The sequence below is a fragment of the Streptomyces sp. CNT372 genome (assembly GCF_000377145.1).
In genome coordinates, this window is sequence record NZ_KB897776.1 from 1 (window position 1) to 115,343 (window position 115,343).

Sequence of the window (115,343 nt, forward strand, 5' to 3'; positions counted from 1 at the left end):
CGGTGACCGCCTTGACGACGTCCGGGCCGGTGATGAACATCTGCGAGGTCTCGCGGACCATGAACACGAAGTCCGTGAGGGCCGGGGAGTACGCGGCGCCGCCCGCGCAGGGGCCGAGCATCACGCTGATCTGCGGGATGACCCCGGAGGCACGGGTGTTGCGCTGGAAGATCCCGCCGTACCCGGCGAGGGCCGAGACGCCCTCCTGGATACGCGCGCCCGCGCCGTCGTTCAGGGAGACCAGCGGCGCACCGGCCGAGATGGCCATGTCCATGATCTTGTGGATCTTGGTGGCATGGGCCTCGCCCAGCGCACCGCCGAAGATCCGGAAGTCGTGCGCGTAGACGAAGACCGTCCGGCCCTCGACCGTCCCCCACCCGGTGATCACACCGTCCGTGTAGGGCTTCTTCGCCTCCAGGCCGAAACCGCTGGCCCGGTGGCGGCGGAGCTGCTCGACCTCCTTGAAGGAACCCTCGTCCAGCAGGAGCTCGATGCGCTCCCGGGCGGTCAGCTTGCCCTTGGCGTGCTGCGCCTCGGTCGCCCGGTCACTCGGGCCGCGCTGCGCCTGCTCGCGCAGCGCGTGCAGTTCGGCGACGCGGCCGCGTGCGTCGGTCGGCTCGCTGGTGGTCTGGTCCAGAACGGTCATGCACCGACCCTACGGATCCGACCAAGAAAACCCCGCCGTCGACTCCACACAGTCTCGCGGCCGTTCTCCTGTCGGCCTCGTACAGAACCGTCCGACGGGGAGCGCCAACCACCAGCTCGGGACCGGTCCGCGTTGTGGAGGTTCGACAACGCGGTGGAGATGAGAGCCGGGCCACAGGGAAGCGTCGGAGCTCCGCCGCACGGGTTAACGCGGGTGCGGCGCCGGGCTGCGGGCACGTGCCGGCGACCCCGCACAGGATGCCATCCGGAGCGATGGAAGGGCGCGGCGCTCCGGTCCGCGTGGTCGCCACCGACAGCCGCGACCGAGTAGTTGAAAGTTGAAGGGAATGGGTCTAGGGTCGCCTTTGTTGAAGCTTGAACAACATGCCGGGGAGCACCCGGCGCCCGTCCCCGAGGAGCAGACCATGGGCATCTTCAGCCGCGGCACCGCCGCCCCGACCACCTCCGCCGCCACCGTCGACCCCGCGCTCGCCGCCCTCTCCGGCGAGTACACGCTGGACCCGGCGCACACCAGCATCGGCTTCACCGTGCGGCACGCGATGGTGACCAATGTGCGCGGCACGTTCGGCGCCTTCGAGGGCACCCTGAACCTCGACGGCAGCGACCCGGCCCGCTCCACCGCGTCCATCGACGCGGATATCGCCTCCATCGACACCGGTATCGCCGATCGCGACGCCCACCTGCGCAGCGCCGACTTCTTCGACGCCGAGACGTTCCCGAAGATGACCTTCCGGTCCACCTCCGCCGAGCAGCTCGGCGGTGACACCTACCGGATCACCGGCGACCTGACGATCCGGGACGTCACCCGCCCCCTCTCCGTCGTCCTGGAGTTCCAGGGCTCGGCCACCGACGTCTACGGCAACGAGCGCGTCGGCTTCGAGGGCGGCGCGGAGATCCTGCGCTCCGAGTGGGGCCTGACCTGGAACGCGGCGCTGGAGACCGGCGGCGTCATGGTGAGCGACAAGGTCAAGCTCACCTTCGACATCTCCGCGATCAAGAAGGCAGGCACCGCGGCCTGAGCCCCGGGGCTCCGTCGCCCCGCGCCCTGCGTGAGCGCGCCCGCCCGGCCTCCCCGGCCCGGGCGGGCGCTCGCGCGTCCCGGCCGGGCCGGGCCCGGAGGCCTCGCTCCGGGGCCGGGCACCGGTGGGTCACAGGCCGCCGGTGTGGAGGAGCCGGTTCGGGGAGCCCGGGTCCACGGTGAGGGCGTCCGGGAGCGCGGTTTCGAGGAGCTGTGCCTCGATCGTCTCCGCCGTGGCGGTCGGGGCGGCGGCGCGGGCGAGGAGGGCGGCGCCCGCGACGTGCGGGGCGGCCATGGAGGTGCCGTCGAGGGCGGTGCTGCCGCCGCCGAGGCGGGCCGAGACGATGCCGGCGCCCGGGGCGTAGAGGGCGAGGCACTCCCCGTGGTTGGAGAAGGAGGTCTCGCGGTCCTCGGCGTCGCTGGCCCCGACGGTGAAGGCGCGAGCGGCGGAGGCCGGCGAGACCTCGCAGGCGTCGATGTCGTCGTTCCCCGCCGCGACCACGGGGACCACCCCGCCGGCCGCGACCCGGTCCAGGGCCGCGTTGACCGTCGGGGAGGCCGGGCCGCCGAGGGAGGCGTTCATGACCGCGGGCTGCCGGGCGTTCCGCGCGATCCAGTCGAGGCCGGCCATGATCCCGGACCAGGTGCCCCGGCCCTCGCAGTCCAGTACGCGGACGCTGACCAGGTCCGCCTGGCGCGCCACCCCGTAGGAGGCGCCGCCGACCGTCCCCGCCACATGGGTGCCGTGGCCGTTGCAGTCCGCGCCCGCCCGGCCGTCGCCGACCGCGTCGAAGCCGAGGCGGGCCCGGCCGCCGAACTCGCCGTGCGCGTAGTCGATGCCGGTGTCGAGGATGTAGCCGGTGGTGCCGGCGCCCGTGCCGGTGACGGTGAACTCCTGGTCCAGAGGCAGGTTCTCCTGGTCGATCCGGTCCAGCCCCCAGGAAGCGGCCGGGGCCAGGGCGCGCGGGGCGGCGGGCCCGGTGACGTCGGAGGTGACCTCCGCGTCCTGTTCCACGGCGGCGACGCCCGGGTGCCGCCGGACGGAGTCGAGCTGCTCCGGGGTGAGCCGGGCGGCGAAGCCGCTGAGCACGGAGGAGTAGGTGAAGAGGGAGGTGACCCCCAGCTGCTCCGTCGTCGCCTCGGCGTCGGCGGAGTCGGCGAGGGAGACGATGTACTGGCCGGCGACGGGCGCGCTCGACCGGTACAGGGGGGCGAGGGTGCCCCGGGAGGGGGTGGGGTCGGTGGGGTCGGCGGCGGTCGTCGGACCGGTGGAGACGAGGAGCGCGGCGGCGGCCGCGGCGCAGGCGCTGAGCCTGGTGGTGTGGCGCATGCGCACGAGACAAGCACGCTGCGTAGGTGATTACTACTCTCGGTAGCTCTTTCCGGGCACACGCCCCCACGGTTGCCGTACAGCCGTGCGGCGGTGGCACCCGGGCCCGGGTGCCACCGCCGGATTCCCTGGGACCCGCTGTTCAGGCCCGCTTCCGGCGAACCTCCGCTCAGAACCCCCCGCCGCCGAAGTCACCGCCGCCGAAGCCGCCGCCGCCCCAGTCGCCGCCGCCGAAGCCGCCACCCCCGAAGTCCGAGTCGGAGAAGTCGGATCCGGAGACGTCGCCGCCGCTCCAGCCGCCGCCGAAGTCACCGCCGCCGTACTCGGCCGCGTAGGCGGGGGTCGCGAGCATATGGCCCATCATCGTGCCGACCAGCAGGCCCGGCAGCAGGCCGCCGCCGAAGTAGCCGCCCGCCCAGGGGCCGTACGCCGGGCCGGCCTCCCAGTAGGGGCGGCGGCCGGACTCGGTCTCCACGGTGCGTGCCTCGGGATCGGCGCCCGTCTCGATCCGGGCCTTGTCGGCCGCGCAGGCGGGGACGTCGCGCACGGTGCCGCCGGACGGCGCCCAGGGCACATCGGCCACGGACGGGCCGTGCCGGGGGTCGAAGAAGCAGGGGGCGCGCCGTTCGGGCACGGGCCGGCCCGTGCGCCGGGCGTCAAGGACCGCGAGCGCGTGGCGCCCGTCCTCCAGGGCTTCCGTGACGGGCCGGACGTCCGAGGGGCGTTTCGCCTTGTCCATGCGGGACTTGGCCGTCTCGTAGGAGTCGAGGGCGCCCTCGTAGTCGGCGCGCATGGTGTCGGTGGCGCCCTTCTCGCCCGGGTGGAAGTCGAGGCGTTCCAGCTCCTCGCCGAAGGCGGTGATGTCCTCGTCGACGACGACCCGGAGCCTGTCCAGGGCCTCGGCGTCCTCGCGCTCGCGGCGGCGGCGCCGGGTGCGGGAGACGGTGAGGGCGGCGGTCGTGCCGGCGACGGCGAGGACGCCGAGGCCGATCAGCAGGCCGACTCCGTTGGGTGAGCCGGTCCCGGTCCCGGTGGTGGAACCGGAGTCCCAGGAGGCGGGCGCGCTGCCGCGGACCTCGGGCAGGGCGCGGTCGACGAAGTCGTTGAGCTGGGTGACGGCGTCGGTCGGGCCGCCGGCCTTGACGGCGGCGCTCAGCTCACGGACCTGGGGGGTGGGCAGCACCGCGCGGTCGGCGCCGGCGTCGAAGCCGTCGCCGAGGCGGACGCCGTACAGCCCGGTGATGCCGGTCTGCGCCCGGAGGTCGGACAGCAGCCGGTCGGCCGGGAACTGGTCGGTGGCGGGCAGCAGGGCCAGGAACACCGGCTTGTCGGCGTTCTCGATCCGGGTGGCCAGGGCGGCGGCCTCGGGCTCCGAGAGCTGTCCTGCCATGGACGGGTGGACGTACACCGGGCCCTGCTGCAGGGCCGCGGCGGCGTCGGAGAGATCCGCGGCCCGGGCGGTGGACGCCGGGGCCAGGATCAGGAGCAGTGCGATCGTCAGCCCCGCGAGGGCCGACACTCGGGTGAACGGCCGTGTCCTCATACATAGACGCTACCCGAACAGGCATCGAACGGGACATAGTCGCAGCTCCCGGGCATCGCGGAGGGCCCTGGGGCGGGTGCCGGGGGGTCGGTGCCGAGGTTTCGGGGACGGGCCTCCCGGGCGGCGGGGCGGGCGCCCGGGAGGCCACCGGCGGCTCAGGCCGCGCGGTAGGCGGTGATCAGCTTGGCGACCGCGCCCGCCGGGTCACCGCTCAGCAGCCGGTGGTCGGCCTCGGCGAACGGCTTCGCCACCCGCTCGGTGAGGTCCTGGCTGATACGCTGCTGGACGATCTGCCGTGCCGTGCCGACCAGTTCCCTGGCCTGCTCGGACCTGCCCCGGCCCGCCGCCTGGAGGACCTTGGCCGCGAGCTGGGCCGCCTTCAGGGTCAGCTCGCCACCGGGGGGCGTCTTCTTCAGGGTGGTCAGGCCCCAGCCGTAGGGGAATTGGGGGTCGTAGTCCGCGTCGCCCACGTTGATCGGCACCTGGGCCTCCGACTTCGGCCACGTCACCGGGAGCTGCCCGGTGAACGGCCGCTCTCCGTAGAGGACGTCGGCCACACCGTCGCCTTCGGTGCCCGGCAGCCAGGAGGCGACCAGGGCGTCGATCGCGCCGAGGCGGTCGCCGATGAGCTGCGGACGGCCGGAGACGACGAGTACCACGCACTCCATAGCGGCGCAGACCCGGTCCACGGCGGCCTTGTCGGCGTCGCTCAGCTCCAGGTCGTGCCCGTTGCCGACGTCGCCGATGCCCTCCGCGTACGGGGTCTCGCCGACGACGACCACGCCCACGTCGTAGCCCTCGGCCGGGGTGGAGGCGTCCGCCGAGTAGGCGATCTCCGCGTCCGGTGCGGCCTTGCGCAGCCCCTCCAGGATCGTGGTGCCGGGGGTGGTGGCGCCGGAGGCCCCCTGCCAGCTGATGGTCCAGCCGCCGGCCTGGTTGCCGATGTCGTCCGCGTTGGACCCGGCGACGTACACCTTCTGCGAGCGCTTCAGCGGCAGCACCCCGCCGGCGTTCTTCAGCAGCACCTGGGACGCGGCGACGGCCTCCCGGGCGACCGCGCGGTGGGCGGGCGAGCCGACCGAGTCCAGGTGGGTGGTGTCGGCGTACGGCTTCTCGAAGAGGCCGAGGCGGAACTTCTGGGTGAGGATCCGGGAGACCGCGTCGTCGACGCGGGCGGGGCTGATCCGCCCGGCGGTGACCTCCTCCTCCAGGGTGCGGGTGAAGTCCTGGTAGTTGGTCGGCACCATGATCATGTCCAGGCCGGCGTTGACCGAGGTGCGCACGTCGCTCGGGTAGTCGCCGGGGATCTGGTCGATGGCCTGCCAGTCGCTGATGACGAAGCCGTCGAAGCCCATCCGGTCCTTGAGGACCCCGTTGATCATCTCGCCGTGGGCGTGCATCTTCAGCGGACCCTCGCCGTCACCGGTGATGTCGAGGGAGGAGTAGGAGGGCATGACCGTGCCGGTGCCGCGTCTCACGGCCTCGGCGAACGGCGCCAGGTGCACCTTCTCCAGTTCCTCCCGGCTGACCCGGGTGACGCCCTGGTCGATGGTGTACGAGCCGGTGGTGGAGGAGCCGAACTCGGTGCCGCCGTCGCCGACGAAGTGCTTGGCGCTGGTGAGGACCTTGTCGTTGCGCTTCAGGTCACGGCCGTCGGCCGCGCCCTGCATCCCGTCGATGACCGTCTCCATGGCGGTGACCAGGGCCGGGTCCTCGCCGAAGGCCTCGTAGGAGCGGCCCCAGCGCTCGTCCCGGGTGACGCAGACGCAGGGGGCGAAGTCCCACGGGATGCCGGTGGCGCGCACCTCCTTGGCGGTGACCGCGCCCGTGCGCTCGGCGGTCTTCGGGTCGCGGCCCGCGCCGATGCCGATGTTGTGCGGCATGATCGTCGCGCCGATGACGTTGTTGTGGCCGTGGACGGCGTCCACGCCGTAGATCAGCGGGATCTGGAAGCGGGTCGCCCGGGCGCGCAGCTGGTAACCGTCGATCATCTTCGCCCACGCGGCCGGGGTGTTGGGCGCGGGGACCGAGCCTCCGCCGGAGAGCAGGGAGCCGAGGCCGTAGGCGGCGATGTCGCCCCGGGAGCGGAGCGCGTTGCGCTCGGCCTGGGTCATCTGGCCGGCCTTCTCGGCGAGGGTCATCCGGGAGAGGAGGTCGGCGACCCGCTTCCGCACGGGCAGCCCGGCGTCCAGGTAGGGCAGGCCGTGGGCGTCGATAACGATCTGCGGGGTCTCGGCGGGGGCCTTGGCGCCGGTGACGGTGAGCTGGAGCGGAATCGTCTCGGCCGCCTCGGCGGAACGGTCCTTCTTCGTGGTGACGGAGACCGTGCGGGAGGTCCCGGAGGCGGTGCCGACGGGGAAGGTGACGGTGCCGGAGACGGGCTCGAAGTCCTTGCCGGGCTCGGCGCGGCCGTCCTCGCCGGTGCGGTAGGCGACGGTCACGGGCTCGTCCAGGGGCGCGGAGCCGGTGGTGCCGACGGTGATCCTGGCCCGGGCGGTGCCGCCCTCGCCGACCGGGTACACGGCGGCGTCGGTGGTGACGCTCGCCTTGAGGGCGGGGTCGGCCTTCCCGTACAGCTCCAGGCCGTCCATGGCGAAGGTGCCGGGGGTGCCGGGCGGGAGGGTGAGGGCCCAGCCCCACATCTCGTCCAGGCCGAGGATCCGGTCGATCCCGCCGACGGGCTGGTAGTCGGCCCGGTAGACGAAGTCTGCGAAGGGGAGCTCGACCAGCCGCCAGCCCTGCCAGTCGTCGGTGAAGGAGGTGGTCCACAGCTCGGAGGCCCCACCGTGGGCGCCGCCGTCCTTGATCTCGAAGTTGATCCGCTTGCCCGAACCGGGCGGCAGGGGCGCGGTGTTCTGGCCGTACCACCAGAAGCGGAGGCCCTTGGCGGCGGTCCAGTCCTTCGGGGGCCGGTCGACGGCGAACTCGTGGCTGAGGCCGCCCCAGCCGCTGATGTCGTACCTGCCCTGGAGGACCTTGGCGCCCTCGGGGGCGTCGGCGCGCTCGGCGAACTCCAGCTGAGGGTGGTCGTCGGCGTCGCTGCCCCAGGTGAAGATGCCGTCCGCGGGCGGGGTGGCGAACGGCACCTCGCCCTCGAACCGGTCGACGGGCACGGGGGCGGGCTCGTCGGCGGGGACCGCGGCGGCGGTGCCGGGCAGGGCGCCGGCGAGCAGGGAGGCGAGCACGGCGGTGGCGGCGGCCAGCGCCGTGCCGACGGTGCGCGGCCCGGTCCGTGATCTGGGGCGGGGGCGGGGCATGACGGCTCCTTCGCGAGGGATGGCGGTCGTGCGGGACGCCCCGCGCACCGCGCCGCGGGCGGCCGCACGGGTGCGGCGCCGAACCCTTCGCGAAGCCGGTTCCTGCGGGGTGCGGCGAGTCAACAACCCCTCGATGCCGTCGTCAAGACTTCACACCGGAATCGCCTGAAGTCCAATTCGCTTGGCCTGAACGGCGGTTGTGTCTTCACTTCATGAATGCACGGGCCCGTGACGGCCCTTCGTTCCCACAGTTCACTGACACAGCGCACCGCACCCCAGCCCGCACCCCGCGCACCCGCGGACCCGCCCGCGCGACTGCACCGCTACTCCGTCGGCTCGATGCCCGCCCGCAGCAGCCCGTAGGTGTACGCATCCTCCAGGGCCTGCCAGGAGGCGGCGATGATGTTGTCCGCGACGCCGACGGTGGACCACTCGGCGGTGCCGTCGCCCGTGGAGATCAGGACCCGGGTGGTGGATCCGGTGCCGTGGCCGCCCTCCAGGATGCGGACCTTGTAGTCGATCAGCTCCAGCTTGGCGAGCTGCGGGTAGATCTTCTCCAGGCCGACGCGCAGGGCCTGGTCGAGGGCGTTGACCGGGCCGTTGCCCTCGGCGGTGGCGAGGATGCGCTCGCCCTTGGCCCAGAGCTTGACCGTGGCCTCGTTGGCGTGGGTGCCGTCGGGGCGGTCCTCGACGATCACCCGCCAGGACTCGGTGCGGAAGTAGCGGCGGGCGCGGCCCTCGGCCTCGGCGCGGAGCAGCAGTTCGAAGGAGGCGTCGGCCGCCTCGTAGGTGTAGCCCGCCAGTTCGCGTTCCTTGACGCGCTCGACGACCCGGCCGACCAGTTCGCGGTCGTCGCCGAGGTCGATGCCCAGCTCCTTGCCCTTGAGCTCGATCGAGGCGCGGCCGGCCATGTCGGAGACCAGCATCCGCATGGTGTTGCCGACCTGCTCGGGGTCGATGTGCTGGTAGAGGTCCGGGTCCACCTTGATCGCGGAGGCGTGCAGTCCGGCCTTGTGGGCGAAGGCGGAGACACCCACATAGGGCTGGTGGGTGGAGGGTGTGAGGTTGACGACCTCGGCGATGGCGTGCGAGATCCGGGTCGTCTCGGCGAGGGCGCCCTCGGGCAGGACCCGCTTGCCGTACTTCAGTTCCAGGGCGGCGACCACCGGGAAGAGGTTGGCGTTGCCGACCCGCTCGCCGTAGCCGTTGGCGGTGCACTGGACATGGGTGGCGCCCGCGTCCACGGCGGCGAGGGTGTTGGCGACCGCGCAGCCGGTGTCGTCCTGGGCGTGGACGCCGATCCGGGCGCCGGTGTCGGCGAGGACGGTGGCGACGACGGCGTGCACCTGGGCGGGGAGCATCCCGCCGTTGGTGTCGCAGAGGACGACCACGTCCGCGCCGGCCTCGTACGCGGCGCCGACCACGGCCTTCGCGTAGGCCGGGTTGGCCTTGTAGCCGTCGAAGAAGTGCTCGCAGTCGACGAACACCCGGCGGCCGTGCTCGCGCAGATGGGCGACGGTGTCCCGGACCATCTCCAGGTTCTCGTCGAGGGTGGTGCGCAGGGCCAGCTCCACATGCCGGTCGTGCGCCTTGGCGACCAGGGTGACCACCGGGGCCCCGGACTCCAGGAGAGCCTTGACCTGCGGGTCCTCGGCGGCGTTGCCCCCGGCCCGGCGGGTGGCGCCGAAGGCGACGAGCTGCGCGTTGCGGAAGGTGATCTCGCGCCGGGCGCGGGCGAAGAACTCGGTGTCCCGGGGGTTGGCGCCGGGCCAGCCTCCCTCGATGAAGCCCACACCGAAGTCGTCCAGGTGCCGGGCGATGGTCAGCTTGTCCGCGACCGTGAGGTTGATCCCCTCGCGCTGCGCGCCGTCGCGCAGCGTGGTGTCGAAGACGTGGAAACTGTCGTCCACCTGCGTGGCCTGGCCGTTGGTGGTCATGCTGTCCTGACTCCTGTCGGATGAGTGGCTCCGGAATGATGGCTCCACTTGCCCCCGTCGCCGCGCGCCGCTCGTCGGGCCGTGGTGGGGCCGTAAAACGAAAAGACCCCTCGCGGGTGCGAGAGGTCTGCGCGCGGGTCTGGGGCACGGTGCCCGCCGTCCGCGGGATTGCTGTCCACGGTTTCAGCGGTCACTGCGGACCGGCGCGCTGCTGCCGATAATCATGGCGAACGAGAGCACGGGGGCAGTCTGCCACAGCCGCGCCGCCCCGCGGACCGCGGTCTCACGATGCGGGCGGTGGCGGTGGGACGGCCGGCGCGCCCCACCCCCGGGCCGTTCCCTACACCAGCAGTCCCTCCGCCACGAACTCCCGGACGTGGGCCAGCACCTGCTCGCGGCCCGTGCCCGGTATGCCCACGGCGACATGGACGCTGAAGCCGTCGAGCAGGGCGCGCAGCCGGGCGGCGAAGCGGTCGGGGTCGACGGGGCGGAACTCGCCGCGGGAGACGCCCTCGGCGAGCAGGGCGACCAGGTCGCGGTGCCAGGCGCCCTCGATGGCGGCCTGGCGGGCCCGGGCGTCGGCGTCCGCGTTCTGCGAGCGGTTCCAGACCTCCAGCCAGAGCGTCCAGTGCGGGTCGCGCGGCCCGTCCGGGACATAGAGGTCCACATAGGCGCCGAGGCGGTCCCGGGCGGTGCCCGGGGCGGAGAGCAGGGCACCGCGTTCCGCGCCGAGGCGGCCCTCGCTCCACTCCAGGGTGCGCAGCAGCAGCTCGTCCTTGGTGCGGAAGTAGTAGAGGAGGTGGCCACTGCTCATACCGACCTCGCGCCCCAGCCCGGCCATGGTCAGCCCGTCGAGGCCGCGCTCGGCGATGGTGTCCATGGCCGCGGCGAGCACGTCCTCGCGGGCGGGCGCGGTGTTGCGGCGGCGGGGGGCGGGGGTCACGCGGCGGCGGCCGGGGACGGGGTGAGGTTCACCCGTACGTTGTACCCGATCGCCGGGCCCGGGCGGGGCACGGCGACCGGGTCCGGGCGGCGCCCGGCGACCGGGTCCGGGCGGGGCGCGGCGACCGGGCCCGTCCGAGGCCCGGCGACCGGGTCCGGGTTCAGACCCGCGGCTGCTGCTGGGTGATGCAGTGGATACCGCCCCCGCCCGCGAAGATCGCGCGGGCGTCGACCAGAGTGACGGTGCGCCCGGGGTAGGCGCGGCGCAGGATGCCCGCGGCGATCTCGTCGCGCGGGTCGTCGAAGGCGCAGAGCACCACCCCGCCGTTGCAGACGTAGTGGTTGATGTACGAGTAGTCGACCCACTCGCCGTCCTCGTCGCGGAGCACGGTCGGCGCCGGGACCTCGACGACCTCCAGCGGCCGCCCCCTGGCGTCCTTCTGGGCGCGCAGCAGGGCCACGTTGGCCTTACAGAGCTCGTGGTCGGGGTGGGCCGGGTCGGGCTGGGTGTGGCACAGGACGGTGCCGGGCCCCGCGAAGGCGGCGACGATGTCGACATGGCCGCGGGTGCCGTACTTCCCGTAGTCGCCGCTCAGACCGCGCGGGAGCCAGATCGCCCGGGTGGTGCCGAGGCGGGCGTGGATCTCCCGCTCGACCTGCTCCCGGGTCCAGCCGGGGTTGCGCTCCGGGCCGAGCTGCACCGTGTCGGTGAGCAGGACGGTGCCCTCGCCGTCGACATGGATCGCACCGCCCTCGTTGACCAGCGGGGACGGGTGGACGGGGACGCCGGCGAGGTCCGCGACCTGCCCGGCGATCCTCGCGTCGTGCTCCCAGCGGGCCCAGTCGGCGGCGCCCCAGCCGTTGAACACCCAGTCGACCGCGGCCAGTCGCTCGCCGTCGGTGACGAAGGTGGGGCCGATGTCGCGCATCCAGGCGTCGTCCAGTTCACGCTCGACGACCTCGATGTCCGGGCCGAGCAGGGCACGGGCGGAGTCCCCCTGCCCCGTCCCGGCGACCACGGTCACCGGTTCGAAGCGGCGGACCGCGTGGGCGACGGCGGCCCAGGCCGCTCGTGCCTCGGCCAGTTCGGCGTCGTCGGTGAAGGTCGGGTTGGGGCCGGGCCAGGCCATCCAGGTGCGCTCGTGCGGGGCCCACTCGGGCGGCATACGGAAGGTCACAGCGGGTCCTCACGAAAGACGGTGAATGTTTGAGCAACACTCTAACCATCGATTTCGATTTCTGCTGAGGCATTGACTTGATCTGCTCGTCACCCCCACATTGAGCAGCACTCGATTAGAGCGTCACTCAAACACCCCGTGGACGGAGCGCGCCGTATGCCGATGGAACTGCGAGGGGTCGACACCATCCCCGAGGAGGAGCGCACCAGCACCCCGAAGGACCTGATGGCGATCCTGCTCGGGTCGAACCTCTGCCTCGGGGTGGTCGTCTTCGGCTGGCTGCCCGTCTCCTTCGGTCTCGGGCTGTGGCCGGCCGTGACCTCGATCGTGGCCGGCACCGTCGTCGGCATCGCGGTCACCGCGCCCCTGGCCCTGATCTCGCTGCGGACCGCGACCAACCTCTCCACCTCCAGCGGTGCGGCCTTCGGCGTCCGGGGGCGGCTGGTCGGCTCGGTCGTCGGACTGCTGCTCTCCCTCGGCTACACCGCGCTGACCCTGTGGATCGGCGGCGACGTGATGCTCGGCGCCCTCGCCAGGATCGCGGGCGTACCGACCGGCGGAGCGGCCCACACCGTGGTCTACGCGCTGCTCGCCGGGTGCACGGTCGTCGGGGCGGTGTACGGCTACCGGCTGCTGCTGCGGCTCAGCAGGGTCCTCGCGGTGGGCATGACGGCGCTGCTCGCCCTCGGACTGATCGCGTACGCGCCCGAGCTGACGACGGCCCCGCCCACGGGCACCCCGTATCTGCTGGGCTCGTTCTGGCCGACCTGGGTGCTGGCCGCGGTGGCGGCCGGGCTCAGCGGACCGATCGCGTTCATCACCCTGCTCGGCGACTACACCCGGTACATCTCCCCCGCGCGCCACAGCCCGCGCCGGGTCCTGCGGGCGACCTGTCTCGGGCTGCTCGCCGGGCTGCTGGTCCCCCAGCTCTTCGGGACCTTCACCGCGCTCGCCGCCCGCGCCGGGTCCGACTACGCGGGCCCGCTGGTCGCCGCCTCCCCCGCCTGGTACCTGGTCCCGCTGCTGCTCGCCGCTGCGGCGGGCTCGGTGGGCAACGCGGGTCTGATGCTCTACTCGATGGGCCTGGACCTCGACGCGATCCTCCCGCGCACCACCCGCGCCCGGGCCACCCTGGCCGTCGCCGCGGTGGCCACCGCCTTCGTCTTCCTCGGCCACTTCGTGTGGGACGCGCGGTCCGCGATGACGAGCTTCGTGCTGCTGCTCACGGCGGTCGGCACCCCGTGGGCCGTGATCACCCTGACGGCGCATGCGCGCTGCGGCGGCGCCTACGACCCCGAGGCGCTCCAGGTCTACAACCGGCGCGCACACGGCGGGGTGTACTGGTTCCACGCGGGCTGGCACCCGGCCGCGACGGCCTGCTGGGCGCTGGGGGCGGCGGCCGGGCTGGCCGCGGTCTCCACACCCGTGTACGAGGGGCCGCTGCTCGCGCTCACCGGCGGGATCGACTGCAGTTTCGTGCTGTCGGGCGCGGTCGGCGGGCTGCTGTACGCGGCCTGGGGCGCCTGGGGCGCGGGCAGCGCGCCGGGGGTGGCGGGCGCGGGCCGCCGGTCCGCCCCGGCGGGCGCGGAGGCCGGACCGGCAAAACGGGCGCCCCAGGCCGGATGACCGCCGGGAGCGAGGGTGGGACCGGCGTCAGGGGACCTGACGCGGGAGCGCGGCGTGGCTTGAGCCGCGGCCGGGCCGCCCGGCGAAAGGCGGGGCGGCCCTGAGCAGGGGCGCCGCACGGTGCGGGGCCGCGACCCTCGGGGTCGCGGCCCCGGGGCCACGCCGTGCCGGGTGACGGCTCAGGCCAGGCGGTGCGTCCAGCCGTGGACGTCCTCCGCCTTGCCCGTCTGGATGTCCAGCAGCGCCTTGCGGAGCATGAGGGTGACCTCGCCGGGCTCGCCGCCGGACTGCTGCCACTCGCCCCGCGCGGACTTGACCGTGCCGACCGGGGTGATCACGGCCGCGGTGCCGCAGGCGAAGACCTCCTTGAGGGTGCCGTTCTCCGTGTCGGCCTGCCACTGGTCGATGGAGACGCGGCCCTCCTCGGAGCGGTGGCCGAGGTCCTCGGCGAGCCTGAGGAGGGAGTCACGGGTGATGCCGGCGAGCAGCGAACCGGTCAGCTCGGGGGTGACGATCCGGTCCTCGTAGACGAAGTACAGGTTCATGCCGCCCAGTTCCTCGACCCACTTGTGCTCCACGGCGTCGAGGTAGGCGACCTGGTCGCAGCCCTTCTGCGCGGCCTCGGCCTGGGCGAGCAGGGAGGCCGCGTAGTTGCCGCCGGTCTTGGCGTCGCCCATGCCGCCGGGCACGGCACGGACCCGGTCCTCGGAAAGCCAGATGGAGACGGGCTTGACGCCACCGGGGAAGTACGCGCCGGCGGGCGAGGCGATCACGAGGAACAGGTACTCGTTCGCCGGGCGGACACCCAGGCCGACCTCGGTGGCGATCATGAACGGGCGCAGGTACAGCGACTCCTCGCCGCCGTGCGCCGGGACCCAGGCGCTGTCCTGCCGGACCAGCGCGTCGCAGGCGCCGATGAACAGGTCCACCGGCAGCTCGGGCATGGCCAGCCGGCGGGCGGAGGCCTGGAAGCGCCTGGCGTTGGCCTCGGGGCGGAAGGTGGCGACCGAGCCGTCCGGGCGGCGGTACGCCTTGAGCCCCTCGAAGATCTCCTGCGCGTAGTGCAGGGTCATGTTGGCCGGGTCGATCGACAGCGGCGCGTACGGGACGAGCTCGGCGTCGTGCCAGCCGCGGCCCTCGGTCCACTTGATCGTCACCATGTGGTCGGTGAAGTGGCGGCCGAAACCGGGGTTGGCCAGGATCGCCTCGCGCTCCGCGTCGGACAGGGGATGCGAGGAGGGCTTGAGCTCGATCGTGGGCGTCGTCATGAGTGGATGTCCTTCACCGTTGGTAGTGACGGACCGCGCTCACGCCGGCTGGTGCCCGGACGTCCGGGCAGTACCGTGCGCCACGGCCCACGTTCGATTATCGCGCGCGTGGGACCGGGGGCGGAACAGCGTGCCGGAGCGGGGCAGCGTGGTGCGGTCCGGGTTCGATGGTGGCACCCGGGGCCGCACAGGAGAAGCCGCCGGGCGCGGTGGGGATGCGACCCGGCGGCGGGCGGGGGCTGCCGTTCGGGCGGCCCCCGGTGTCTGGTGTGTCGGAACCGGCGGGTCAGCTCGCTACGCGTACCGCGAGCGCGTCGCCGATCTCGTCCGTGGTGCGGACCGTGTCGGGGCTGCGTTCCGCGAGGTCGGCGGCGACCGCCTGCTCGACGCGGACGGCCTCCGCCTCGTGGCCCAGGTGGCGCAGGAGCAGGGCGACGGAGAGGACGGTGGCCGTGGGGTCGGCCTTGCCGGTGCCGGCGATGTCGGGGGCCGAGCCGTGGACGGGCTCGAACATCGACGGGAAGGCTCCGGTCGGGTTGATGTTGCCGGACGCGGCCAGGCCGATGCCGCCGGTCACGGCCGCGGCGAGGTCGGTGAGGATGTCGCCGAAGAGGTTGTCGGTGACGATGACGTCGAAGCGCTCGGGCTGGGTGACGAAGAAGATCGTCGCGGCGTCGACGTGCAGATAGTCGGTGGTGACCTCGGGGTACTCGCGGCCGACCCGGTCGAAGATGTTCTTCCACAGGTGGCCCGCGTACACGAGGACGTTGTTCTTGTGGACGAGGGTCAGCTTCTTGCGGGGGCGGGCGTCGGCCCGCTCGTACGCGTCCCGGACCACGCGCTCCACGCCGTGGGCGGTGTTGAGGCTGACCTCGGTGGCGACCTCGTGCTCGGTGCCGGTGCGCAGCGAGCCGCCGTTGCCCGTGTAGGGGCCCTCGGTGCCCTCGCGGACCACGACGAAGTCGATGTCGGGACGGCCGGCCAGCGGGGTCGCCGTGTTGGGGAACAGCTTCGACGGACGCAGGTTCACGTAGTGGTCGAAGGCGAAGCGGAGCTTCAGCAGGAGGCCGCGCTCCAGGACGCCGGAGGGGACCGTCGGGTCGCCGATGGCGCCGAGCAGGATCGCGTCGTGCCCCTTGAGCGACTCCAGTTCGGCGTCGGGCAGGGTCTCCCCCGTCCGGTGCCAGCGCTGGGCGCCGAGGTCGTACTCCTTGGTCTCCAGCTTCACGTCCTGCGGGAGGACGGCGGAGAGGACCTTCAGGCCCTGGGCCACGACTTCCTTGCCGATGCCGTCACCGGGGACCACTGCGAGATTGATGCTGCGAGCCATGACGGCACCCTACTCCGCGTCCCATGGATTGACATGAGGCGTCCACGATACGGACTGGTGAACGGCTCGCGCCGGGGTCGGGCCCCGGCGCGCGGAGACGCCCGGCGGATCGGGGCCGGACGCCCCCAGGACGGACCCAGGACGGCCCCAGGACGGAAGGCCGGCTCAGTGGCCGGTCTCGCCGCCGTTGTCACGGCGGTCGAGCGCGCGCTGCAGCGCGGCGGCGGCGTTCCTGCGATCGTCCTCGGTGGTGCGGGGGGCGCGGCGGACGCGGCGGACGGTCTCAGCGGACATGGTGATCGACTCCTTGGAGATCGGAAGGATTTCGAAGGCGCCGGAAAGAGGCGGGGAGCGAGGCCGCAGGGATTGCCTGCGCAAGGGCTCTGGCTCACGACCGCCATTCGCTGGATCGAGCGAGACGTTCGGCTCCTACAAAACTAGGGCAGCTCCACCGCTCTGTCTCCACAATTACTCGGACTTCCTACTATCTGAGACGGCCCTTCGAGCCACCCTCCACCACTCCAGGTCAGAGCTGCTCTGCCCCACTACTCAGATCGACGTACGATCTAGCTTGATTTCCTACCTAGCCGGGGATGGGATGCACCCATGGCCGCAGACCGCAGAACCAGCTGGCTCAAGGGCGTGCTCGACCTGCTCGTCCTCTCCTGCCTCACCCACGGCGAGAGCTACGGATACGAGATCGCCAGGTCCCTCGCCGACGCGGGGGTGGGCCAGGTCAGGGGCGGCACCCTCTACCCGGTCCTCAACCGGCTGGAGAAGAACGGCTATGTGGTCGGCGAGTTCCGCGCCGCCGCGCGCGGTCCGGGCCGCCGCTACTACCGGCTCACCGCCCTGGGCCGGGCACATCTGGCGGGTGAGACCACCGCCTGGCTGGAGTTCCACACGGCCGTCCGCACCCAGCTGACCGAACCACCGGCCACGGGCCGCGGCGGACCGACCCCCGGGGGAAGCAGATGAGCGGCGCGGACACCCGCGACGCGGCCCGGCGCATCGTCGCCGCCACGGCCTGCCCCGCCCCGGCGCTGCCGCCGTTTCCCCGGGGAGGCGAGGGGCAGACGGGTACGGGAGGTTGACATGAACGCTCAGACACTCGCCGCATCCGGCCGCTCGTCGGCCCGGCGGGCGGCGAACAGCAAGGCCGTCGGCATAGGCGCCCGTTGGGGACTCGCCGCACGGGGCGTCCTGTATCTGCTCATCGGGGTGCTCGCCCTCCAGATCGCCTTCGGCGACGGCGGGGAGCAGGCGGACCGGGGCGGCGCCCTCGCCGAGCTCGCCCGGCAGCCGGCCGGGCCCGTGATGCTGTGGGCGGTCGGCATCGGCCTGATCGGCATGGCCCTGTGGCGGCTGTCGGAGGCCCTTTTCGGTGCGGCCGGGGAGGACGGCCACAAGGCGCGCAAGCGGGCGCTGTCCGGGGCCCGGTTCGTGTTCTACGCCTTCGTGGCGTACTCGGTGCTGTCCTTCGCCGCCGGTGAGGGCGGCAGCGGCTCCAGCGACCAGCAGTCGCAGGACGTGACCGCGCGCGCCCTGGAACTGCCCGGCGGGCAGTGGATCGTCGGTCTGACAGGCCTCGGCATCATCGGCGCGGGTGTCTGGATCGCGGTCCGCGCCGCGATGCGCAGGTTCCGCAAGCACCTCAAGCGCGGCGAGATGTCGCAGAAGGCCAGGAAGTTCACCGATGTGACCGGCGTCGGCGGCGGCCTCGCGCGCGGCGCGGTCTTCGCGATGATCGGCTTCTTCGTCGCCAAGGCGGCCCTGGAGTACGAGGCCGGCAACGCGAAGGGCTTCGACGACGCGTTGCGCGCCTTCGCCGACACCCCGGCCGGACCGTGGCTGCTGGCACTCGTCGCGGCCGGGCTGGCGCTCTTCGGGGTGTTCTCCTTCGCCATGGCGCGGTGGCGCAAGGTCTGACGTCCGCGCCGGGTGGCGCGAACCGTGCAGAGAGGGGATGGCGGGGCCGGGGCCCGTGCCGTCCCCTCCGCGCGTCAGCCGGAGGTCGCCTCGTCCAGGACGCGCGCCACCCGCGCCGTCCACGCGGTCAACTCCTCGCGCGCCTCGGGGGTGAGCCCGGCGTCCCCGGCGAGAGCGGCCGCCTGGGCGTCGCTCAGGCCGTCCGTGCCCAGGTCCGCGAGCAGGACGTGGAGCCGGGCCATGACACCGGCCAGCCGGCGGGCGTCCTCGTGGTCGATGCTGTCCACCCCGTGGCCGGGGCCGAGAGTGGTGGATCCGGGCATGGCGTCCTCCTGGACTCCTCGGAAGCCCCCTCCACACCGAAGCCTAGGGCCTTTCGAGGGACCCGGCCGGGCCGCGGGCCCCGCGGGTCCCACCGCCCGGCCCCTGCCCGGAACGTGAGCCGCCCCCGGCCGGTCTTGGGGGGACCGGCGGGGGGCGGTGTTCACGGGGTGGTACCGCGGGGGTACCGGGGCGCACGACGGCGCCGGGGCGGGGATCAGCCCATGTGCGGGTAGCGGTAGTCGGTCGGCGCGACCAGGGTCTCCTTGATGGCGCGGGTCAGCGTCCAGCGCATCAGGTTCTGCGGGGCACCGGCCTTGTCGTTGGTGCCGGAGGCGCGGCCGCCGCCGAAGGGCTGCTGGCCGACCACGGCGCCGGTCGACTTGTCGTTGATGTAGAAGTTGCCCGCGGCGTACCGCAGCTTCTCCATCGTGTACGCGGCGGCGGCGCGGTCGTTGGCGATCACCGCGCCGGTGAGGGCGTAGTCGGAGACGGACTCCATCTGCTCCAGCATGGCGTCGTACTCCTCGTCCTCGTAGACGTGGACGGCGAGGATCGGGCCGAAGTACTCCGTCGTGAAGACCTCGTTGCCGGGGTCGGTGCACTCGATGACCGTGGGGCGCACGAAGTAGCCGACCGCGTCGTCGTAGCTGCCGCCCGCGACGATCGTGCAGGTCGGGTCCTCCTTGGCGCGGTCGATCGCGGCCTTGTTCTTGGCGAAGGCCCGCTCGTCGATCACGGCGCCGATGAAGTTCGACAGGTCCGTGACATCGCCCATGGCGATGCCGTCGACCTCGGCCGCGAACTCCTCCTTGAAGCCCGAGTTCCACAGGGAGGCCGGGATGTAGGCGCGGGAGGAGGCCGAGCACTTCTGGCCCTGGAACTCGAAGGAGCCACGGGTCAGAGCCGTCTTCAGCACGGCGCGGTCGGCGCTCGGGTGGGCGACGACGAAGTCCTTGCCGCCCGTCTCGCCGACGATCCGCGGGTAGGAGCGGTACTTCTCGATGTTGTTGCCGACCGTCTTCCACAGGTGCTGGAAGGTGCGGGTCGAGCCGGTGAAGTGGATGCCGGCGAGCATCGGGTGCTCCAGCGCCACCTCGGAGACGGCGATGCCGTCGCCCGTCACCAGGTTGATGACGCCCTTGGGCAGACCCGCCTCCTCCAGCAGCCGCATCAGCAGCACGGCGGCGTGGGTCTGCGTCGGGGACGGCTTCCAGACGACGACGTTGCCCATCAGGGCGGGCGCGGTCGGCAGGTTGCCCGCGATGGCGGTGAAGTTGAACGGGGTGATCGCGTAGACGAAGCCCTCCAGCGGGCGGTGGTCCAGGCGGTTCCACACGCCGGGCGAGTTCGCCGGGGGCTGCTCGGCGAGCAGGTCGCGGGCGTACTTGACGTTGAAGCGCCAGAAGTCGACCAGCTCGCAGGGGGTGTCGATCTCGGCCTGCTGGGCGGTCTTCGACTGGCCGAGCATGGTGGAGGCGGCGAGGGTCTCGCGCCAGGGGCCGGCCAGCAGCTCGGCGGCGCGCAGGATGATCGCGGCGCGGTCGTCGAAGGACATGGCGCGCCAGGCGGGCGCGGCGGCGAGGGCCGCGTCGATCGCGTCCTGGGCGTCCTGCTGGGTGGCGTTGCCGAAGGTGCCGAGGACGGCCTTGTGGTTGTGCGGCTGCACGACGTCGAAGCGCTCGCCGCCGCCCATCCGCTTGACGCCGCCGATGGTCATCGGCAGCTCGATCGAGTTCTCGGCCAGCTCCTTGAGCTTGGTCTCCAGCCGGGCGCGCTCGGGCGAACCGGGGGCGTAACCGTGGACCGGCTCGTTGACCGGGGCGGGGACCTGGGTGACGGCGTCCATGATTCCGTGGCTCCTTCTGCGGGTTGAGCGAGATGTGTAGAGGGCCGTGGGCCGGTTCGTTCGGGTCAGTTCTTGGTGATCATCGAGCGGGCGAAGAACAGCAGGTTGGCCGGCTTCTCCGCGAGGCGGCGCATGAAGTAGCCGTACCAGTCGGTGCCGTACGCGGTGTAGACGCGCATCCGGTGCCCCTCGGCGGCCAGCCGGACGTGCTCCTCGCTGCGGATGCCGTAGAGCATCTGGAACTCGTACTCGTCCAGCTTGCGCCCGGCGCCCCGGGCGAGCTCCTGGGCGATGGCGATCAGGCGCGGGTCGTGGGACCCGATCATCGGGTACCCCTCGCCCTCCATCAGGATGCGCAGGATGCGCACATACGCCTTGTCGATCTCCGCCTTGTCCTGGAGGGCGACGGAGGCGGGCTCCTTGTAGGCGCCCTTGACGATCCGGACCCGGCTGCCGTTCGCGGCGAGGCGGCGGGCGTCGTCCTCGGTGCGGTACAGGTACGCCTGGATGACGCAGCCGGTCTCCGGGAAGTCCTTCCGCAGCTCCTCGTGGATGGCGAACATCGAGTCGAGGGTGGTGTGGTCCTCGGCGTCCAGCGTCACCGTGGTGCCGATCGCGGCGGCGGCCTCGACGACCGGGCGGACGTTGGCCAGGGCCAGCTCGTGGCCGCCCGCCAGGGACTGGCCGAACATGGACAGCTTGACGGACATCTCGGCCTTCGGGCCGAAGCCCAGAGAGGCCAGGTGCTCGATCAGCTCCAGGTAGGCGTCCCGCGCGGCGGCGGCCTGCTCCCGGGTGGTGATGTCCTCGCCGACGACGTCGAGGGTGACCTCCAGGCCCCCGGCCACCGCCTCCCGCACGATCGGGACGACCTGGTCGACGGTCTCGCCGGCGATGAAGCGGGCGACGACCTGCTTGGTGCCCGGCGCGGCCGACACGAAGCGGCGCATGCGGTCGCTGCGCGACGCGGCGAGGATCACGGGACCCAGCACGGGCACCTCCATGGAGCATGTTCAGAGGAAGGGGCGGAACCCGGGAAGTCCGAAGAGACGGGGACATTCCGGGAACCACACGAAGAACCACCGTGAAACCTAAGGATCGCGCGGATCGCGGACCATCGACAGCTGTCACGCATCCGTGTCCCGGATCTCAGACAACTGTCTGAAAGGTGCGAGAATGACCGCGTGAAAGGCGATTACCAGGACCTGGTCGACGAGGTGTCCGCGCTGCTCGGCGCCCCCGCGACCCTGGAGGACCGGGACTTCGGCCTGATCGCCTTCGGCGCCCACGACAGCGACGACGACACGGCGATGGACCCGGTCCGCACCCGCTCGATCCTCACCCGGAAGTCCACCCCCGCCGTGCGGGCCTGGTTCGAGGGCTTCGGCATCACCCGGGCCACCGGCCCGGTCCGTATCCCCGCCGAACCGGAGGCGGGCGTCAACCGCGCCCGCCTCTGCCTGCCCGTCCGCCACCGGGGCGTGGTCCTCGGGTACGTGTGGCTGCTGGACGCCGACCCCGGGCCCGGGCCGGACCGGCTGGCCTCCGCCATGGAGGTGACGGAACGGATCGGCCGCCTCCTCGCGGACGAGGAGCGGGCGGGGGCGGACCTGTCCCGGGAACTGCGGGCGGTCCTCGCGGCGGACCGGGGCCGCCCGTACGACACGGCCCTCACCGCGCTGGGCGCGGCCCTCGGGGAGGACGCGCAGGGGCTGCACACCCTGGTGTGCGTGCTGCCCTGGCGGTCGAGCGACGCGCCCTCGGCCCGGTCGCTGCCCGGGGCGGCGGCGCTCTGCACGGTGGCGGTGCGCGGCGGCGGGGCGGGCGCGGGGGACGCGCTGGCGGCCCTGGTGCGGCTGCGGTCCCCGGAGAACCCGGGGCCGGCGGTCGCGGCGGCGGCCCGGCTGCGGGAGTCGGCGGGCGCGGGCCCGGGCGGGGACGGCGGCACCGGGTGCGGGGTCGCGGCGGCGCGGCGGGGGCTGGCCGCGCTGGACGCGTCCTGGCGCGAGGCGGTCGGGGCGGCGCGGGCCTCGCTCGCCGAACCGCGGCTCGGTCCGGTCGCCCACTGGCCGGAGCTGGGCGCGTACCGGCTGCTGACGGCCCTGCCCCCGGAGGCGTCCGGGGACCGGGCCGTACGGGAACTGCTGGTCCCCGCGCACGCCGAACTCGCCCGCACCGCCGAGGTGTTCCTCGACTGCGCGGGTCAGGCCGGGCGCACGGCGGCGGCCCTCGGCGTCCACCGGCAGACCCTCTACTACCGCCTGTCCCGCATCGAGCAGCTGACCGGCCTCGACCTGGACGAGGGCGGCGACCGGTTGCTGCTCCACATGGCCCTCAAGTCCGCGAGGCTGCGGAGCGGGGGGCCGCCGACGGGGTGAGACCGAGCCCGCTGCGCACAGCGAAAGGGCCCGGTGCACGAGCACCGGACCCTTCTCATGACAGACCGCGGCAAGCGGTACGGCGGTCAGTCCGTGAGGTTCACCGAGCGGGCCGAGGCGGCGCCGATCTCCTCGGCGATCTCGGTGACCACGGCCGGCGGGACCGTGTCGTCCACGGTGAGGACGACCAGCGCCTCGCCGCCCTCCTCGGCGCGGGAGACCTGCATACCGGCGATGTTCAGCCCGGCCTCGCCGAGGATGCGGCCGACGGTGCCGACCACGCCGGGGCGGTCCTCGTAGCGCAGCACCAGCATGTGGTCGGCGAGCGCCAGGTCGATGTCGTGGTCGCCGATGGCCACGATCTTCTGGAGGTGCTTGGGGCCGGCCAGGGTGCCGGAGACCGCGATCTCCTCGCCGCCGCCGAGGGTGCCGCGCACGGTGACGACGTTGCGGTGGTCGGGCGACTCGGAGCTGGTGGTCAGCCGGACCTCGACACCGCGCTCCTGGGCGAACAGCGGCGCGTTGACGTAGGACACCGTCTCGTCCACCACGTCCTCGAACACGCCCTTGAGGGCGGAGAGTTCGAGGACCTTGACGTCGTGCTGGGTGATCTCGCCGTAGACCTCGACGTCGAGGCGGACGGCCACCTCACCCGCGAGGGCGGTGAAGATGCGGCCGAGCTTCTCCGCGAGCGGCAGACCGGGACGCACGTCCTCGGCGATGACACCGCCCTGGACGTTGACCGCGTCCGGGACCAGCTCGCCGGCGAGCGCCAGGCGCACCGAACGGGCCACCGAGATACCGGCCTTCTCCTGGGCCTCGTCCGTGGAGGCGCCGAGGTGCGGGGTGCAGACGACCTGGTCCAGCTGGAAGAGCGGGGAGTCGGTGCAGGGCTCCTTCGCGTACACGTCGAGACCGGCGCCGGCGACCCGGCCCTCCTTGAGCGCCGAGAACAGCGCCTCCTCGTCGACGATGCCGCCACGGGCCGCGTTGACGATCCGGACCGAGGGCTTGACCTTGTGCAGCGCCTCGTCGCCGATGAGGCCCAGGGTCTCGGGGGTCTTGGGGAGGTGGACGGTGATGAAGTCGGAGACCTCCAGCAGCTCGTCCAGGGTGAGGAGCTTGACGCCCATCTGCGCGGCGCGGGCCGGCTGGACGTAGGGGTCGTAGGCGACGATCTTCATGCCGAAGGCGGACATCCGCTGCGCGACCAGCACGCCGATACGGCCGAGGCCGACGACGCCGAGGACCTTCTCGCTCAGCTCGACGCCCGTGTACTTGCTGCGCTTCCACTCGCCGTTCTTCAGCGCCGTGTTGGCCTGCGGGATGTTGCGCGCGCTGGCCACCAGGAGACCGCAGGCGAGCTCGGCGGCGGTGACGATGTTGGAGGTGGGGGCGTTGACCACCATCACGCCGGCCTTGGTGGCGGCGGAGACGTCCACGTTGTCCAGGCCCACGCCGGCGCGGGCGACCACGCGCAGCTTCTTGGCGGCGGCCACGGCCTCGGCGTCGACCTTGGTGGCCGAACGGATCAGGATGGCGTCCACGTCGGCGATGGCGGGCAGCAGTTCCGCGCGGTCCGCGCCGTTGCAGTGCCGGATCTCGAAGTCCGGACCGAGTGCGTCCACGGTGGCGGGCGACAGCTCTTCAGCGATGAGTACGACGGGTTTCGAGCTCACGGTGAGTCCTCACATGTCCGGTGCAGACGGCCGTCCCGACGGCCGCAGCGGTGGAGGGGGCTAGCCGCGTGGAAGACGCACGACACTGTGGGCCTGACGCGTATGTACGGATGAGTGTAGTGGTGACAGGGGCCGCGTCATGCGCCTCGTCGGCAGGATCACCCGTCCGTGGCTGGACGAAGTGTCGCAGCGCCCGCGCGGGCGGCCGGGATGCCCCGGAGGGACCGCGCGGACGCGGTCCCTCCGGGAGCCGGGGCCTCAGCCCTCGTCGTTGTCGACCCAGCTCATGAGCTTGCGCAGCTCCTTGCCCGTGGTCTCCAGCAGGTGCTCGGAGTCCTGGGTCTTGTACTCGTTGTACTTCTTCAGACCGCCGTGGTACTCGTCCATCCAGTTCCTGGCGAAGGTGCCGTCCTGGATCTCGGCGAGGACCTTCTTCATCTCGGCCTTGGTCTGGTCCGTGATGATGCGCGGGCCGGTGACGTAGTCGCCCCACTCGGCGGTCTCGGAGACCGACCAGCGCATCTTCTCCAGGCCGCCCTCGTACATCAGGTCCACGATCAGCTTGAGCTCGTGGAGGCACTCGAAGTAGGCGATCTCCGGCTGGTAGCCGGCCTCGGTCAGGGTCTCGAAGCCCGCCTTCACCAGCGCCGCGGTGCCACCGCAGAGGACGGCCTGCTCACCGAAGAGGTCGGTCTCGGTCTCCTCCTTGAACGTCGTCTTGATGACGCCCGCGCGGGTGCCGCCGATGCCCTTGGCGTAGGACAGCGCCAGCTCGAACGCCTTGCCCGTGGCGTCCTGCTCGACGGCCGCGATGCACGGCACGCCGCGGCCCTCCTCGTACTGGCGGCGGACCAGGTGGCCCGGGCCCTTGGGGGCGACCATGGCGACGTCGACACCGGCCGGGGGCTTGATGAAGCCGTAGCGGATGTTGAGGCCGTGGCCGAAGAACAGGGCGTCGCCGTCCTTCAGGTTCGGGGCGATGTGCTCTTCGTAGACCTGGGCCTGGATCGGGTCCGGGACCAGGATCATGATCACGTCGGCCTCGGCGGCGGCCTCCGCCGGGGTGACGACCCGCAGGCCCTGTTCCTCGGCCTTCGCCTTGGACTTCGAGCCCTCGTGCAGACCGACCCGGACGTCGACGCCGGAGTCGCGCAGCGACAGCGCGTGGGCGTGGCCCTGGCTGCCGTAGCCGATCACCGCGACCTTGCGGTTCTGGATGATGGACAGGTCGGCGTCGTCGTCGTAGAACAGCTCGGCCACTGGGATTCTCCTTGGAATGCTGGTGTTGCGTCCCACCGTACGGCGGGCGTGGACGGGAGGGTTGGCGGGTCTCGCCTGGCGAGACCTGCGCGGACGGGCCGGGCGCCGGGAGGGCTCAGGCGCTGCGGTCCAGGGCGCGCAGCGAGCGGTCCGTGATGGACCGGGCGCCGCGCCCTATGGCGATCGTGCCGGACTGGACGAGTTCCTTGATGCCGAACTGCTCCAGCATCTTGAGCATCGCCTCCAGCTTGTCACTCGAACCGGTGGCCTCGATGGTGACGGCGTCGGGCGAGACGTCGACGGTCTTGGCGCGGAAGAGCTGGACGATCTCGACGATCTGGGAGCGGGTCTCGTTGTCGGCGCGCACCTTCACCAGGACCAGTTCGCGCTGGATCGCGGCGGAGGGCTCCAGTTCGACGATCTTCAGGACGTTGACCAGCTTGTTGAGCTGCTTGGTCACCTGCTCCAGCGGGAGGTCCTCGACGCCGACGACGATGGTGATGCGGGAGATGTCGGGGTGCTCGGTGACGCCGACCGCGAGGGAGTCGATGTTGAAGCCGCGGCGGGAGAACAGGGCCGCGATCCGGGCCAGGATGCCGGGGGTGTTCTCGACCAGGACCGAGAGCGTGTGCTTGGACATGGCTTTCTCTGCTCTCTCTCAGTCTTCTTCGGCGTCGCCGAAGTCGGGGCGGACACCGCGGGCGGCCATGACCTCGTCGTTGGAGGTGCCGGCGGCGACCATCGGCCAGACCTGGGCGTCCTCGTGGACGATGAAGTCGACGACGACCGGGCGGTCGTTGATCGCGTTGGCCTCCTCGATCACCTTGTCCAGGTCCTCGGGGGACTCGCAGCGGATCGCGTGGCAGCCCATCGCCTCGGAGAGCTTCACGAAGTCCGGGACGCGGGTGCCGGCGCTCTTCTCCAGGCCGGTCGCGTCCGGTCCGGAGTGCAGGACGGTGTTGGAGTAGCGCTGGTTGTAGAAGAGGGTCTGCCACTGGCGGACCATGCCCAGGGCACCGTTGTTGATGATGGCGACCTTGATCGGGATGTTGTTGAGCGCGCAGGTGACCAGTTCCTGGTTGGTCATCTGGAAGCAGCCGTCGCCGTCGATCGCCCAGACCGTGCGGCCGGGGCGGCCGGCCTTGGCGCCCATCGCGGCGGGGACCGCGTAGCCCATCGTCCCGGCGCCGCCGGAGTTGAGCCAGGTGGCGGGCTTCTCGTAGTCGATGAAGTGGGCGGCCCACATCTGGTGCTGGCCGACGCCCGCGGCGAAGATCGTGCCCTCCGGGGCGAGTTCGCCGATGCGCTTGATGACCTGCTGGGGCGCGAGGCTGCCGTCGTCGGGCTGCTCGTAGCCCAGCGGGTAGGTGTCCCGCCAGCGGTTCAGGTCCCGCCACCAGGCCGCGTACTTCTCCTGGGCGGAGGCGCCCACGCTGCCGTCGCTGTGCTCGGCCTGGACGGCCTGGACCAGGTCCGCGATGACCTCGCGGGCGTCGCCGACGATCGGGACGTCCGCGGTGCGGTTCTTGCCGATCTCCGCCGGGTCGATGTCGGCGTGGACGACCTTGGCGAAGGGCGCGAAGCTGTCCAGCTTGCCGGTGACCCGGTCGTCGAAGCGGGCGCCGAGGGCGACGATCAGGTCGGCCTTCTGGAGCGCGGTGACGGCGGTGACGCTGCCGTGCATGCCCGGCATCCCGACGTGCAGCGGGTGGCTGTCGGGGAACGCGCCCAGCGCCATGAGGGTGGTGGTGACGGGCGCGCCGGTCAGCTCGGCGAGGACCTTCAGCTCGGCGGTGGCGCCGGCCTTGAGGACACCGCCGCCGACGTAGAGGACGGGCCGCTTGGCGCCGGTGATCAGCTTGGCCGCCTCGCGGATCTGCTTGGCGTGCGGCTTGGTGACCGGGCGGTAGCCGGGCAGGTCGGTCCCCGGGGGCCAGGAGAAGGTCGTCTTCGCCTGGAGGGCGTCCTTGGCGATGTCGACGAGGACCGGGCCGGGGCGGCCGGTGGCGGCGATGTGGAACGCCTCGGCGATGGTGCGCGGGATGTCCTCGGCCTTGGTGACGAGGAAGTTGTGCTTGGTGATCGGCATGGTGATGCCGCAGATGTCCGCCTCCTGGAAGGCGTCCGTGCCGATCGCCTTGGAGGCCACCTGGCCGGTGATCGCGACCAGGGGGACGGAGTCCATGTGCGCGTCGGCGATCGGGGTGACCAGGTTGGTGGCGCCGGGACCCGAGGTGGCCATGCAGACGCCGACCTTGCCGGTGGCCTGCGCGTAGCCGGTGGCCGCGTGGCCGGCGCCCTGCTCGTGGCGGACCAGGACGTGGCGGACCCTCGCGGAGTCCATCATCGGGTCGTACGCCGGGAGGATCGCGCCGCCGGGGATGCCGAACACCGTCTCCGCCCCCACCTCCTCGAGGGAGCGGATGAGGGACTGCGCGCCCGTGACGTGTTCGACGGGGGCGGAGGGCTGTCCGCCGCTGCGGGGCCGCGGCTGCGGATGGGCCCCGGTGGCCTGCTCGGTCATCGGCATTCTCTTCTCGATGCGATGGGTTTTTGCGAGGGTTTGGTACGGGTCTGCTCTGTGCCGGTGCAACAAAAAACCCCTCGTGCCGTCAGGCAAGCGAGGGGAGCGCGTCGGAGGTTCCAGCGGGGCCTGTCAGTGGCGGCCCTGCTCAGCCGACGCGCTTTCCAAGTACGAGAATTCGGGTGCGCATGGCACAGACCCTCCCCCCGACGCACTGTCACTGTCAAGTGGGTGGGACACGCGTCTCACTATTCGAGCCGTTGCGTGCCTGCGGGATTCCGGCGGTGAGCAGCGGCAACGGCATTCCGGCGGGCACCGGGTAGGTGCCGCGCACCAGGGCCCGGCGCAGCCGGTACTCGTCCAGCGGGCCGGAGAAGGCCATCCCCTGGCCGTGGGTGCAGCCCATGGCGCGCAGGGCGAGGACCTGCTCGGGGACGTCGACGCCGTCGGCGACCGCGTGCATGCCGAGGTCGCGGGCGATCCGCAGCAGCCCGCTGGTGATCTTGTGCAGCCGGGCGGACTCCACGACGCCCTCGACCAGCCCCCGGTCCAGCTTGAGGACGTCCACGGGCAGCCGGCGCAGGGCGTTGATCGCCGCGTAGCCGCTGCCGAAGCCGTCGAGGGCGATCCGCACGCCGAGCCGGCGCAGGACGGTGAGCCGCTGTTCCAGGTCGTCGAAGGAGATCCGGGGGTCGCTGTCGGCCAGCTCGATGACCAGGGCCCCGGAGGGCAATTGGTGCCGGGTGAGCAGGGCCTCGATCGAGCCGAGGGGCAGGGAGCGGTCGAGGAGCAGTCGGGCGGAGAGCCGGACGGAGACGGGGGTGGGGTGGCCGAGCCGCCCGCGTTCGGCGGCCTGCGCCACGGCCTCCTCCAGCAGCCAGCGTCCCAGTTCGGCGGCGCGGTTGCCGTCGTCGGCGACCCGCAGGAACTCGGCGGGGGTGAAGAGGATGCCCTGCGCCGATCTCCAGCGCGCCTGGGCGGAGACGGCGGTGATACGGCCGGTGGCCAGGCTGACCACCGGCTGGTGGAGCAGCGCGAACTCGCCGTCGTGCAGGGCGCTGCGCAGCTTGGCGGCCAGCTCGGTGCGGCGCACCACCTCCGCCTGCATCTGCGGGGCGTACAGCTCGACGCGGTCCTTGCCGGCGGCCTTCGCCCGGTACATGGCGAGGTCGGCGTTGCGCATCAGGTCGCCGGGGTCGATGGAGGGCTCCGCGAAGGCGACGCCGATGGAGGCGGCGACCCGCACCTCGGCGCCGTCGATCCGGTAGGGCTGGGAGAGCGTCAGCCGCAGCCGGTCGGCGATCTCGTGGACCTGGAGTTCGCGGTCGGCCTGGGCGGTGGTGCCGTCGCCGACGATGAGGGCGGCGAACTCGTCCCCGCCGAGCCGGGCCGCGGTGTCCCCGGCCCGTACGGATTCGGCCAGTCTTCGGGCGGCCTGGACGAGGAGTTCGTCACCCGCCTGATGGCCGAGACGGTCGTTGACGCCCTTGAATCCGTCGAGGTCGATGAAGAGGACCGCGGTGCCCCGGTCGCCCGCCCGGCGGCCGGAGAGGGCGCGGCGCACCCGCTCGGTGAACAGGGCGCGGTTGGGCAGGTCGGTGAGGGGGTCGTGCTCGGCGTTGTGCTGCAACTGGGCCTGGAGGCGGACGCGTTCGGTGACGTCCCGGCTGTTGAAGATCAGACCGCCCTGGTGGCGGCTGACCGTGGACTCCACATTCAGCCAGGTGCCGGTTCCGGAGCGGAAGCGGCACTCCATCCTGGTGGTGGGTTCCTCGGCGGGCTGGGCGGCGAGGAAGCGCCGGACCTCGTGCACGACCCGCCCGAGGTCCTCGGGATGGATCAGGGAGGCCAGTTCGGAGCCGACGAGTTCCTCCGCGTCCCGGCCGTACACCTTGGTGGCGGCGGGCGAGACGTAGCGCAGCACCCCGCTGGGGGCGGCGATCATGATGACGTCGCTGGAGCCCTGCACCAGGGAGCGGAAGTGGCTCTCCTTCTGGGCGAGTTCATGACTGAGGGCGATGTTGTCGAGCAGCATGATGCCCTGGCGGACCACGAGGGCGAGGACGACGGTGCAGCCGGTGATGACGACCACCCGGTCCACCCGGCGGCCCTCGGTGACGCTGTAGAGGATGCCGAGGGTGCAGATCGCCGCCGCGAGATACGGGGTGAGGGCGGTGAGGGAGTTCGCCAGCGGCCGGGGGGCCCTGCCGGTCCGCCGGGGGCCGCGCGCCGGCCCGCCGGCCGCCTCCACGGCCCTGCGGGCGCCCCAGGGGGCGTACGCGAGGACCAGCGAGCCGGCGAACCAGCCGGCGTCCAGGAGCTGACCGGAGCGGTAGCTGTCGCGCAGCAGCGGTGAGGTGAACAGGGCGTCGCACACCACGGTCAGGGCGAGCCCCGCGATGGCGGTGTTGACCGCGGAGCGGCTGCCGGGGGTGCGCCGGAAGTGCAGGGCCAGCACCATGCTGACCAGCACGATGTCGAGCAGCGGGTAGGCGAGGGCCAGGGCCGCCGGGGCCACGCTCTCGCCCCGGGCGTGCGCGGTGTGGGCGAGCGCCAGGCTCCAGGACAGGGTCAGCAGGGAACCGCCGATCAGCCAGGCGTCGAGGCCGAGGCAGACCCAGCCGGCCCGGCCCGAGGGGCGCTTGGCCAGCACCAGCAGTCCGACGATGGCCGGCGGCGCGAAGCAGAGGAAGAGGAAGTCGGCGACGGACGGGCTCGGCACCGGGACCTGGAGCACCACCTCGTACCAGCCCCAGACCGCGTTCCCCGCGGCGGCCATGAACGAGGAGACCGAGAACAGCAGCCAGGCGGGGCGGAAGCGGCACTCGGGTGTGCGCGCGTAGAGCAGGCAGGAGACGGCGGCGACCATGGCGGCCGCGCTCAGCCCGAAGTCACCCATGATCAGGGCGAGTTCCCGGGATCCCCAGCCGAGGCCGGCGCCTACCCCGTACGCCGCGCAGACAGCGGCGAGCGCGAGCTGCAGGCGCAACGCGGCGCCCCCCGCCGGGCGGGTCTCGCGGGCCGTGAGCGCGCCGGGGGCGCTCACCGGACCGCCTCCGCCCGTGCCGTCGGCGCACGGTGCCGCGCGGGGCGGCCGGACGGCGGGCACGGGCGGGGCCGGGCGCCGCGGGGCGCCCGGCCCGCCGGGGCGCTCGGAGGTGGTTGTCGGCGGCTCCGCCGCGTCGGTTCGCCGGTCCGTCGGATCCGCATCGCCCGTCGCCCCCCTCAGGTCTGATCGGCAGTCAGTGCGCGTGCCCGTGCGCGTAGCCGCACCGCCCCTCTGCGTCCGGTGCAGCCCCCAGGTCGGGACGATACACCAATATCGTCACTCAGGGACATAGCTCCTCTACTCTCCGTGACGACCTGCGACAACGGGGCCACGCGGCGCGTTCGGGTGACTTCACAGGGTGAGGTCCCGGTGCCGCCGGGTGATCACCCGCCGGTCGTCAGCACCACGTTGCGCGGCTCCTCCCCCGCGGCGAACCGGCTCACCTGAGCGGCGAGCAGACGCTTGGCGCGGGGCATGAACGCCGAGGTGGAGCCGCCGACATGGGGGCTGATCAGCACTCCGGGCGCATGCCACAGCGGGTGTCCGGCGGGCAGCGGCTCGGGGTCGGTGACATCGAGCGCGGCGGTGATCCGGCCCGTCTCCACCTCCGCGAGCAGGGCCTTCGTGTCCACGACCGGACCGCGGGCGACGTTCACCAGCAGTGCCCCGTCCTTCATCCGGCCCAGGAAATCCGCTCCCACCAGGCCCTTCGTCCGCTCCGTGAGCGGCGTCGTGATGATCACCACGTCCGCCTCGGGAAGCAGGGCGGGCAGATCGGCGAGTGCGCGCACTTCGCCGCGCTCCGATGCCCGCGCGGAGCGCGCGACGCGCGCCACCCGCGCGCACTCGAAGGGCGCGAGCCGGTCCTCGACGGCCGACCCGATGGAGCCGTAACCGACGATCAGGACCGACTTGTCCGCGAGGGCCGGGTAGAAGCCCGAGCGCCACTCCTCGGCGTCCTGTCCCCGCACGAACCCGGGAATCCCGCGCAGCGAGGCCAGGACCAGCGCGAGGGTCAGCTCGGCGGTCGACGCCTCGTGCACCCCCCTGGCGTTGCACAGCCGCACCCCGGCGGGCAGGGAGCCGAGGCCGGGTTCCACATGGTCCGTGCCGGCGGAGAGGGTCTGCACCACGCGCACCGACCGCATGGCGTGCAGCGGGCGTATCGCGATCTCCATGCCCTTCATGTACGGCACGCCGTAGAAGACGCAGTCGGCCGGGTCGGCCGGGAAGTCCGCTCCGCCGTCCCAGAAGCGGTAGGTGAGGCCCGAGTCCGCGGGCGAGGGAAGGCCGTCGATCTCGTCGGCGGCGATGGGCAGCCACACATCGGAAGTCATGGTCAGGAGGCTATGCGAAGCCGGGCCGTACGCATCGGCGCCGTGGGCATTGGTTAAGTTCTTGGGGCGGCCCGGCCCGGTCCACACGGCCCACACGGAAGGCGGTTACGGGGAGTTGGAGCGCAGGACGATCGGTGCGGCGGCCCTTCGGGTGGGCGCCGTCGGGCTCGGCTGCATGCCGATGAGCTGGGCGTACACCGGATCGCAGCAGCGGGGGGAGCGCTCCTTGCGCACCGTGCACGCCGCGCTGGACGCCGGGACGACCCTGCTGGACACCGCCGACACGTACGGCCCGTTCACCAACGAGCTGCTGCTGGGCCGGGCCCTGAAGGAGCGGCGCGCGGACGCCTTCGTGTCGACGAAGGTGGGCCTGCTCCTCGGCGACCAGCACCTGGTCGCCAACGGCCGCCCCGGCTATGTGCGCAGGGCGTGCGACGCCTCGCTGCGCCGGCTGCGGACCGATGTGATCGACCTGTACCAGCTGCACCGGGCCGACCCCGAGGTACCCGTCGAGGAGACCTGGGGCGCGATGGCCGAGCTGGTCACGGCGGGGAAGGTCCGGGCGCTGGGGCTGTGCGCGGCGGGTGACGCGGGCGGCGGTTCCGGTGGCGCCGCCCGGCCGGGCGTCCGGGCCACGGGCGTCCGGGCCGCGGGGGCGCGGCCGGGGCGGCGGACCGGGGGCGATCCGCACGAGGGAACGATCCGTCAACTGGAGCGTGTACAGCAGGTGTTCCCGGTGAGCGCGGTACAGGCGGAGCTGTCGGTCTGGTCGCCCGAGGCGCTGGTGCGGCTGCTGCCGTGGTGCGAGGCGCGGGGCGTCGGGTTCCTGGCGGCGATGCCGCTAGGCAGCGGTTTCCTCACGGGGACGCTGACACCGGGGCAGGGCTTCGAGCCGGACGACGCCCGGGCCCGGCACCCCCGGTTCACCGCCGAGATGATGGCCGCGAACCAGCCCGTGGTCGCGGGGCTGCGCAGGGTGGCCGAACGGCACGGCCCCGGCGCCACCGCGGCGACGGTGGCGCTGGCATGGGTGCTGGGCCGGGGCCGGCACGTGGTGCCCGTGCCGGGGGCGAAGCGGCCGGAGTGGGCCGTCCAGAACGCGGCGGCCGCCGGACTGCGGCTCACGGAGCGGGACCTCGCCGAGATCGCGGCCCTGCCGCGGGCCCTGGGCTCCTGGGACTGAGGAGCCCCCTCCGGGGAACGGTTCTCTCCGGTCTTTCCGAAGACCGGGAACCTCTGGGAGCGCCCGGGTGTAAGACAGGTAGGAGACAGGCGCGTCACCCGCGCTCGCCGCACACCGCGAGCCGCCGTCGAAGGGATCCCACCGTGCACCGTCCAGCTCTGGCGGCCGCCCTGGCCGCCGCCGCGCTCGTTCTGACGGCCGGCTGCTCGTCGGGGGACCCGGGAGGCCCTGCGGGCGGCACCGCCGGCTCCCCGTCCGCCGCGAGCTCCTCCCCCGCCGCGTCCGGACCGTCCGACGGCCCCTCCGCCCCGCCCGCCAAAGGCTCGGTCGAGGTGGTGTCCACGCTGACCGAGGGGCTGGAGTCGCCCTGGGGCGCGGCCGCGTTGCCCGGCGGGGACCTGCTGGTGGCCTCCCGGGACGAGGGCACGATCACCCGGGTCGCGGCCGAGGACGGGAAGAAGACCGAGCTGGGCACGGTCCCGGGCGTCTCGCCCGGCGGCGAGGGCGGCCTGCTGGGCCTGGCCCTCTCCCCCGACTTCGCCTCGGACCGGATGGTCTACGCGTACTTCACCACCGCCTCGGACAACCGCATCGCCCGCATGCTGTACGACGAGGGCAAGCCCGCCGGGCAGCAGCTCGGCGCGCCCGACACGGTGCTGCGGGGCATCCCCAAGGGCGTCATCCACAACGGCGGCCGGATCGCCTTCGGTCCGGACCGGATGCTGTACGCGGGCACCGGCGAGGCCGGTGACCCCGGGCTGTCCCAGGACAGGGAGTCCCTCGGCGGCAAGATCCTGCGGATGACGCCGGACGGGCAGCCCGTGCACGGCAACCCGGACGCCGACTCGGTGGTGTACTCGCTGGGGCACCGCAATGTGCAGGGTCTCGCCTGGGACGGCGAGAAGCGGCTGTGGGCGGCCGAGTTCGGGCAGAACACCTGGGACGAGCTGAACCTGATCGAGCCGGGGAAGAACTACGGCTGGCCGGAGGCGGAGGGCCGGGCCGGGGAGTCCGGGTTCACCGACCCGGTCGCCCAGTGGCGGACCTCCGAGGCCTCGCCGAGCGGTATCGCCTGGGCCGAGGGCTCGATCTGGATGGCGGCCCTGCGCGGTGAGCGGCTCTGGCGTATCCCGCTCGCCGGAACGGAACCTTCCGCGGAGCCCCAGCCGTTCCTGGAGGAGGAGTACGGCCGCCTGCGCACGGTCCTGCCGGCGGGCGGTGACCAGTTGTGGCTGATCACGAGTGAGACCGACGGCCGGGGAAACCCGGGGCAGGGTGACGACCGGATCCTCCGCCTGGAGGTGCGGTAGCACCCGCGGGTGCCGGGAGGTGTCCGTCCGGCGGACAAGGGCCGGACGGCGCGGCGTCCGGTCGACGCGGCATGGGGGCGCCTCCCGGCGAAACCGGGGAACGCCGTGCCGGGCGTCGTGGCCCCGGCCGCGATCCGCCGGACGCCTCCTGGCCGAGCACGTTGCGCACGACCCTCCCGGACGGACCGGGAGGCCCACCGAGGAGGTGGCCGAGCGGTGTTCGACCTGTTCCACGAACTCTTCTCCCCCGGCCGCGCGCACACCGAGGCCGAACGCAACCGCCTGGAGCTCACCCGCGAGGACGTGGGCGACGGGGCGGAGCCCGGCTGCGGGCCGATAGACCTCACCTCGGGCGTGGTCACGGTCCGCCGCCCGGCCCCGGCCGACCCGGAAGACGCGCCGGGCGGCCCCGAGGACCCGTCGGAGGCGTGACGCCGCCGCGGGCGCCTCGAGCCGGTGCAGCAGGCCCCACGGGGCGCGTCGGGGGTGCCCCGGGGCACCCGGCCCGGACGGGCCGGCCGCGCCTGCCGGCGGAAACGTGCTCCGCCCCCTGCGGGCGTGGTCTCACCGGGCCCAGCCGGGGGCAGGGGGCACAGCGGGCCGGCGGGCGCGAGGCAGAAGGCTCCCACCGGCAGCGCAAGAGCCGCCGCGGGCGGCTCGGACCGGGTGGCGGGATGCGCCCCGGGGACCCGAGGCACCGGGCCCGGACGGGCCGGCGGGCGCGTCGGTGCGGCCTGCCGCATGGCCCGGCGGGCGGGCCCGGGGATCCGCCGGAGGCACGGGACCGCCCCGACCGGTTCAGGTCCGAGTAGGGAGCCGGGTCGGAGCAAAAGGCTGGGTCCGAGCTAGGGAGCCGGGTCGGAGCAAAAGTCCGGGTCCGAGCTAGGGACCGGGTCGGAGCAAGAGGCCGGCTCGTCCGGGCCCGGGGCCGGATCAGGCGTGTGGCGGGGCGTCCAGCAGGTCGGTGAAGAGGCGGAGCCGATGCGCCACCGCCGCCGCCTCCACCCGGCCCGTGACACCCAGCTTGGCCAGGATGTTCGAGACGTGGACGCTCGCCGTCTTCGGCGAGATGTACAGCTCCTCGGCGATACGGCGGTTGCTGTGCCCGGCCGCGACCAGCCGCAGGACGTCCCGCTCGCGCGGGGTCAGACCGAGCGCGGCGGCCTCCGCGCGGTCCGGCTCACCGGTCGCGGCGGCCGGCTCGGGCGCCTCCCCGGCGGCCGGGGCCGGGGCGATCCGGGCGCGGCGGGCCAGCAGGGCGATGTCCTGCGCGAGCGGGCGGGCGCCCAGCTCCCTGGCCGTCTCCCCCGCCAGCCCCAGCAGTTCCGCCGCCGAGGCACGGCGTTCGTCCGCCGGTCCGGGCGCGGCGGGCCGCAGCAGGGACTCGGCCCACCGCAGACGCACCCACGCCAGATCGTGCGGGCGGTCCAGCGGCTCGACGGCACGCACGGCCTCCGCCCAGTCCTCGGCCGTGTCGGCGTCCTCGGCCCGCCGCAGTTCCGAGCGCACCCAGCGCTCCAGGGCGTGGCAGGCGGGGACGGCGGTGGGCAGGCCCCGGGCGGCGGCGCGGATGCGGTCGAGGCGGGCGGCGCGTTCCGGCGCGGTGGCGGGCAGGTCCCTGGTGTCGGCCTCCAGGGTCGCGGCCGCCAGCAGCAGGGGCCAGGCGTAGCACTGGGTGCCGGGCGGGAAGCCCTCGGCCGCGACCCGCTCCAGTTCGGCGCGCGCGTCGGCCGGGCGGCCCTCGGCGGCGGCGAGGCGCAGGGTGACGACGGCGAGCGGCAGGGTCTTCTGCGGCATGGGGTCGTGCGGGCCGAAGAACTCCCGGGCCCCGGCCAGGTGGACGGCGGCCCCGGCCGTGTCGCCCCGGTCCAGGGCGAGCAGGGCCAGCACCGCGGAGGCGTACCCCTTCGGGACGGGGCTGGTCGCCGTGCGCAGGGCCTCCTCGCCCGCCTCCTGGGCGAGGTCCCACCGGCCGAGCGCGTGCAGGGTCTCGGCGAGGTTGCTGCGGACCCACGCCTCGTGGTCCCGCAGGCCGTACCGCTCGCAGTGGGCCAGGCCCTCGACGAGGAGGTCCAGGGCCTCGTGGTAGCGGCCCACCTTGTGCAGTGCGGAGGGCAGGTTCACGTGGGAGCGGCCGATGTGGGCGGGCAGCCGCAGGGCCAGGACCCGTTCCCGGACCTCGTGCATCGCCTTCAGGCCGCCGTCGACGTCACCGGCGTCGACGAGGAGGTTGCCGAGGGTGAGCCGGGAGCGGAGTTCGATCTCCTCGTCGCCGACCATCCGGGCATAGGCGACGGCCCGTTCGGCGGTGGCCAGGCTCTCCGGCCCGGGGTTGTGCGTCATGCCCCAGGAGGCGGAGTCGGCGAGGACCTCGGCGTGCACGGCGGACGGCGGCAGTCCGCGCACCAGGTCCTGGGCGGTGGCGAGTTCGGCCCAGCCGTCGCCGCGGCCGAGGGAGGAGACCAGGCGGGAGCGCTGGACGGAGAACCAGGCGGCGCGCAGCGGGTCGCCGTCCTCCTCGGCGAGGCGCTGCCCGCGCTTGCTGATCTTGTAGGCGCGTTCGCGTTCGCCGCAGAGGCGTCCGGCGACGGTGGCCTCGGCCATCAGGTCGAGATAGCGCAGGGGGGTGGTGGCCGGGTCGCAGCCGCAGGGCGGGTAGACCTCGACGTGGTCGACGGGGCGCAGTCCGTCCCGCACCTCGGGCGTGGCGGCCTCCCAGAGGTCCATCGCCCGCTCCAGCAGGCGCAGTTGCTCTGCGTAGGCGTGGCGGCGGCGGGCGGCCACGGAGGCGGCGAGGACGGCGGGCAGGGCCTTGGCGGCGTCGCCCGCGCGGTACCAGTAGGTGGCGAGGCGGGTGGTCCGCTCCTCCTCGCGGACCAGGCCCGGATCGGCCTCCAGGGCCTCGGCGTAGCGCCGGTTCAGCCGGGAGCGCTCGCCGGGCAGCAGGTCGTCGCTGACGGCCTCCCGGGCGAGCGAGTGGCGGAAGCGGTAGCCGTCGCCGTCCGGGGTGGCGAGCAGGATGTTGGCGCCGACGGCGGCCCGCAGCGCCTCGTCGAGGTCGTCGTCGGGCAGCCCGGCGACGGCCTGGAGCAGGGCGTGCTCGACGGTGGAGCCGCCCTCCGCGAGGATCCGCGCGACCCGCTGGGTGTCCTCGGTCAGCGTCTCGATACGGACCAGGAGGATGTCCCGCAGCGAGTCCGGCAGCCCGGAGCAGGAGTCGGCGCTGAGGCTGGCGGAGAGTTCCTCCACGAAGAAGGCGTTGCCGTCGGAGCGTTCGAAGACGCGGTCGACGAGGGCGGGCGCGGGGTCGTCGGCGAGGATGCCGGCCATCTGGCGGGCGACCTCGGAGCGGTTGAAGCGGGTCAGCTCGACGCGCTGGACCGTACGGGTGCGGTCCAGTTCGGCGAGCAGGGGGCGCAGCGGGTGGCGCCGGTGCACGTCGTCGGACCGGTAGGTGGCGATCAGGAGCAGCCGCCCGCGGCGCAGGGTGCGCAGCAGATAGGCGAGCAGGTGGCGGGTGGAGGCGTCGGCCCAGTGCAGGTCCTCCAGGACCAGGACGACGGTGTGCCACGCGGAGACGCGCTCCAGCAGCCGGGCGGCGAGTTCGAAGAGGCGCGCGGTGACGGACTCGTCGCGGTGCCCGGACTCGGCGCGCGGGCCGAGTTCCGGTAGCAGGAGGGCGAGTTCGTCCTCCTGCCCGGCCGCGGCTCCGGCGAACTCCTCGGGAAGGCGGCTGTGCAGGGCGCGCAGCGCGGTGGAGAAGGCGGCGAACGGGAGGCCGTCCGCGCCGATCTCGACGCAGCCGCCGACGGCGACGACGGCGTCCCGCCGGCACGCCTCGGTGAGCAGCTCCTCCACGAGCCGCGTCTTCCCGACACCGGCCTCGCCCCCGACGAGCAGCGCCTGCGGCTCCCCGCCCGCGCCGGGGGCGCCCGGGCCCGCGGCACGGGTCAGCGCGTCGGTGAGCAGGGCGAGTTCACCGGCACGGCCGACGAAGACGGGGCTGACGGATCGGGTCTCCACACCGGCGAGCATCGCACAGGGGTACGACACCCCCGGCCCCGCGTCCGCCTCCACCCCCGTGGGCGACGGACGCGGGGCGGGGGAGTCCGGGGGCCGCCCGGGCCCGGCGGCCGTGGGCCCGGGCCGGCTGGGACGGCCGCCCGGCCGGAAGGCGGCCGGGCGGCGCTCCCACGCCGACGCGCCGCCGGACGGCGGCCCGGAGGCGCCTTGGGACCGGGCGGGCCCGGCGGCCGGGGACTCCGCAGCGGCCGGCACACCGTCGGGCAACCCCCCGGCTCACCCTCCATGCGGGCGGGCCCGGTCGAGCCCGCACGGGCGTCCCGCCCCAGCGCCACCGAACGGCGCTCCGACGCCGACGCGCCGCCGGACGGCGGCCCGGAGGCGCCCCGGGACCGGGCGGGCCCGGCGGTCATGCCGCGCGGGTGTAGTGGCTGTTGTGCGCTGGGTTCACCCGGCCCTCCCCGTCCTTGCGGCGGCGTCTGCGCCCGCGGCGGGCGACGCCGGCTGCCGCGGCTTCGCGGGCGCGGCGCTGCTCCGCGGCCTCGCGGATCAGTCCGGCGCGGTGCAGCTCCTGGATCTCGTAGTGCAGCACGAGGTGCTCCCTCGGTCGGCGGGCCGTGGCCCGGCGGTCGTGTCGCGGCGGGTGCCGCTGGACTCGACTCTCGTGCCTGAGGCGGGGGCGGCACATCGGGCGGCTGCCTCATGCCGGGGAGCGCCCGGTCCTTAGGGCCGCCCCGCGCCGGCCCCGTATTCCCGCCAGGCGCCTCAGGAGGTGTGGGCCGCCGCCGCGCCGAACCACCTCGGCAGGACGTCGAGCAGGTCCCGCTGCTCGTCCCCCACCCACGCCACATGCCCGTCCGGCCGCAGCAGCACCGCGGGTACGCCCGCCGGGTCCAGCGTGTCCAGCTCGTCCACGTCGTCGACGACATGGTCCACGCGGTCCGCCCAGCCCGCCACCGAGAGCGCCCCGGTCCGGTCGAGCAGCAACCCGCGCCCGTCGTGGGTCAGTTCGTAGAGCCGCCGCCCCCCGGACAGCTTCAGGTCCCGCAGCCTCCGCCCGAGGAGCGCGGGGCCGTCGCCGAGGTCGTAGCGGACCCCGACCGCCGTGATCATCCCCGTCACGTACCGGTTCACCTCCTCGAAGTCCATCAGCTTCGAGAACAGCTCCCGCAGCGCCGCCGGGCCGGGTTCCGTGCCCAACAGGGTGATCTGGGCACGGGTGTTGTCCAGTACGGCCGCGCCCACCGGGTGCCGTTCCGCGTGGTAGGTGTCCAGCAGCCCGTCCGGCGCCCAGCCGTTGACCTCCGCGGCGAGCTTCCAGCCGAGGTTGACCGCGTCCTGGACACCGAGGTTGAGCCCCTGGCCGCCGGTCGGCGGGTGGATGTGCGCCGCGTCGCCGGCCAGCAGCACCCGGCCGGCCCGGTAGCGCTCGGCCTGGCGCGTCGCGTCCCCGAAACGGGAGAGCCAGCGCGGCGAGTGCACCCCGAAGTCCGTGCCGGCGTAAGCCCGGAGCTGCCGCCGGAAGTCGTCGAGGGTCGGCCCGGTCGCCCGGTCCTCGGCGACCCCGTCGGCGGGCACCACGATGCGGTAGACCCCTTGCTGCCCGTCGGTGTCGGGGGTGATCCCGAACCGCAGCTGCGTCCTGCGGACTTCTTCGACGGCGGCGGCGATCTTCTCCGGGTCGGCGGTCGCCTCCATGTCCCCGAGCAGGGTCTCCACGGTGGCGGGCTCGCCCGGGAAGCCGACCCCGAGGAGCTTGCGCACCGTGCTGCGGCCGCCGTCGCAGCCGACGAGGTAGCGCGCGCCGAGCCGGGTGCCGTCGGCCAGTTGGACGCTCACGCCCTCCTCGTCCTGGCTCAGCCCGACCACCTCGTGCCCCCGCCGGATCTCGGCGCCGAGTTCACGGGCACGCTCCTCCAGCAGGCGTTCGGTGACGGGCTGCGGGGTGGCGAGCCCGTAGGGGTGGGCGGTGTCCAGCCCGTCCGGCCAGGGCTTGACGATCCCGCCGAAGAGGCCGCCCACCGTGAACGTCTCGCTGACCGCGTGGAAGCGGTCCAGCAGACCGCGCTGGTCCATCAGCTCCACGCTGCGCACATGCAGTCCGCGCCCCCGGGAGTGGCCGCTCGGCCCGGTCAGCCGCTCCAGCACGACCACGCGCACCTCGTGCAGCCGCAGCTCGGCGGCGAGCATCAGACCGGTCGGTCCCGCGCCGACCACGATCACATCGAACATCACACATCACCGCATATCCGCTCAGTCTCCGCGTCCGGCCTGCGATTCTGCGGCACGACCGGGGCCTTGCGGCAAGCCCCCCACTGCGCTATACGTTGAGAGTGGCAAGGAGTCGGTGACCTCCTTGCCCTTTCTGTTGCCCGGGCCAGAGCCGGGGCCGCTGCCGACGCCGTTGCCGGGTCCGGCGGCGGGGCCGCTGCGGGGAACCCGCGCGGGACGCACCCCTCACCCCCGCCCCGCCGCCCCGGGCTCGGACGACCGCCGCGCCCGCCATTCCGGCGCCAGGACGGACCAGACCTCGATGTCCTGCCGCTCGCCGCGGTAGAGGTAGCTCTGCCGCAGGACGCCCTCGCGGGTCATGCCGAGGCGGCGGGCGACGGCGATGCTGGGGGCGTTCGCGGAGGAGACCTGCCACTCGACGCGGTGGAAGCCGCGCGTCCCGACCGCCCAGTCGATGATCACGGTCGCGGCCCGGGTGACCAGGCCCCGCCCGGTCGCGGCGGGCTCCAGCCAGCAGCCCGCCTCGCAGGTGCCCTGCGCGGCGTCGATCACAGGGAAGAGCACCCCGCCGACGAGCGTGCCGTCGAGCCGGATGCCGTACATCCGGCCGGTGTCGGCGGCCGCCTTGTCGGCGTAGCGCTGGAGGTGGGCGCGGGCCCCGGCGAGGTCCTGGACCAGGTCGGGGAGGCCCACATGGTGGCCTATGTACTCCCGGCCGCGTTCGATGTGGGCCAGGAACTCCCCGGCCTGCCAGGGCTCCAGGGGGCCCAGTTCCGCGCCGTCGTCGCCCAGGCTGACCGTGTACACGCTGCTCCTCACCGTCGGGTCGTCAAGTCGTCGAGCAGCGGGGCGGCGGCCGCGTCCGGCCGCATGGTCAGGGGACGAGTTCCTCGTCCTCGCGCCTCCGCTGCACCGGGATCTTCGCACGGGCCGCCTCCCGGCACCCGGGCTTCTCGATGCTGATGCGGGGCAGCCAGCGGTCCACCGAGCGGGGCAGCCACCAGTTGGCGCCGCCGAGCATGTGCATCAACGCGGGCACCAGCAGGGTGCGCAGGACGAACGCGTCGAGGGCGACGGCCGCCGCCAGCCCGATCCCGAACATCGCGACCACCCGGTCCCCGCTCAGCACGAAGGCGAGGAAGACCGAAATCATGATCACGGCCGCGGAGTTGATCACCCGGCTCGTCTCGGCGAGGCCCACCCGGACCGCACGGCGGTTGTCGCCGGTCTCCAGCCACTCCTCGTACATCCGGCTGACCAGGAAGACCTGGTAGTCCATGGAGAGGCCGAAGAGGACCGACACCATGATCACGGGGAGGAAGGGTTCGATGGGCCCGGCCCGCCCGAGACCCAGCAGCTCGCTCCCCCAGCCCCACTGGAAGATCGCCACCACGACCCCGAAGGCGGCGGCGACCGCGGCCACGTTCATCAGCGCTGCCTTCAGCGGGATGCCGACCGACCGGAAGGCGAGGAGCAGGAGCAGGCAGCCGAGCGCGATCACGACGCCGACGAAGAGGGGCAGCTTGCCGACGATGATCGTGGCGAAGTCGTCGTAGCTCGCCGTCACCCCGCCGACGTACGTGGTGAGCGAGGTGCCCTGCTCGGCCGCCGGCAGGATCTCCTCGCGCAGCCGGTCGACCAGCTCGCTGGTGTCCTTGCTCTGCGGCGAGGTCTCCGGGACGACGGTCAGCACGGCGGTGTCGCCGCTGCCGTTGTACACGGCCGGTGAGGCGTCGGCGACGCCCGGGGTGGCGCGCAGGGTGCCCGCGAGGCGGTCCACGGCCACCTTGTCGTCCGCGCCGTCGAGGGTGGCCACGACGGTGAGCGGCCCGTTGACGCCGGGCCCGAAGCCCTCGGCGAGCAGGTCGTACGCCTGCCGGGTGGTGGCGGTGGCGGGCCCGTTGCCCTGGTCGGAGGTGCCGAGGTGGAGGGAGAGGGTCGGCAGGGCGAGGACCGCCATGACGACCGCGGCGACGGCGCCCAGCAGCTTGGGGTGGCGCTCCACGAAGGCGGACCAGCGGGCCGCGAAGCCGGTCGGCAGCTCGGGCGCGGGGCCGTGCTCGGCGAGCCGGCGGCGCTCGCGGCGGCTGAGGGCGCGCATGCCGATGAAGGAGAGCAGCGCGGGGAGGAGGGTGACGGACGCGGCGACGGTCAGGACCACGGTCAGCGAGGCGGCGACGGCCACACCGTTGAGGAAGCCGAGACGCAGGATCAGCATGCCCAGCAGGGCGATGCAGACGGTGGCCCCGGCGAAGACGACCGCCCGGCCGGTGGTGGCGACGGCCTCCCGGGCGGCCTCGGCGACCGGGAGCCCGCGTTTGAGGCCCTGGCGGTGTCTGGTGACGATGAACAGCGCGTAGTCGATGCCCACACCGAGGCCGATGAGGAGGCCCAGCATGGGCGCGAAGTCGGCGACGGTCATGACGTGCCCGAGGAGCACGATCCCCGCGTAGGCGGTGCCGACCGAGACGAGGGCGGTGGCGATGGGGAGGACGCTGGCGGCGAGGGAGCCGAAGGCGAGGAAGAGCACGACGGCGGCGACGGCCACGCCGACGATCTCGGCGAGGTGCCCGCCGGGCGCCTCGGTGAGGGCGACCACCGTGCCGCCGACCGCGACCTCGGTCCCGGCCCCCTCGGCGGCCTCGGCGGTCTCCACGACCGCGGTGGCCTGGTCCACGGGGATCTCGTCGGCCTGCCGCTCGAAGGTGACCACGGCGTAGGCGGTGCGGCTGTCGGGGCTGATCTGCCCGGCGCCCTGCCCGCTGTAGGGGCTGGTGACGTAGGCGACGCCGTCGAGCCGGGCGACCTTGTCGAGCGTCGCGGTCATCCGCTGCTCGACGGCCGGGTCGCGGACGCTGCCGCTGTCGGTGCGCCACACGACGTTGTCGCTGTCGCCGCCGCGGCCGGGAAAGCCCTCCTGGAGGAGGGCGGTGGCCCGGCCGGACTCGGTCCCGGGGACGTCGTAGTCGTTGGAGTACGCGGACCCGGCCACGACCGCGCCCGCGGCGGTGCCGCCGAGCGCGAGGAGCCAGAGCAGGACGACGACGAGACGGTGCCTGACGCACCACCGGGCGATTGCTGCCAACGACTGCTCCCTGACTGGTTCGTGGATCTTTGACCGGGAACAGCCCGCAAAGAACTCATGACCTGCAGAGACCACTGTCGCAGTCGATCGTGATCGTTTGTCCGTTTCGTGGGCTTACTCACAAGGGTGGGCGATATCCTCCACCCGCCCCGTCCCCGTCCGTCCCGTCCCGTCGCGCTTCCCGCGAGCCCCCGTCCCGGCCCCGCGCGTGCTGGTCCCGGCCACGCGCGTGCTGGTCCCGGCCGCCGCGCGTCCTGGTCCCGTGCCCTCCGAGAAGGCCGATCGACTTCCGGCCACGTGATCCGGACGGCCTGCGGGTCGGCGATCCGGCCCGTCGGGAATCGGCCTCGGTAGCCGGGAGGACCCGCGATGCCGTGCGGGCCTGGCACGATGGCGGACATGGACACCTGGGGGAACCACCGGACGGCACTGACGCCGGCGGAGGCTGCGGAGTTCGCCCGCGCGCTGCACGAGGCGCCGGGGCCGGTCCCGTGCCCGGGACCGGTCCCCTTCCCGGTGGTCGTCCACACCCCGGGCGCCTCCTCGGCCGAGCGCCGCGAGGCACTGCGCGAGGTGTACGGGGCGATCGTGGCCCGGCTGGGCGAGCCGACCCTCTACGGCGGCTCGGCGCACGGCCCCTGCGTCCGGTGGCGCGACAGCAGCCGTACGGTGCTGCTCTCCGGCGATGTGCAGAGCGTGGGACTCTCCGTCCACGACACGGCGACCCTGGAACGCGAGGAGTACCGCCGGTTCGCCTGGAGCGGCCCCTCGGGCGAGGAGCCCTTCGACCCGGAATCCCTGCCCTGCGTCTGGCAGTTGGACCGCGGCGGCCCCGGGGAGCGCCCGCCCGGTCAGCCGCCCGCGCGCTCGGCGGTGAGCCTCGACCACTTCGGGGCCTGCCTGGAGATCCTGCTCGCCTCCTGGGTCGAGCAGCTGCCGGTGCAGGTCGGCGCGGACTGGGCGTGCTTCACGCTGACCAGCACGGCCGACCGGGGCCGCCAGCTGGTCCTGTCGTACAGCATCGAGGACGGACTGCACGCGGCGGTGGACGACCGGGACGCGCCCGGTGTCGACCTGCACACCCACACCATGCGTGCCCGCGGCTGGCAGTCCCACGACCGGGGCTGGTGGCAGACCGAGTACCCGGCCCCGGACCGGGCGGACGCGGCGGCGCTCGCGGGTCTGGTCGTCAACGAGCTGCGCGCCCGGGGCACGGTCCGCCCGGAGGAGCTGCGCGCCCGGGACACGAGCTGCAAGGACCGCGGGGAGCTGCGCCTGCCGGGCCTGGGCATACGCCACTGACCCGCCCCCGGCGTCCGGGAGCGGGTCAGTGGGCGGGGCGGGGCGTCAGGCGCCCAGGAGCCCTGTCACGGGCGCGAGCTGACCCGTCAGCGGGTCCAGGTCGCGCGGCACACCCGCGAGCCGGTTGAGCCCGGCGAGCTGCTCCGAGGGGGCCGGGACGGCCTGGCTGTGCTCGGGGCCGACCGAGTCGGCGGCGAGCGCGTCGAGTTCGTCCGTCACCGAGAGCGGCTCGATCGGCCCGAGGGGCGCCGCGCTCGCGACGGGCGCGGCCAGGGCGGTGGCCCCCGCGGCGAGGGCGACGGCGGCGAGAAGGCGCTGTGCTGTGGTCATGCCGTGAGCAACGCGACGCCCCCCGATCGGTCACGGCCCACCCGCCCCGATCACCCGCGCGAACAGCGCCCGGGCCGGGCCCGGAGGCCCGGGAAGGGTTCGGGGACCCGGCGTGGGTCCGGGTCTAGAGGAAGCCGGCCGCCGAGAGCGCCGCCTCGGTCTCCTCGCACCACTGCCGGTAGGAGGGCACCTGGGCGAGCACCTCAAGATCGGTGTGCCGCACCGGCAACTCGGCCCGGTCGTGCAGCACTTCGCGCGACTCCTCCCCGAGGAGCGCCTTCCAGACCTGCTTCGGCCTCAGCTTCCCCTTGCTCCCCTTGAGCGGTACCTGTCCCTCGACGGCGGACGGCCTCGTGTACGGGTACCCGGGCAGCGTCCCGGCGACCCGTTCCAGATCCGCCCGGTCGGCGAGCATCCACGCCTCCGTCATCAGCACGGGCACCAGGGGCACGGCCCTTCCGGCACGCGGGGCCGTTGCCCGGCGCACGTCCAGCTCGGCGACGAGCTTCAGCCGGGCGTCCCGCGCGTCCCCGTCGCCGTGGACGAAGACGATGTCGCAGTCCCTCGCCGGCTCCGCCGCGGCCTCCAGCACCCGGTCCGGCATGTCGTTGGAGCGGACCGAGGACACCTCGCAGGACAGGACGTCGACGGTCTGCGTGCTCCGTTGCAGCAGCAGCCGGTCGAGCTGACGGACCCCAACTGCTCCAGGTAGGGTCCGTCGCTGCCCTCGACGAGCAGCCCCGGCAGGATCGTCCTCACCGTCCGCCGCCCCCCCAGACCGCGCCGGCGGCACGTCCAGCTGAAATCCGCGGAACGACTTGAAGCCGTCGATCCGGATCTGGGTGATCCTCTGAGGTGCTCCTCCGCGCGCGGCCGCCGATTCCGCCACCCTGGGTCATGTCCGCGTTGTCTCCCCTGGTCCACGGCACCGGGGCGAACGGCACGACCCTGAGGAGACCCCCCCCCGGAGGACACCCCTGGCGCCGCACCGCGCCCCACCCCGAACGCCCGAGGGGGCACCTCCGCACACCACGTGCGGTGGCGCCCCCTCGGGACGGTGAACGGGGCGGGGTCAGCCCTCGACGCCGAGGCGCTGGAGGATCAGCTCCTTGACGCGGGCCGCGTCCGCCTGGCCGCGGGTGGCCTTCATGACCGCGCCGACCAGGGCGCCGGCCGCCGCGACCTTCCCGCCGCGGATCTTGTCCGCGACGGCCGGGTTGCCCGCGATGGCCTCGTCCACGGCGGTGCCGAGCGCGCCCTCGTCCGAGACGACCTTGAGGCCGCGCTTCTCGACGACCTGGTCCGGGTCGCCCTCGCCGGCGAGGACCCCCTCGATGACCTGGCGGGCCAGCTTGTCGTTGAGCTCGCCGGAGGCGACCAGGGCGGCCACCCGGGCGACCTGCGCCGGGGTGATCGCCAGTTCGTCCAGGGAGACGCCCGACTCATTGGCGCTGCGGGCCAGTTCGCCCATCCACCACTTGCGCGCGGCGGCCGCGTCCGCGCCCGCCTCGGTGGTGGCGACGATCAGGTCGACCGCGCCCGCGTTGAGGATCGACTGCATGTCGAGTGCCGAGATCCCCCACTCCTCGCGGAGCCGGTTGCGCCGCACCCGCGGCAGCTCGGGCAGCTGGGCCCGCAGCTCCTCGACCCACTCGCGCGACGGCGCGACCGGGACCAGGTCGGGCTCGGGGAAGTAGCGGTAGTCCTCCGCCTCCTCCTTGACCCGGCCGGAGGTGGTGGAGCCGTCGTCCTCGTGGAAGTGGCGGGTCTCCTGGACGATGGTGCCGCCCGAGGAGAGGACCGCGGCGTGCCGCTGGATCTCGTACCGGGCCGCCCGCTCGACGCTGCGCAGCGAGTTGACGTTTTTGGTCTCGGAGCGGGTGCCGAACTTCTCGGTGCCGTGGGGGCGCAGCGACAGGTTCACGTCGCAGCGCATCTGGCCCATCTCCATGCGGGCCTCGGACACGCCGAGGGCCCGGATCAGCTCGCGCAGCTCGGCCACGTACGCCTTGGCGACCTCGGGGGCCCGCTCGCCCGCGCCCGTGATGGGCTTGGTGACGATCTCGATGAGCGGGATGCCGGCGCGGTTGTAGTCCAGCAGGGAGTGGGACGCGCCGTGGATACGGCCGGTGGCGCCGCCGACGTGGGTCGACTTGCCGGTGTCCTCCTCCATGTGGGCGCGCTCGATCTCCACACGGAAGACCTCGCCGTCCTCCAGCTGGACGTCCAGGTAACCGTTGAAGGCGATCGGCTCGTCGTACTGGGAGGTCTGGAAGTTCTTCGGCATGTCCGGATAGAAGTAGTTCTTCCGGGCGAAGCGGCACCACTCGGCGATCTCGCAGTGCAGCGCGAGACCGATCTTGACGGCCGACTCCACGCCGACCGCGTTGACGACCGGGAGGGAGCCGGGCATGCCGAGGCAGGTGGGACAGGTCTGCGCGTTGGGCTCGGCGCCCAGCTCCGTGGAGCATCCGCAGAACATCTTGGTCTTGGTGCCGAGCTCGACATGGACCTCCAGGCCCATGACGGGGTCGTAGGACGCGAGGGCGTCCTCGTACGACACCAGTTCAGTGACGGTCACGGTGAAACTTTCCCTCTCAGCCCAGCAGGACGTCGTCGTCGCCGAGCCGCTTCAGCTCGCGGTAGAGGATCGCCAGGCCGGTGACGATCGCGGCGGCGGACACCGCGGCGTCCGCGAGGCGCAGGAAGTCGTTGTCCTGGCGGGCCATCTTGATCTGCTTGGCCACGGTGAACCCGCCGAAGGCGGTGCTGGCCAGCGAGACGTAGAGACCGGTCTTGGACTTCTTGAAGTTCTTGGCCTTCTTTGCCATGGCGCTCATAGCGACGGAGCCTCCTCAAGCAGCGGATGACCCCACTTTTCCACGAAGGCGGCCTCGACGGCGGCTCCGACCTTGTACAGCCGGTCGTCCTTCATGGCGGGGGCGATGATCTGGAGCCCGACGGGCAGGCCGTCCTCGGGCGCGAGACCGCACGGCAGGGACATCGCCGCGTTGCCGGCCAGGTTGGTCGGAATGGTGCACAGGTCGGCGAGGTACATCGCCATCGGGTCGTCGGCGCGCTCGCCGATCGGGAAGGCGGTGGTCGGGGTCGTCGGGGAGACGATCACGTCGACCTGATCGAACGCCTTCTCGAAGTCCCGCGTGATGAGGGTGCGGACCTTCTGGGCCGAGCCGTAGTACGCGTCGTAGTAGCCGGAGCTGAGCGCGTAGGTGCCGAGCATGATGCGGCGCTTGACCTCGGGGCCGAAACCGGCCTCGCGGGTCAGGGCGGTGACCTCCTCGGCGGACTTCGTGCCGTCGTCGCCGACCCGCAGGCCGTAGCGCATGGCGTCGAAGCGGGCCAGGTTGGAGGAGCACTCGGACGGCGCGATCAGGTAGTACGCGGCGAGCGCCAGGTCGAAGGACGGGCAGTCCAGCTCGACGATCTCGGCGCCCAGCTCCTTCAGCAGCTCCACCGACTCGTCGAAGCGCTGCACGACGCCGGCCTGGTAGCCCTCGCCGCGGAACTGCTTGACGACGCCGACCCGCATGCCCGCGACGCTGCCGTTGCGCGCGGCCTCGACGACCGGCGGGACGGGGGCGTCGATGGACGTGGAGTCCAGCGGGTCGTGCCCGGCGATGACCTCGTGCAGCAGGGCCGCGTCGAGGACCGTGCGGGCGCAGGGGCCGCCCTGGTCGAGGGAGGAGGAGAAGGCCACCATGCCGTAGCGGGAGACCGCGCCGTAGGTGGGCTTCACGCCGACGGTGGCGGTGACGGCGGCGGGCTGGCGGATGGAGCCGCCGGTGTCCGTGCCGATGGCCAGCGGGGCCTGGAAGGAGGCGAGGGCGGCGGAGGAGCCGCCGCCGGAGCCGCCGGGGATGCGGGTCAGGTCCCAGGGGTTGCCGGTGGGGCCGTAGGCGCTGTTCTCGGTGGAGGACCCCATGGCGAACTCGTCCATGTTGGTCTTGCCGAGGATGACGACGTCGGCGGCCTTGAGGCGCCGGGTGAGCGTCGCGTCGTACGGCGGGATCCAGCCTTCGAGGATCTTGGAGCCCACGGTGGTCGGCATGCCCTCGGTGGTGAAGATGTCCTTCAGCGCGAGCGGCACACCCGCGAGCGGGCCCAGCTTCTCGCCGCGCTCCCGCTTCTCGTCGACGGCGCGGGCCTGCGCGAGGGCGCCGTCTCGGTCGACGTGCAGGAAGGCGTGGACCTTCTCGTCCACGGCCTCGATGCGGGCCAGATGGGCCTCGGCCACCTCGGCGGCGGTGAGCTCGCCGGCGGCGATCTTCGCGGCCGTCTCGGCCGCGGTGAGCTTGATGATGTCCGTCATCGTGATCAGTCCTCCCCCAGGATCTGCGGCACCTTGAAACGCTGCTGCTCCTGGGCAGGGGCGCCGGAGAGCGCCTGCTCGGGGGTGAGCGACGGACGGACCTCGTCCGCGCGCATGACGTTGGTCAGCGGCAGCGGGTGGGAGGTGGGCGGGACGTCTTGGTCGGCGACCTCGGCGACGCGGGCGACCGCGCCGATGATGTCGTCGAGCTGTCCGGCGAAGTGGTCGAGCTCTTCACCGGAAAGCTCCAGGCGCGCCAGCCGGGCGAGGTGGGCGACCTCCTCGCGCGTGATGCCAGGCATGCAGCGATCCTCAGGGGTGAGTGCGATGGTTTCGGCTCAATCCTATGGGGCGCGCCGGGGTGCCCGTGAAACGGTTTCCCGCCCGGGGGCGGCCCACCCCGGGACGCGGCGCCCGGCCGGGTCGCACGCGCGGGGGCACGGCGCCCGCCCCGGGGCGCACGCGCGGGGCGGGCCGGACACCTCCTGGGGAGCGGCCGGCACGGCACCTGGGGGGTGGCCGGAACCTCGCGCCGTCGCCCGGAGGGCGGCTCGCGGGGCTGTGCGGACACGACCTCTTCGCGGACACGACCCGGCTAGGTGACCGCCCGGCGCGGGGACGGCTGCTGCGGCGGGCGCTTCCCCGGCTGGAGGGACGGCCGGTGCCAGCCGCGCTCGCCCCGGGCCAGCAGCCATGCCGTGGTCTCCTGCGGCGGCATCGCGGCCGCGACCAGCCAGCCCTGCACCGCGTCGCAGCGCAGATCGCGCAGCCGCTCCCAGGTCTCGTCGTCCTCGACGCCCTCCGCGACGACCAGCAGGCCCAGCGAGTGGGCGAGGTCCACGGTGCAGCGGACGATCTCCGCGTCCTCCGCGTCCCGGGCGAGACGGGCCACGAAGGAGCGGTCGATCTTCAGCTCGCTGACCGGCAGCCGGCGCAGGTGGACGAGGGAGGAGTAGCCGGTGCCGAAGTCGTCGAGGGACATCTTCACGCCGTGGTCGGCGAGCCCGGCCAGGGTGTCCGCGGCCCGCTGCGGATCCTCCAGCAGGACATGCTCGGTGATCTCCAGCTGGAGGGCGCCCGGCGGGACGCCGTGCCGGGCCAGCCGGGCGGCGACGGCACCCGCGAAGCCGGGGGTGTGCACGTCCCGGGGGGAGACGTTGACGGCGACGGGGACGTAGAGGCCCTGCGCGCGCCAGCGGGCGACCTGGGCGAGGGCGGTCTCCAGGACGTACTCGGTCAGTTGGGGCATCAGCCCGGAGGACTCGGCGATGGCGATGAACTCGTCCGGGGGGACCCGGCCGCGCTCGGGGTGCACCCAGCGCACCAGGGCCTCCAGGCCGGAGACCTGGCCGTCGAAGCGGACCTTGGGCTGGTAGTGCAGTTCGACCTCGCCCGCGTCCAGGGCGCGGCGCAGGTCGCCGAGGAGGCCGAGCCGGTCGGGGGTGTTGCTGTCCCGCTTGGACTCGTACACCTCCACGCCGGTGCGGTCCCGCTTGGCCTGGTACATCGCGACGTCGGCCCGGCGGAGTAGCCCCTCCGCGTCCAGGGCGTGGTCGGGGAAGACGGCCAGGCCGGCGCTGGCCTCCAGGACGAGGGTGAGGCCGTCCAGGTCGAGCGGGGAGGAGAGTTCGGCGACGAGGTGGCGGGCGACGCGCTGGGCGCTGGTGGTGGAGTCGGCCGTGGGCAGCAGGACGGCGAACTCGTCGCCGCCGAGCCGGGCCGCCTCCGCGCCCCGGGGCAGGGCGAGGCGCAGCCGCTCGGCTATCTGGAGCAGCAGCCGGTCGCCGGCGAGGTGGCCGAGGGTGTCGTTCACGGACCGGAAGCGGTCCAGGTCGATCAGGACCAGGGCGGAGCGGGCGCCACTGCCCTCGGCGTCCTCCAGGGCGGTCCAGGTGCGCTCCAGCAGCCACTGCCGGTTCGGGAGCCCGGTGAGCGGGTCCTTGAGCTGCTCCTCGGCCCGGGCCCGGGCGATCCACAGGGTGGAGTCGAGGGCGATCAGCGGGACGGCGAACAGCGGCAGCAGCAGCGGGACGGCGACGGCGACCACGCAGATGAGCGGGGCGATCCCGACGAGGGCGAGGGCGAACAGCCCCTGCCGCAGCAGCGCGGTGCGGGCGACGGTGGGCAGCCCGCCGGCCTGGGGCGCGAGGACGTACCAGAGCAGCAGCCGGGTCACGGCGAGATACGCGGTGGCGGCGAGGACGACCTCGGGCACCGCCCCGACGCTCCAGGCGAGCGGGTCCCACGGCTCCTCGACGGTCGGGACCACGCCGAAGGCGGCGAGGACGAGGGCGGCCGCCCCGATGCCGAGGATGTCGACGGCGCCGTGCAGCAGGGCCTGGCGCCGCCTGCCCCGCCCGGCGGCCCCGGCGAGGGCGACCACGGAGAGGCTGATGAGCGAGGCGGGCACCCAGCCGTGGAGCAGCAGGGTGGCCAGGGCGAGGGCGGCTCCGGAGCCGGTGCCGCTCCACCAGCGGTCCCGGCCGAGGGCGACCAGGTGGCCGACGATGATCCCGGTGAGCAGCGCGAGGGAGAGTCCGGCCGCGCCGCCGGGGAACAGGGCCCCGCCGCCGCGGACGGTGAGGACGGCTCCGGCCGCCAGCAGCAGCCCGGCCGCCGCGACGACGGCCGCGGTGAGGCCGGGGACGGCACCCGCGAGGGCCGCGAGTGCACGCGGCCGCGAGACCGGGGCGGCGCTCTCGGTCGGTTCCATTCCCGTCCCTCTCACAGCCGGCGGTGCCGATGCCCTGGTACTGCCGGGTCGACCGCCCCCGGGCCGCTCGGCGGACCGGACGGCACCCGGTGACGACGTCCCATGTCGTGCCACCACGAACAAAATTCACGCCACACGGCCGCGCACGACAGGCGCACAGGTCAACACTAGGCCGCGGGACGCTCGAACGGGCAGCGCTCTACTGTCCTTGCCCGAATGCGACCCCGCCACCCTTGTTCATCTGATATGCACCGAACCGGTGACCTGTACTCGGCGTTCCCCGGCCTGACGACCCATCGCATTCCGGCCTCACGCGCCCCCTGTGAGCGCCCCCGCGCGCCCCCGGCACGAGCCGTGCCGGGGGCGCGGGGACCCGTCTCACGCCCCCTCGGCGGCCTCCGCAGGCTGCTCGGAGGCTTCCGCGCGCGCCTCCTCCGGCTCCTGGTTCACGGCCACCCCACGTGCCGCTTCCGGCCCTTGCTCCAGAAGGACCGCGAAGCCCGCCTCGTCCAGCACCGGGACCTTGAGCTGGATCGCCTTGTCGTACTTGGAGCCGGGGTTGTCGCCGACGACGACGAAGCTCGTCTTCTTGGACACGGAACCGGCCACTTTCGCTCCGCGGCTCTGGAGCGCCTCTTTTGCGCCATCTCTGGTGTGGTTCTCCAGCGTGCCGGTGACCACGACCGTGTGGCCCTCCAGGGGGCGGGGCCCCTCCTCGCCCGCCGGTGCCTCGTCCTCCATCCGTACGCCGGCCGCGCGCCACTTGCGCAGGATCTCCTGGTGCCAGTCCTCCGCGAACCACTGCTTGAGGGAGGCGGCGATGATGGCGCCCACGCCGTCGGTGGCCGCCAGCTCCTCCTCGCTCGCCTGCTCGATCCGCTCGATGGAGCGGAACTCGCGGGCGAGCGCCTGCGCGGCGACCGGGCCGACGTGCCGGATGGAGAGGCCGTTGATGATCCGGGCCAGCGGTCTGCTCTTGGCCGCCTCGATGTTGGCGAGCAGCTTCACGGCGTTCGCCTTCGGGGTGCCCTGCTTGGTGGCGAAGACCATCGCGGTCTTCTCCTCGCCCGTCTTCGGGTCCCGCTTGGGCAGGCCGCTGTCCTTGTCTACGACATACGCCCTGATGGGCAGCAACTGCTCCATGGTGAGGTCGAAGACGTCGCCCTCGTCCTTCAGCGGCGGCTCGGACGGCTCCAGCGGGCCGGTGAGCGCAGCTGCGACGACCTCGCCGAAGAACTCGATGTCCAGCGCCTCACGGCCCGCGAGATACGTGACCCGCTCCCGCAACTGGGCCGGGCAGGAGCGCGCGTTGGGGCACCGGAGGTCGATGTCCCCCTCCTTCATGGCCTTCAGGGGGGTGCCGCACTCGGGGCACTCGGCGGGCATCACGAACTCCCGCTCGCTGCCGTTACGCAGATCGACCACCGGGCCGAGGATCTCGGGGATGACGTCACCGGCCTTGCGCAGCACCACCGTGTCGCCGATGAGGACGCCCTTGGCCTTGACGACCTCCTGGTTGTGCAGAGTGGCGAACTCGACCTCGGAGCCCGCCACGGTGACCGGCTCCACCTGCGCGTACGGCGTGACCCGGCCCGTGCGGCCCACGCCCACCAGGATGTCGACCAGCTTGGTGTTGACCTCCTCCGGCGGGTACTTCCAGGCGATCGCCCAGCGCGGGGCGCGCGCGGTGGAGCCCAGCCGGCCCTGGAGCCGGATCTCGTCGAGCTTGACGACCACGCCGTCGATCTCGTGCTCCACCGCGTGGCGGTTCTCCCCGAAGTACGCGATGAACTCGCGGACCTCCTCCAGGGTGCTCACCACCTTGCTGCGCTCGGCGGTCGGCAGCCCCCACTCCCGCAGCAGCGCGTACGCCTCGGACAGCCGGTCGATGTCCAGACCCTCGCGGGCGCCGATGCCGTGCACCACCATGCGCAGCGGCAGGGTCGCCGTGACCCGCGGGTCCTTCTGGCGCAGCGAACCGGAGGCCGAGTTCCGGGGGTTGGCGTAGGGCTGCTCGCCGGCCGCGATCCGGCGCTCGTTCAGGGCGAGGAACTGGTCCATCGGGAAGTAGACCTCGCCGCGGATCTCCACCAGGTCGGGGACCCGGTCGCCGCTGAGGCGGTCCGGGATCTCGGCGATGGTGCGCACGTTCGGGGTGATGTCCTCGCCGACGCGCCCGTCGCCCCGGGTGGCGGCGCGGGTGAGGCGGCCCTTCTCATAGGTGAGGTTCACCGCGAGGCCGTCGACCTTGAGCTCGCACAGGAAGTGGTAGCCGGGCGCGCCCACGTCCCGGGCGACGCGCTCGGCCCAGGCAGCCAGTTCCTCGTCGTCGAAGGCGTTGTCCAGGGAGAGCATCCGCTCGCGGTGCTCGACCTTGGTCAGCTCCGTCTCGTAGTCCCCGGAGACCTTCTGGGTCGGGGAGTCCGGGGTGCGCAGCGCCGGATACTCCTCCTCCAGCGCCTCCAGCTCCCGCAGCAGCCGGTCGAACTCGGCGTCGCTGACGACCGGGGCATCCTTCACGTAGTACCGGAAGCGGTGCTCGTCGACCTGTTCGGCGAGGCGCGCGTGCCGCTCACGCGCCTCGGCGGGCAGCGCTGTCTCCCTGGCATGCAGTGCCGTGTCCCCGGCGCCGCCCTGCCCGGCGCCGCCCGCCTCGTCCCGCTCTTCGCCAGCCACCGTGTCGTCCTCCCGTTTCCCGTGCCCCGTCACTCTGGGTTGTCTGCGAGCGATCTCGCGGCCCGGACGCAGTGGACGAGCGCCGCGCGCGCGTACGCCGGCGAGGCGCCCGCGAGACCGCAGGAGGGCGTGAGGGTGACGGACTCGGCGAGAGTCCCCGGATTCAGCCCCAGCCTGCGCCACAGCGTCCTGACACCCATGACGCTACCGCCAGGGTCGGACAATGCCGTGTCCGTGGACGGCACCACGCCCGCGAGGAGCCGTGTGCCGCCCTCGACGGCCTCCCCGATCGCCTCCTCCTCACGCTCGGTGAGGAGCCCGAAATCGAACGACACTCCCGCGACCCCGGCCCGCCGCAGCAGCGCGAAGGGCACGTCCGGTGCGCAGGAGTGCACCACGACCGGGCCGTCGTGCACCGCGACCAGGTCCCGCAGCGCGCTCTCGGCGACCTGCCGGTCGACGGCGCGGTGGGTGCGGTAGCCGCTCGCCGTACGGACCCGGCCGCGCAGCACGGCGGTGAGCGAGGGCTCGTCGAGCTGGAGCACGATCCGGGCGCCGGGCACCCGGCGCCGGACGTCGGCGAGGTGCGCGCGCAGCCCCTCGGCGAGGGAGGCGGCGAGGTCCCGGCAGGCGCCCGGGTCGCCGAGGGCGGCCTCCCCGCCGCGCCGCTCCAGCGCGGCGGCGAGCGTCCACGGGCCGACGGCCTGCACCTTCAGCGGGCCCTCGTACCCCTGGGTGAACTCCTCCAGCGCGTCCAGGTCCTCGCCGAGCCAGGAGTGCGCGCGGCGGGTGTCGCGGCCGGGGCGGTCGCTGACCCGCCAGCCGCTGGGCTCGACGTGCGCGTACAGGTCGACCAGCAGCCCGAGGGTCCGGCCGACCATGTCGGCGCCGGGGCCGCGGGCGGGCAGCTCGGCCAGGTACGGGAAGTCCTCGAAGGACCCGGTGACGGTCTTCGCGCTCTCGCGGGCGTCGCCTCCGGGCATGGATCCGACCCCGGTGGCGGGTGACCAGGCAAAGGTGTTCGTGTCGCTCACGCCGGAAGCGTACGCGGGGCGGGCGGAGCGCGGCTCGACCGGCCGGGGCGGGGGCGGGCCGGGGGCGGGCCCCTTGGACGGGCGGGCGGGTCCGGGGCGGTCGGGGGCGGGCCCGGGCCCCGGGCGGCCTGGGTTGGTCGGGGGCCGGGGGTGGCCTGGGTTAATCGAGGGCCCGGGCCCGGGTCAGGTCAACGGCCGGGGCCTCCCCGTCCTACCTCCCGGGACGGACCGTCAGGTCGTTGATCTCCGCGTCGCGCGGCAGGTCGATCGCGGTCAGGATCGCCGTCGCGACCGACTCCGGATCGATCCAGCGGGCCGGGTCGTACTCCTTGCCCTCCTGGGAGTGCACCTTGGCCTGCATCGGGCTCGCGGTGCGCCCCGGGTACACCGAGGTGACCCGGACGCCCGCCGCGTGCTCCTCGTTCCGCAGCGAGTCCGCGAGCGCCTTGAGGCCGTGCTTGGACGCTGCGTACGCGCCCCACTCCGCGTGCGCGGTGAGCCCGGCGCCGGAGTTCACGAACACCACGTGCCCCTTGGCGGCCCGCAGTTGGGGCAGGAAGAGCCGGGTCAGCTCGGCGGGCGCGATCAGGTTCACCTTGAGCTGGTGATGCCAGGTCTTGGTGGTCAGCTCGCCGATCCGGCCGAGGTCGACCACGCCCGCGACGTGCAGCAGCGAGTCGATACGGTCGGGGACGGTCTGGTGACCGAGCGCCCAGGAGACGCGGTCCGGCTCGGCGAGGTCGGCGACGAGGGTTCCGGCGCCGGGGAATGCTTCCGCGAGTTCCCGGGCGCGGCCCGCGTCCCGGGCCACGAGGACGAGCTCGTCCCCGCGGTCGTGCAGCCGCCGCGCGACGGCCGCGCCGATGCCGGAGCCCGCGCCGGTGATCAGATGGGTAGCCATGCGGCCATCGTCGCACTCCGGGCAGGGCCCGCCCGACCGGTGCTCCCGTCTCTCCCTCTGCTCAGCGGATGCCGGCGGTCTCCTCCAGGTACGCGAGGGCCCCGGCGCCGTCCTCCGCGAAGAAGACCAGCTCGGTGAGCGGCACCGGCAGGAAGCCCTCCTCCTCCATGCGCCGGAACTGCTGCTTGAGTCCGTCGTAGAACCCGGCGGTGTTCAGCAGCACCACGGGCTTGTCGGTGTGCCCGTGCTTCTTCAGCTCCAGGATCTCCGTCGCCTCGTCCAGGGTCCCGGTGCCGCCGACCATGATCACGACGGCGTCCGACTTGGCGAGCAGCAGCGCCTTGCGTTCGGCGAGGTCCCTCGCGACGTGCATCTCGTCGGCGTTCTCGCGGGCGAGGGTGTGCAGGAACTCCACGGAGACACCGACGAGCCGCCCGCCGGCCTCCTGCACCCCGTCGGCGACGACCTTCATCAGACCGCTCTCCGAGCCGCCCCACACCAGGGTGTGGCCGCCCTTGCCGAGGAGCCGGGCGAACTCACGGGCCGGGGTGGTGTAGCGCTCGTCGAGTTCGGCGGCGGAGAGGAAGACGCAGATGTTCATGGGCTCACGGTAGACCCGCCGGGCAGGCGGCCCGTGCGGGGACGGGTTTCCCGGCGCGGATCGATGAGTTCCGCGGGCCGGTCCGGTCACCCCTGCCATGGACGTCACGAGCACCACCCCGGTCAGGACCGTCTCCCGGGACGGCACGCCGCTCTCCTGCGAACGGCGCGGCCGGGGCCCGGCGTTGGTCCTGGTCGGCGGCGCCCTGTGCACGGCGGCCTCGGACGCCCCGCTGGCGGAGCTGCTGTCGGACGCCTTCACGGTGTTCACCTACGACCGGCGCGGCCGGGGCGGCAGCGGTGACACCGCGCCGTACGCCGTGGAGCGGGAGATCGAGGACCTCGCCGCCGTGATCGCGGCGACGGGGTGCGGCGAGGCGCGGGTGCACGGCACGGCCTCGGGGGCGGCGCTGGCCCTGCGCGCGGCGGCGGCCGGGGTCCCGGTCGCACGCCTGTCCCTCTACGAGCCGCCGTACGCCACGTCCCCGGCCGCGGCAGCGGCCCACCGCGGGCTCGCCGCCCGCCTGGCGTCCCTGCTCGCCGGGGGCCACCGGGACGAGGCACTGGCCGCGTACCTGCGGGCGGCGGGCATGCCGGACGAAGCCCTGTACGGGCTGCGGCAGTTGCCCGTCTGGCAGGACATGGCGGAGCTGGCACCCACCCTGGCGTACGACTGCGCCGTCCTCGGCGACGGCACGCTCCCGGCCTGCCTGCCGGCCTCCGTCAGCTGCCGCGTCCTGGTCGTCGACGGCGGCGCCGGCCCGGACCCCCGCCGCGACCCCACCCGCACCCTCGCCACCACCCTCCCCCGCGCCCGCCACCGCACCCTGACGGGTCAGACGCACGAGGTGGCGCCGCATGTGCTGGCACCGGTGCTGGCGGAGTTCTTCTGACGCCGACTGCCGCCACCGCGACCCCGAGACAAGCACCGAGCGCCACCCGCACGACTCCTCGCGCCGGCGTACCTGCCCGCCGGGAGGAGCGAACCACCGGACGACTGCCCGTCATGCCGCGCAACCCAGATCCCGTTTCACGCTCGGCACGAAGTCCGACACGAACGCCGTAACGTCCTTGACGCGCTGATCCGGATCAGCGACATGGTCGATGTAGAAAAAGAAGCGGAAGGCGAGCCAACGATAGTCCCCGCCACACTGCGCGGAGGCCAGCGCTCTTTCGCTCCCCACCAGGGCCTTCTGCGCACCGGGGACTCCCACAATCATCCCGCGGTCGAACTTGGACGGCTCCCAGTCTTCCGGCGCAAATGGACCGCCAGACTCCGCGATCTCCACGCTCATCACCGTCTTCCGGTCAACCCGCAGATCGCAGACGCCGATGGTACTGGAAGTCTCGTACAGGCCGGAATCAACGCGTTCCCCATCAGGGAGAATCGGCGAAACGACATCCTCGCCGACCGGAAACTCACAGACCTGCTTCGGAATCGCATACTCGCGTCCACCGGATGAACACCCGGACACCGCGAGACCAAGCCCGACCAAGATCGCCGCAATACCCGGCATGCGCCTGAAACCTGTCATGACTCCTGCTTCCCGGACTCACCATCGAAGGCCGAATTACCTGCGTTCGCAGCCTCCTCGATACGTTCATAAACTCCCTGACCGCCGGTGTACCCGACCTTGTCGCTTGCCCATTCGGAATTGACAAGGTACCACTGGTCAGCCAAAGAGTTCAGATGACCCTTCCGCTGCTCATAGGTCGCCTTACTGTCATCCACGAGCTTTTCCTGAAGCCGATTGTTCTCATTGGCGATCCAGTCAGAGGTGACCATGTCGGCACCTCGCTGAGCAATATCACCGACCACAGGAATGAAGTTCAGAACCGCACCCGAAGAGTGGTAGCTCCACGCCTTTTCCCACGAAAGGTCGGGAAGGTCGCCCTGAAGGGCGTTGTATCGGGCCTCTTCCATGAAGCCGACAGTCCTGCCCGCCGACGAAAGGGTGTCCTCCGGACTCCTTCCCGCTTCACGGAAGGATTCCACGATCGAATAGTTCATACCGGCGTTCAGGATGTCGTACGAGTCACGGCTCCGCGATATCTGCTTCGTGAGCTCCATGAGCTGATCGCGGTCCATGTCCGAGCGGACACCGGGGGTGTCGCTCATTGCGATGTGTACTTCCTTGCCGTGATTGACAAAGATCTTCGCCATGTCGTCACGCAGTGACGAATGCATGTCGTCGCCCTGCTTCGACAGATACTCCAGGCTGTACTCGAAGACCCGGTTGTTCGATTCGCTGTGACCGGTGGGCCGCGGCTGGCCGCCCGCCGGATCGACGCCCGTCGCCGCGGCCGTGAGGGCTGCGCCCAGGCCCGCGCGGGTGTCCGCGTCCTCCTGGTCGGGGCCCGAGGTCTCGACCTTGCGGTACTCCCTCGTGTCGACGACGTCCCAGTCGCGGGAGCCGTCGCCCTGGCCGAGCAGGTAGTGGTAGCGCTCCTTGCCCTCGGTCGTACCGGGGTCCAGGTACGCGGCGGCCCCGGCCGGCTCGCGGCTCATCACGCCCAGGGCGCCGTCGACCGGGTCGTTGGCGAACCAGCCGTCCTTCTTGCCGCTGAACTCGCCCCGCAGGTCCCAGATGTCCGGGTCCTTCTTCTCCGTCGCGATCATGTTGTCGGTCACGTCGGCGACGAAGGGCGCGGAGAAGCCCTCCCCCTGCTGCATCAGTGTGGCCAGGCTCTGATAGCCACGGACCTCCTGATCGCTGCCGTGACCGATCTGGACCTTCTCGCCCGCGACCTTGAGGTCGTACTTGTCGTCGCCGTACTTGTGGAACTCGTCGACCCAGTGGGTGTAGTAGCGCCCGTCCGAGGTCTTCTTCCACTCCTCGAACTGCTTCTTGTACTCCGCCGAGCCGTAGTCGAGCTTCGGCCGGTTGCCGTCGGCGTTCCTCGGCCCGTAGAAATCGGGCACCTTGGTGGCCGTGGCGAGAGAGGTGGCCAGACCGCTGTTGATGTTCAGGTAGGACCGCTTGTCCTTGGTGTCGTCGAAGTAGGCGAGGTCGTTGACCTTGTTGGAGAGCTTCAACGTGTCCTCGGCGCCCAGGGAGTTCAGCAACGTGCGGCTGAACGCCTCGTCGTGCGCGTTGTCGCGCATCAGGCGCTCGTACTCGGCCAGATCCGCGGGCTTCTCCCCCGCGAGAATCTGGTCGGCGTACTTCTTCGCCTCCCGCGCCTCGACCACCTCGATGTCTCCGACGGCCTCGCCGTTGAATCCCGGCCCTCCGTAGGGATCGAAGTCGAGGATGCGCTCGAAGAAGCCCTTGATCCCGGCGGCGTCGTGGAGGGCGAGCTTCACTCCCTGGTCGGCGTCGTCGACGGCCCGGACGGCAGCGGCGATGCTTCGCGTCCAACGTCCCTCCTCGGCCTTCGCCTTCGCCACGATGTCGTCGTAGTCGGGGTCGTTGGGGTGATTGGCGATCGCTTCGAAGTCGTAGTGCGCTCTGCCCTGGGCGTCGACGGTGAACCCGGCCTTCTTCGCCTGCTCCGCGAGGTCCTTGACGTCGCCGATCAGCCTGGTGAACTGCCCGTGTGCGTCACGGAGAAGGTCTGCGAAGGCGCGGGCCTCGGTCTGACCGGCGGCGAACTGCTTGCTGGTGGCCGTGAACTGGCCCTTCGCCGCGCCCGCGCTCGCGCCGACCCACTCCCCGCCCGTCGCGACCCGCAGCACCGAACGGTCGTAGGCCTCCTGCAGCTCGTCGAAGCCGTCGGCCGTCTCGTCCCAGTCCTTGGCCGCAGTGGTGAGCTTGGCCAGGTTGACGGTGACCACATCCTGGTAGGTGAGCATGTGTTCCCCGCCTCCTATGCGTCGCGCCGCGGGTCGGGCTGCAGGTTGGAGGACCGTTTCACGTCTCCGCCCACGCCGTGGTCGACGTACTGGAACTCGCGCTTGGCCTGGCCCAGCGATGCCTGGTCACGGGCGAGACGCGCCTGCATGCTCTTCACCTGCTGCGCCCACTGCTCGTGGGCGTCCTTGAGGCCGGAACCCGTGTCCCAGCCGCTGAACTCCCGCTCGGCCGCGTTCGTGGACTCGTCGGCATGCCCGCCGGCCCGGCCCAGCCCCGGACGGATGTGCTCCTCCAGGAAGCCGATGGCACCGCGCTTTCCTTGCGCGTACGTCCTGAGGTCGGCCGCCCCGTCGGCACCACCGGTACCACCGGTACTACCGGCACCGCCCGTGCCGTTCAGCTGCATTCCGTCCGCACGACGCGACGCGACCTCGGACTTGATCTGCTCCCACTCATCCCATGCCATCGTTGCCCCCGTGGCGTCAGCGACTTCGGCCCGTTCCCGCGGGCACGCGTTCGAGCCCACGCCCCGAGACCCTACGTCGGGCACCGACGAGAGCGGTGACCGGGTGGATGGGTGACGGACTCTCCCGCTTTCGCTCCGGATCTCCCGACACCGCCGGAATTCCCGCTGGCGGCCCGGGAGCCCGGCGTGCCAGGATCGGCGCGTGAGCTACCGAATCGAGTCCCGCCGCACCCGGTGAGCTCCGAGGACGAGCGCACCGCGCTCCACGACCTCCCCCTGTACGCGTACGCGTTGCACCTCTCCCGCCTCGGAGGCGACGCCCCCGTCGGACCGCGGCTCCCCGGTCCCGCGAGCGCATCTCGGCCCCGGCGCACCGGGCGCGAGTCCGTCGCCGTGGCGCGGCGGATCGTCGAGTCAGCGGCCTCCGCCCCGGACACCGCACGGGCCGCCGAGGACCTGCCGCGCCGTATGCGCGAGGAAGACCTGATGCACCCCCATCTCCTGCGCGCGGCACGGGAGTCCACCCTCACCGACGACACGAGGGCCCGCGCCCTCGCCCGTCGGCTCACCCGCATTGGCACGACCTGGCACGCCGTGTTCACGGGCATCGCCCTGCTCGACCGCCTCGGGGACGCCGAGGACGTGCCGTATCTCCGTGCACTGGCCGCGCTGCCCGATCTCACCCATGCCGCCGTCACGACGCTGGACACCCTGGATCACGTCGCCGCCTCCGCCGTCTGGCTCGAACGCCACTGCCGCGAGGACGACCACGCCCTGCGCACCCTCAGCGAGTACCTCGCGGCGGAGGACAGGGCGGCGGTGCTCGACTGGCTGCGGACGGACGTACCGGACCGCGGGGTCGACGCGGAGGCCGCCCGGCGGATCGCCGAGGCGACGCGGCTGGCCGACGCCGTGCGCGCGCACCCGTGCGATCCGGCCCTGTCGGCCGGGGCCGCGCGCTTGCTGGTCCTGATGACCAGCCGGCGGCACTACGTCCCGGAGCTCCTGCACTACCGGGACGCCGTTGCCGTCCAGGAGGCCGTGGTCCGGGGCGCGGTGGCGATGACGCCGTCGTTGGACAACTGGGCGGTGCTCCTGACTCTGGCCCAGGATCTGCGGAGCGGGCCCGGTGTGCTGCTGGACCGGTCGGCCGGGCAGCGTGCGCACCTGCTCGCCACACTGGGCACCCTGCTCGCCACGCCCCGCTGGCAGGCGTCCCTGACCGGCCCCGGTCCGGACGACGCGGCCGGACGCCAACGGCTCGACTGGGCCCGCCGGACCGCCCGGATGCCGTTCGCGCCGGTACCGGAGACGGTCCCGCTGCGGATCGAGGTCGCGGTGCACGATCCGGCCCGTCGCGAGGTCGTGGAGACCCGGTTGCTGGTCGGCGGACGTCCGCTGGTGGACGAGGCGTTCGGCCGGGGGCCCGGACGCCCGCCCGAGGACCTCCTCGGCACGGGCGCGCTGCGCGCCACGGCCACGGGTCACGAGGTTCGACTGGCGGAGGCGTACTGCACGGAGGGGTGCTGCGGCGCGCTGTACACGACGATCCGCCGGGAGGGCGAGGAGGTGGTGTGGGACGGCTGGCGCGTCCCGCACAAGGGGGCGCCCCCGCCCGCGTACCGCTTCGAGGCGGCCGCCTACGACGCCGAGGTCGCGCGGGCCGAGACGGATCACGCCCGGTCCCGTGCGGCGCGGTAGCCCGTCGGCCCCACGGGCCACATCACCCCCGAATCCCTGGCCAGAGGCTCAGTTCGGGCCCGGGACCATCGACTACACGGACATTCTGGAGTCCGCGGTCGCGCGGCACGGCAGCGGTCCGGAGGACGCGGTGACCGTCTCGCTCGCCTCCGGCCCGCCGGAGCTCGCCCTGTTCGACGGCGGCCCGGAGCAGGCCGCCTACACCGTCACCGCCGACGGCACGGGCACCGCCTTCTGCCTCCACGTCTACGCCCTGAAGCGCAAGATGGCGATGGGCTACGACTCCGTGTCCATCAGCGTCGGCGACAAGGAGTGCCCCGAGTTCTGACGGGTGTCCCGGCGCGGTGCCGACGGGTCAGGCGTTCGCCGGTTCCCGGCGGACCGTCGTCGCGATGGTCGCGGAGCCGACGACACGGGTGCCGTCGTAGAGGACGATCGCCTGGCCCGGGGCGACGCCGCGAACCGGCTCGTCGAAGGTGATCCGCAGCTCCGAGCCGTCCACCAGTTCCGCCGTTGCCTCGGTCTCGCCGCCGTGGGCGCGGAGCTGGGCGGTGTAGCGGCCGGGGCCGTCGGGAACGGTGCCGCACCAGCGGGGCTTGATCGCGGTGAGGGCGATGACGTCCAGGGCCTCGGCGGGGCCGACGGTGACCGTGTTGTTCACCGGGGAGATGTCCAGGACGTAGCGCGGCTTGCCGTCCGGCGCGGGGTGCCCGATGCGCAGGCCCTTGCGCTGGCCGATGGTGAAGCCGTACGCGCCCTCGTGGGTGCCGACCTTCGCGCCGCTCTCGTCGACGATGTCACCCTCGGCACGGCCCAGCCGGTTCGCCAGGAAGCCCTGGGTGTCGCCGTCGGCGATGAAGCAGATGTCGTGGCTGTCCGGCTTCTTCGCCACGGCCAGGCCCCGGCGCTCGGCCTCCGCGCGGATCTCGTCCTTGGTGGTGAGGGTGTCCCCGAGCGGGAACAGCGCGTGGGCGAGCTGCCGCTCGTCGAGGACACCGAGGACGTACGACTGGTCCTTGGCCATGTCGCTGGCCCGGTGCAGCTCCCGGTGCCCGTCCTCGCGGACGACCACCGTCGCGTAGTGGCCCGTGCACACCGCGTCGAAGCCGAGGGCGAGCGCCTTGTCCAGCAGGGCCGCGAACTTGATCTTCTCGTTGCAGCGCAGGCAGGGGTTGGGCGTGCGGCCGGCCTCGTACTCGGCGACGAAGTCCTCGACGACGTCCTCACGGAACCGCTCGGCCAGGTCCCACACGTAGAAGGGGATGCCGATGACGTCCGCCGCGCGGCGCGCGTCCCGGGAGTCCTCGATCGTGCAGCAACCGCGCGCGCCGGTGCGGAAGGACTGCGGGTTCGCGGAGAGCGCCAGGTGGACGCCGGTGACGTCGTGGCCCGCCTCGACGGCGCGGGCGGCGGCCACGGCGGAGTCGACGCCGCCGGACATCGCGGCGAGGACGCGGAGGGGACGGGGGGCGGGCCCGGCCGGCGCGGCGGCCGTGGTGGGCCGGTGGGCCGGGGAGGGCTGGGAGGCCGGGGACGTCGGGGAGGTGTCAGTCATAGCGGTACCAGGGTACGGGGCGCGGGAACCGAAAGCTCGTGCGTATGCGTTGTGGTCGGCATGGGGAGCGAGAAGGAGCGCGGCAGCCGGCGCAAGCCCGGGAAGAAGCCGGGCGTGACCAGGCGGGCCGTGCTGATCGGCGGCGGCGCGGCCGTCGTGGGCGGCGGGCTGCTCGCCGAGGACGAGATCCGGCGGCTGTGGCGCGGCATGCCCTGGGCGCGCCCGCCGCGCAAGGAGGGCGAGCTCGATTTCGCGGGTGCGGAGTGGGTCTCGGCGAACGCGGCGAACTGGCGGCTGGCCTGGCGGCCGGACGACTACGAGATCGACCGGGTGGTGATCCACGTCGTGCAGGGCAGCTACGCGACGGCCCTGAAGGTGTTCCGGGACCCGCTGCACAAGGCCGCGACCCACTACGTGGTGCGCAAGGACGGTCACGTCGCGCAGATGATCCGCGAGTTCGACGTCGCCTACCACTGCGGCAACCGCTCCTACAACGAGCGCAGCATCGGCATCGAGCACGAGGGCTTCGTGGACCGCCCGCAGGACTTCACCGGCGCGATGTACGCGGGCTCGGCCCGGCTCACGGCCGACATCTGCGCGCGCCATGACATCCCGGTGGACCGGAAGCACATCGTGGGCCATGTGGAGATCCCGGGCACGGACCACACGGACCCCGGCCCGCACTGGGACTGGGACCGGTACCTGAAGCTGGTGCGGGAGGCCCTGCCGGCGGCGAAGCGGGCGGCGGCGAAGGGGGCGCAGGCGCAGGGCGGCCGGGTGTAGCTGGAGGCGGACCCCGGGGCCCGCGGAACCGGGCGCCGCCGCGCCGCGTCCCTCGTGGGCATGAGCGACGACACGTCGGGGCGGACGTGCGACGGCACGTCGGGGCGGGCCGGCGGCGGCCTGGACAGGTCCGGCACGGCGGAGAACGCCGGCGGCCTCCTCTTCGCCTGCCTCGGCGCCCTGACCGGGCTGGTCGTCTGGGTGCCACGGGCGGCGTTCAGCATCGACGGCGGGTTCGAGGGCCATGCCCGTGACCTGAGCGTCGTCTACCTGGACCTGCCGCTCATCCTGCTCGGCGGCATCGCGATGCCGATGGCCGTCTGGCTCATGACGCTGAGGCGCACACGGCGGCTGTGGCTCGCGGCGCTGGCCACGTCGGCCGCGCTCGCGCTCGGGGTGTGGGGCCTGACCGAGTGGTTGACGCCCCGTCAGCACCCGGACCCCGGGTACGGGCCGGGCATCTGACCGCGCGTCGGCACGGTTCCCGGCCTCGCCACGCCCGGGCCGCGGCGCCGCCGCGCACCGGCGGCGGCGACGTGCGCGGCGGCGCCGCTGCCGGGCCCGGAAGCAGGGGCGCGGCGCGCCCGTGTGTACAGCTCCGGACCCTCGCCGGTACCGGTCCGCGACTCTGGCCTGGTCAGGCCGCGTCCCGGTTCTCCCAGCGGTCCCGGAACCAGGTCAGGCTCCCGGTCAGCAGAGCCCTGTTGCGCGGATCCGCCAGCACGGACAGCGGGAAGCTGGGCCTCAGGTCGAGCTTGCCCTCCGGGATGTCCACACCGTCCATCCTGTTGAGCCGGTCGAGGAGTTCGGCCCGCAACGCCCGCTCGGTGAACGGCTCGCGGGACGCGAGGTACTGGAACACCACTTCGGCCGTGCCTCCGCGTCCGCTGCCCGGGTACAGCGTCAGCGGCCAGATGCCCTTGCCGGGGAGGCCGGCGGCGCCGAGCATCAGGAAGGCGCTGGTGACGGTCCGGCCCGCACCGTGGCCGATCCAGCCGCCGAGGGACACCCACGAGTCGAGCAGCTCGTGCACCGCGCCCACGGTCTCCGGGCTGTCGTCGGCCGCGAGCTGGCTGCGGAAGCGCTCGGCGCGCGTCTTCTCGCCGCCGCCCGCCCCGGCAGCGGTCTGTCCGGCAGCGGTCGTCGCGCCGCCGAGGTCCTCCGGCTCCCCGTCCTCGCTTCCGGCGAGCAGCCGGGCGAGGTCGTCGCCGGACAGCCGCTGTGCCGGGTCGGCTGCTCCGGCGGCGGTGAAGTGGATTCCCTCGGCGGTCAGCCGGGCGCGGACGTCCGCGCCCTCGTCCTGGGGTGTGGCCCAGCGGAAGCCGTCGGAGACCCGTCCCTCGGTGTTGAGCACCCGGTGCGCGTTGATGACCCCCGGCGTGTTGGCGAGGTGGTTGCCCACTGCCTGCGGCCCGGAGCCGAGGAAGGCGGCCAGGTCGCCGTACGAGGTCCAGGTACCCCGGGGCAGTGCGGCGAGGACCTGATGGGCGAGGTGCCAGTCCCGGGAGCGCTCGGCGCGGCGGGCGTCCCGCAACGGGGCGGGCCACAGGACTGCGGCGCGCTCGGCGAGGTCGTCGGCACGGGCGAGGATCTCGGCGGCGCCCCACCGCTCGGTGGCGGCGATGCGCCGGTTCATCTCGAGGTGGCTGGCTTTCAGCAGGTCCTGCTTGCGCTCGAACGGGTGGTTGGACAGTTCCGAGTTGACGGCCGTGAGGGTGAGGTTGCCCAGGGTGTGCTGGAGCCGGGCGTGCAGTTCCCCCGCGCTCTCCCCGCCGTGCGTGTCCTCGTCGAGCATCCGCAGCCACTCGTCGCCGGGCACCTGCGGCATCACGTGCTCGATGGTCAGCTGCGCGGCCGCGAAGTCGACGGGCTCGGGGTGGCCGTAGCTCTCCTCCAGCCGCTGCAGCACGAGCCGGCGCTGGTTCGGGCGCCCGTACTGATAGAAGGGCGCGCTCCGGATCTTCTCCCGTAGTTCGCGGTCGTCGGGCCAGAAGCGGTTGTCGGAGGAGAGCAGCCGGTGCAGACCGTCCGCGACGGCGACGTCGCGGGGCAACTGCGCTGGCACCGACTGGAAGATCCGGTTGAGGTTGTTCGTCGGCACCCGGCAGATGGTGCGGCGCACCAGGAAGCTCTCGACGTAGGACAGGGCGCGCGCCGTCTCCGGGTCGTCGAGCTCCCCCCGCTCGCGCCGGTCGAGCAGCAGCATCAAGGCAGGGTAGGTGACCATCGCCTGCCAGTCGTGCAGCCGTCGCAGGTGGGCGCGGACCTCCGGCGACGGCTCCTCCCCCGGGTGGATCATCTTCCGGAAGTGGGTGCTCCGCCGGTGGAGTTCCCTGATGTACTCCTCGATCTCCTTCTCGCCGGCCTCGCCCTTCTCGAAGCGCTGCTGCTGTGCCGTGTACAGGTCCTGGCGGCGGACGCGGTCATCGCCGTCGAGCACCAGGTGCAGCCACATGAGCTGTTCGAGTTCCTCGTTGCTGAGGCTGTGCTGCAAGGGCAGCCAGTACGTCTCGTAGACGTGCTCGCCGCGCGTCGGCAGTCGCATGAAGAGGTAGTTGCGCAGCAGGTCCGCCTGGCTGAGCTTGAGCCCGGTGTTGTTGAGCGACTCGAAGATGCGGTGGACGTTGTCGCCGCGCTCCGCCGTCACGACCACGAGCGTCAGCCGGGAGGTGATCGCCTCCTCGATGCGCAGCACGTCCTGGGACGTCGCCGGGTCCTCGGCCTGGACGAGCTTGCGGCGGAAGAAGCTGTACGCGGCGACGACGCTGTCCCCGGCACCGTGGTCCGCACTGGTGCCGTTCACCTGCGCCGCGTACTGGGCCCGGTCGGCCTGCGTCGGCAGCAGGCGGAAGCGGTCGTTCCCGTTCTTGCGCTTGTTGACGAGGTAGTCCTCCTCGATCCGGTCGGCCTCGTCGGGCTGCGCCTCGGCGACGTGGTCACGGATCGCGGCCAGCGCGAGGGACAGTGTGGTGAGCCGCTGCTGTCCGTCGACGACCAGCCACCGGTTGAACGTCGCCGCGTTCTGTGGGGACGGCGCCAGCACGACCGAGCCGAGGAAGTGCGTGCTCCCCCCATCCCCGTCCTCCAGCAGCTCGGCCTGCTCGACGATGTCGTCCCACAACTGGGCGAGTTGCCGCTCCGACCAGGAGTACGTCCGCTGGTACAGCGGCACTTGGAACTGCTGCGTCTTGCCCTGGACGAGGTCGGCGAACAACGTCTCTTTGGCCTGCATCGTGGATCCGGCTCCTGGTCTTCTCGTCTGCGGCTACACCCGCGGCCGACGATATGACCTCCTCACCCGAAGTTGCGGCGTTCCGACGGAATACCCACATCCGGGCGCGAAACCGGGTGACCCACCGGGTGCGGGCCGTAACCTGCGGGGGGGGGGGAGGTCCGGCGGGCGGACGTGCGGGGCGGACCGGAAGCCGGGGGCCCGGACGGATGAATGCGCGCGCACGCGACTCGCCCACCCGACCCGCACCGAATCCGGCACCAGCCCTGCAAGGAGTCGCCGTGGACGACGAGATTCAGCTCATCAGTGACGGTGACGGCCTGGCCGTCCTCGGGTGTCCGACGGCGGTCGAACGCTTCCTCGTGTCCGAGGGACTGCCGTCGAAGGACCTGGGGCTGCGCCGGCTCCGGTCCGTCGTCGGAGACGTGGCCGCGGCCGCCCGAGCGGGTTCCGACATGGCCGCCGCTTCGGGTCGCTGGGTGAAACTGACCAAGGAGACCGCGCAGCGGATAGACGCGTACGGGCTGCGGAAGAGCGGCGCTTCGGGCCTCAGCACGGGTGTGCTGCGGGGCGAGAAGGGCCGGATCAAGGGATTCGTCGAGTTCGCGCAAGGCCCAGCGGGCAAGCTGGGCAACCCGGCACGCCTGGCCGGTGTCGCGACGGTCATGGCGCAACTCGCGATGCAGCAGGCCATGGACGAGGTCACCGAGTATCTCGCCGCCATCGACGCGAAGGTCGACGACGTGCTCCGCGCCCAGCAGGACGCCGCACTGGCGGGGATGATCGGCGTGGACCTCGTTATCGAGGAGGCGATGACCGTCCGGGAGCAGGTGGGACGGGTCTCCGAGATCACCTGGTCGAAGGTGCAGGGCGCGTCGGCGACGATCGCGGCGACCCAGGCGTACGCGGTGCGCCGACTCGACGCGCTCGCGGCAAGAGTGGAGAGCGGGACCAAGGTCGGCGATCTCGCCAGGGCGTCCGGAGAGGCCGAGGCCAGGGCCCAGGAGTGGCTGGCCGTGCTGGCTCGCTGCTTCCAGTTGCAGGACGCGATCGCCGTCATCGAACTCGATCGGGTACTGGACGCGGCCCCGGAGGAGCTGGAGCGGCATCGCCTGGGACTGCGGACCGCTCGGCAGAACCGGCAGGAGCTGATCGCGCGGTGCACCGAGCGCTTGATCGCCTGTATGACCGAGGCTGCCGGCACGGCCAACGCCAAGGTACTGCTGCACCCGAACGCCTCCCGGGACGTGGTGCACGCGAGCAACCACGTCGAGGGGAACGTCGTCGAGTTCCAGGGGCGGCTCGGCATCGAACGCGGGCGGCAGACGCTGGAGGCGCGGCGATGGGGCGAAGCGGCGGCGGAGGTGCGGGACCTGGTCCTCGTGAAGGGAGCGGAAGGCGTCGACGCGGCTCGGCGTTTTCGTAACGGAACCCTCGACCGGGCCAGGACCGCCACGGGCAGGCTGTCCAACGGGATCGCCGAGCGAGCACGGCGTGGCCCCGGTAAGAACGAGGAGGGCTGAGGCCGGGCCTCCGGACGTCGCCCCTCGCGCCTCGCCCCCTCGTCGCACGGCGTGCCGCACGGCCCGGCCGGTCCGAGACCGCCAGGTCGCTTACGTCAGCCCCGCCGTCCGGGCGCGGGCGACCGCCGGGCCGATGGCGGCCGCGACCGCGTCCACGTCGGCCTTGGCGGAGGTGTGGCCGAGGCTGAAGCGGAGGGTGCCGCGGGCCAGGTCCGGGTCGGTTCCGGTGGCGAGGAGGACGTGGCTGGGCTGGGCGACGCCCGCGGTGCAGGCGGAGCCGGTCGAGCACTCGATGCCCTGGGCGTCGAGCAGCAGGAGGAGGGAGTCGCCCTCGCAGCCGGGGAAGGTGAAGTGGGCGTTGGCCGGGAGGCGGTCGTGCGGGTCGCCGCCGAGGACGGCGTCCGGGACGGCCTCGCGCACGGCGCGGACCAGGTCGTCGCGCAGGGCCCCGATGTCGCGGGCGAACTCCTCGCGGCGCTCGGCGGCGAGCCGGCCGGCGACGGCGAAGGAGGCGACGGCGGGGACGTCCAGGGTGCCGGAGCGCACATGCCGCTCCTGGCCGCCGCCGTGCAGCACGGGCACGGGGCTGTACTCGCGGCCCAGCAGCAGCGCGCCGATCCCGTACGGGCCGCCGATCTTGTGGCCCGAGACGGTCATCGCGGCGAGCCCGGACGCGGCGAAGTCCACGTCGAGCTGGCCGTACGCCTGGACCGCGTCCGCGTGCAGCGGGATGCCGGACTCGGCGGCCACGTCGGCCAGTTCGCGGACCGGCATGACGGTGCCGATCTCGTTGTTGGCCCACATCACGGTGGCGAGGGCCACGTCGTCGGGGTCGCGGGCGATCGCCTCGCGCAGCGCGTCGGGGTGCACGCGGCCGTACGCGTCGACCGGCAGGTACTCGACGGTGGCGCCCTCGTGGGCGGCGAGCCAGTCGACGGCGTCGAGGACCGCGTGGTGTTCGACGGGGCTGGCCAGGACGCGGGTGCGGGCCGGGTCGGCGTCCCGGCGGGACCAGTAGAGGCCCTTGACCGCGAGGTTGTCGGCCTCGGTGCCGCCGGAGGTGAGAACGACCTCGCTGGGCCTGGCGCCCAGGGACTCGGCGAGGGTCTCGCGGGCCTCCTCGACGGTGCGGCGGGCCCGGCGCCCGGCCGCGTGCAGTGAGGACGCGTTGCCGGTGACGGCGAGGTGGGCGTTCAGCGCCTCGATCGCCTCCGGAAGCATCGGAGTCGTCGCGGCGTGGTCGAGGTAAGCCATGGTGGCCACGATTCTACGAGGCCGGTGCGGGGGCGCGGACCGGCGCAGGGGTGCACGCTCGTCCTGCGTGCGCCCCGTCGGGGGCGGGGGCGGCTCTCCCCCGGTGGCGGCGGGTCTCCGGCGGCAGGTCCTGCGACGGGCCCGGCGGCGGCCTGCGCGAGAGGGCCGGAGTGGGCGCCCGGCCCGGGCGGCCTGTGCGAGACGGCGGGCGTGGACGGCCGCGTCAGGCGCCGAAGCCCCAGACGACGGATCCGCCGGCGGTGACCACGACGGCCAGGACGACGAGGTCGGCGACGCCGAGCGCGAGGCCGAGCAGGGCGCGTCCGCGGCGGGCGGTGCCGCGCAGAAGGGCGAGAGCGCCGAGCACCACGGCGGCCGGGCCGAGCACGAGGTTCATCACGAGCAGGCCGACGAGGCCGAGGACGAAGGCGGCGACGGCCATCCCGTCGGCGTCCTTGCGGCGGGCGGCAGCGGCGGCGGGGAGGTCGTCCTCCCGCCCAGGAGCGTCGGCGGATGTGCCCGCGGACGCGCCTGCGGACGCGTGCCGCTCGCGGGTCGGCGCGGGTTCCTGCCTGGTCCCGGCCGCGGCGCCGGGGCCGCGCTCTGCCCCGGTCTCGGACTTGGCCCCGGTCTCGGGCTCGGCCCCGGTCTCGGACTTGGCCCCGGTCTCGGGCTTGGCGAAGGGCGTGAGGAGAGTCATGAGGGCGTTTCTCCTTTCGGGTCGGTCCCGCCGGACGGTCCCGCCGGACCGTTTACCGGTTCGGGTTCGGCGGCAGTTCCGGTCAGTGGCGCGCGGTCCGGCGGCGCTTGGCCCGGTACTCGCGCGCGGCGAAGACGAGCAGCCAGCACGCGATGACGGTGCCGGCGACGAGGGAGACGGACGCGGGGACATGGGCCACGGTCCCCAGCAGGATGCCCAGGAGGAGCAGGGCGGCGACGAGGACTACCACGGTCTTCCTTCCTGTGAACGGCGAACGGCGAACGGCGAACACTTCCGGTGAGGGCCCGGGCGCTACCGGAGCCTTCGGAGTACGTATGTTCACTGACTGAGGAGTCTACACTTCCCCATTCGGGATTACGGTTGTTTACTGAATGCCATGAGTCACACTCTCGGAATCCGCCAGGCCCAGAAGTTGAAGACCCGTCAGGCGCTGATGGACGCCGCCCTGCGGCTGCTGGAGACGCAGAGCCTGAGCAGCGTGGGCCTGCGGGAGGTGACGCGCACGGTCGGCGTCACGCCGACCGCGTTCTACCGGCACTTCCGGGACATGGCGGACCTCGGCATCGCCCTCGTCGAGGAGACGCTCGGCAGTCTGCACGCCACGATCGGCGAGGCGCTGGAGGAGCGGACGGACGAGGACCGGATCGACCGCTCGGTGGAACTCGTTGCCGAGCTGGTGCGCGCCTTCCCCGCCCATGTGCGCTTCGTCGCCCGGGAGCGGCACGGCGGGGTGGCCCCGGTGCGCCGGGCGATCGGCGAGCAGTTGCGGCAGTTCGGGGACGAGGTCGCGGCTGCCTTCGCGGACCAGCCGGAGTGGGCCGGGTGGAGCGAGGACGATCTGCGGATGGTCGCGGGGATGTACGTCGACCACATGGTGATGACGGCCTCGGCCCTGCTGGAGGCGGAGGGCGCCGAGGGCAGGGCGGAGGTGAGCCGGCTGGCGCGTCGGCGGCTCAGGCTGATCAGCCTCGGCCGGCGCCACTGGCTGGACTGAGCACGGGACCGACCGGGCGCGGGGGGCCGGGCGGGCGCGCCCGCGCAGCGAGATGCCCCCGCTCCGGCAGCAGCCGGGGCGGGGGCATCAGGGCGGCAAGGAGTGTCCGGCGGATCGTGGGCCCTGCCACGATCCCCCGGACAGGGGTTCAGACCCGCGGGGCCCGCGCCAGCTGGCGGGACTGGGCGACGAGACGGTCCGCGGAGTCCCAGACCTCCGCGTCCTCCTCCAGGAAGCCGCCCGCGAGGTTGCGCGTGGTGATCGACACCCGCAGCGGGCCCGGGGCCGGGCGGCAGCGGACGTGTGTGGTCAGCTCGATCGTCGGGGTCCAGCCGGGCAGACCGAGTTCGAACGAGGTCGGCGGCAGGGCGTCCACGGTGAGCAGCAGGGACAGCGGGTCGGCGGCGCGGCCGTCGGCGAGCCCGAACCAGCCGCGCATCTCCCCCTTGCCGGAGGGCGCGCCGACGGCCCAGCCCACGGTCGCCGGGTCCAGCCTGATGTCCAGCCGCTCGGTGATCGCCGAACTGCCGGGAATCGGCGCCGGGCCGTCGGCCGGGCCGAGGCAGTGCTCGATCGGCGGGATGGAGGGCGGCTTGGCAACGGTGCGCACGTCCGGGCTGAGGGCGTCGAGGTCGCCGTAGGTGGCGAGGACGCGGATGCGCTCGACCTCGGTGCCGTCCTCGGCGATCTGGAGCAGGGACGCCTGACCGGTGGAGAGGGTGCGGCCGGTGCGGACGGTCTCGGTCCGGATGATCGCGGGGCCCGGCTGGGAGGCCGTCAGATAGTGGGCCGAGACCGTGAACGGGTCCGGGTGGGGCAGCGCGTCGCCGAGCGCGCGGCCCAGCATCGCCAGCAGATAGCCGCCGTTCACGGCGTGGATGATCGTCCAGCCCGCCGAGAGCTCCGCGTCGTAGACGCCCGGCTCCCCGGCCCGCCGGGTGACGGCGGTGTCGCGGTCGAACTCACTGTCCCCGACGGTCGCCTGCGTCGCCTGTACCTGTGCCATGGCGGTACCGTACAACAAACAAATACTAAGCGGTAGCTTTTTGCGGGACTCCGAGCTTCGGGGTCACTCCTCCACCGCCTCGGACCGGCGGTTCCACGCCCGCGGCGCGCGCCAGTGGTAGTGCAGGGCCAGCAGACGCAGCGAGAACGCGGCCACGACCGCGAGGCCGCTGGTGAAGGCGTTCAGGGCGTCGAAGCGGATGAAGAGGACGACCATGGTCGCGCCCACGATGGCCGGCACCGCGTAGAGGTCCCGGTCCCAGCGCAGCAGCGAGGGCACCTCGTTGGCGAGGACGTCGCGCAGCACACCGCCGCCGACCGCCGTGGCGAGACCGAGGCAGGCGGACGGGGTGAGGCCGAGGCCGTACTCGTACGCCTTGGTGGTGCCGGTGACGCAGAACAGCCCGAGGCCGGCCGCGTCGAAGACGTTCACGCCCCGCTGGATGCGTTCGACGTGCGGGTGCAGGAAGAACACGAGCCCGGTCGCGACCAGCGGCATCAGGAAGTAGCCGAGATCGGTGAAGGCGGCGGGCGGGACCGCGCCGATGATCAGGTCGCGGAACAGCCCTCCGCCCAGCGCCGTGGCCTCGGCCAGGACGGCCATGCCGAAGACGTCGAAGTTCTTGCGTACGGCGAGCAGCGCCCCCGAGATCGCGAAGACGAAGATCCCCGCGAGCTCGAGGGCGTGCTGGACGGAGGGCGTGAAGAGGTCTGGGAACACCGGACAGTTCTACCGCGTCCCGCGCGGGGTCCCTGTCCGGCACCCCTTCGGCCGGACCGGTCAGCCCTTCGGGGACACCTTGCCGTCGTCCCCGCCCGGCACCGGATCGGCCCCGGCGTCCCCGTCGGCGTTCTCCCCAGGCTCCGCGTCCGACGCCTTCGCCGCCGCGTCCGAGGCACCCGCCGCCGCGTCCGGGCCACCCGTGGGCACGGCGTCCGCCGGCTCCGCGTCCTTCACCGGCTCCGCGTCCTTCGCCCGCTCGGTGTCCGCCGGATCGGGCTCCGGCGACTGCGCCGGGATCGCCACCGAGAGAGGGTCCGCGACCTTCTCCGTGACCTCGGCCTCCTTCGTCGCCACCGCCTTCGTGGCGACGACCGCCTCGATACCCGTGGAGCGGGTCTGCTCGACCGTGCCCGCCTCGATCTCGCGCGCGAAGTGGCAGGCCACCTTGTGCCCGTCGCCGAGGTCGGTGAGCGCCGGGCGCTCCCGGCCGCAGCGGTCCTGCGCCCAGGGGCACCGGGTGTGGAAGCGGCAGCCGGCCGGCGGGTTCGCCGGGGAGGGGAGGTCGCCCGCGAGCAGGATGCGCTCGCGCCGGTCCTCCACCTCCGGGTCGGGCACCGGCACCGCCGACATCAGGGCCTTGGTGTACGGGTGCTTCGGCGCCGCGTACAGCGCGTCGCTCGGCGCCTCCTCCACCAGGCCGCCCAGGTACATCACGCCGATGACGTCCGAGATGTGCCGGACCACGGCGAGGTCGTGGGCGATGACCAGGTACGTCAGACCCAGCGACTCCTGGAGTTCCTCCAGCAGGTTGATGACCTGTGCCTGCACCGAGACGTCCAGCGCGGACACCGGCTCGTCGCAGATGATCACGTCCGGCTCCAGGACGAGCGCCCGCGCGATGCCGATGCGCTGGCGCTGGCCGCCGGAGAACTCGTGCGGGTACCGGGACAGGGCGTTGGCCGGGAGGCCGACCTTGGCCAGGATCTCCTTGATCTTCTCCCGGCGCTCGGACTGGTCCTTGCCGATCCCGTGCGCGGCCATGCCCTCACTGAGGATCGACTCGATGTTCTGGCGCGGGTTGAGGCTGCCCAGCGGGTCCTGGAAGACCATCTGGAGGCGGCGGCGGAAGCTCCGCATCTCCTCGCCGGGCAGCTTCGCGAGGTCCGTGCCGTCGAAGACGACCTCGCCGTCGGTGATGTCCACCAGCCGCAGGACGGCCCGCCCCAGGGTCGTCTTGCCGCAGCCGGACTCGCCCACCAGGCCGTAGGTCTGGCCGGCCTCGACCTTGAGGGAGACGCCGTCGACCGCGTAGACGTGCCCGACCGTGCGGTCGAACAGGATCCCCTTGCGGACCGGGAAGTGGACCTTGACGTCGTCGAGTTCGAGCAGACTCATGCCGAGACCTCCGCCTGGGGCGTGGGAAGGACCGGGTTGACGCAGCGCACCTGGTGGCCCGCGGCGCGTGGTTCGGTCAGTTCGGGGGTGCCCGTCAGGCACTCCAGCGTGTAGTGGTCGCAGCGCGGTGCGAAGGCGCAGCCGTCGGCCCAGGCGATGCGGTCGTTGATGGAGCCGCGGATCGGGCTGAGCGGTTCACCGCGCGGGGCGTCGAGGCGGGGGATGGAGCCCAGCAGCCCGTGCGCGTACGGGTGGGTCGGGTGGGCGAACAGTTCGCGCCGGCCCGCCGACTCGACCGCGCGGCCCGCGTAGAGGACGTTGACCTGGTCGCAGAGGCCGGCCACCACACCCAGGTCGTGGGTGATCATCAGCAGGGCGGTGCCCTCCTCGTCGACCAGTTCCTTGAGGAGCTCCAGGATCTGGGCCTGGATGGTGACGTCCAGGGCCGTGGTCGGCTCGTCCGCGATCAGCATGCGGGGCGCGCAGGCGACCGCCATGGCGATCAGAGCACGCTGGCGCATACCGCCCGACAGCTGGTGGGGGTACTCCTTCAGCCGCCGGGTCGGGTCGGGGATGCCGACCCGGTCCAGCAGATGGGCGGCCTCCTTGCGGGCGGCCTCCCCCTTCAGACCTCGGTGGCGCTGGAGGATCTCGGTGACCTGGACGCCGATGGGGACGACCGGGTTCAGCGAGGACAGCGGGTCCTGGAAGATCATCGCGAGCTGGCTGCCGCGCAGGTCGCGCCGCTTGCGCGGGTTCATCGTCAGCAGGTCCTGGCCGTCGAACTCGGCCCGGCCGCCGATCCGGACGCCCTTGGCGGGCAGCAGGCCCATCAGGGCGAGGGAGGTGACGGACTTGCCGCAGCCCGACTCGCCCACCAGGCCCACGACCTGGCCCTGGTCGACGTCGAAGGAGACGCCGTCCACGGCCGTGGAGTCCTTGCGGCCCTTGGCGGTGAAAGTGACGCTGAGTTCGTTGACGGAGAGCAGTGCCATGGGACTTCAGCCTCGCAGCTTCGGGTCGAGGGCTTCGCGCATGGCCTCGCCGAGCAGGGTGAAGCCAAGGGCGGTGATGATGATTCCGACCGCCGGGTAGACCGCCATCATCGGCTCGTTGTCGAAGAAGCGCTGCGCCTGGGAGAGCATCACGCCCCACTCGGGGATGGCCGGGTCGGGGTTGCCGAGGCCCAGGTAGGACAGGGCGGCGGCCTCGATGATCGCGGTGGCGAGGCTCAGCGTCGCCTGGACGATCACCGGGCTCAGCGAGTTCGGCAGGATCTGGGTGAGCACGATCCGCTTCTTCCGCACCCCGAGGGCCTTCGCCGCGAGGACGTAGTCCGCGCCGCCCTGGGCGAGCATCGAACCGCGCAGCAGGCGGGCGAAGATCGGAATCTGGACGACACCGACGGCGATCATCACGGTGGTCAGGGACTGGCCCATGACCGCCGCGATGGAGACCGCCAGCAGCAGTGACGGCAGGGACAGCATGATGTCGGTGATGCGCATGATCACGGTGTCGACGCGTCGGCCGACGCGTCCGCCGAGGGTGGCGGCGGCCCCGGAGACCACACCCACCGAGGCGCCGACGATCAGGCCGATGAGCATCGAGACGACGCCGACGAGCAGGGTCTGCCGGGCGCCGACGAGCATCCGGGAGAACATGTCGCGGCCGAGGTGGTCGAGCCCGAACCAGTTCTCGCCGCGCATGCCGACGAACTTGCCCTGGTTGGCCAGGACATCGCCGCGCCAGGTCTGCGCGGTGGGGGTGTGCGGGGCGATCCAGGGCCCGATGATCGCGAGCACCACGAACGCGGCGATGATGGCGGCACCGATGATCGCCATCTTGCTGCCGCGCAGCCGCCGCATGGCCTCGCGCCAGAGGCTGGCGCCGCTGGTGGCCTCGGAGGACTGCATCAGCTCGGCGAGCCGGTCGATCTTGTCGGCCTTCTTGGTCAAGGTCGTCACGTCAGTGCACCCGCACTCTCGGGTCGATGAGGCTGTACGCGAGGTCGACCAGCAGGTTGATGACCACGTACACCATCGCGATGAAGAGGATGAATCCGACGAGCACCGGGTAGTCGCGCGCGTCGATCGAGGTGCGGATGAAGGAGCCGATGCCGCCGAAGGAGAACACCGACTCGGTGAGGACCGCGCCGGACAGCAGGCTGCCGGTCAGCAGGCCGACGGCCGTGATCACCGGGAGCATCGCGTTGCGCAGGACGTGCCGGCCGCGGACGACCCGCTTCTCCAGCCCCTTGGACTCGGCGGTGCGGACGTAGTCCTCGCCGAGGACTTCCAGGACGCTCGCCCGGGTCATGCGCACGATCACCGCGAGGGGGATGGAGGCGAGGGCGACGGCGGGGAGGATCAGGTGCACGATCGCGTCCCAGCTGGCGTCGAGTTCACCGGTGAGCAGGCCGTCGAGGATCGCGAAGCCCGTCACATCGGTGGCGTCGAGTCCGGTGGAGAGGCGTCCGTAGCTGGGGAACCAGCCGAGCTGGACGGCGAAGACGCCCTTGAGCAGCAGGGCCAGGAAGAAGACCGGGATGCAGATCCCGATGAGCGAACCGGAGACGGAGGCCACGTCGAGCCAGCCACCGCGGTGCTTCGCCGCCAGGTATCCGAGGGGGATGCCGACGACGACGGCGATGAGGATCGCCGCGACGCTGAGTTCCACGGTGGCCGGGAAGCGCAGCGTGAACTCCTCCCACACCGGCTGGCCGGTCTGGGTGGAGGTGCCGAGGTCGAGTTCGAAGATGCGCTTGAGGAAGCGCCAGTACTGGATGTGGACGGGCTCGTCGAGTCCCAGAGCCCGGTTGATGCGCGCCACTTCGGCTTCGGTCGCCCGCTCGCCCAGGATCGCTGAGGCGGGTCCGCCGGGCAGCCGGTTCAGCCACAGGAAAAGCAGAACCGACAGGCCGAGCAGGGTGGGAATGAGCTGTAGCAGTCTTCTGACGACAAGTCGCAGCACCCCGCATGCCCCTTTCTCACTATGCGTTGATGCAGGTCCGCCCGGCCACGGAAGTACTGTGGCCGGGCGGGACCCGCAGGTGTGCGATTACTTGAAGGAGACCTCGGCGAAGTTCTCCTGCGTCAGCGGGGAGACGTTCGGCGGGTTGACGTTCTTGCCGAATGCGATGGCGGGCGGGGAGGACGAGACCGGGACGCCCGGGACGTACTCGGCGATGACCTCGTTGGCCTTCTTGTACGCCTCGACGCGGCCGTTCGGGTCGGTCACCTTCGAGGCGGCGTTGACCGCGTCGAAGACCTTGTCGTCCTTGAAGCCCCACTGCTTGTCCGGGCCGGCGAACCAGGTGCCGATGAAGTTGTAGCCGTCGTTGAAGTCACCGGTCCAGCCGAGGAGGTGCAGGGCGCAGGAGCCCGCCTCGGTGGCGTCCAGGTAGTCCGGAGCCCACTTCATGGCCTTCGGCTTGACGGTGATGCCGGCCTTCTCCAGGTCGGCCTTCATCAGCTCGAACATGTCCTGCGGGGCGGGCATGTACGGGCGGGTGACCTCGGTCGGGTAGCAGAACTCGACGGTCAGCTTCTCCTCGCCGGCCTGCTTGAGGAGGTCCTTCGCCTTGTTGGTGTCGAAGGGGTACGTCTTCACCTTGTCGGAGAAGCCGGCGACCGTGTCGGGCATGAACTGGGTCGCGACCTTGCCGCCCTCGGGAAGCTGCGTCTTGACGATGTTCTCCCGGTCGATCGCGTGCGTGATCGCCTGGCGGACCTCGGGCTTCTTCAGGGCCGGGTTGGCGCCCTGGCTCATGCCGACGTAGAAGATGTTGAAGACGTCACGGGTCGGGACCTGGTAGCCCTCGCCCTCCAGCGTCTTCACGTCGGCCGGGGCCACGAGGTCGTAGCCGTCGATGTCACCGGCCTGGAGCGCCTGGCGGCGGCCCTCCTCGGTGTCGATGGTGCGGAAGACGAGGTTCTTCACCTTCGCCTTGTCGCCCCAGTAGTCGTCGAAGCGGGTGAGCGAGACTTCCTTGTTGCCCTTGTTCCACTTCGTGATCTTGTACGGGCCGGTGCCGGCGACCGTGCCGGCCTCCTGGCTGTACTTGGGGTACGTGATCGCGTCGCCCTTGGCGGTCGCGTCCTGCTTCGCGTACTCCTTGAGGGCCTTCGGCGAGTGGATCGCCAGGGCCTGGAGGGAGAAGCCGCCCGGGAGGTTGGCGGAGGGCTCGTTGACCTCGATGACCGCGGTGTTCTCGTCCTTGGCGGTGCAGGACTTGTAGTTCGCCTTGGGCGCCTCGGCGTCCTCGTTCTTCGCGAACCCGCCCATGATGGTCTGCCAGTAGTAGGAGACCGCGCTGGACTGGTACGTGCCCTTCCAGTTGAACCAGTGGTCGTAGTTCGCGCAGACGGCGGCGGCGTTGAACGCCTCACCGTCGTGGAACTTCACGTTCTGGCGCAGGTTGAAGGTCCACACGGTGCCTTCGGGGTTGCTCGACCACTTCTCGGCCAGGCCGCCGACGAGCTCGCTGCCGCCGGACTCGTGCTCCAGAAGCGCCTCGAACGCCTGACGGGTGACGCGGAAGGTCTCGCCGTCGCTCGCGAGAGCGGGATCCAGGGAACCGGGGTCACCGGCGCCGGCGAAGACGAAGGTGTCCTTCGCGCCCGCCTTGTCACCGTCCTTGTCCCGCTCACTGGCGCAGCCGGTCGCGATCAGGCCGACGGCAACCGTCGCCGTGATCGCCCGGATCGCCCCGGACTTGAATATTCGCATGGGTCCACCCCTGGTTCACCATGTGGAGTCTTGACGGCCGAACACTACAGACGGGAACCACCGGGGAGAACAGTCCGGATAGCGGTGATACCCAGTCGAGACCCGGACGCTCAACAAAACGGCGCGATACGGGACATCCACTCCCGACCGGTTAACACCCCTGACACATGACGCAGTTCAGAGGCGGTGCGGCCCGGGATTCCCGGCCCGTCCGAGGGGGGTCAGCGGTGGCCGGCGGAGCCGGGCTGCGGGTAGCCGTAGCCCGGGGCGGGAGCGGCCGGGGCGGCGGGGCCGTGGGCCTCGCGGTCGTAGAACGGCCGGGTGTTCGCCCGCATCCAGAGGGTGACGGGGTCGTAGTCGTCGGAGAGGGCGACGGTCGAGACGGGCAGGCCGTCCGGTGCCGCGCCGACCGACTGGCGCAGCATCGCCCGTACCGCGTCCACCGCCTGGGGGCCGTTGTCGTAGAGGTCCAGGCCGACGGCGAGGTAGGCAACCCCGACCGCGGGCTGCACCCAGGCGCGGCGCAGCGCCCGCACGGCCGGGGTGCGGTGCGCGTTCTGCGCGAGCAGGGCGTAGAACTGGGGGATCTCGATGGTCGGTTCCGACAGGCGCAGCGGGCCCGCGGGCATCCGGTCGAGCCCGGTGGCGATGCGGCGCAGGTCGGGCCAGGGGATGCCGACACCCCCGCCGGGGGCGTGCGGATTGAGCCAGATCCCGTAGCGCTCGGGGTACAGGGCGCGGGCCGCGTCCCGGCCGGTGACGACGTCGTGGGCGCGGGTCCAGCCGGAGGCGGACAGCTCCTGGGGCGAGGTCGCGCAGGGCACATAGCCGACGCCGTCGACCTCCATGTTCCCGTACTGGGCGTCGGGCGAGCCGGGCTGCCCGTGCCACAGCAGCATCCACAGACGGCTGCCGGCCGGGTCCGCGAGGGCGTGGAGCAGCGCCTCGTACGCGTCGTAGCGCCCGGGCGTCACCTGGCGCAGCATGTGCTCGACCTGTCCGGCCGCCGCGGTGCCTGACGCACTCACCCTGGGTTCCGCCCCTTCATCGATCCGCCGGTCCGCGCCTCGCGGTCCCGCGCCCTCGCCCGCCCTGCCGACGCGGCCGTGCCGTGGCATACCGCGTCGAAGCATTTGTTCAGGCCATCAAACCAGCTTAGGCGCCGCGGGCGACACAGACCCGGCTTCTCGGGCCTGTCCCCCCGTGCCGTCCCGGCTCTCCTACGATGCGTGCCGCTCGTAGAAGGGGCGCACGCGCTCCAGCATCCAGTCGCCGACCGGGTCCCGGGCGACGTCGAGCAGGACGAGGTTCACGGGCCAGGGCACGCCGGCCCGGCCGAGGGCGCGGCCGAGGGCGTCGAGCGGGGCGGTGCGGTCGGACTCGCCCCAGGCGGCGAGCTGTACGCCGACGAAGAGGGTCGGCGCGTCGCCCTCGATCGAGGCGAGGGCGCGGCGGCCGCTGAGGACGACACCGGACGCCTCGAACTCGCCCGCCGCGGCGGCGAGGAAGTCGACGGGCTCGTCCTGCCAGTCCGGCTCGAAGAGGCGGACCCGGCCGCCGGTGCCGGAGGCGTCGAGCGCGGTGTGCCCGTCCCGGCAGAGTTCGGCGACCGCGGGCGGCGGGAGGGGGACGCCGACGGCGCCGCCGGGGTTCACGGCGATGCCGAGCTGCGGGGGCAGACCGCGGGCGAAGTCGCGGGCGGGGGCGACGGTGAACGGCATGTGCGAGCCGACGGTCGCCAGGAACTGCTGCTCGGAGCTGAAGACGGGGACGTACGCGGCGCCGTCGATCTCCGTGGTCGGCAGGTCGAGGTTGGGGCTGGCGGGGCCGCCGCCGTTGGGGAGGGGCACCCATATGTGGCTGCGGCCGAGGACCTCGACTATGCGGGCGCCGGCGGCCGGGTTGCCGAGGGAGGCGGCGAGGGTCTCCTCCAACTCGTTGCCGGGCCAGCCGTGGTGCGGGTTGTCCATCTGCTCGTCCTGCTCGTCTCTTCGTCCGGCACGTCTTCGGCGCCCGGTGCCGTCTCGGCGTCCGCTCGTCTTCGGCGTCCGCTCGTTTTCGGCGCCCGGCTCGTCCTCGTCTCCCGGCTCGTCCTCGTCTCCCGGTGCCGTCTCGGCGTCCGGCTCGTCTTCGGCGTCGCGACGCCCACTCCGCGCGGGGTTCCGTGGAACTCCGCGCGGAGTTTATCGGGGGCGCTCCCGGCCGGGCCCGGCCGGGAGCCGTCTCCTCAGGCAGCCGGGGCCGGAGGTGTGACCGGCGCCGGAGGCGTGACCGGGGCCGGAGGTGTGACCGGGGCCTCGGTGAGCACCGGCGCGGTCGGCGGGGCGGCCGGCGCCTCCGGAGCGGGCGCGCCCGCCGTGAAGGTCAGCGCACGCAGCCCCGACGCCGCCGCCCGGTCCAGCAGGACCACCGAGGCGCAGCCCGCGGGCCCCCGCCGGGCCTCCGCGTCGGCGATCAGCCGGGCCACCGCCCGCCGGTGCCGGGCGAAGGCGTACCCGGAGACGCCCCGGCCGCGTTCGCGCTGGCCGTCACGGGCGACGCGGGGCGGCACGTCGAGAAGGACCAGGTGCAGGGCTCTCCCCCGCCCGGCCGCCTCCCGGGCCAGCCACCGGCGCACCCACGCCTGGGTGCCGCAGTCGTGGACGACCACGCTCTCCCCGGAGCGCAGGGAGCGCAGCAGCCCCGCGTAGTGCGCGAGGCGGACGAGCGGGCGGTAGACCGCGTACGGCAGGCGGCGGGGCATCCGTGCGTCCCAGCGGTCGCGGGTGTCCTGGGAGTCGATCGCCCGGCCGGGCGCGGTCCGGCCGATGAGCGTCGACTTGCCGCTGCCGGGCAGGCCGGAGACGACGACGAGGTCCCCCGCGGCGAACTCCAGGACGCGCGGGACGCGGCCCGGCCGCTCCCGCAGGTCGCGCAGGACGGGCGCCCGCACCCCGGCCGCTCCGGGCACGGTCAGGTCCGGGCGGCGGCCCGCCGGCACCCCCGCGGCCGCGGCGTATGCACGGGACTGCTGCAACGTCATCACCCTCCCCCTCATCCGGGTCGTGACATCCCTGCCCAACAAGCTTGCTCACGCAGTGTAAAGAACTGGTAATGCGATTCCGCCGGTTTCGCCACGGTGCGCCTCATCCGGGCCCCCGGGAAGCCCCCGGAGCGCCGGCCGGGCACCCCGGGCCGGATCCGTGGCACCGCACGCCCCCACTCTTCCCCGATGCGTGCAATGATGTGCGCGCCAACTGCATACCGGCCGCTTGAATCCGCGCGGGAGAGTCCCGGCCATCTGTGCCCGGGTGCCGAAGGAGCAAGTTCCTCCCTTGAATCTCTCAGGCCCCGTACCGCGTGCGATGAGGCAGATCTGAAAAGCGGGCCGCGTCGGCGGCTCCACCCAAGGTGCAAGTCACGACCGCCCGGATACGGACGACCATCCGTACGCGGGGTCGTGGCGAACCTCTCAGGTTCCGATGACAGATGGGGAGGATCGTCCTCGCCGTCATGCCCTGGGAGCTTCACCTATGAGCACTTCGCCTCGCCGCACCGCGCTCGATGCCCTGCATCGCTCGCTGGGCGCGACCATGACCGACTTCGCCGGCTGGGACATGCCGCTGCGCTACGCCAGCGAGCGGGACGAGCACACCGCCGTGCGCACCAGGGCCGGCCTCTTCGACCTCTCCCACATGGGCGAGATCACCGTCTTCGGCCCCCAGGCCGTGGACCTGCTGGACTTCGCCCTGGTCGGCAACATCTCCACCGTGGGCCCCGGCCGCGCCCGCTACACGATGATCTGCCGTGAGGACGGCGGCATCGTCGACGACCTGATCGTCTACCGCACCGGCGAGACCGAGTACATGGTCGTCGCCAACGCGGGCAACGCCCAGATCGTGCTGGACGCCCTGACCGAGCGGGCCGCCGGCTTCGACGCGGTGGTCCGCGACGACCGGGACGCCTACGCGCTCCTCGCGATCCAGGGCCCCGAGTCCCCCGGCATCCTGGCCTCCCTCACCGACGCCGACCTGGACGGTCTGAAGTACTACGCGGGCCTGCCGGGCACGGTCGCCGGTGTCCCGGCGATGATCGCGCGGACCGGCTACACGGGCGAGGACGGCTTCGAGCTCTTCGTCGACCCGCAGCACGCCGAGAAGCTGTGGGGGGCCCTCACCGAGGCCGGCCGGGACGCGGGCCTGATCCCCTGCGGCCTCTCCTGCCGCGACACCCTGCGCCTGGAGGCGGGCATGCCGCTGTACGGGCACGAGCTGACCACCGCGCTGACGCCGTTCGACGCCGGCCTCGGCCGGGTCGTGAAGTTCGAGAAGCCCGGTGACTTCGTGGGCCGCGCCGCGCTGGAGAAGGCCGCCGAGCGGGCCGAGGCCGCGCCGCCGCGCAAGCTGGTCGGACTGGTCGCCGAGGGCCGCCGGGTGCCGCGCGCCGGGATGTCCGTCGTCGCGGGCGGCGAGGTGGTCGGCGAGGTCACCTCCGGCGCCCCGAGCCCCACCCTGGGCAAGCCGATCGCCATGGCGTACGTGGACGCCGCGCACGCCGGACCGGGCACGGGGGGCGTGGGCGTCGACATCCGCGGTACCCATGAGCCGTACGAGGTCGTGGCGCTGCCGTTCTACAAGCGCCGGAAGTGACCGCAGCCGCGCGTGCCGGACAGGACCGGTACGCACCCGACGTGATCGCCCGCACTCCCCTCCCGTTCACCACCACTCCCCCGCGTACAGGAGAATTCTGGTCATGAGCAACCCCCAGCAGCTTCGCTTCAGCAAGGAGCACGAGTGGCTGTCGGCCGCCGAGGACGGCGTGTCGACGGTCGGCATCACCGAGTTCGCGGCCAACGCGCTCGGCGACGTCGTCTACGCGCAGCTCCCGGAGGTCGGTGACACGGTGACCGCGGGCGAGACCTGCGGCGAGCTGGAGTCGACCAAGTCGGTCAGCGATCTGTACTCCCCGGTCTCGGGTGAGGTCGTCGAGGCGAACCAGGCCGTGGTGGACGACCCGTCCCTGGTGAACACCGCCCCGTTCGAGGGCGGGTGGCTCTTCAAGGTGCGCGTCAGCGAGGAGCCGAAGGACCTGCTCTCCGCGGACGAGTACACCGAGTTCTCCGGCAACTGAGGATCTTCCCTATGTCGCTTCTGAACACCCCTCTCCACGAGCTGGACCCGGACGTCGCCGCCGCCGTCGATGCCGAGCTCCACCGTCAGCAGTCCACCCTCGAGATGATCGCCTCGGAGAACTTCGCTCCGGTCGCGGTCATGGAGGCGCAGGGCTCCGTCCTCACCAACAAGTACGCCGAGGGCTACCCGGGCCGCCGCTACTACGGCGGCTGCGAGCACGTCGACGTGGTCGAGCAGATCGCGATCGACCGCATCAAGGAGCTCTTCGGCGCCGAGCACGCGAACGTGCAGCCCCACTCGGGCGCGCAGGCCAACGCGGCCGCGATGTTCGCGTTGCTGAAGCCGGGCGACACGATCATGGGCCTGAACCTGGCCCACGGTGGTCACCTGACCCACGGCATGAAGATCAACTTCTCCGGCAAGCTCTACAACGTGGTCGCCTACCACGTGGACGACGCCACCGGACAGGTCGACATGGCCGAGGTCGAGCGGCTCGCCAAGGAGTCCAAGCCGAAGCTGATCGTCGCCGGCTGGTCCGCGTACCCGCGGCAGCTGGACTTCGCCGCCTTCCGCCGGATCGCGGACGAGGTCGGCGCGTTCCTCATGGTCGACATGGCCCACTTCGCGGGCCTGGTCGCGGCGGGCCTGCACCCGAACCCGGTGCCGCACGCCCATGTCGTGACCACGACCACCCACAAGACCCTGGGCGGCCCCCGCGGCGGTGTGATCCTGTCGACGGCCGAACTCGCCAAGAAGATCAACTCGGCGGTCTTCCCCGGTCAGCAGGGCGGCCCGCTGGAGCACGTGATCGCGGCCAAGGCGGTCTCCTTCAAGGTCGCCGCCTCGGACGACTTCAAGGAGCGCCAGCAGCGCACCCTGGACGGCGCCCGCATCCTGGCCGAGCGCCTGGTCCAGGCGGACGTCGGCGAGCACGGCGTCTCCGTGCTGTCCGGGGGCACCGACGTGCACCTGGTCCTGGTGGACCTGCGCAACTCGGAGCTGGACGGCCAGCAGGCCGAGGACCGCCTCCACGAGGTCGGCATCACGGTCAACCGGAACGCGATCCCGAACGACCCCCGGCCGCCGATGGTCACCTCGGGTCTGCGCATCGGCACCCCGGCGCTGGCCACCCGCGGTTTCCAGGACGAGGACTTCCGCGAGGTCGCGGACATCATCGCCGAGGCCCTGAAGCCGTCGTACGACGCGGCCGCCCTGCGCGCCCGGGTGACGGCGCTGGCCGAGAAGCACCCGCTTTACCCTGGTCTGTAACCGGACCCCGGTCCGCACCCGGGCCCGCGCCGCATCCGCGCGGCACCGGCCCGGCCACCGGACCCGCCGCACGCCCGTGCGGCACGCACCACAACGAGGGGCACCGCGCGCACCGGCCGTGAGCGCGGTGCCCCGCACCACGTACCGCGCTGTATGGCTTTGCCTCCGCACGACCCGGCAGACGACGGCGTCTACCACCCCCAAGGAGTTCCCCGTGGCCATCTCGGTCTTCGACCTGTTCTCGATCGGCATCGGCCCGTCCAGCTCCCACACCGTGGGTCCGATGCGCGCCGCCCGGATGTTCGCCCGCCGGCTGAAGAACGAGGGCGCGCTCGCCCACACCGCCTCGATACGCGCCCAGCTCTTCGGCTCCCTCGGCGCGACGGGCCACGGCCACGGCACCCCGAAGGCCGTCCTGCTCGGCCTGGAGGGCGAGTCCCCCCGCACGGTCGACGTGGAGGGCGCCGACGAGCGGGTGGAGCGGATCAAGGCCGACGGGCGCCTCGACCTGCTGGGCATGCACGAGATCGCCTTCGACTTCGACAAGGACCTGGTGCTGCACCGGCGCAAGGCCCTCCCGTACCACGCCAACGGCATGACCATCGCCGCGCACGACGCCGAGGACACGCTGCTGCTGGAGAAGACGTACTACTCGGTCGGCGGCGGTTTCGTCGTCGACGAGGACGCGGTGGCCGGGGAGAACCCGATCGTCCCGGACGACACCGTGCTGAAGCACCCCTTCCGCACCGGTGACGAACTGCTGCGCCTCACCCGCGACACCGGTCTGTCGATCTCCGCGCTGATGCTGGAGAACGAGAAGGCGTGGCGCAGCGAGGAGGAGATCCGCGAGGGCCTGCTCGACATCTGGCGGGTGATGCAGGCGTGCGTCTCGCGCGGAATGTCCCGCGAGGGCATCCTCCCCGGCGGCCTCAAGGTCCGCCGCCGCGCCGCCACCACGGCCCGCAAGCTGCGCTCCGAGGGCGACCCGGCGGCCCTCGCGATGGAGTGGATCACCCTCTACGCGATGGCCGTCAACGAGGAGAACGCGGCCGGCGGCCGCGTCGTGACCGCCCCCACCAACGGCGCGGCGGGCATCATCCCGGCGGTCCTGCACTACTACGTGAACTTCGTTCCGGGCGCCGACGAGGAGGGCGTGGTCCGCTTCCTCCTCGCCGCGGGCGCGATCGGCATGCTCTTCAAGGAGAACGCCTCCATCTCAGGCGCCGAGGTCGGCTGCCAGGGCGAGGTCGGCTCCGCCTGCTCGATGGCGGCGGGCGCCCTCGCCGAGGTCATGGGCGGCTCCCCCGAGCAGGTCGAGAACGCGGCCGAGATCGGCATGGAGCACAACCTCGGCCTCACCTGCGACCCGGTCGGCGGCCTCGTCCAGATCCCCTGCATCGAACGCAACGGCATGGCGGCGGTGAAGGCCGTCACGGCGGCCCGGATGGCCCTGCGCGGCGACGGCAGCCACAAGGTGTCCCTGGACAAGGTCATCAAGACCATGAAGGACACGGGGGCGGACATGTCCGTCAAGTACAAGGAGACGGCCCGGGGCGGGCTGGCGGTGAACATCATCGAGTGCTAGGGAAATAGGCCCTGACCAGCGCGTTGGTGCCTGTCAGCGCTGGCAGGGCCTTCCTTGTCATTCACCCCCGGACCACGCCGGGCACATCAGGCGATATCACTTGCCGAGCAAATCAGATATCATTTGATGGTTCCGTTGACGCGAGGAGACCAGCATGGCAAGGACAGTGATCGACCTCGACGACACCATGGTCGCCGAGGCCATGCGGATCTTCGGCACCAAGACGAAAGCTCAGGCCGTACGCCTCGCCATGGAGGACGCCGTCAAACGGCACCTGCGGCAGGAGGGCTTCGACGCCATGGACGCCGGCGACTTCGACTTCAGCGAGATCATCGAGAGCACCGGCCCGCGCAACGCCGACGGGACCCTCAAGCGCGAAGGCGGCCGGGCGGCCTGATGCAGGACCGCTACCTGATCGACAAGTCCGCTCTGGCGCGCTGGACGAAACCCGGCGTCAGAGAGGTACTCCAGCCCCTCCACGAACGCTACCTGCTCGCAGTCTGCGAACCCACCGAGTACGAGATGGTCCACTCGGCCCGGGACACCGCCGAGGCAACGCGCATCAGCACCTGGCTCCACGCCTTCGACTACCTGCGCAGTGACGACCGCACTTTCGCCCGCGCCCTGGAGATCCAGCGCCACGCTCTCAACGCGGGCTTCCACCGGGCACTGTCACTGCCCGACCTTCTCCTCGCCGCCACAGCGGAGTTGAACCGGCTGACCGTGCTCCACTACGACGGCGATTTCGACATGATCGCCTCCCTGACCGGTCAGCCCACCGAGTGGGTCGTGCCACCGGGCATCGCCGACCGCTGAACGCCGTCCGGACTCACCCTTGCGCTCCTGGTGAACGTCCTCGTCCTGGCGGCCACGGTGCGACCGCCGGCGCTGTTCGGCGGCTCGGTGCTGGCGGCGGGTGTGCTCCGCCGCCGCGATCCGTTTGATCCCCGACCGCGCCGCCGGCTCACGCCGCCAGGTCGCGGACGCGTACCGGCAGGTGCCAGCGGTTGCGGCGGTGGAGGCGGTCGAGGTCGGCCTGGAGCGGGGAGGGCGGGACGGTCAGGACCGGGCAGGTGGCGCGGGTGCGGCAGTAGCCCGCGACGGAGGGGCGCAGGCGGCCCAGCGCGCGGCGGGTGCCGGTGCCGACGACGATCAGGTCGTCGGGGCCGTCCGCGAGGTCGACCAGGGCGGCGCCCGGGGTCGCCCGGGAGACGACCGCGTGCAGGGGGACGTCCGGGCCCGCCGGGCCGGATCATCGACGTTGATCAGCTCATTGACCTCGCGCATCCCTGCATATCCGCACCACCACTGCAGGCCCAGCCCGCCGGGTCGCCCTGGCTTCGAACCACCAGACGAGATGATCTCTAGACCGGACCGGTCACCGCCGCATCCACTTCCACGACCTCCGGCACTCCACCCCCACCCTGCTCCTGGATCAGGGGGTCGAATTCGTCATCAAGGAACTCCCCGTCCGCGCCCACATCGGCGTCACCGCCACCGTCTACGCCCACGTCCGACTCCGCCTCCAACACAACGCCATCAACGTCTCAGCACCGCCCTTGGCCCGTCGGAGGCCACCGAGACGGCCATCGGCGACGGCGACGAACCGCCACCCTGTAACACGCTCGTCCGCTGACGTTGCCGCTGAGGTTGAAAGGGTGGGCCCAGACGCCTTCGACGGGGTTGAGGTCGGGCGCGTGGGGCGGGAGCTTGACGATGGTCAGCCAGTCGCTGTTGCGGTCGCAGAGGTCCCGCAGGGCCTTGGCGTACAAGGTGCTGGCGTTGTCCCACACCACGATCAGCGGCGCACCGCCGAGTTGCCGGCGGGCTGAGGTCAGCAGGTCCGCGAACTCGCGGGCCCGGAAGCCCTTCTTTTCGCCGGTCCGGCCCCGTTACGTCTGGGTCCGGTAGATCAGCCTGGTCTCACGGCGCGGTCTGACGCAGACCATCCCGGCCATCAGCACCCGGCCCGATCCCTTGCCCGTCACCTTGACCAGCGGAGTCATGCCCCGCCGTGACCAGGTCCCGCCTTTGCCGGGTCTCAGGTCCTGGCCGAGCTCGTCTTCGAAAGCTATCCACGCGCCCAGGAACTGGGCCGTCCTCATACCCGTGACCACTGCTCCGCCCCCCTGCTCCACGTCCTGTTCGTCGCGCTCGACGGCCCGGCGTGCGGGCACCTGCGGAGACCAGCCCAGCCGGTGCAGCAGGTAGGACACCCCCGCGGGGGGTACCCGTATGCGAACAGCCGGTTGATCAGCTCCGCGACCCTCGCCAGGGTCCACCGCTGGTCCTCGCACCAGCCGTGCGTCGCCGGGCCAGCCTCCAACTCGGCCTGCAGGCGCTCGGTTTGGTCATCGCTGAGCTGAGAGGAAGAGCCACCAGGCCCCTTCGAGGCCAGGGCTGATCTGCCGCCGTCCCGCCAGGTCGTGTGCCAGGCAAGGCCGACTTCCGCGACACCCTGCGGGCCACCTCCGGCGGCCGCACCCCTTGCCCGAACATCTCCGCGACCTCGAAGCGAACCGCCTCACGCTTCGCCCGCCCCGCGGCAGTCAGACCGCCGCTATCCACGTACCACATGACGAGGATGTAGCACCGCCTACACCGACTGTCACCCCACCCTTTCAACCTCAGCGTCATCTACTGCCTCAAGCCGCAGAACGGCCCCCGTAGGCGACACCTACGGGGGCCGCATCTTTGCGCTTGGATGCGTAGTGAATCGGAAGCCTAAATCGGCTCCCCCCCCACTCCACTGAATCCGACGAGGCCGTTCCTCTTCGCCATGTCGAGAATCTCAGGGAGATATTCAAGTTGGCGAACCGAGAGGGTCAGAAGGATGTACTTTCCCTCGTCATCCGGTTCCTCTTCCAGGTCAAATTGAGATGGCTCCAGAACGTCCTCCACATCCGGCCACCTAGTCAGCAACTCCTCCCGGAAGCGCAAGACGTCAAGGCTCATGACAAGGTCGCTGGTGTCGCCCTCGGCAAGGCTGTCGAAGACTTCCTCAGGGTTCCCGGTAGAGCGCTTCCAGAAGCCGAAGTCGCTGCTCACAGGCCATCCTCTCGGGTTAGGGGTTGCAGATTGGACACGCTGTACCGCGCCGGACGACCGAGATTTCAAACCCGTACGTCTTCGCGAGCCATTCGTCCTTCCTTCGCTGACCCCTGGTGTAGTTCGATTTATTCACCTTCACCTCGTAAAGGTGAAGGTTTCCGTCTGGGTTCCTGACCGCGATGTCCACTTGACGCCTGCCGTAAGGGGTCCACAAGTCAAGTCCATTCCCGTAGCTCTCGCTGTAGATATCAGACTTCTTGTAGAATTTCTCAAACGTCGCCGTCATTTCATCGACACCGGCAGCGCCGCGGGCTTTGTCGTGTTGACGAATTCCGCAGTTGCTGTTGTGAACGAGTACCGGAGTCTCGCCCGCCAGCACATAGTACGTGTGGAGGTCCGCGACGGTGAGGTTGTGAACCCGGGTGGGGTGCTCCGCTCGTTCAATGCGCGTGATCCGGACCGACTCGCCGTCAGAGGTCTCGAGATACTGCCCTACCACCAGGTCGCCGGCGTCGACCCACCCACTGCCGCCCGGTTGCCAGAAGGGGTGGTTGTCAGTCGCCGTGACCTTGAACTTCTTGCCATCGACGGTGAGGGTGATCGTCACCAGCAACTTCAATCCGGTGCTGGTGAGCTCGGCGGTCACCGTCTTGATCGCCGTCTGGCCGGTTTCAGGGTCGGTGGCCAAAACCTTGTCGCCGATCCGGACATCCTCGATGGGCTTCGTTGTCCCATCAGCCATCAGGACGTGCGTCCCGGGGACAAAGCTGCTGCAAGTCAGTCTCTCGGCCTTCAGGACCTTGAGGCCCTTCAGTACGCGTGCCCAGGGCAGGTCAAGAGCGGCGTTTCCGCAGGCGGTGAGGCTTTCCCCGCCAAGACAGCTCTTCCAGGCATCGACATCGGGTACAACCAGTGCCGTGACGATGCGGTCGAAGCGGTTGGGCGTGCGGTCGATTATCCCCAGCGCCTCCGCAGCACCACAGAAGGACTTCGTCTCGTCCTGCACGATGTAGCAGAGACTTTCTGCCCAGGCTTCGAGTCTCTTTCCCTCGCCATACTGAGGGAACCTTGCCTCCAGTTCCCGCGCCGTGAGGATCTCGACTCCCTCGATCGTCACTCTGCCGTTTTTCTTGCCGATGACGATCGTTCCGGTCGGGGAGCTGTTGGATGTCCCCTTCCCTGCGTTCCCCTTACTGCCGTTGTTCCCCTTCTTTTTCGGCCTGTCGTGACAGGTGTAGGTGGTGCAACCAGGGCCGTTGCCCTTGTCGGGGGCCCAGACGGAATCGTCGTTGTTGTGGCCGCACCCGTCGCAGAAGAGGCCCGAGGGATCGGAGAAGGTGAGGGGGTTGTTGTTGGCGTAGGCGTAGCCGTTGACCTGCTGAGGGTCGGTCAAGTCCATGATCGGGTCGACCGACAGGAAGCGCCCGGTTGCCGAGTCGTAGGAGCGGGCGCCGACCTGGGTCAGGCCGGTGGACTCGTCGATGGTGCCGCCGACGAAGCCCTTGGTGCCGGGCCAGGTTGCCGGCTCAGGGCCGCGGGTGCCGCCGAAGGGCAGAGTGCGGCGCTGGCTGAGCTGCTGGGTTGCTGCATCGATGGCGAGCAGGGCCGTGCCGTGGTGGTCGGCTGTGGTGAAGGAGACCTTCCCGTCGTCGGCCTGGACGGCCTGGTGGCCGCCGCCGAGCGCGATGTACCTGGTCGCCTTCGGGGTGGTCGTGCCCTTGGCGACCGCAATCTCGGTGGCGTCGAGGTAGAGGACGGACTCGGTCGGAGTGCGGGCGATCAGGCGGTTGCCGTCGGCGTCGTAGAGATATTCGGTGACCTTCGGCGAGCCGCCCTCGACCGGTTCGGTGACCTTGACGAGCCGGCCCTCCGCGTCCCACTTGAGGGTCTGACTGGTGCCGTCGCCCAGGGTGCGGGTCTCGGTGTTGCCGGTGGCGTCGTAGGTGAAGAAGTCGCCCTGGGTGACGCCGGGTCCGTTGCGAGTGACGGATGTCAGACCGTGCGGGCGGACCGCGTTGGCGCCGGGCGCCGGGTACTCGTAGGTGCTGGTGACGTCCTTGGTGGTGTCGCCGGCGGTGTTGTGCTGCGTCTCGGTGGTGCGGTTGCCGGTCTCGTCGTAGCCGTAGGAGGACCAGTAGGGTGCCGGCCCGCCGACGACCGATGCGCTGGGCGCCTGAGCGCAGGTCTTGGTGGACTGGGCCCACGCCTTCGTCAGGCGGCGCAGGTAGTCGTAGGTGAAGCACTGGGTGTCGGTGCCGGCGCGCGAGGTGTCCGAGACGGACAGGACGTTGCCGACCTCGTCGTAGCGGAAGGTGGACGCCTGGTCCACGCCCGCCACGTCCTCTCGGTCGACCCGGGTGTACGAGAGCCGCTGGGTGCCTGCCTCGTACTCGTTCGTCACCCAGGTCTTCTTGCCGCCCGCGTTGGACAGCTCGTGCTGCAGGGGCTTGCCGGTCAGGCTGTAGGAAGTGGTGGCCCTGAGGCCCTCACGGCCGTCCACGGCAAGCGGACGCAGTGTCGCGTCCTCGTAGACGAACACGACGGACGAGGCGGCCAGGCTGCCCGCCTTGGGCAGGCCGATCCCGTTGACCAGGCCGGATTCCTTGTAGGTGGCGCTCGACTGGTAGGTGCCGGCGAGTCCGGCGTTGGCGGTGGTGGCCGGGATCGTCACCGAGGTGCGGAGCGGCCGGTAGAGGCGGTCGTAGGCGATCACCTTGTTGACATAGGCGGAGCCGTCGTCCGCATACCGCGTGGATTCGGCGAGGTGACCCTTGGCGCCGCTGATGGTGTCGTACGTCCACTTGGCTCGCAGGGGGCCGGTCGACGAACCGGAACGAATCTCGGTTCTGCGGCCGAGACCGTCGTAGGTGTAGGCGAGTGTGGTGTTGCGGGCGTCCTGGGTGGAGGTGAGACGGCCGCGGTCGTCGTAGAAGTACTTGAGGGTGCCCTTGTCGGGGTCCTTGGTCTGCTGGACCTGCCCGAGAAGGTCGTACTCGTAGGTCCATTCATTGCCTGCGGGGTCCGTCGCCTTGGACAGGGACCCTGCCGGGGTGAAGTCGTACTTGGTGGTGTCGAACGAGGCGTCGGCCGTGCGCTGGTGGTGCTGGCGCATTTCGGTGGTCTGCCCCCGGGCGTCCGTCAGGGTAGTGGTGGCGGTGCCGCCCTGGGGCGGGACGACCGTGGTGCGGTCGCCGCCGTACAGGGTGCGGGTGATGCCGAGGACCTGGCCGCCATCGCCGTTGCCGAAGATCTGCCGGTGCTCCGTCTGCCTGCCGAGCCCGTCGTGGGTGTAGCGGTTCTGGGTCTCCACGCCGAGGGCGTCCTGCGGCGTGACAAGCGTTGTGGAAGGCTTGTTGGTGGCGTAGTAGGGCAGGAACTCCTTCGCCGTCAGGCCGCGTTCGTCGTAGAAGACGTCGGTGAGCAGCCTTCCGCCGTTGGGCCCTGGTGCCTGCGTCTGCCGCGGGCGGAGGAAGCCGTCGTACAAGACATAGGAGGTGTCCTGACTCCCGCTATTGCCGATGGTCTTGGTACCGACGGCGATGGGCCGGTTCTCCGCGACGGTGTAGGTGTACTCGTAGGTGGGGGTCTGACCGGTCAGACGGTCGGCGAGCCAGACCTTGGTCTTCCGCCCCAGCGCGTCGTACGCGAAGTTGGTGACCTTGTTGTTGGTGTCCGTGATGCTGAGCTGCATGCCGCGGAGCGGGTCGCGGACGGTGGTGGTGGTGTGCGCGGTGGCGCTGTCTCCCGCGGTGACCGGCGGCGTGGTGATCTTGGCCGAGTCCGGGAAGCCGGTACTCGGGGTGTAGGCCGTGGTGGTGACGCGGCCGTCGTTGCGCGCGGTCCGGGTCACCGTGTCGTCCTTGACGGTGACCGTGCCGCTGAGGTCGTTCGTCGTGAGCCTGCGGCCGTAGCCGTCGTACGTGGCAGCGGTCTCGGTGTAGGTGGCCGTGGTGCCGTCGTGCGCCTTGAGCATCGCCGTCGCCGTGGCGCTGCCCTTGGTGGGCGTGGCGCCGTAGGCGAGGCCGTCGTAGGCGGTGCGGACGTCGGATATCACGTCACCGGGGCGCGTGGGGGTGGTGCCGCAGGCTCTGGAGACCGTTTCCACCCGGGCCGGAAGCGCGAGGATCGCACCCGCCGGCGGGTAGGAGGTGCGGGTGCACTTGTCGTCGGTGGTGGTGGAGTCGTCGCCGCGGTCGTCGATCTGGGTGATACGTCCGGCAACGGTGTCGAACGTGTTGGCGGTCGTGGTGGTCCGCCATCGATTACCGGCGCCTTCGTCGAGTGACGTCCAGGAGCGGGCCTGCGCTGTACCGGTGAGGTTGGCGGTAACCGTGCCCCAGGAGCGGACCTTCTTCGCCGTCTCGTGGTGCCAGGGACGGCTCACGGTCTTGCCGAGCACGCGGCCCTGGGAGCCGGAGTACTGCACGGTCTTGTACTCGAAGCCGGCGGCCGACTCATGGTCGGTGAGCTGGGCGCCCTCACCCTCTCCGAGGGCGACGGTGACGGACTTGGTACCCCCGTCAGGCGTCTTGCGGTCGCCGTCCATGCCGCGCAGGAAGTAGCTGTCTGCCTGGGACTTCATCGCGGCGGCGCCGCCCTGCCCACCCGTTCTGACGCGGACGTGGCCGTAACCGCGCCACTGCGACCAGGTCTTGGCCTTCTCCTTGGTCAGCCCGTCATCGTCGTCGTAGTGCCAGGCGGCGTCCCCCAGGTAGTCGTACATCGTGACCTGGTCGGGAGCGCCGCCCGTGCGGTCGGTCAGCGTGACCGTGGAGGTGACGTACTTGTTGAACCAGTGCAGCTCGGGGTCAGCGGTGCCGCTGCCGCCTATGTACTGGGGAAAGCAACGGGTGGTGTTGGTCTGCGGGGTGGGCAGCGCCGAGGCGTCACAGGCAGCGTCCGAGTAGTTGACGTCGATCTGTCCGCCTGCCTCGTCGGCGACGGAGGCAAGGCGTTCCTTGATGAACGGGGCGTAGCCGTCTCCGGTCCGGTCGAGGCGGTTGGCGTGCTGGGTGTACCCGAGAGTGGTCTTCGGCAGGGTGATGGCCGGACTGGCGCTCTTGCCGGTGCGCTGGATGGACTGCAGCAGAAGCTGGTAGTCCGTGTCGGCCTCCCCCCACCGGTGGCCGAGTGTCCACGAGTCGACGTCCGCGTAGGCGCCGTCCCTCAGGACCTGGGTGACGACGGTGGCGAGGCGCTTGGTGGTGAAGAAGACGGGTGCCAGCCGCCCCTGGTCACAGGTCGCACCGGCGTTGCAGTTCAGGTCCCAGGGAGTGTCGTACCAGTGGAAGGCGTCGGTCTCCACCTCGGCGCAGGTGGTGCCGCCTGCGGGCAGGCATCGCTTGCCGTTGGTGAAGTCCACCCTCGCAAGGGCCTGCGTCGAGTACATGCTCGAGGAGCGCAGCCCGTACTCGATGCGGTCGAGGGAGCCGCCACGGACGTAACGCGTATTGGCCTTCTCGTCCAGGTTGCGGCCGTAGGAGTTCGACTCCTTGTCGTAGTAGTAGGCGATCGCGTTGCCGTACGGGTCGACCACGTAGTCCAGGTTCCAGCGCCAGCCCTGCTGGCACCAGGAGTCGGCGAACGAGGAGGCGTGGCACGGCTCGTTGGCGTCGTCTCCGAAGACCGGGGCGGTCCAGGTGGAGTCGGTGGTCTCCTTGCCGGATGCCCAGCCGGGCAGCCGGTTGTATCCGAAGTAGTACCGCACCCCGTCGGGGGTGGTGACCTTCCAGTACTCGTCGTCACGGGCGCCGTTGGCGCGCACGTTCGTGCCCGTTCCTCGCAGGCGCTGGACGGTGGTGCCGTCGTCGTCACGCAGCCGGAAGGTATCGGCACCGGTCGGCACGAGTTCGCCGCCCCTGCCGTTGAAGGAGATGAAGGCGTTGTCGTAGGCCCAGCACAGGTCGGCCGGCTTGCTTCCGTCGGGGCGCTCGACTCCGTCGTCGGCGCACGACTTGTAGCGGCGCTCGATGGAGCCGGGCCACAGGTCGAACCCGTCCCCGACCCATGAGGCCTGGTTGTTGCTGTTTCCGGTGCGGCCGTCTATGGATCCCGAGGAGTACGAGAGACCGACGCTGGGCGCCAGTCCACCGGGGACCTCGGGCACGTTCATGGCGTACGACCAGGAGAAGTCACCGGTGTTGAGACTGGTGCTCCACTGCGCGGAGGGCGAGAGCGGGGTCGCCTTGTAGTCACCGCCCATACTCGCGTCGTCGGCGACGGCCGCCAGGACCGTGGCACGGGAGGGTGCGAGGGTGACGCTCCGGGCGGTGAGCGTCTGCTTCTCGGTGTCCTTGACGGTGTCGACGGGCTCGGCGGAGCGGCATGCGGCCTTTTCCGGCGTGGACAGCGCGCAGGCCGGCAGCTCGACCAGCTTCAGCCGGTCGGCGTAGCCGCCACCGAAGGCGGCGGCGAAGGCCGAATAGTCGAGGCGGGCGCGGACGGACGTCTTGGACCTGGAGGGCCCGACAGCCTCCAGGCTGAAGAGCGGGCCGTCGACTCCCGCTCGACGGGCCGTATCACGGTCGAGCATCCGGGCTCGTACGGGCGTGGACGTCCGGGAGTTGCCCAGGGCGATGGGAAGCTTTCCGGCACGCACGACAGCCGAACCGCTCTTCGGCACCTCCACGGTAGCGGTGCCCGCCTTCGGCCAGACGGCTCGTGGTGACCGCACTGACGCGTCGGCAGGCGCACGATCTCGTGGAACGAACGGGACCGTCGTGACGGCCACCGGCTTCTCCGAGGCAGGAAGGTCGGGACGGCCCGTACCACGATCGACCGCCGAGGCAACGGGCTGGGTCGCCGCCTGGAGCAGGGTTCCCATCATGACCACGGCCGAACCCAGCGCTATTCGGCGGCGCAGGGAACGGACTCGCGTCCGTTGTCTACCGTTCATCCTCATCCTTCGTCGTGCGAGTCCGTCGGGAAGTGCGTGGGTGACAGTTAGCGGTACGAAACCCGTACCGCGGCAGTGGGGGGAGTCGTGCTGGTGCGGGTCCGGCCGTGTCGCCGGACCCGCACGTGGTCAGTAGCTTCCGGGGACGACGGTGTCGGCGCCGGGAACGCCTTCGGACAAGTGGGCGACGGCGGTCTCGCCGAGCGCCCCCTGGAAGGTCCACACGTCCGAGACAGCACCCGGCCAGTACTCGCCCCATGAGTTCGCACCGGTCTTCGTCCGGCCGATGTGGAGCCCTTGCGCAGCCTTGAACGTGATCACGTTCTCGGCGCGGGAGATCCTCTCCTCGCAGGCGGAGTCGTCCGCCACACCGTCGCCGTCGGAATCGGCACATGCCGTCTCCTCCAGCTCACCGCCGACGTAGAGACGCAGTTCCCGGGCGAATCCGTCGTAGACCAGGGCGACGTGATGCCACTCCCCCACTCCGCCGAACGGTCCGTACGCCACGTCGGTCCCTGCGGCCGACGTGGTGTCGGCCTGGCTGGTGGTGATCTGCCAGCGGCCCCCGGTGTCCGGTGTCGCGTTCGGGACGTAACGGACCTCGAAGGCGCTCTTGCTGCTTCCAGGGGCACTGATCAGAACGGCTGGTGCAGTCGGCGTGGCCGCGGCCTGGACGAACGCGCTGACGGTGAAGCTTCCGGAGGTGTCAACGGGAACATCGCCGGCCGTGGTCGCGGCATAGTCGTCCACGCCGTCGAGCTCGAGACCACCGTCCACCCAGCCCGATCCCAGCCTCGCGCCGTTGTGCAGGCTCAGACCCATACCCGTCGCAGAAGCGTCCGGTGTGGTGGGCGGCGTGGCCGAACTGGCCGTCTCGAACTTCCAGCGGGCCTTGACAATGGGACGCTGCCGGAAGAGCTGCTGGACCTCCTCCGCGGAGACCGGCCGGTCGTACAGCCGCACATCGTCGATCTGCCCGGGGAAGAACTGGGTCAGTTGTCCGCCGTCCGTGCTCAGGGCACCGACCTGGACCCGTCCGCCCGCGTACCAGGGGGCGGTCTGCGGCACGCTCCCCACCTTGGTGCCGTTGACGTACAGGGTGAGCGTCCTGTCCACTGCGTCATGAACACCCACGAGGTGCACCCACTCGCCCGGCCTCGCAGTAGTGCCCTCCGGCTGCACGACCCGGATCTGCTGAGCCCCCGATGTGTCGGCGGAGTACTGGGTGAAGCCCCAGCGGTTGTGGGTCTTCGAGTAATACAACTCGAATCCGGGCCGGTTGGTGCCGATCTGAGCGACCACGGTGGCCGCCTGGCTGGGGGTCCGGGCGAGCTTCGCCCACGCCGAAACGGTGAACGGGCGCTGGGTGTCGGTGTGGGGCGATGTGGTGTGCGCGTAATCGCCGGCTCCGTCCAGTTCCAATGCCTTACCTGCGACACCGGGACTCCCCAACTGCGCATCGCCGACGAGAGCGAGGGGCTGGGTGTCGGCCCGGCCGATGACCTGAGCGGCCCCGGCATCCTCGTCCATGGGGAAGACGGCGCGCGCCGTCCGTCCGGTGCCGATGGGTTCCACATTGTGCAGACGGGCCACCTCGGTGGCGCTGACGGGCTTGTCGAAGATGCGCAGCTCGTCAATGGCTCCGGGGAAGTAGTTGGTCACGGAACCGTTCAGGTTCGCTGCGCCGACTTGGAGCCCCCGCCTGGCGTCCCATGCGGTCGTGTACGGAGTGGAGCCGGCCAGCACTCCATTGACGTACAGCCGCAGTTCCTTGTCGCCACCGCTGTAGACACCCACCAGATGTGTCCAGACGTTCGCGGTGACGCCGCCGGCCTGCGGGGCCATCGCCCGTGCGATCGAAGCGCCCGCCGTGTCGGAGGTGTACTGGTTGAAGACCCAGCGGTTGTAGCCGTGGGAGTAGTACAGCTCGAATCCCGGGGAGTGGTTGCCCGGCTGTGTCGCCACCACGGCGGCGCCCGCCGGCACTCGGTCGAGCTTGACCCAGGCGGACACGCTGAATCCGTTGGCGGTGTTGACCGTCGGGATGTCGGTCGCCGCGTACCCGCTGCTGCCGTCCAGGTGGAGGGCCTTGCCCAGCTTGCCGGTGGCTCCGGTCGTGGCGCCGCCGTGCAGTACGGCGGCGCGGGCACCCGAGGAACCCGCGGCTTGGCGCGCCGCGCTCCCCTCGTCGAGTGCCCAGACCGCCCGCTCGGGCTGCCCTGCCTTGACTCGGAACCGATAGGTCCGGGTCTCACCGCCGTTGCCCGCCTGGTCGAACGCCCGAGCCGTGACGAAGCTCAGCCCCGGCTTGGCGGGCAGCAGCGGGATACTCCTCGCGGCGCCTCCGGACGTGGGGAGCGTGTTCTCGGGTCTGGGGTCGCTGTTGATACCGAACCAGTACTTCGTGACGTCACTGTCAGCGGCCTTGAACGTGAAGGTGCCGTGCTTGCCCACTCCGTCGTGCCAGGGGTCGTTCGGGTCCTCGGGATCGGATGCCGGGTAGTCGCCGGAGGAAATGGTGGGCGCCTTGGGGACAGCTGTGTCGTAGACGAAGTAGCAGCCTGTCGGGTCACCGGAGGTCGACCAGGGGGAGTACTGGGCACCGTCGTAGGAACGGACGTACCAGAAGGCCTGCTTGTTCTTGGTCACGGACGAAGGCAGGGATACGGTGAAATCGGAACCCGACTTCTTGGAGCCCGTTCGCCCGGACCTCCACCGGACGATGGTTCCCTTCCCGTCACCCGAATCCCACTGGGCCTCGAACTCAACGGCGACGTTGTCGCCGTCCGGGTCGGTCACGTTGTTGGCGTATATCTTGCCCAAAGTACGCACCCGCGCCGCGTCGGACGGCCTCTTGCAGGTACCGCCGTACTCCGCCGACAACTGCGACATCTTGATCTGCGACGGCGCTCGGTTGTACTTCACGCGCAGATACGCCTTGTCCGAGAAGCGCTTCCAGGCGTAGCCGTCGTTCTCGTTGGCTGCCTGCAGGCCGAACGTCATGGTCTGCTTCTTGTTGTTCGCTGCGGCCTGCAGTGCCGACTTGACGTTGAACTCGGCGTCCTTGGCAGAGCAGCCCGTATAGCCGTGAGCGAACGAGTCGGAGGCCAGATGCTCGATCCAGAAGCCGGAAGCCTTCTGACTGTTCCATGTGGTCGACGAGGAAATGTCCTCCGTCCTCCACAGCTCGACGGAGCGGGGCGAGCAGGACGCCGACCAGGTGTTGCGGACCACGAACTCCGCGGACAGGATCGTCCTGCCCGCGAACCTGGACACCGGGATCTGGTAGAAAAGCCGCTTGGTGTCGTGCGGAGCGCAGTAGGACCAGTTGCAGTATCCGAGTCCGGCGTCCGGATCACCGTTGAACTTCCACTGCGGTGCCGACGCCCAGTACCGGGACGCCATCGTCCACGCCGTGTTCCGCGGGGTGTACCACTGCGGATCGATGAACACCGGGTAGACGGTGCCGTCCGACCGCAGCACCTCGGCGTCCGGGGTGAGCACCAGCTCCTCCTGCCCGGCCGGCACCTCCACTCCCACCGGAGCGAGCTTGCCCGACTCGCCTGCGCCGGGCTCCGCCCCGGCAGCCTCTGGGGCCTCCTGCGAGCGAGCCGCTCTCGCACCCGCCGGGGATGCCTTCCCCACCGGGGCGGTGGCCGCGGCCCCCGGGCCGGGACTGGAGTCCCACATCATCGGCTTCGGCGCCTCGAAGACTGCTGCTCCGGCACCGGCGTCGACGGCCTCCAGGCCGTTCTCGTCCGTCACTCGGACGTCCAGCTTCTCCGTGGAGAGCTTGAGCCGGAGCTCCTCCATCTGGGGACTTCGGGCGGCCTCCGCAGACTTCACCACCAACAGCTGAGTGAACCCGTCCTCCTGTGCGGTCATGCGCAGGTCGACGTCCGGCAGCACGGACTCGTACGTGGCCACCGGCCCGTCGAGTCGCGGGGCGGGCAACGAACCGGGCCACGACAGGCTCAGTTCGCGGCCGGATCGCTCCAGCCGGACGAGCGGATCGTCAGCCCCGCCTCCGGAAAACTCCAGATTCACCGTGGACGCGGCAGGCGCAACCGTCCCCTCGCGCGTGCTCTCCAAATCGGTGTCGACGCGCTTCCAGGCACCCTCGGCCCGTGTCCACACCGGCCGCAGGTACTCGCGGGCTTCCAGGTCACCTTCGGGAGTCACGAACACTTCACGCGTCTCGCCCCGGAGCGCGGTGAGTTCGACCGGACTCCCGGTCCGCGAGGCCCTCGCGCGCGCCTCCGCTTCCGGCACCTCCGGCTCGGCGGATCCGGTAGCGGAGGTCCCGGGCGACTGCGCCACGGGGGCCGCGAGAGCATCCGCCGCCACCGCACCGCCGGCTGTGGACGGCAGGACACCGAGAAGAAACGACACCCCGAGCAGGCCGGCAACAGCCGGGCCACCGAACCGGTTTCGGGTACACACATTGGGCGCACCACGCTCGCGAAGCATCCACAGTTTTCTCACAGGTACAACCAACACTCACCCGTAACAGAAGGTCAACGGAGATAAACCAGGCGTGTACGGCACGAAAGCCCGGCATCATCCGTGTGATCCTCGGCACACCCTGCTCGGGCGAACCGGCCCGTACCCGGGCAACGGCAACTGCCCACTGATGAAGCGGATTAGGAGACGACCAGCGTCTCCGCGATCTCGTTCGCGGAGCCCTTGAGGAGACCACTCGTCGGCGTTCACGCCCTGCGCCGTACGCCGACGCTCATCGCTCCGGCCGCCCTGACACCGGCCTCCGATCCCGAATGCCGGACCGTGACGGACATCGGCGAGGGCGACGGCGACGGCGGCCGAACGGGCCACGGTCGTTACCCACGTCAACTGGAAAGGCGACCTATGGGTGGTTACCCCACTCTGGCGGCGCAGCGCCTGCGCGATGCCCGGAAGTCCTGACGTCACACAGACCGCGGACAGGAGCCCCGACCGCGACGCCGGCTCACGCCGCCAGGTCGCGGACGCGTACCGGCAGGTGCCAGCGGTTGCGGCGGTGGAGGCGGTCGAGGTCGGCCTGGAGCGGGGAGGGCGGGACGGTCAGGACCGGGCAGGTGGCGCGGGTGCGGCAGTAGCCCGCGACGGAGGGGCGCAGGCGGCCCAGCGCGCGGCGGGTGCCGGTGCCGACGACGATCAGGTCGTCGGGGCCGTCCGCGAGGTCGACCAGGGCGGCGCCCGGGGTCGCCCGGGAGACGACCGCGTGCAGGGGGACGTCCGGGCCCGCCGGGCCGAAGAGGTGGGCCAGGAGGGTGCGCAGGCGGTCGGCCGCCGCGTCGCGGCAGACGGTCGTCATGCACGTGCCGGGCCCGTGTCCCGGGCTGCCGATCCCGCCGCCCGGCGCCTGCCAGGCGAGAACCGCCCAGAGCTCGGCGTCCCGGCCCCGTGCCTCGTCGAGTGCCCGGCGCAGTGCCGTCGCGCTTCCCGGAGTGCCGCTCGCACCCGTGACCACCCGAGGCCGCCGCATGGTCCTCACCCCCTGTCCGTCCCCTACCGGTGCCTGCTCGGATTCCCGCTCGCGCCGGTTCCACGCACGCCCGCCGCGCCCGACGCTGCGGCCGGGGCGGGGAGTCCGGGTGGAGGGCCGGTCGAGGCGCCGGGGAAGGGCGACGCACCGGGGACACGCGACGGCCCCGGGAAACACGACGGCCCCACCGCGTGCCGCGGTGGGGCCGAGGCCGTCGGCGGGACGGCGGGCGTCAGCTCTTGTTCAGGCTCGCCCAGAACTCGTCGAACGACAGGAGCTTGTCCTGGTCGGTGTCCGAGGCGGCGATGACGGCCGCGGCCACCGTCTCGGTGACGTTCCAGTCGCCCATCTGCGCCATCGCCGTCTTGTACTCGGCCGCAGTGATGAAGCCGTCGCCGTCCGCGTCGTAACGGTCGAACGCCTTGCGTGCTTCCTCGATGTCCGCCACCGGTCCACCCCTTCTTAGTGCCTTACTGACGGGCCCAGATTATCGGGCCCCGCAGGCGGTCCCGCGGGCGAGGGCGGGCGGGGCCGCGGGGCCGGTCCGGCCGGGGGTCAGCCGCGCCACGGGCGGTAGTGCGGGTTGTCCACGCACCCGTTCATGATCTCCCGCCTGGCCTGGCGGTCGACCGGGCAGGCGCCGACGACGAACTCGCGGGCGATGCCGCCGGGGAAGGCGACCTCCTGCTGGTCGGCCCACCGGTGGGTGTCGCCGATGGTGCGGTTCACGTCGATGCCGCCGGGGGCGTCGATGTAGTAGTTCCAGGCGCTCTTCCACTGCTTGTAGAGGTCGTGGTCGTAGGTGGTCGAGACGAACGGCGAGGGCTGGTTGACCAGGACGTAGCTCTCCAGGTCGTACTGGCCGTCGAGCGGGGCCCTGGGGTGGAAGCCGTCCTCGAAGACGACGGCGGGAGCGCGGCCGTCGGCGCGGTAAAGCTGCCCGCAGGAGGCGCGGTAGACGGGCTCGGGGGTGACACGGGTGACGTCGACCCGCTTGTCGGCCGCCGCGTGCAGCCGGTCCGGGACGACGGGGCAGACCGCGGCCGCCGCGGTGGCGGGAACGGCCGGGGCGGCGGCGGGAGCGGCCGGGGCGGCGGCCGGACGGACCTGCGCGGGGGCCTGCGCGGCACCGGCGGCGGTGGAGACGGCGGCCGGGGCGAGGGCGGCCGACAGGGACAGCACGAGGACCGCGGCACGGCGCCGCAGACGAGAAACGATCATGAGGAGCACCCTGCCGCAGGGCCGCGCGCCGGCAGCGCAACCTCACCCGCCCGTGGGCGGGTTGCCGGTGTGCGTCCGGGCGCCCGGGACGGCACGGCGGGGGCCGGGCCGCGAGGGCCTGAGCCCGACATGTTCACGATCATCAGACTCGATGATTCGCGCGCACAACCTCATATTCATGCATTGTTTTGCAGGCCGACGGGCTACCTTGCCTAAGATTCACATTTCATTTGGGTCACATGTACCATTTTGACCGCTATGCAGTTTTGGCGCGGCGGCGTCCGTCTGTCATAGTCGGTCACACGACCCCCATCGACCCGGGCCAGGTCGTCACCAAGCGGCCGTGGATACACCCCACCCCGTCCACGGCGCTCCACACAGAAGCCCCCACGCGCCCCACCCGGGCGCACGGGGGCTTCTGTGCGTCCGGGTGCGGGGCCCACGCGAGCGGCGCCCGCACGAGAACCGGGCCCGGCGAGCCGGCGTCCCGTGCGGGACGGCCGCCGTCAGCGTTCGGCGATGCGCATCTCGAACCAGGTCGTCTTGCCGCGCGGCAGCAGATCCACCCCCCAGCGGTCGGACAGGGTGTCCACCAGGAACAGCCCCCGCCCGCTGATGTCCGTCTCCTGGACCGGCATCAGACAGGGCAGACCGCGCGAGGGGTCGTTCACCTCGACGCGGATCCAGCCCCGCCGGCGCAGCATCTTCAGGCCGAAGACCCGCGCCCCGGTGTGGCGCACCGCGTTGCCCACCAGCTCGGAGACGAGCAGCACCGCGTACTCGCAGGTCTGGGCCGGCAGGGCCCACTGGCGCAGCACCACGTGCTGGGTGAGCCGGCGCGCGATCCGCGCGGACTCGGGCAGGGACGGCAGGCGCACCTCAGCGTCCGCCGGACTGCCGTGCAACTCCAGCGCCCTGAGCGCCAGTTCATCCTCCACGGCCGGGACCCACCGCGCGGCGGCCGTACCGGCACGCTGCCGCGGTTGTCCCACACCCTCCAGGCCCGCCATGCGTCCATGATGGCGGCAAAGGCGGCGCCCCGGAGGCGTTCCGGGGGAAAGTGGCCCCCGGTATGACTCATTCCGGGGGTAGCGAAAGGCATATGCCAGAGGCATCAAATGATCACTCGCACCCGTTTCACCTGCGAGGATGCCCCCAAAAGGGGGGCCTGCCGGCTTCCGGGCCGGTGGGCGGGCGGCGGGACCCGTACGGGGCCCCGCCCCGCGCGCGGCCGGTTGACGCGGCGGCCGGCACGACGGCTGCCGCCCCAACCGGCCTTCCCTCAGAGGAACTTGGCCTTCCCGGGGCCCTCCTCCACGAAGCTGCGCATGCCCCGCTCTCGGTCCTCCGTCGCGAACAGCCCCGCGAACCAGGTGCGTTCGATCGCGAGACCGGTGTCGATGTCGGTCTCCAGCCCCGCGTCCACCGACTCCTTCGCGGCGCGCAGCGCCAGCGCCGGGCCCTTGGCGAGCTTCCCGGCCCAGGCAAGGGCCTGCTCGTACACCTCGGCGGCGGGCACCACCCGGTCCACCAGTCCGAGCAAGAGAGCCTCCTCGGCCTTGACCATGCGGCCGGTGAAGATCAGGTCCTTGGCGTGGGAGGGGCCGATCAGCCGGGAGAGCCGCTGCGTGCCGCCCGCGCCCGGGATCAGCCCGAGCAGGATCTCCGGCTGGCCGAGCTTCGCGTCCTCGGCCGCGATCCGGTAGTCGGCGCAGAGCGCCAGCTCGCAGCCGCCGCCCAGCGCGTAGCCGGTCACGGCCGCGACCACGGGCTTGGGGATGCGGGCCACGGCGGTGAACGCCTCCTGGAGACCGCGGGAGCGCAGCACCATGGCCGTGTGGTCCATGTTCTGCATCTCCTTGATGTCCGCGCCCGCCGCGAACACCTTCTCGCCGCCGTAGAGGATCACGGCCCGGACGTCCTCGCGCCGGGTCGCCTCCTCGGCCAGCTCGCGCAGTCCGTCCTGCACGGCCACGTCGAGGGCGTTCATCGGGGGGCGGTTCAGGCGGATGGTCCCGACGCCGTTGGAGACTTCGAGGGAAACAGTCATGGGCCGAGGTTAGCCCCCGTTAACGCACCGGGACCCGGTGCCGTTGCTCACAGCACCGGGTCCCTCCGGCGCGCGGAGGAGGACGGGGAGGACTACCCGGTCCACTCCGCCCAGGACATGTTCCAGCCGTTGAGGCCGTTGTCCGGGGCGATCTGCTTGTCCTTGGAGTTCTTCACGACGACGACGTCCCCGATGAGGGAGTTGTCGAAGAACCAGGCCGAGGGCATGTTCTTGTCGTAGCCGCCGCGCACGTCCTGGAGGCCGACGCAGCCGTGGCTGACGTTGGCGGAGCCGAAGGTGCCGGGCGAGGCCCAGTAGTTGCCGTGCACGAAGGTGCCCGAGGTGGACAGGCGCATCGCGTGCGGGACGTCCTTGATGTCGTACTCGCCGCCGAAGCCGACGGTGGCGCCGTTCATCCGGGTCACCTCGTACTTCTCGCTGATGACCATCTGCCCGTTGTAGGTGGTGGTCGACGGGGCGCCCGCGGTGATCGGGACCTTCTTGATCTCCTTGCCGTCCCGGACGACGGACATGGTGTGCGCGGACGCGTCCACGGTGGAGACCTGGGAGCGGCCGATGGTGAAGGAGAAGGACTTGGCCTGCTTGCCGTAGACGCCGGGGCGGCCCTCGACGCCGTCCAGGTTGAGCTTCACGGTGACCTTGGTGCCGGCCTTCCAGTACTTCTCCGGGCGGAAGTCGAGGCGGTCGTTGCCGAACCAGTGCCCGGCGATCTCCACCGGCGGGTCGGCGGTGACGGTGATGGCCTTCTCGACGGCCTCGGGCGCGGTGATCCCGCGGGTGAAGTTGATGGACACCGGCATGCCCACGCCGACGGTGGTGCCGTCCTCGGGGGTGTAGTGGCCGATGAAGGTGTTCTGCGGGACGAGGGTGGTGAAGGTGGTGTCCTTCGCGGACTCGCGTCCGTCCGCGTCCTTGGCGACCGCGTGGACCTTGTACTTGGTGGCGCCCGCGAGGTGGTGCAGCGGCTCCCAGGACGCCCCGTCCGGGGAGGTCTTCCCCTCGATCCTCGTGCCCTTGTCGTCCTGCACGGTGACGGTGGTCAGCTTGCCCTCGGCCGCGGTCACCTTCAGCGCGCCCGTGGTCGGGACGGCGTCCGCGCCGTCCTTGGGCGCGACGGTGACGACCGCCTGCGACGGGCCGTCCGCGACCTTCCCGGCCCCCTTGCCGTCCGAACCCCCGGCCCCGCCCTTGCCGTCCCCGCCGCCCGCGCACGCGGTCAGCGCGAGCAGCGCGCCCAGTGCCAGTGCGGAGAGCCGGACACCTCTGCGTCCCCGCCCCCGTCCGGCTCCGGCCGATGCCCCCGATATCGGCTGCCCGTTCACGCTCGTTCTCCCCTCGCACGGCCTGGCCCCGCCACGGCCCGCACCCCCGCGCCCTATCCGCGCACAGTGTTCAGAAAATCACACGGATCGTCTCGGGACGTACCCCCGGATGTCACCGTTCGGTCCCAACCTGTTCGCCGGGACGGACGGAGAAACGCCAGGCAGGGGACGCGTGGCAGGGGGCGGGGACGCGTGGCAGGGGGCGTGTGGCGGGGGCGGGACGCGTGGCAGGGGCCGGGCTGCGGGGCGGTGGCGGAGGCGGGCGGTCAGCGCAGGGCCGAACCCGCCCGCCAGGTACGCCAGTCGAGGTTCCAGCCGCCGAGGCCGTTGTCGGGGGCGACGGTGCGGTCCCGGGAGTTGACCACCTCGACGACATCGCCGATCAGGGTCCGGTCGTAGAACCAGCCGGCCGGGGACTCACCGCTGCCGCCCTTGTCGTCACGGAGGCCGACGCAGCCGTGGGAGACGTTGTCCGAGCCGAAGGTCTCGGGTGCGGCCCAGTAGTTGCCGTGCAGGAAGGTGCCCGAGGTGGTGAGCCGGATCGCGTGCGGTACGTCCGGGATGTCGTACTCACCCCGCCCGTCCTTCTTCGTGAAGCCGACGGTCGCCCCGTTCATCCGGGTCACGTCGTACATCTCGGTGACCACCATCCGGCCGTTGTAGGTCGGTGTCCTGTCCGCACCCGCCGTGACCGGGACCTCCGCGAGGAGCTTCCCGTCCCGGACCACCCGCATGCTGTGGGCCGCCGCGTCGACCGTGGAGACCTGGGAACGGCCGACCGTGAAGACCACCCGCTTCTGCTGGATGCCGTACGCGCCCGGCGCACCGGCCACGTCCCGCAGCCGCATGTCGACGGTGACCCGGGTGCCCGGCTCCCAGTACCGCTCGGGCCGGAAGTCGAGGCGGTCCCGGCCGAACCAGTGCCCGGCGATCTCCACGGGCGGGTCGGAGGTCACCCGGATCGCCCGTTCGACCGCCGCCCGGTCGGCGATCTCGCGGTTGAAGGAGAAGGAGACGATCATCCCGGTGCCGACGGTGGCGCGGTTCTCCGGCTTGAAGTAGCCGATGAACCGGTGCTCGGGCACGGCGGTGGCGAAGGTGGTGTGCCGGGCCGTGCGCCGCCCCCGCGCGTCCAGGGCCACGACGTCCACTCCGTACTTCGCGGCGAGCCCCAGCCGGGCACCCTTCTCCGGCGCCCAGCTCAGCCCGTCCGCCGAGATCCGCCCGGGGACCTCGGCCCCGCCGTCCGCCTCGATGCGGGTGACCCGGACCCGTTCCAGCCGGCCGCCGTCGAGTTCGACGCGGAGGGGGCCGTCCGGGGCCACGCCCTTCGCGCCGTCCTCGGGCGTCACCCGGATCACCTCGTCCCGGCCGCTGCCCTTGCCGCCGCCGTCGGACCCGCCGCCGGTGCACCCGGCGAGCCCCGCGACCAGTCCCGCTCCCGCCAGCGCCAGGCCCGCACGCCGTACCGCGCGTTTCAGTGCATCTCTCACGCACCGCCCAACGACGGCCCCCCGCCCCGGGCAACGTACGCCGCCGCCGTACGGGCCCCGGGGCCGCGCGGAGAAGCACCCCCCGGGGGCCGGGCTCAGAAGCACTCCCGGGCCCGGCGGGCGCGATGCCGGGAAGCGCTCCCGGGCCGGCGGGCGGGCGCGATGTTGGGAGGCGGGCCGGACGGGCAGACATGACGGGAGGACCGACGACGGGCACGGGGCCGGGACGCCGCACACGCCCGTCCGGGCCCGCCGGTGTCAGGGACCCGACGAGCCGCGGGAGGCCGAGAGGTGTCGAGCGCAGCGGAAGCCGAACAGGAGACGCCGACCGAGGGAGCGCGGGACGCACGGGGCGCGCCGCCGCGCGCCCCGGCGCCGTCCGCCGCGGGCGGCCGCCCGGTGGTCCGCGCGGGACCGGCCGCCTGGCCGGGTGCGCCGACCCCCCTCGGGGCGCGGTACCGGGTGGGCCCGGAGGGGGTCGCGGGCACCAACTTCGCGCTCTGGGCGGGCGGGGCGGAGGGGGTCGACGTCTGCCTCTTCGACGGCCCCGGCCCGGACGCGACCGAGACCCGGGTGCCGCTCACCGAGCTGACCCACGAGATCTGGCACGGCTTCGTCCCCGGCGTCCGGCCGGGGCAGCGCTACGGCTTCCGCGTGCACGGCCGCTGGGACCCGTGGACGGGCGCCCGCTGGAACACGGCGAAGCTCCTCCTCGACCCGTACGCCCGCGCGGTCGACGGCGACTACCGGCTGCCGCCCGAGGTGTACGGGCACGTCCGCGACTGGCCCCAGCAGCATGTCGCCGACACCGTCCGCGACGACCGTGACTCGGCGCCCTTCGTGCCCAAGGGCGTCGTGGTCCACGACGACACGGGCGGGGGCGACGAGTGGCGGGACGACCGCCGGCCCAAGACCTCGTGGGCGGACACCGTCATCTACGAACTGCACGTACGCGGCTTCACCAAGCGGCACCCCGGCATCCCGGAGGATCTGCGCGGCACCTACGCGGGCCTGGCCCACCCGGCCGCGATCGAGCACCTGACCTCCCTCGGGGTGACGGCGGTCGAGCTGCTGCCGGTGCACCAGTTCGCCCACGAGGACCATCTGCTGCGCCGGGGCCTGGTCAACTACTGGGGCTACAACTCCATCGGCTACTTCGCCCCGCACGCCGCCTACGCGGCCTCGGGGACGGCCGGGCAGCAGGTCGGTGAGTTCAAGCGGATGGTCCGGGCGCTGCACGCGGCCGGGATCGAGGTGATCCTCGACGTGGTCTACAACCACACCGCCGAGGCCGGGGAACTGGGCCCGATGCTGTCACTGCGCGGCATCGACAACCGCGGCTACTACCGCCTCCAGCACGACGCCCGCCGCTACGCCGACTACACGGGCTGCGGCAACACCCTGCACGTGGTGCAGCCGCAGGTGCTGCGGCTGATCACCGACTCGCTGCGCTACTGGGTGACCGAGATGGGGGTGGACGGCTTCCGCTTCGACCTGGCGGCCGCGCTGGCGCGCTCGATGCACGACGTGGACATGCTCTCCCCGTTCCTCGCGGTCATCGCCCAGGACCCGGTACTGCGCCGGGTGAAGCTGATCGCCGAACCGTGGGACGTGGGCAGCGGCGGCTACCAGGTGGGCGCGTTCCCCCCGCTGTGGACCGAGTGGAACGACCGCTACCGGGACGCGGTCCGGGACTTCTGGCGGGGCGCGCTGCACGACGTCCGGGACCTCGGCTACCGGCTGTCCGGCTCCAGCGACCTGTACGCCTGGGGCGGGCGCCGCCCGTACGCCTCGGTCAACTTCGTCACCGCGCACGACGGTTTCACCCTGCGCGACCTCGTCTCCTACGAGCACAAGCACAACGAGGCCAACGGCGAGGGCAACCGGGACGGGACCGACGACAACCGGTCCTGGAACTGCGGCGCGGAGGGCGACAGCGACGACCCGGCGGTCAACGCGCTGCGGCGGCGGCAGCTCCGGAACCTGCTGACCACGCTGCTGCTCTCCACCGGGGTGCCGATGCTGGTCGCGGGAGACGAGATGGGCCGTACCCAGCGCGGCAGCAACAACGCGTACTGCCAGGACAACGAGATCAGCTGGCTGGACTGGTCACTGCCGCAGGAGCCGGGCGGGCAGGAACTGCTGGCCCTGACCCGGCGGCTGCTCGCCCTGCGGCACGCGCATCCGGTGCTGCGCCGCAGGGCGTTCTTCTCGGGCCGCCCGCAGGCCCCGGACGGGCTGCGGGACCTGGCGTGGTTCACGCCCGAGGGCACGGAGATGACCGAGGCCGACTGGTACGCGCCCTCCGCGACCTTGACCCTGTTCCTCTCCGGCCGGGACATCCCCGGGCGGGACGCGCGGGGGGAACAGGTCACCGACGACAGCTTCCTGACGGTCCTGCACGCGGCGCACACCCCGGTGCCGTTCCGCCTGCCGGGACGGCCGTGGGCGGAGGCGTACGAACTGGTGGTGGACACCTCCCGGGAGGACCAGACCGAGCCGCCGGGCACGGTGTACGCCGGCGGCACGACGGTGACCGTCCCGGCGCGGTCGGTGCTGCTGCTGCGGGTGCTGCCGGGGGCGGAGCTCCCGGAGGCGGCCGTTCCGGACGCGGACGGCGACGGCGGCAGGGACGGAAACGGAGGCGGAGACGGAGGCAAAGTGGGAGACGGGGGCGGTTCGCCGTAGGAGGTGCCCGGCCTGCCCGTCGACCTGCGGGCCCGCGGATCTGGCCCGCGGATCTGCGGGCCCGGACCCGTCCGGAGCAGGTCCGCCACCTCCCGCGAGGGGGCGCGGCACCGGCACCCGCGAAAAGCACGTGAGTCTGTCAGTGGTGAACCGTACTCTCGGTGCTGATGCCCACTTCACTTTCCACCCCCACCCCGCCGGCCCCGGGCGTGGAGCGGCGGTCCGCCGTGCGCTCCCTGCTGCGCCTGTGGCCGTATGTGCGGCCGGTGCGCGCCCGGCTGTTCAGCGCGGCGTTCGTCGCGGTCGTGGCCTCCTGCCTCAGCCTCGTCATCCCCCTGGTCCTCAAGTGGATGGTGGACGGCCCCGTCGCGGACCGTGACCCGGGCGGGGTGTGGCTGGGCGCGCTGGTGGTGCTGCTGCTCGGCATCGCGGAGGCGGTCCTGTTCGGCTTCCGGCGCTGGCTGGTCGCCCGGCCGCTCGCCGGGGTGGAGGCGGCCATGCGCGCCGACCTCTACGGGCATCTGCAACGGCTGCCGGTGGCCTTCCACGACCGCTGGGCCTCGGGGCAGTTGCTGTCGCGCGGGACCACGGACCTGATGCTGCTGCGGATGTTCCTGGCCTTCCCGCTGACCTTCCTCCTGGTCAACGGCACCACGATCCTGGTGGGGTTCGTGATCCTGCTGGCCCAGGAGTGGACGCTGGGGCTGCTGCTGCTCGGTCCTGTGGTGCCGCTGGTGATCGCGTGCGCGCTGTTCGAGACGAAGTACTCGCTGGTCGCGCGGCGGGCGCAGGACCAGGTGGGCGATCTGACGACCGTGGTGGAGGAGAGCGTCCTCGGCATCCGGATCGTCAAGGGCTTCGGACGGCACCGCAGCCAGTCGGAGGCGTTCCGGGGGCTGGCGCGCCGGCTGCGCGGCACGGAGCTGGAGAAGGCGCGGCTGCTGGGCGGGATCTGGGCGCTGATCACGATCGTGCCGGAGCTGGCGATCGGGGCCGCGCTGGTGCTGGGCACGGTGCAGGTGGCCGACGGGGACCTGTCGGCGGGCACCCTGGTGGCCTTTCTGTCGACGGCACTCGCGCTGCGCTGGCCGATCGACTCCATCGGCTTCCTGCTGGCGATGAGCCAGGAGGCGG

Annotated in this window: 89 protein-coding genes, 2 pseudogenes and 1 riboswitch (1 of these 92 running past the window's edge); of the genes and pseudogenes, 25 read left to right on the top strand and 66 right to left on the bottom strand. The window is 72.1% G+C overall.

Annotated features, from left to right (window positions below):
- Positions 1–646, bottom strand: a 646-nt coding sequence (locus tag C593_RS0100005) for a carboxyl transferase domain-containing protein (RefSeq protein ID WP_018845243.1), incomplete at its 3' end; no start/stop codon positions are given.
- Positions 647–1,070: 424 nt separating this feature from the next.
- On the opposite strand from C593_RS0100005, the gene C593_RS0100010 reads away from it, so the two are divergent.
- On the top strand, positions 1,071–1,685 hold the full coding sequence (locus C593_RS0100010; protein ID WP_018845244.1) for a YceI family protein: 615 nt from the start codon (positions 1,071–1,073) through the stop codon (positions 1,683–1,685).
- Positions 1,686–1,814: 129 nt separating this feature from the next.
- Here the strand turns inward: C593_RS0100010 and C593_RS0100015 are convergent, their stop codons facing one another.
- From C593_RS0100015 to C593_RS0100040, 6 genes are all read right to left on the bottom strand, one after another.
- Complete coding sequence (locus C593_RS0100015) at positions 1,815–3,014, bottom strand: S8 family peptidase (protein ID WP_026277209.1); 1,200 nt, start codon at positions 3,012–3,014, stop codon at positions 1,815–1,817.
- Between the two features lie 169 nt (positions 3,015–3,183).
- On the bottom strand, positions 3,184–4,557 hold the full coding sequence (locus C593_RS0100020) for a hypothetical protein (RefSeq protein WP_026277210.1): 1,374 nt from the start codon (positions 4,555–4,557) through the stop codon (positions 3,184–3,186).
- Positions 4,558–4,712: 155 nt separating this feature from the next.
- Positions 4,713–7,814, bottom strand: a complete 3,102-nt coding sequence (locus tag C593_RS0100025) for a glycoside hydrolase family 3 N-terminal domain-containing protein (RefSeq protein ID WP_018845247.1) — start codon at positions 7,812–7,814, stop codon at positions 4,713–4,715.
- 323 nt (positions 7,815–8,137) lie between these two features.
- Positions 8,138–9,751 (bottom strand): citramalate synthase, encoded by a 1,614-nt coding sequence (cimA, locus tag C593_RS0100030; RefSeq protein WP_018845248.1) that lies wholly within the window; start codon positions 9,749–9,751, stop codon positions 8,138–8,140.
- Between the two features lie 340 nt (positions 9,752–10,091).
- Positions 10,092–10,694, bottom strand: coding sequence for a TetR/AcrR family transcriptional regulator (locus tag C593_RS0100035; RefSeq protein WP_018845249.1), 603 nt, complete (start codon positions 10,692–10,694; stop codon positions 10,092–10,094).
- A gap of 160 nt (positions 10,695–10,854) precedes the next feature.
- Entirely contained in the window at positions 10,855–11,871 is a 1,017-nt protein-coding gene (locus C593_RS0100040; RefSeq protein ID WP_018845250.1) for an agmatine deiminase family protein, read from the bottom strand.
- Between the two features lie 156 nt (positions 11,872–12,027).
- Between C593_RS0100040 and C593_RS0100045 the strand changes: the two genes are divergently transcribed.
- The gene (locus C593_RS0100045) at positions 12,028–13,497 is read left to right on the top strand and encodes a cytosine permease (RefSeq protein ID WP_018845251.1); all 1,470 of its coding nucleotides are present in this window, start codon (positions 12,028–12,030) and stop codon (positions 13,495–13,497) included.
- Positions 13,498–13,676: 179 nt separating this feature from the next.
- Here the strand turns inward: C593_RS0100045 and C593_RS0100050 are convergent, their stop codons facing one another.
- The 3 genes from C593_RS0100050 to C593_RS33510 form a co-directional block, all read right to left on the bottom strand.
- Positions 13,677–14,765, bottom strand: coding sequence for a branched-chain amino acid aminotransferase (locus tag C593_RS0100050; RefSeq protein ID WP_018845252.1), 1,089 nt, complete (start codon positions 14,763–14,765; stop codon positions 13,677–13,679).
- 286 nt (positions 14,766–15,051) lie between these two features.
- Positions 15,052–16,095: a 3-isopropylmalate dehydrogenase gene (locus C593_RS0100055; protein ID WP_020610192.1), complete on the bottom strand. Its 1,044-nt coding sequence runs from the start codon at positions 16,093–16,095 to the stop codon at positions 15,052–15,054.
- 165 nt (positions 16,096–16,260) lie between these two features.
- A complete protein-coding gene (locus C593_RS33510) occupies positions 16,261–16,389 on the bottom strand; it encodes a hypothetical protein (protein WP_018845254.1) in 129 nt (42 codons plus the stop codon).
- Positions 16,390–16,701: 312 nt separating this feature from the next.
- On the opposite strand from C593_RS33510, the gene C593_RS0100065 reads away from it, so the two are divergent.
- Both C593_RS0100065 and C593_RS0100070 read left to right on the top strand, forming a co-directional pair.
- Complete coding sequence (locus tag C593_RS0100065; protein ID WP_018845255.1) at positions 16,702–17,073, top strand: helix-turn-helix transcriptional regulator; 372 nt, start codon at positions 16,702–16,704, stop codon at positions 17,071–17,073.
- A gap of 117 nt (positions 17,074–17,190) precedes the next feature.
- Complete coding sequence (locus tag C593_RS0100070) at positions 17,191–18,024, top strand: DUF1206 domain-containing protein (RefSeq protein ID WP_018845256.1); 834 nt, start codon at positions 17,191–17,193, stop codon at positions 18,022–18,024.
- A 74-nt stretch (positions 18,025–18,098) separates the two neighbouring features.
- Here the strand turns inward: C593_RS0100070 and C593_RS0100075 are convergent, their stop codons facing one another.
- The 3 genes from C593_RS0100075 to C593_RS0100085 all read right to left on the bottom strand — a co-directional run bounded on the left by C593_RS0100075 (position 18,099) and on the right by C593_RS0100085 (position 21,186).
- Complete coding sequence (locus C593_RS0100075) at positions 18,099–18,347, bottom strand: hypothetical protein (RefSeq protein ID WP_018845257.1); 249 nt, start codon at positions 18,345–18,347, stop codon at positions 18,099–18,101.
- 215 nt (positions 18,348–18,562) lie between these two features.
- Positions 18,563–20,194, bottom strand: a complete 1,632-nt coding sequence (pruA, locus tag C593_RS0100080; protein WP_018845258.1) for an L-glutamate gamma-semialdehyde dehydrogenase — start codon at positions 20,192–20,194, stop codon at positions 18,563–18,565.
- Between the two features lie 65 nt (positions 20,195–20,259).
- On the bottom strand, positions 20,260–21,186 hold the full coding sequence (locus C593_RS0100085; protein ID WP_026277211.1) for a proline dehydrogenase family protein: 927 nt from the start codon (positions 21,184–21,186) through the stop codon (positions 20,260–20,262).
- A 192-nt stretch (positions 21,187–21,378) separates the two neighbouring features.
- Here C593_RS0100085 and C593_RS0100090 point away from each other — a divergent pair, with 192 nt between their 5' ends.
- Entirely contained in the window at positions 21,379–22,572 is a 1,194-nt protein-coding gene (locus tag C593_RS0100090) for a helix-turn-helix domain-containing protein (RefSeq protein WP_018845260.1), read from the top strand.
- An 86-nt stretch (positions 22,573–22,658) separates the two neighbouring features.
- Here C593_RS0100090 and serA read toward each other — a convergent pair whose 3' ends face one another.
- The 6 genes from serA to C593_RS0100120 form a co-directional block, all read right to left on the bottom strand.
- Positions 22,659–24,251, bottom strand: a complete 1,593-nt coding sequence (gene serA, locus C593_RS0100095; RefSeq protein WP_018845261.1) for a phosphoglycerate dehydrogenase — start codon at positions 24,249–24,251, stop codon at positions 22,659–22,661.
- A 258-nt stretch (positions 24,252–24,509) separates the two neighbouring features.
- Entirely contained in the window at positions 24,510–25,511 is a 1,002-nt protein-coding gene (gene ilvC, locus C593_RS0100100; RefSeq protein ID WP_018845262.1) for a ketol-acid reductoisomerase, read from the bottom strand.
- 115 nt (positions 25,512–25,626) lie between these two features.
- Positions 25,627–26,151, bottom strand: coding sequence for an acetolactate synthase small subunit (gene ilvN, locus C593_RS0100105; protein ID WP_018845263.1), 525 nt, complete (start codon positions 26,149–26,151; stop codon positions 25,627–25,629).
- 18 nt (positions 26,152–26,169) lie between these two features.
- Complete coding sequence (locus tag C593_RS0100110; RefSeq protein WP_018845264.1) at positions 26,170–28,041, bottom strand: acetolactate synthase large subunit; 1,872 nt, start codon at positions 28,039–28,041, stop codon at positions 26,170–26,172.
- Positions 28,042–28,258: 217 nt separating this feature from the next.
- Positions 28,259–31,081 carry an EAL domain-containing protein gene (locus tag C593_RS0100115; protein WP_018845265.1) on the bottom strand — a complete coding sequence of 941 codons (2,823 nt, stop codon included), beginning with the start codon at positions 31,079–31,081 and terminating at the stop codon, positions 28,259–28,261.
- A gap of 386 nt (positions 31,082–31,467) precedes the next feature.
- Positions 31,468–32,421, bottom strand: coding sequence for a 2-hydroxyacid dehydrogenase (locus C593_RS0100120; protein ID WP_078521061.1), 954 nt, complete (start codon positions 32,419–32,421; stop codon positions 31,468–31,470).
- Positions 32,422–32,536: 115 nt separating this feature from the next.
- On the opposite strand from C593_RS0100120, the gene C593_RS0100125 reads away from it, so the two are divergent.
- The 3 genes from C593_RS0100125 (at position 32,537) to C593_RS0100135 (ending at position 35,346) form a co-directional block, all read left to right on the top strand.
- On the top strand, positions 32,537–33,604 hold the full coding sequence (locus C593_RS0100125; protein WP_026277212.1) for an aldo/keto reductase: 1,068 nt from the start codon (positions 32,537–32,539) through the stop codon (positions 33,602–33,604).
- 143 nt (positions 33,605–33,747) lie between these two features.
- Complete coding sequence (locus C593_RS0100130) at positions 33,748–34,914, top strand: PQQ-dependent sugar dehydrogenase (protein ID WP_018845268.1); 1,167 nt, start codon at positions 33,748–33,750, stop codon at positions 34,912–34,914.
- Between the two features lie 216 nt (positions 34,915–35,130).
- Complete coding sequence (locus tag C593_RS0100135; RefSeq protein ID WP_018845269.1) at positions 35,131–35,346, top strand: DUF6191 domain-containing protein; 216 nt, start codon at positions 35,131–35,133, stop codon at positions 35,344–35,346.
- A gap of 501 nt (positions 35,347–35,847) precedes the next feature.
- Here the strand turns inward: C593_RS0100135 and C593_RS0100140 are convergent.
- The 5 genes from C593_RS0100140 to C593_RS0100160 form a co-directional block, all read right to left on the bottom strand.
- Positions 35,848–38,949 (bottom strand): helix-turn-helix transcriptional regulator, encoded by a 3,102-nt coding sequence (locus C593_RS0100140; protein ID WP_018845270.1) that lies wholly within the window; start codon positions 38,947–38,949, stop codon positions 35,848–35,850.
- Between the two features lie 397 nt (positions 38,950–39,346).
- Positions 39,347–39,529 carry a hypothetical protein gene (locus C593_RS28500; protein ID WP_018845271.1) on the bottom strand — a complete coding sequence of 61 codons (183 nt, stop codon included), beginning with the start codon at positions 39,527–39,529 and terminating at the stop codon, positions 39,347–39,349.
- 173 nt (positions 39,530–39,702) lie between these two features.
- Positions 39,703–41,169 carry a rifampin monooxygenase gene (rox, locus tag C593_RS0100150; protein WP_018845272.1) on the bottom strand — a complete coding sequence of 489 codons (1,467 nt, stop codon included), beginning with the start codon at positions 41,167–41,169 and terminating at the stop codon, positions 39,703–39,705.
- 225 nt (positions 41,170–41,394) lie between these two features.
- Entirely contained in the window at positions 41,395–41,976 is a 582-nt protein-coding gene (locus C593_RS0100155) for a GNAT family N-acetyltransferase (protein ID WP_018845273.1), read from the bottom strand.
- Between the two features lie 67 nt (positions 41,977–42,043).
- Positions 42,044–44,254 carry an MMPL family transporter gene (locus C593_RS0100160; protein WP_018845274.1) on the bottom strand — a complete coding sequence of 737 codons (2,211 nt, stop codon included), beginning with the start codon at positions 44,252–44,254 and terminating at the stop codon, positions 42,044–42,046.
- 390 nt (positions 44,255–44,644) lie between these two features.
- Here C593_RS0100160 and C593_RS0100165 point away from each other — a divergent pair, with 390 nt between their 5' ends.
- Positions 44,645–45,556: a hypothetical protein gene (locus tag C593_RS0100165; protein ID WP_018845275.1), complete on the top strand. Its 912-nt coding sequence runs from the start codon at positions 44,645–44,647 to the stop codon at positions 45,554–45,556.
- Between the two features lie 45 nt (positions 45,557–45,601).
- Here C593_RS0100165 and C593_RS0100170 read toward each other — a convergent pair whose 3' ends face one another.
- The 11 genes from C593_RS0100170 to C593_RS0100220 all read right to left on the bottom strand — a co-directional run bounded on the left by C593_RS0100170 (position 45,602) and on the right by C593_RS0100220 (position 58,141).
- On the bottom strand, positions 45,602–45,886 hold the full coding sequence (locus C593_RS0100170; RefSeq protein ID WP_018845276.1) for a hypothetical protein: 285 nt from the start codon (positions 45,884–45,886) through the stop codon (positions 45,602–45,604).
- A gap of 124 nt (positions 45,887–46,010) precedes the next feature.
- Positions 46,011–46,514: a hypothetical protein gene (locus tag C593_RS0100175; protein ID WP_018845277.1), complete on the bottom strand. Its 504-nt coding sequence runs from the start codon at positions 46,512–46,514 to the stop codon at positions 46,011–46,013.
- Between the two features lie 444 nt (positions 46,515–46,958).
- Positions 46,959–48,467, bottom strand: a complete 1,509-nt coding sequence (gene gatB / locus C593_RS0100180; RefSeq protein ID WP_018845278.1) for an Asp-tRNA(Asn)/Glu-tRNA(Gln) amidotransferase subunit GatB — start codon at positions 48,465–48,467, stop codon at positions 46,959–46,961.
- Between the two features lie 16 nt (positions 48,468–48,483).
- A complete protein-coding gene (locus tag C593_RS0100185; protein ID WP_018845279.1) occupies positions 48,484–48,726 on the bottom strand; it encodes a hypothetical protein in 243 nt (80 codons plus the stop codon).
- Positions 48,723–50,216 (bottom strand): Asp-tRNA(Asn)/Glu-tRNA(Gln) amidotransferase subunit GatA, encoded by a 1,494-nt coding sequence (gatA, locus tag C593_RS0100190; RefSeq protein ID WP_018845280.1) that lies wholly within the window; start codon positions 50,214–50,216, stop codon positions 48,723–48,725. The genes C593_RS0100185 and gatA overlap by 4 nt, the downstream gene beginning before the upstream one ends.
- A 5-nt stretch (positions 50,217–50,221) precedes the next feature.
- Positions 50,222–50,518 carry an Asp-tRNA(Asn)/Glu-tRNA(Gln) amidotransferase subunit GatC gene (gene gatC, locus C593_RS0100195; RefSeq protein ID WP_018845281.1) on the bottom strand — a complete coding sequence of 99 codons (297 nt, stop codon included), beginning with the start codon at positions 50,516–50,518 and terminating at the stop codon, positions 50,222–50,224.
- Positions 50,519–50,811: 293 nt separating this feature from the next.
- Entirely contained in the window at positions 50,812–52,929 is a 2,118-nt protein-coding gene (locus C593_RS0100200) for a bifunctional diguanylate cyclase/phosphodiesterase (protein WP_018845282.1), read from the bottom strand.
- A 378-nt stretch (positions 52,930–53,307) separates the two neighbouring features.
- Positions 53,308–55,542, bottom strand: coding sequence for an NAD-dependent DNA ligase LigA (gene ligA / locus C593_RS0100205; RefSeq protein WP_037744423.1), 2,235 nt, complete (start codon positions 55,540–55,542; stop codon positions 53,308–53,310).
- 92 nt (positions 55,543–55,634) lie between these two features.
- Positions 55,635–56,639: a methionine synthase gene (locus tag C593_RS0100210; RefSeq protein ID WP_026277214.1), complete on the bottom strand. Its 1,005-nt coding sequence runs from the start codon at positions 56,637–56,639 to the stop codon at positions 55,635–55,637.
- Between the two features lie 211 nt (positions 56,640–56,850).
- A complete protein-coding gene (locus C593_RS0100215; protein ID WP_018845285.1) occupies positions 56,851–57,540 on the bottom strand; it encodes an SDR family oxidoreductase in 690 nt (229 codons plus the stop codon).
- 61 nt (positions 57,541–57,601) lie between these two features.
- The gene (locus tag C593_RS0100220; protein ID WP_018845286.1) at positions 57,602–58,141 is read right to left on the bottom strand and encodes an LOG family protein; all 540 of its coding nucleotides are present in this window, start codon (positions 58,139–58,141) and stop codon (positions 57,602–57,604) included.
- A 97-nt stretch (positions 58,142–58,238) separates the two neighbouring features.
- Here C593_RS0100220 and C593_RS0100225 point away from each other — a divergent pair, with 97 nt between their 5' ends.
- Positions 58,239–59,033 carry an alpha/beta fold hydrolase gene (locus tag C593_RS0100225; RefSeq protein WP_018845287.1) on the top strand — a complete coding sequence of 265 codons (795 nt, stop codon included), beginning with the start codon at positions 58,239–58,241 and terminating at the stop codon, positions 59,031–59,033.
- Positions 59,034–59,144: 111 nt separating this feature from the next.
- Here C593_RS0100225 and C593_RS0100230 read toward each other — a convergent pair whose 3' ends face one another.
- The 3 genes from C593_RS0100230 to C593_RS0100240 are packed head-to-tail and all read right to left on the bottom strand — an operon-like array spanning position 59,145 to position 62,403.
- On the bottom strand, positions 59,145–59,675 hold the full coding sequence (locus C593_RS0100230) for a hypothetical protein (protein WP_158686782.1): 531 nt from the start codon (positions 59,673–59,675) through the stop codon (positions 59,145–59,147).
- Positions 59,672–61,936 (bottom strand): hypothetical protein, encoded by a 2,265-nt coding sequence (locus C593_RS0100235; protein WP_018845289.1) that lies wholly within the window; start codon positions 61,934–61,936, stop codon positions 59,672–59,674. The genes C593_RS0100230 and C593_RS0100235 overlap by 4 nt, the downstream gene beginning before the upstream one ends.
- 14 nt (positions 61,937–61,950) lie before the next feature.
- A complete protein-coding gene (locus C593_RS0100240; RefSeq protein ID WP_018845290.1) occupies positions 61,951–62,403 on the bottom strand; it encodes a hypothetical protein in 453 nt (150 codons plus the stop codon).
- A gap of 234 nt (positions 62,404–62,637) precedes the next feature.
- Here C593_RS0100240 and C593_RS28505 point away from each other — a divergent pair, with 234 nt between their 5' ends.
- On the top strand, positions 62,638–64,104 hold the full coding sequence (locus C593_RS28505) for a hypothetical protein (protein ID WP_018845291.1): 1,467 nt from the start codon (positions 62,638–62,640) through the stop codon (positions 64,102–64,104).
- Between the two features lie 130 nt (positions 64,105–64,234).
- On the top strand, positions 64,235–64,432 hold the full coding sequence (locus tag C593_RS28510; RefSeq protein ID WP_018845292.1) for a hypothetical protein: 198 nt from the start codon (positions 64,235–64,237) through the stop codon (positions 64,430–64,432).
- Between the two features lie 27 nt (positions 64,433–64,459).
- Here the strand turns inward: C593_RS28510 and mnmA are convergent, their stop codons facing one another.
- Complete coding sequence (gene mnmA / locus C593_RS0100255) at positions 64,460–65,659, bottom strand: tRNA 2-thiouridine(34) synthase MnmA (RefSeq protein ID WP_018845293.1); 1,200 nt, start codon at positions 65,657–65,659, stop codon at positions 64,460–64,462.
- Between the two features lie 60 nt (positions 65,660–65,719).
- On the opposite strand from mnmA, the gene C593_RS0100260 reads away from it, so the two are divergent.
- Together C593_RS0100260 and C593_RS0100265 are read left to right on the top strand one after the other, a co-directional pair.
- Complete coding sequence (locus tag C593_RS0100260; RefSeq protein ID WP_026277215.1) at positions 65,720–66,442, top strand: peptidoglycan recognition protein family protein; 723 nt, start codon at positions 65,720–65,722, stop codon at positions 66,440–66,442.
- A 60-nt stretch (positions 66,443–66,502) separates the two neighbouring features.
- Positions 66,503–66,907, top strand: a complete 405-nt coding sequence (locus tag C593_RS0100265; RefSeq protein ID WP_018845295.1) for a hypothetical protein — start codon at positions 66,503–66,505, stop codon at positions 66,905–66,907.
- Between the two features lie 172 nt (positions 66,908–67,079).
- Here the strand turns inward: C593_RS0100265 and C593_RS0100270 are convergent, their stop codons facing one another.
- Positions 67,080–69,674 (bottom strand): GmrSD restriction endonuclease domain-containing protein, encoded by a 2,595-nt coding sequence (locus C593_RS0100270; RefSeq protein WP_018845296.1) that lies wholly within the window; start codon positions 69,672–69,674, stop codon positions 67,080–67,082.
- Positions 69,675–69,955: 281 nt separating this feature from the next.
- Between C593_RS0100270 and C593_RS0100275 the strand changes: the two genes are divergently transcribed.
- Entirely contained in the window at positions 69,956–71,197 is a 1,242-nt protein-coding gene (locus C593_RS0100275; RefSeq protein ID WP_018845297.1) for a hypothetical protein, read from the top strand.
- Positions 71,198–71,287: 90 nt separating this feature from the next.
- On the opposite strand, the gene C593_RS0100280 is transcribed toward C593_RS0100275, so the two are convergent.
- From C593_RS0100280 to C593_RS33200, 3 genes are all read right to left on the bottom strand, one after another.
- A complete protein-coding gene (locus tag C593_RS0100280) occupies positions 71,288–72,451 on the bottom strand; it encodes a cysteine desulfurase family protein (protein WP_026277216.1) in 1,164 nt (387 codons plus the stop codon).
- A gap of 223 nt (positions 72,452–72,674) precedes the next feature.
- On the bottom strand, positions 72,675–73,151 hold the full coding sequence (locus C593_RS33515) for a hypothetical protein (RefSeq protein WP_018845299.1): 477 nt from the start codon (positions 73,149–73,151) through the stop codon (positions 72,675–72,677).
- 82 nt (positions 73,152–73,233) lie between these two features.
- The gene (locus tag C593_RS33200) at positions 73,234–73,401 is read right to left on the bottom strand and encodes a hypothetical protein (protein ID WP_018845300.1); all 168 of its coding nucleotides are present in this window, start codon (positions 73,399–73,401) and stop codon (positions 73,234–73,236) included.
- A 147-nt stretch (positions 73,402–73,548) separates the two neighbouring features.
- Here C593_RS33200 and C593_RS0100295 point away from each other — a divergent pair, with 147 nt between their 5' ends.
- Positions 73,549–74,166: a TetR family transcriptional regulator gene (locus tag C593_RS0100295; protein ID WP_018845301.1), complete on the top strand. Its 618-nt coding sequence runs from the start codon at positions 73,549–73,551 to the stop codon at positions 74,164–74,166.
- A gap of 148 nt (positions 74,167–74,314) precedes the next feature.
- On the opposite strand, the gene C593_RS0100300 is transcribed toward C593_RS0100295, so the two are convergent.
- The 10 genes and pseudogenes from C593_RS0100300 to C593_RS0100345 form a co-directional block, all read right to left on the bottom strand.
- Positions 74,315–75,172 carry a thioesterase family protein gene (locus C593_RS0100300; protein ID WP_018845302.1) on the bottom strand — a complete coding sequence of 286 codons (858 nt, stop codon included), beginning with the start codon at positions 75,170–75,172 and terminating at the stop codon, positions 74,315–74,317.
- A 63-nt stretch (positions 75,173–75,235) separates the two neighbouring features.
- Positions 75,236–75,892, bottom strand: a complete 657-nt coding sequence (locus tag C593_RS0100305; protein WP_018845303.1) for a trimeric intracellular cation channel family protein — start codon at positions 75,890–75,892, stop codon at positions 75,236–75,238.
- Positions 75,893–75,952: 60 nt separating this feature from the next.
- The gene (locus tag C593_RS0100310; protein WP_018845304.1) at positions 75,953–77,290 is read right to left on the bottom strand and encodes an oligopeptide/dipeptide ABC transporter ATP-binding protein; all 1,338 of its coding nucleotides are present in this window, start codon (positions 77,288–77,290) and stop codon (positions 75,953–75,955) included.
- Positions 77,287–78,285, bottom strand: a complete 999-nt coding sequence (locus tag C593_RS0100315; protein ID WP_018845305.1) for an ABC transporter ATP-binding protein — start codon at positions 78,283–78,285, stop codon at positions 77,287–77,289. The genes C593_RS0100310 and C593_RS0100315 overlap by 4 nt, the downstream gene beginning before the upstream one ends.
- Before the next feature lie 6 nt (positions 78,286–78,291).
- Complete coding sequence (locus C593_RS0100320) at positions 78,292–79,254, bottom strand: ABC transporter permease (RefSeq protein WP_018845306.1); 963 nt, start codon at positions 79,252–79,254, stop codon at positions 78,292–78,294.
- A gap of 1 nt (position 79,255) precedes the next feature.
- Positions 79,256–80,260, bottom strand: a complete 1,005-nt coding sequence (locus C593_RS0100325; RefSeq protein ID WP_018845307.1) for an ABC transporter permease — start codon at positions 80,258–80,260, stop codon at positions 79,256–79,258.
- 87 nt (positions 80,261–80,347) lie between these two features.
- Positions 80,348–82,018, bottom strand: a complete 1,671-nt coding sequence (locus C593_RS0100330) for an ABC transporter substrate-binding protein (RefSeq protein ID WP_018845308.1) — start codon at positions 82,016–82,018, stop codon at positions 80,348–80,350.
- 221 nt (positions 82,019–82,239) lie between these two features.
- On the bottom strand, positions 82,240–83,046 hold the full coding sequence (locus C593_RS0100335; RefSeq protein ID WP_018845309.1) for an enhanced serine sensitivity protein SseB C-terminal domain-containing protein: 807 nt from the start codon (positions 83,044–83,046) through the stop codon (positions 82,240–82,242).
- Positions 83,047–83,238: 192 nt separating this feature from the next.
- Positions 83,239–83,988, bottom strand: a complete 750-nt coding sequence (locus C593_RS0100340) for an enhanced serine sensitivity protein SseB (RefSeq protein ID WP_018845310.1) — start codon at positions 83,986–83,988, stop codon at positions 83,239–83,241.
- A gap of 389 nt (positions 83,989–84,377) precedes the next feature.
- Positions 84,378–85,040 (bottom strand): annotated as a pseudogene (locus C593_RS0100345) (AAA family ATPase); the annotation flags it as partial.
- A gap of 230 nt (positions 85,041–85,270) precedes the next feature.
- Positions 85,271–85,366: riboswitch (glycine riboswitch) on the top strand.
- 164 nt (positions 85,367–85,530) lie between these two features.
- On the opposite strand from C593_RS0100345, the gene gcvT reads away from it, so the two are divergent.
- The 6 genes from gcvT (at position 85,531) to C593_RS0100375 (ending at position 90,799) form a co-directional block, all read left to right on the top strand.
- The gene (gene gcvT / locus C593_RS0100350; protein ID WP_018845312.1) at positions 85,531–86,646 is read left to right on the top strand and encodes a glycine cleavage system aminomethyltransferase GcvT; all 1,116 of its coding nucleotides are present in this window, start codon (positions 85,531–85,533) and stop codon (positions 86,644–86,646) included.
- A 103-nt stretch (positions 86,647–86,749) separates the two neighbouring features.
- The gene (gcvH, locus tag C593_RS0100355; RefSeq protein ID WP_018845313.1) at positions 86,750–87,127 is read left to right on the top strand and encodes a glycine cleavage system protein GcvH; all 378 of its coding nucleotides are present in this window, start codon (positions 86,750–86,752) and stop codon (positions 87,125–87,127) included.
- Positions 87,128–87,138: 11 nt separating this feature from the next.
- The gene (glyA, locus tag C593_RS0100360; RefSeq protein ID WP_018845314.1) at positions 87,139–88,398 is read left to right on the top strand and encodes a serine hydroxymethyltransferase; all 1,260 of its coding nucleotides are present in this window, start codon (positions 87,139–87,141) and stop codon (positions 88,396–88,398) included.
- 214 nt (positions 88,399–88,612) lie between these two features.
- A complete protein-coding gene (locus C593_RS0100365) occupies positions 88,613–89,983 on the top strand; it encodes an L-serine ammonia-lyase (protein ID WP_018845315.1) in 1,371 nt (456 codons plus the stop codon).
- A gap of 154 nt (positions 89,984–90,137) precedes the next feature.
- Complete coding sequence (locus C593_RS0100370) at positions 90,138–90,380, top strand: type II toxin-antitoxin system VapB family antitoxin (RefSeq protein WP_026277217.1); 243 nt, start codon at positions 90,138–90,140, stop codon at positions 90,378–90,380.
- Positions 90,380–90,799, top strand: coding sequence for a PIN domain nuclease (locus C593_RS0100375; protein WP_018845317.1), 420 nt, complete (start codon positions 90,380–90,382; stop codon positions 90,797–90,799). The genes C593_RS0100370 and C593_RS0100375 overlap by 1 nt, the downstream gene beginning before the upstream one ends.
- 148 nt (positions 90,800–90,947) lie before the next feature.
- Here C593_RS0100375 and C593_RS31145 read toward each other — a convergent pair whose 3' ends face one another.
- Entirely contained in the window at positions 90,948–91,208 is a 261-nt protein-coding gene (locus C593_RS31145; RefSeq protein WP_078521106.1) for a universal stress protein, read from the bottom strand.
- 139 nt (positions 91,209–91,347) lie between these two features.
- On the opposite strand from C593_RS31145, the pseudogene C593_RS33520 reads away from it, so the two are divergent.
- Positions 91,348–91,619, top strand: a pseudogene (locus C593_RS33520) (site-specific integrase); the annotation flags it as partial.
- Here the strand turns inward: C593_RS33520 and C593_RS32835 are convergent.
- From C593_RS32835 to C593_RS0100435, 12 genes are all read right to left on the bottom strand, one after another.
- Positions 91,531–91,824 (bottom strand): transposase, encoded by a 294-nt coding sequence (locus tag C593_RS32835; RefSeq protein ID WP_158686790.1) that lies wholly within the window; start codon positions 91,822–91,824, stop codon positions 91,531–91,533. The pseudogene C593_RS33520 and the gene C593_RS32835 sit on opposite strands and share 89 nt — an antisense overlap.
- 51 nt (positions 91,825–91,875) lie before the next feature.
- Positions 91,876–92,280, bottom strand: a complete 405-nt coding sequence (locus C593_RS33525; protein ID WP_486591059.1) for a winged helix-turn-helix domain-containing protein — start codon at positions 92,278–92,280, stop codon at positions 91,876–91,878.
- A gap of 427 nt (positions 92,281–92,707) precedes the next feature.
- Complete coding sequence (locus C593_RS0100390) at positions 92,708–93,031, bottom strand: hypothetical protein (protein ID WP_018845320.1); 324 nt, start codon at positions 93,029–93,031, stop codon at positions 92,708–92,710.
- 16 nt (positions 93,032–93,047) lie between these two features.
- Complete coding sequence (locus tag C593_RS0100395) at positions 93,048–99,566, bottom strand: polymorphic toxin-type HINT domain-containing protein (RefSeq protein ID WP_018845321.1); 6,519 nt, start codon at positions 99,564–99,566, stop codon at positions 93,048–93,050.
- Between the two features lie 492 nt (positions 99,567–100,058).
- Positions 100,059–104,117, bottom strand: coding sequence for a LamG-like jellyroll fold domain-containing protein (locus C593_RS0100400; protein WP_486591060.1), 4,059 nt, complete (start codon positions 104,115–104,117; stop codon positions 100,059–100,061).
- 778 nt (positions 104,118–104,895) lie between these two features.
- Positions 104,896–105,414: a universal stress protein gene (locus C593_RS0100405; protein WP_026277218.1), complete on the bottom strand. Its 519-nt coding sequence runs from the start codon at positions 105,412–105,414 to the stop codon at positions 104,896–104,898.
- Positions 105,415–105,646: 232 nt separating this feature from the next.
- On the bottom strand, positions 105,647–105,862 hold the full coding sequence (locus C593_RS0100410) for an EF-hand domain-containing protein (RefSeq protein ID WP_018845324.1): 216 nt from the start codon (positions 105,860–105,862) through the stop codon (positions 105,647–105,649).
- Between the two features lie 107 nt (positions 105,863–105,969).
- Positions 105,970–106,635, bottom strand: a complete 666-nt coding sequence (locus tag C593_RS0100415; protein WP_018845325.1) for an ADP-ribosyltransferase — start codon at positions 106,633–106,635, stop codon at positions 105,970–105,972.
- Between the two features lie 506 nt (positions 106,636–107,141).
- Positions 107,142–107,645: an ATP-binding protein gene (locus tag C593_RS0100420; RefSeq protein WP_018845326.1), complete on the bottom strand. Its 504-nt coding sequence runs from the start codon at positions 107,643–107,645 to the stop codon at positions 107,142–107,144.
- 272 nt (positions 107,646–107,917) lie between these two features.
- Positions 107,918–108,685, bottom strand: coding sequence for an enoyl-CoA hydratase-related protein (locus C593_RS0100425; protein ID WP_018845327.1), 768 nt, complete (start codon positions 108,683–108,685; stop codon positions 107,918–107,920).
- Between the two features lie 92 nt (positions 108,686–108,777).
- On the bottom strand, positions 108,778–110,028 hold the full coding sequence (locus tag C593_RS0100430; protein WP_018845328.1) for an Ig-like domain-containing protein: 1,251 nt from the start codon (positions 110,026–110,028) through the stop codon (positions 108,778–108,780).
- 266 nt (positions 110,029–110,294) lie between these two features.
- Complete coding sequence (locus C593_RS0100435; RefSeq protein ID WP_018845329.1) at positions 110,295–111,521, bottom strand: Ig-like domain-containing protein; 1,227 nt, start codon at positions 111,519–111,521, stop codon at positions 110,295–110,297.
- A gap of 291 nt (positions 111,522–111,812) precedes the next feature.
- On the opposite strand from C593_RS0100435, the gene glgX reads away from it, so the two are divergent.
- Both glgX and C593_RS28530 read left to right on the top strand, forming a co-directional pair.
- Entirely contained in the window at positions 111,813–114,209 is a 2,397-nt protein-coding gene (gene glgX, locus C593_RS28525; RefSeq protein WP_018845330.1) for a glycogen debranching protein GlgX, read from the top strand.
- A 167-nt stretch (positions 114,210–114,376) separates the two neighbouring features.
- Positions 114,377–115,343, top strand: the beginning of a protein-coding gene (locus C593_RS28530) for an ABC transporter ATP-binding protein (protein ID WP_078521108.1). Its footprint extends 1,016 nt past the window's final position; only the first 967 of its 1,983 coding nucleotides appear in the window; the start codon lies at positions 114,377–114,379; the stop codon falls past the right edge of the window.

What these genes read in the sequence shown, in the direction of transcription:
- C593_RS0100010 (WP_018845244.1), top strand. Translation starts at nt 1,071, where the DNA reads ATGGGCATCTTCAGCCGCGGCACCGCCGCCCCGACCACCTCCGCCGCC.
- C593_RS0100015 (WP_026277209.1), bottom strand. Translation starts at nt 3,014, where the DNA reads ATGCGCCACACCACCAGGCTCAGCGCCTGCGCCGCGGCCGCCGCCGCG.
- C593_RS0100020 (WP_026277210.1), bottom strand. Translation starts at nt 4,557, where the DNA reads ATGAGGACACGGCCGTTCACCCGAGTGTCGGCCCTCGCGGGGCTGACG.
- C593_RS0100025 (WP_018845247.1), bottom strand. Translation starts at nt 7,814, where the DNA reads ATGCCCCGCCCCCGCCCCAGATCACGGACCGGGCCGCGCACCGTCGGC.
- cimA (WP_018845248.1), bottom strand. Translation starts at nt 9,751, where the DNA reads ATGACCACCAACGGCCAGGCCACGCAGGTGGACGACAGTTTCCACGTC.
- C593_RS0100045 (WP_018845251.1), top strand. Translation starts at nt 12,028, where the DNA reads ATGCCGATGGAACTGCGAGGGGTCGACACCATCCCCGAGGAGGAGCGC.
- C593_RS0100050 (WP_018845252.1), bottom strand. Translation starts at nt 14,765, where the DNA reads ATGACGACGCCCACGATCGAGCTCAAGCCCTCCTCGCATCCCCTGTCC.
- C593_RS0100055 (WP_020610192.1), bottom strand. Translation starts at nt 16,095, where the DNA reads ATGGCTCGCAGCATCAATCTCGCAGTGGTCCCCGGTGACGGCATCGGC.
- C593_RS33510 (WP_018845254.1), bottom strand. Translation starts at nt 16,389, where the DNA reads ATGTCCGCTGAGACCGTCCGCCGCGTCCGCCGCGCCCCCCGCACCACC.
- C593_RS0100065 (WP_018845255.1), top strand. Translation starts at nt 16,702, where the DNA reads ATGGCCGCAGACCGCAGAACCAGCTGGCTCAAGGGCGTGCTCGACCTG.
- C593_RS0100070 (WP_018845256.1), top strand. Translation starts at nt 17,191, where the DNA reads ATGAACGCTCAGACACTCGCCGCATCCGGCCGCTCGTCGGCCCGGCGG.
- C593_RS0100075 (WP_018845257.1), bottom strand. Translation starts at nt 18,347, where the DNA reads ATGCCCGGATCCACCACTCTCGGCCCCGGCCACGGGGTGGACAGCATC.
- pruA (WP_018845258.1), bottom strand. Translation starts at nt 20,194, where the DNA reads ATGGACGCCGTCACCCAGGTCCCCGCCCCGGTCAACGAGCCGGTCCAC.
- ilvN (WP_018845263.1), bottom strand. Translation starts at nt 26,151, where the DNA reads ATGTCCAAGCACACGCTCTCGGTCCTGGTCGAGAACACCCCCGGCATC.
- C593_RS0100110 (WP_018845264.1), bottom strand. Translation starts at nt 28,041, where the DNA reads ATGCCGATGACCGAGCAGGCCACCGGGGCCCATCCGCAGCCGCGGCCC.
- C593_RS0100120 (WP_078521061.1), bottom strand. Translation starts at nt 32,421, where the DNA reads ATGACTTCCGATGTGTGGCTGCCCATCGCCGCCGACGAGATCGACGGC.
- C593_RS0100140 (WP_018845270.1), bottom strand. Translation starts at nt 38,949, where the DNA reads ATGCTCGCCGGTGTGGAGACCCGATCCGTCAGCCCCGTCTTCGTCGGC.
- rox (WP_018845272.1), bottom strand. Translation starts at nt 41,169, where the DNA reads ATGTTCGATGTGATCGTGGTCGGCGCGGGACCGACCGGTCTGATGCTC.
- C593_RS0100165 (WP_018845275.1), top strand. Translation starts at nt 44,645, where the DNA reads ATGGCGGACATGGACACCTGGGGGAACCACCGGACGGCACTGACGCCG.
- C593_RS0100170 (WP_018845276.1), bottom strand. Translation starts at nt 45,886, where the DNA reads ATGACCACAGCACAGCGCCTTCTCGCCGCCGTCGCCCTCGCCGCGGGG.
- C593_RS0100185 (WP_018845279.1), bottom strand. Translation starts at nt 48,726, where the DNA reads ATGAGCGCCATGGCAAAGAAGGCCAAGAACTTCAAGAAGTCCAAGACC.
- gatA (WP_018845280.1), bottom strand. Translation starts at nt 50,216, where the DNA reads ATGACGGACATCATCAAGCTCACCGCGGCCGAGACGGCCGCGAAGATC.
- gatC (WP_018845281.1), bottom strand. Translation starts at nt 50,518, where the DNA reads ATGCCTGGCATCACGCGCGAGGAGGTCGCCCACCTCGCCCGGCTGGCG.
- C593_RS0100200 (WP_018845282.1), bottom strand. Translation starts at nt 52,929, where the DNA reads ATGGAACCGACCGAGAGCGCCGCCCCGGTCTCGCGGCCGCGTGCACTC.
- C593_RS0100215 (WP_018845285.1), bottom strand. Translation starts at nt 57,540, where the DNA reads ATGGCTACCCATCTGATCACCGGCGCGGGCTCCGGCATCGGCGCGGCC.
- C593_RS0100220 (WP_018845286.1), bottom strand. Translation starts at nt 58,141, where the DNA reads ATGAACATCTGCGTCTTCCTCTCCGCCGCCGAACTCGACGAGCGCTAC.
- C593_RS0100225 (WP_018845287.1), top strand. Translation starts at nt 58,239, where the DNA reads ATGGACGTCACGAGCACCACCCCGGTCAGGACCGTCTCCCGGGACGGC.
- C593_RS0100230 (WP_158686782.1), bottom strand. Translation starts at nt 59,675, where the DNA reads ATGACAGGTTTCAGGCGCATGCCGGGTATTGCGGCGATCTTGGTCGGG.
- C593_RS0100235 (WP_018845289.1), bottom strand. Translation starts at nt 61,936, where the DNA reads ATGCTCACCTACCAGGATGTGGTCACCGTCAACCTGGCCAAGCTCACC.
- C593_RS0100240 (WP_018845290.1), bottom strand. Translation starts at nt 62,403, where the DNA reads ATGGCATGGGATGAGTGGGAGCAGATCAAGTCCGAGGTCGCGTCGCGT.
- mnmA (WP_018845293.1), bottom strand. Translation starts at nt 65,659, where the DNA reads ATGACTGACACCTCCCCGACGTCCCCGGCCTCCCAGCCCTCCCCGGCC.
- C593_RS0100260 (WP_026277215.1), top strand. Translation starts at nt 65,720, where the DNA reads ATGGGGAGCGAGAAGGAGCGCGGCAGCCGGCGCAAGCCCGGGAAGAAG.
- C593_RS0100265 (WP_018845295.1), top strand. Translation starts at nt 66,503, where the DNA reads ATGAGCGACGACACGTCGGGGCGGACGTGCGACGGCACGTCGGGGCGG.
- C593_RS0100270 (WP_018845296.1), bottom strand. Translation starts at nt 69,674, where the DNA reads ATGCAGGCCAAAGAGACGTTGTTCGCCGACCTCGTCCAGGGCAAGACG.
- C593_RS0100280 (WP_026277216.1), bottom strand. Translation starts at nt 72,451, where the DNA reads ATGGCTTACCTCGACCACGCCGCGACGACTCCGATGCTTCCGGAGGCG.
- C593_RS33515 (WP_018845299.1), bottom strand. Translation starts at nt 73,151, where the DNA reads ATGACTCTCCTCACGCCCTTCGCCAAGCCCGAGACCGGGGCCAAGTCC.
- C593_RS0100295 (WP_018845301.1), top strand. Translation starts at nt 73,549, where the DNA reads ATGAGTCACACTCTCGGAATCCGCCAGGCCCAGAAGTTGAAGACCCGT.
- C593_RS0100300 (WP_018845302.1), bottom strand. Translation starts at nt 75,172, where the DNA reads ATGGCACAGGTACAGGCGACGCAGGCGACCGTCGGGGACAGTGAGTTC.
- C593_RS0100310 (WP_018845304.1), bottom strand. Translation starts at nt 77,290, where the DNA reads ATGAGTCTGCTCGAACTCGACGACGTCAAGGTCCACTTCCCGGTCCGC.
- C593_RS0100315 (WP_018845305.1), bottom strand. Translation starts at nt 78,285, where the DNA reads ATGGCACTGCTCTCCGTCAACGAACTCAGCGTCACTTTCACCGCCAAG.
- C593_RS0100330 (WP_018845308.1), bottom strand. Translation starts at nt 82,018, where the DNA reads ATGCGAATATTCAAGTCCGGGGCGATCCGGGCGATCACGGCGACGGTT.
- C593_RS0100340 (WP_018845310.1), bottom strand. Translation starts at nt 83,988, where the DNA reads ATGGACAACCCGCACCACGGCTGGCCCGGCAACGAGTTGGAGGAGACC.
- gcvT (WP_018845312.1), top strand. Translation starts at nt 85,531, where the DNA reads ATGAGCACTTCGCCTCGCCGCACCGCGCTCGATGCCCTGCATCGCTCG.
- gcvH (WP_018845313.1), top strand. Translation starts at nt 86,750, where the DNA reads ATGAGCAACCCCCAGCAGCTTCGCTTCAGCAAGGAGCACGAGTGGCTG.
- glyA (WP_018845314.1), top strand. Translation starts at nt 87,139, where the DNA reads ATGTCGCTTCTGAACACCCCTCTCCACGAGCTGGACCCGGACGTCGCC.
- C593_RS0100370 (WP_026277217.1), top strand. Translation starts at nt 90,138, where the DNA reads ATGGCAAGGACAGTGATCGACCTCGACGACACCATGGTCGCCGAGGCC.
- C593_RS0100375 (WP_018845317.1), top strand. Translation starts at nt 90,380, where the DNA reads ATGCAGGACCGCTACCTGATCGACAAGTCCGCTCTGGCGCGCTGGACG.
- C593_RS0100395 (WP_018845321.1), bottom strand. Translation starts at nt 99,566, where the DNA reads ATGCTCGACCGTGATACGGCCCGTCGAGCGGGAGTCGACGGCCCGCTC.
- C593_RS0100405 (WP_026277218.1), bottom strand. Translation starts at nt 105,414, where the DNA reads ATGCGGCGGCCTCGGGTGGTCACGGGTGCGAGCGGCACTCCGGGAAGC.
- C593_RS0100415 (WP_018845325.1), bottom strand. Translation starts at nt 106,635, where the DNA reads ATGATCGTTTCTCGTCTGCGGCGCCGTGCCGCGGTCCTCGTGCTGTCC.
- C593_RS0100420 (WP_018845326.1), bottom strand. Translation starts at nt 107,645, where the DNA reads ATGGCGGGCCTGGAGGGTGTGGGACAACCGCGGCAGCGTGCCGGTACG.
- C593_RS0100425 (WP_018845327.1), bottom strand. Translation starts at nt 108,685, where the DNA reads ATGACTGTTTCCCTCGAAGTCTCCAACGGCGTCGGGACCATCCGCCTG.